Genomic DNA, 115,343 nt, shown 5'->3' on the forward strand with positions numbered 1-115,343 from the left:
ACTAGCAATCACCATTATATTAATGCTTTTATGCGAAAATATTAAATTAAAATCGTATAACTTATTTATTCTAGGCTTAAAAAAGACAAAAATTAACACTAAAAGTAATCTTACCACTGCCTTGCTGTTAATGGCGATGTTCATTTTAATGTTATTGCTCGTATCTCTGGATAGCAACCAAACTAATGCGTCACAACTACTAAAATATGGATCCATAGTAACAATCGTTGGAGGTATGACTGCTGCTTTTATTATGAAAATTTCTAAAGAGTTAGCTATTAAAAACCTATCCGCCACATTAGTGGTTTCTCTTAGGTTTTATGGTTTATTAATCATTTCCTTGTTGGCATTAATCATTTCAAACCCCACACAACTTTTGGTTAAACCAATGCTACTTGTTGAATTGTTTACACTCGCATTAACTTCAATGGCTTTACCCCTTTTCTTATTACAAAAAGCCTTAAAAACATTAAGCCCTTTATATGCTTCAATCATCATAACAGCCATTCCCGTGTTAACTTATTTCCTTCAGCTTATTACGGGCTATTATACCTTTTCTTCTATAAAATTGGGAATTACAATCTTATTCTGCATAACACTACTCTTTTTGGCCTATAAAAAGAAAAAGTAGTCCTGCATTCACTTTTACAATTTACACCTGCTTAAATAACTCATTCCCAAATAGGAGTAAAAATAGACACCTGAACTATAATACGATTTACTAACAAAAATTTCGCATATATGCTGAATTATTATCAGTAAATCGTATAATATAAAAAATAACAATTATAATTTGTACCGAACGGTCTGTTTGTTTATTTTTATAGTATGAATTACAAGCATAATAAAGAAAAAGTAATCAAAAAAGGCATGGAACTATTTTGGTCTAAAGGCTTTCACAATTTGGGGGTTAATGAAATATGTAAAGAAACCGGAATGACCAAAGGTGCTTTTTATAATTCTTTTAAAAGTAAAGAAGCTTTTTTACTCACTACTATTAACTCCTACGGGGAATTAATTGTAATTCATTTAAAGAATGAATTAGATAACAGCGAATTGTGTGCCTTTGATAAATTGGTTGAATTGTATAAAAATATGCTTACTGCACAAACAGAAAATAATTATAAAGGTTGTTTAGTCAATAATACGATGTCCGAAATGGGTGCTACGAACAATACTGTTGCTGATGCATTAAGCAAACAGTTCACTAGTTTTTTAAAAGTTATTGAGCCAATAGTAAGCGAAGCACAGCAAAATGGAGATTTAATCCGTACTATTAGCTCAAATACATTAACAGAGATAATACATACCACGTTTTTTGGTTTCTTGACAAGATCAAAAAGCACAAAGAATTCTGGTCATTTACTTATACTTATGACTTCATTTATAAATTCATTAAAACCTAATTCCAATGCAAACAATTCATAAAATATGGGATACTTATAGAACTTGTTGGGCTAATAGTAACGCTATTCAAAGAACCGAAAAATTGAAAACAATCCTAACTGATGACTTTGAATACAGTGATCCTAATTTTGAAGTTAAAGGATATGTGCAACTATCTGACTACATGCAACAATTTCAAGAACAATTTGAGGGAGCTTCATTTATCACCAATGAAATAAATACCCATCATAACAGATGCTTAATACACTGGAGTATGATTAACAGTACTAATGAAGTTATTAGCAATGGATCAAGTTTTGTGTTTTACGAAAATGATAAGCTGAAACAAATAACTGGCTTTTTTAAAGAAAGTGGATCCTAAGAAATATTAAATATGCTTAATCCATAATTTGAAATTGATTAAGCATATTTAAATAACAGCTATAAAGTCACAGTATGTATTGCCCAAGTACATTATCGATAAACCCACATTACGAACTATCAACTTTGTCAAATAAATGAGACAATACAGACCGACCTAATATATGAATAAGAGAATTTAAAACTCGTTTAGCAAGTTTACAATTTCAGAAAAACTAAGGCGCTGTTTCACCTCAGGTCGGGTACAATTGACAATTAATTCCTGGTATTTATTATATAAAATAGTATTACTTTCTTTTTCACTAACAAGATCTAATACTTCTTCTAACAAACATCCAAAGGCACTTACCTCAACACGCTCAATGCTATGAGAAATAGCTGAATTAACATCATAAAAAGAACCCGCTCCAAAATCTCCTAAAAGGCAATTGGCATTTTTATTTATCAATATATTATGTGCATAAAGGTCTCCATGAGTAATTCCTTTTTCGTGTAGCTGCAAACACACCGAAGCAATACTTTTAGCTATTTTTAATAACTCCTCAAAGTTAAAAGCACATTGTTCATCATACACATCTCTAGTGCAGGTTTCCAAACTTGGCGGATTCCCTAGGTTCACATAATCGGCAGGAATTAATTTCATTATCAAACCATTCTTCCCACCTGGATGTGCTTTAATTTTTCCTAAAATTGGAATCAAGTTTTTATGCAAACCTGCAGCAATACATACTTGCATTTCATCTTCGGGCCATCCATCACTTGTTACATCTCCTTTAAAAACTTTAATGGCAACATCTTCTTTTTTTGAATTCCAACTTGCTTTCGATATCAATCCCGAAGCCCCTTCTCCTATGCGTTCTTTAATAGTAAAACCTTTCCAATCAAATGCTTCTAAATCATTTGACAATTGAATTTGATGAGAGGCAGGGTTCCCCTCAAATGCTACCCAAGACAACTTAGGCAACTCAAATAACCACTTAGGAATCTCCTTTAATTTGTTTGCCGAAATTCTCAGTAATTCTAAATTTACGCATTGCGCCATTTCAGCAGGTAATTCTTCTATTTGGTTACCGGCTAACCCACATTTTTGAAGTAAACTCGCATTCCCTATACTTTTTGGTAATTTTTGCACCTTATTATCGGTTAAAATTAACCATCTTAATAATGGAGGGAATGCATTCTCAGGTACTTTTTGAATTTGATTGGATTTAAAACCAATCATACTCAAGCTAGAGCACTCCTTTAATATCCTAGGAAATTCGGTGAAATTATTATGAGCAAAAAAAATGATTTTTAAATGCTTAAGCTTAGAAATGCTATCCGGTAATGTAGTTAATTTATTATCTGATAAATCTAGTACTTCCAACGTTTCCGAAAGACTAATAATTTCTTCAGGAAACTCCTTTAAGCCACAGGCCAATTTTAAGCTTTTTATCCCCTGTAATTGTCCTGATTTTAATTCCTCTAAAGTATGTGTCATAGTTTAAAAATGATGATATGTAAATTTAACAAGAATAGTGTAATAGAAAATCTATTTCGTTATGAAGTTCTCTAAATATAATTTTAAGAAATCATACCGCAATACAAAATTTAAATATGTCTTATAAAGAAATTGATAATGTGAAACCTGCTTTATTTAATCAATTCACATCATCGTTCATATACACTAACTATTCCAGATTTGTAATTAACAACATAAAGTTGTTCCTTATAAATTAACATATCGGTAGGTTTTTTAATAGCTTCTGTTATTTCTTGAATTAGCTCATTTTCAAGAGAAACTACAAATACATGACTATTTTCAAAATCTGTAATAAACAGCTCCTTGTCTGCAACATAAATCCCCGTAGCAGCATTAATCCCTAAATTTTGCCCTAACACTTTTACAAACTGACCTGATTTATCAAATACTTGTACACGATGGTTATAGGCATCAGCTACAAAAATGAACTCTTTGGTTATATGTACATCTGTTGGGTAATTGAACTTGCCTTCGGTGGTTCCTTTAGCGCCTATTTGTAACCAACTCGTTCCATTAAAAAAATGTACTGTGTTGCTATAAAAATTAGCTATAGCCATTTCCTTTCCTAATGTAAAAACTCCTGCAGGAGCATCCAATTTAGGAATATCACTTAAAAAAGCTTTCTTTCCTCCGGTATATGTCGAAATCGTATCTCTTCCATATTCTGGAATCAAAATTGTGTTTTCAGAAACCGCTATGTGCATAGGGCGATCAAAATCAACAAGCTCTTTTTCTATTTTTCCATCTTCGTTAATTTGCACTAACCTATTATTATCTCCATCCGACAACCACAATTGATCATTTAAAACTACTAAGCCAATAGGACCTACGTTGTCTAATTTTATTTCCTTTTTTAATTGCCAATCTTTTTTTGTTTTTGAGCATCCTACAAAAACTATACTAAGCAAAAAACAACTTATAATTAACCTCATTCTAATGCGATTTTAAATTCGGGTTATTGTAATAACAACATACCGGCAAGGCTTCATAAACCTCTTTGGGAGCTGTTATTTTTGCAGCATCATGCCCCGCTAAAGCTATATTTTTAGCAATTTTTTTAACAGAAATTTGCTGTCTATCGAAAGCTACTTCAAGCATTTTTGTTTCCACATTCCAAAACGCTTTTTGAACACCTTTTGTAGACAAAGCGGCTGATTCAATACGTGCTTTACACATTTGACAATTCCCTTTAACATGAACCGTTTCTGTAATCAATTGATCACTATCGGCATTTGAATTTACAGGAACCTCCAAGGTTTCCACAGCTCCATTTGAGCGTGTAATTTTTGCTGTTTTTGGTGTATAACCCGCTTTTTTAACCTGATTAACCACAGCATCCATTGTTAATTGTTTTTCTGTTGGATATTCAAATTTAAAATCCCCTGTCTGAATTTCAATTTGCACCTTTTTTATTCCCTTAAATTCTTTGAACTTTTTTTCCAATCCATAAGCACAAAACGGACAGCCTAGCCCATCTACTTGAATTTGAAATTCATCCATACTTTTTTGAGCCGTAGCTGTTATCACAACCAATAAGCTTATAAGTAAACTATTTATTATTTTTTTCATAATTACTAATTTTTTAAAATGTGTAACGTGTTCCTAAAAAAACACTAAACTCTAATTTTCGTCCTTGAACAACATCATTAACCAGTGGCATTTGCACTGCTGCTTCCCAGGTAATATTTTTTAATGCATACTGTACCCCTTGTGCATACAGTAGTTGGTACCAATCTCGGTCCAACAACCAACTATTCGTATATTCAAAATATAAGTTAAGCTGCTTATTTGGATATTGTGGTTTTAAAAGCGGCAAACCAAAACCCAATTTCATTCGGAGTTCATCCAAATCGGCATTAGGCGACCAGTTATATCCCAATTCACTCGAAATACCATATTTTAAAGTTTCATAACCTGCCACCAAGCCATAATAGCCTTGATATTCTTTAGTACTTTGTCCTATTAAATCGATGCGTTTTCCAGTAGGTAAGGTCTGTAAGGTTTTAGCCACCATTCTAAAGGTTTTTCCTGTTTGATCTTTCCTAAAAAACTGATATTTCCCTTGTAAAATGATATCTGCTAATGCTGTTTCGTTAGACAATCCTTCCAAATTATAACTCACTAAAGGAATATGCAGTGCCACCAATGAGTTTGAGGTAGGCAAATAATGCATCATTACAGGTGCATAAGTGCTTGTTCCTCGCTCCGTGGTTCTAATCTCGGTTAATGTTTTTACGGTAAAACTTTTTCCTCCGAGCATAATTGGTTTGTCTGCCGTAATAGGTGGTCCTTGTGCAAAAGCTTTACTAACTAGCAATGACACAAAAACAATGATATATGTTTTCATTTATTTTAATATTTGACACATCCATAATAGTCCAAATCACTCGTGTTATAAACTATTAGAAATACTATTGTTTTTAATTAGACATATACCAATTAAGCATTAAAACGACATAAAAATAAGTGCTATTTTCCTAATTAATACATTACAAAATGTTTCCGTAGCTTGAGCTATGCAAAAATTTAGCGTCTTGTACCTAGAAAAATATCCTATTATTTTAAAATATCTTTTTTAAACTTAATTGATATTATTTTTCATATCCCTTAACGGGAGAAGAAAAACAAATTCTTAAACCAGATTATGCAGAGTAACTTTGTTATGAGTATTGAAAGCTCAATAAAATCAAGTGCTTTCTTAATTTTAGCATAGCACTACTATGCTTAATTAAAAAAATACAGTGAATACCGAGATTCCGATACGGAATAGATTTTCTATTGTATGCTCTGGTGCTGATTGAAACAATAAATCAAATACGAAATACTTGAAAAAGCACACTCCTATCCCGAAGCAGTAAGGGAGGTGAATAATTTAAAAAGGGAACATTAGTTTGGGTTGCTACATACTCAAAATTGTCATTAACAAAGTGAAATTGAGTATGTAACAGTGACTTTGTTACATCAAAATCAACAGGATCCTTTTTTTGAAGCAGCTCGTTCTGAGCTTTTTTTTCGATATGTTTATTACTACAGCATGACTTTTTTGAAACGCTAGTGATCTTTTTAATAGCCTTTGAAGCTATTGTAGATGAACAGGTTTTAACGCTATCTGTAAAACTGTAAGCAATTAATTGTTCGCCACAAAAATGCGTACTAAAACTTAGCGAGCTTGTCGCCAATACCACCAGCAAGGCTAGTAATAGAGCACTTATTTTTTGAAAAACTTTTTTCATCACATTACAAAAATACGAAAAACAAAATTCCCAGATAGCTTATTTTCCATCGTATAAGATTCTTTTTCCTGTAGGTTATATAAATAACGACAAAAATCAGTCCACATTACATTTTTATAAAATTGACAAATACAATTTCTGGTTTTTTAGTTGGTTTGTTTAAATTTGCTCCACATTGCGTAAGGGGTTGCAGCGGCATCCTTTTTTATTTTTTGCCTTTATTTATTGTATTCATTGGCAAAAAATAAAAAAGATATAGCGGAAGACCCGACCCGATAGGGGTACGCCCAAATAACAAAACAGCATGTTACAAGTAGCATTAATTAAAGATAATTTTGAAGCCTACATTAAAGCACTTCAAAAACGAAATATAGACGCCAAACCTTTACTTGAAAAAGTACTATTATTAGATGAAAACCGAAGAGGTACGCAAGCTAGTATGGACGAAAAATTGGCTGAATCCAATAAATTATCCAAAGAAATTGGCATGCTATTTAAAAGTGGTGAACAACAAAAAGCCAACATTTTAAAGGAAAAAACGGGACAATTAAAAGAAGCTACCAAATCACTAGCTGAGCAACTAAATAACATCCAAGAGGAATTAAATAGTTTATTATATACTATTCCGAATATTCCTGATGAATTGGTTCCTGCCGGTAATACTGATGAAGATAACGAAGAGGTGTTTGCCGAAGGTGAGGTTCCTAAATTACATGATGCTGCCTTACCGCACTGGGAATTAGCAAAAAAATATGACCTTATTGATTTTGAATTGGGGGTTAAAATTAGTGGCGCTGGATTCCCTGTTTACAAAGGAAAAGGAGCGCGACTACAACGTGCTTTAATTAACTACTTTTTGGATAAAAATACAGCCGCTGGCTATAAAGAAGTACAAGTACCTCACTTGGTGAACGAAGCCAGTGGGTATGGTACTGGGCAATTACCCGATAAGGAAGGGCAAATGTATCATGTTACTGGAGATGACCTTTACTTGATCCCAACTGCCGAGGTTCCTATTACAAACATGTTCCGCGATGAATTAGTTAAAGAAGCTGATTTACCAATTACCTATACAGGTTACACGCCTTGTTTCCGTAGAGAGGCTGGATCCTATGGTGCCCATGTACGTGGTTTAAACCGTTTACACCAATTTGACAAAGTGGAAATTGTTCGTGTTGAAAAACCTGAAAATTCATACGCTGCTTTGGACGGCATGGTGGAGCATATTAAAGATATTTTACGGGAACTTAAATTACCTTACCGTCTATTACGCTTGTGTGGTGGCGATTTAGGTTTTACTGCTGCTATTACTTATGATTTTGAATTATTTTCGACTGCTCAGGATCGTTGGTTAGAAATTAGCTCTGCATCAAACTTTGAAACCTTTCAAGCAAATCGTTTAAAATTACGTTTTAAAGATACCGATGGTAAAAATAAATTGGCTCATACTCTTAATGGAAGCTCATTGGCTTTACCTAGAGTTTTGGCCGGTATTTTAGAAAACTACCAAACCGAAGATGGCATTAAAATACCTGAGGTTTTAGTTCCTTATTGTGGTTTTGATATGATTAATTAACGATTGATTTCATATTCGCATAAAAAACGTACGCATTTTGCTATCTTAGCTTTATGCGTATTTTTTTTGCTTTTATTTTCTTTTTTGGGATACACTTGGGTTATACTCAAAATATTCAAATTGCTCGTAATTATTACGAGCAAAGTAAGTTTGAAAAAGCTTTGGCTAGTTATGAAACTATCTACAGCAGAACACCATCAAACTCACAAGCTGTCATTGGTTTAGCTAAGTGTTACCGCCAATTAAATCGTTCCAATGATGCAATAAGTCTTTTGAACAAAAACCATCAAAATAATCCCAAACAATTAATTTATTTAGTGGAACTAGCAGTGACTCATAACCTAAATAGTCAAGCTGAAAAAACTGAAGCAACCTTTAATAAAATAATTACATTACTGCAAGACAATCCTAGAAGTGGTAGCTACATTGGCAATGCTTTACAACAATACAATTTGCTAAAACCTGCTATTGCATGCTATAAAATAGCTATGGAACAAAATGCAAATTTTGTATATGATTTGGAAATTGGACGTATGTATGGGGAACTAGGCGATTTTGGAAATATGTTTTCGAGTTACTTAGATTACATTATAAAAAAGCCAAACTATATCGGTCTTATTAAACGTAGAATGGACGAGTTCATTTCTGAAGATCCGGAAAACGAGACCAATATCATTTTCAAGAAAACACTTCTTAAAAAAAATCAAATAGAACCTGATATATTGTATAACGAACTATTGAGCTGGTTATTTGTACAGCAAAAGCAGTTTAGAAAAGCTTTTTTACAAGAAAAGGCGATCTACAAAAAAACAGACGATGGCATACCTCAACTTATTAATTTAGCCTTTACTACTCGAAAGGCTAAAGCTTATGAAATTTCCAAAGAGATCCTAAATTTTGTTATTGACAATACCGAAATTGAATCTTTCAAAGTAAATGCGCATAGGGAATTAATGCAAATTAGAACTGAAACTAGTTCGCCGATCAATTATGCTGGCATTAACAAAAAATACTTGGATTTAATTGAGCTTTATGGAAATGGCCGATACAACATGGGGATTCTCCTTGATTATGCACGCTTTGTAGGCTTTAAACAAGATAAAAAAACAGAAGCTATTAGTTTTTTAAAAAAGCTACTAAAAAGAAATCTACCTAATATTCAAAAGGCCAAAACCGAAATTTTATTGGCGGATATTTTAGTACTAAATGATAAATTCAACCAAGCTTTGGTACATTACACCAAGGCCGAAAAAAGAGTTAAAGGCGATCCTCTTGCGCAAGAAGCACGTTTTAAAATAGCTAAAGCAAGCTACTACAAAGGGGATTTTGATTGGGCCAAAACCCAACTTAACGTATTAAAATCGTCCACCACCCAACTTATTGCTAATGATGCCATGCAACTGGCTTTAGCTATTGAGGACAATACCAAAGAGGATGATTCCTTATCTATTGTTGCTTTAAAATTATATGCTAAAGGGGAATTATATACTTTTCAAGAACAAACCCAAAAGGCTATTGACAGCTACCAACAAATTATAGATAAGCACAAAGGCAACGAAATTGAAGATGAAGCACTTTTTAAACAAGCAAACTTGTTTTTAAGCCTAAATGACACCGAAAAAGCTGCTGCTAATTTCGAAAAAATCATTCAATTCTTTCCAACTAGCCTACTAATCGATGACACCTATTTTATTTTAGCCAACCTTTATGTTTCCTTAGAGAAAACCGCAGAAGCCAAAAACTTGTATGAAAAAATTATTTTTAATCATGCCGATAGTATTTATTACGTAGATGCTAGAAAAAAATACCGTAAATTAAGGGGTGATGATATTGTAAATTAACCTTTATGTTCATTATTATTTTTTAATAATTGATTTATTATTGCTGGTTTTAACAAAAGTAACTCCATGAAAAAAATATACACTACAGCTGTTTTATTGGTGGTATTTTTTTCAATGCTCAACTGTAACAAAAAGCAACCTATTCCTAAAAAAAAGACCCCACAAAGTGAACGCAAACCAACTCCTATAAACACTGCTCCTATAAAGGGTTTAACATTATTGACTGAAGCTACGGGAGATTTAACTAATGATGGAATTCCCGAAAAAATTAATGTGTATGATACTCAAAAGGAAACTGATTTTGGTACGGAAAGACTGATCCATATTTTAAAAAAAAATGACACTAAATGGGTCTTATGGAAAAAATCAATTGGTCCCATATTACCAAGTGCTCATGGAGGAATGCAGGGAGATCCATTTGAAGGTATTTCAATAGAACGAAATTGTATTGTAATTCATCATTCTGGCGGGAGTCACCAAAAATGGAGTTATACCCATAGGTACCGTTATCAAAATAATGAATGGCAATTGATTGGTGCTACCACGCATTTTGGGGCTGCTTGTGATTATTTTGAAACTTATGATTATAATTTATCAACAGGCAACATTAATTACAGGAAAGAAATTGAAAATTGTGAAACAGCACATACTAAAATTGAAGAGCAACAATTCTATAAAAAATTAAAATCACTCCCCTTAATGGATGGGTTTTACCCTGGAAATAATGAATTAAAACTCCCTAATACTGACCTGCTTATTTTTTACTAATGAAGTCCTTTAACCCAAATTATGCATTAAAAAATCTATTACGTCTGCGATCTACTTCAAATACTATCGTAAACTGTATTTTTTAATTTAACCATAACGGTGCTATGCTGAAATTAAGAAAACACTAGTATTTATTGTATATCTCAGCCTCATGACAAAGTTTCAATGCATAATTCGGGTTTAAAAATATTGTCCTATTCCAAAAACAAAACCATTAGTTGCATCTTTGGAAACGCCATAACCATAATCAATTCTGAACGTCGCATTAAATATTTTTTTATGAATAAATCGAAGCCCTAGCCCTGGGTATATCCTAAAATTATCTGGATCGGAAAAATCACTAAAGTCTCCTTTAGGGTTACGCCAACTACCTGCATCAATAAAGGCATTACTTTGTAAAATAAACCAATCTTTTTCATACAACGTATGTCGGTACTCTGTATTTAATACGATAACTCCGGTTCCCCTATCAATAGTATTCCCTACTCCTCGTACATTAATATTGTTATCAACCGCAAAGGGAGCAAACGGCGAATCATCATTTGTTGCTAAGCCCATACGTAACCTGGAGGCCCAATTCCCCTTTCTATTCACTCTACGGTAATAAAAAAAGTCATTCCACCCAATAATAAAACTAGGCAGCACACCTTCGGTACTTTTTACATATTGGAAATTTAATAAACTTTTAAAACCCGATACATATTGAAAATTATAAGTTAAGTTATTGTATTCATAAATAAATTTATATAGTAACTTATCTACGTTAAAATCTGTAGGCACATTGGAATCTGTTGCGCCATTTAGGTACAAATAATCTTCGTTAAAATAGTTCGCTCCTACCTCGACACGATTAAAAAAATTAAATTGATACAAGCCTAATAATTCATATGAGGTATTATTGTATTTATATTCCGCTGTTCCGTTATTTAAAAAAACAGGTTCCTGAGTAGTCAAATTACTGTAATTAAAAGATAGTCCTAGCTTAGTACTAAATAAAAATGGAGCTCTAAAACTAGCTCCGAAAGAATCAAAAACATCACGTTGGTACCATCCTCCTGTAGTAATATTTTTACCTAATAAATTAAACTCAAACAAACTTACTCTAAAAGCAAATTCATCTTCATCGGTAGTATACACATTAGCTCCAGGTATTAGTGTAAAATTTTCAACAATAGTAAAAAATATATTGTACCCTCCTTCATGTTTTTCTATTTTGTATTGCGCATCAGCTATTGCGGGCAAGCGTATTAAACGTTTCTTATCTTGTGCTACCTCTGCTTCATTAAACTCACTACCTACATTAGTATGAATCACTTTTAACAAAGCTGATGTCTTTGTTTTTTTGTTACCAATAAAGTCTATTCCTGTTACTACACTTGTCTGTCCTTGCAGCAAAAAGCAAAACAACAAAAAACAACATATCGATAACCGCTCTCTCATACACATATACTCGTTTTTATTTGCAATAGTAAACAAAAACAATTTCACACTAAATAACTAAAAGCCATTTCAACAACTACAAAGTATATAAACCCAAATTATACATTAAAAAATCTATTCCGTCTGTAATATACAATGAATACTAACGTTAACTGTATTTTTTAATTTAACCATGGCGGTGCTAAAATTAAGAAAACACTAGTATCCATTTGTATATTACAGACTCATAACGAAGCTCTAACGCATAATCCGGGTTGAAATGGCTTTACTTTTACTAAACTTAAAATCTATTTTTTTAAAATAAGGCTCTTAATCCCAAACTAAATGTTTGACCTAATCCTTGAAAACTTTCACCACGTACAAATTTACCGTACGATGCCTCTAAATTAACAACTCTGGTTACTTGGTATTTGGCACCAAAACCTAGCTGCGTCCCATTTTGTGAAAAATTTTCTCCTCCAGCAGATTGAGGGTTATCAATCCCTATTAAAAAGGCTTGTTGAGCATTTATAAATACTGTTGATTTTGACGATGGAAAATAACTTAAAAAAGCACTAATAGGCAGAAACAAACTATCTCCTGCAAATCTTTCTGATGAATTTTTATCATTTGCTACATTTTCTCTGTTATCTCCAAAATTAAATTTAAAATCTATCTCGGTAAATAACTGCCACTTATTAGCTCCAAAAGTTCGGTCATAAAAAAACTTTGTATCCCAAGCAAAACTACGTTGATCTAAAAACGAATCAACTCCATCATCAGCAGCGGCATCTGCCTTATCTTCAAAAACAGGAATAAAAAATGAACTTGTAAATGAAAAATTTCCAATATTTTTAAAAGGCTGCACTCTTATTGATGGCGCAATAGTTGACAAACCAGATCTTCTATCATTTCTATTATCCTCAAAACTGAATACATCTAGTGGTGATTGCCCATTAAGGGCATTTGATCGTACCTGAAAAATAAAACCTACGTTTATTCTAGATGTATTACTTATACCTGTAAAAATTTCAGTGGTATTTGTAAAAAAAGTTTGCCTTGTAATATCTACTTTTTCAGAACCTGCATCAGTTTGCTCAGTTTGGGTGTAAATACTGTTAAAAAACTTAATATCCCATTGTCCTTTCTTTAATAACTTTGATGGAGTAAAAGTTTGTATGTTGGAACCTGATTGTTCCTCTTCTTCTTGCGCTGTTACTGCCGCAGACATAAAGGCAATACTTACCACTGCCAGCATTTTTTGTGTTAGCTTCATAATCTAGTTTTATTTATAATATTTTGGGGTTTAATTCGAATTAGGCATTAAAAATCTATTCCGTATCGAAGTTTTAATGCCTATTTCGAGCTTAAGCTTTATTCAAAGACCAATCGTAGGTATAAAATGAAAGTTTAGATCCTTCTGGTAATTTTGTTGTTCTGTATGTATTGATAAACTTAAATACACCACCTGCCGATTTAAAATCCTTGTCATACCACTCAAAAATTTGAGAGATCTTCGTTTTTTTACCATCAACTCTAATAAAATTAGGGTCATTTAACGCTAATTTAGTTTGCGTTGTCAACTGAGTATCTAAGGTGCTTGGCTTGTACGCTTTTGCTATTATTGGAGGACAACCTAAACCTGCGCAAACTAATACAAAATGAAAGCGCGCTTCATTAGGAAAAGCTTTAAACAATATGCCTTTTTCTATTCCATTAAGACTTACTTTTTTTCCCGCAATAGTGTAATTTAAATTATCGAAAAAACCGCCTATATTTGTTGGGGATTTTGTAGGATACTTATCAACGATTCCTTTTATAACCGATAAATTATAAGCGTTTATGTAAAATGCCTGAAAGTCTTTCGTATTCGACTTTGACACTTTGGCTACCGCCATCATATCAATAAGTTCATTTAATGATGAGCTATCTGCTTTTATTTTGTCATAATGTACACGTCCGTTGGACACATAGGTTTTAAAAAATGCATCTGCCTTTTCAAAAAATGAAGTATTTCCTTGTGCTATCCCTAATTGAGCAATAAATAACGTGATTAATATAAGTATCTTTTTCATTGTGTTTTTTTAATATTGAAAATTTATTTTCACCCCATTTAGTTCGAATTGCATCTATTTAACTTACACGTCATTTTATTATTTCGTAAAAATACCATTAAACATTAGCTGTTTTTTTCTTCAAAGTTTATTCTAGAACCTCTTTTTTAATAGAAACTATTCTTTACTGTTTCCCTATACACAATTGCTTACCTTTGCAACAAAATCAAGCTTTATGTATATTTTTAATATCACCACTAATATTTCCGAAGAAATTGAAAAAGAATGGATTGCGTGGATGAATGATACTTTTATTCCTGCAATGCTTGCTACAAAAAAATTTAGCAAAGCACTCATGACTCAAGTTGAAGTTGAAGAAGAAATGGGCGGTATTACCTACAGCACTCAGTATTTTACCGATAGTAAAACGACATTAGATACTTTTTTTAAAGAAGATCAATCCAATATACTTCAAAAACACACAAAATTTAGAGGGCAATATGTTGATTTTAATACTACACTAAAAGTGATAATTGAACACTAATGGAACGACGACCAAAAAAGAAAAAAAAGTACCATAAAGATGATTTTAAAACGGCCACTACTTCGCCCGTAAAGGCAAAAAAACATTTAGGTCAACACTTTTTAACCGATGAGTCCGTTGCCCAACGTATCGGTGAAACACTTACAAACAATGGGTATGACAATGTTGTCGAAATTGGTCCTGGAACAGGTGTTTTAACTAAATACATATTAAAAAATGCGATCCATTTAATTGCCATGGATTTGGATACCGAATCTATTGCTTATTTAAATGAAAATTTTAGTATTGAGCATGCATCTAAAATTAATAAAACGGCTTCATTCAAAGTAATTGAAGCTGATTTTTTAAAGTTTGATTTAGCCAGTCTTTTTAACGGAGCTCCCTTTGCTATTACTGGTAACTTCCCATACAATATATCATCACAAATTGTTTTTAAAGCCATTGAATTCCGTCATTTAGTTCCCGAATTTACAGGAATGTTTCAAAAAGAAGTTGCTCAGCGTATTTGTGAAAAGGAAGGCAGTAAAGCTTACGGAATTCTATCCGTACTTACGCAAGCCTATTATAATGCTGAGTATTTATTTACGGTTGGACCTGAAGTTTTTAATCCTCCTCCTAAAGTAGACAGTGGTGTATTGCGTTTAACTCGAAAAGAAGACTACGATCTACCTTGTGACGAAAAATTATTTAAAGCCGTTGTCAAACAAGCTTTTAATCAACGTAGAAAAACCTTGAGAAATAGTTTGAAATCTTTTGAAATACCCGAAGAAAAAACAGAAAACAATATATTACAAAATAGACCAGAACAACTATCCGTTGCCGACTTCATTAAACTCACGCAACTCATTGAACGTATTTGACGTATTTGATTGCACTAAATACTAGTGAAACTTAGTAATAGAAATTATAAAAAAAGCAGCATCACTAAGTTTGGCAGCCACCGTTACATTTGGTACAAAAGTGATAAACGTAAAACTAAATTATTAGTTGCATTGGGAGTTACCGATTTTAAAGCGGATATACTTGCATTAAATCCCTGAGCGTTTTCAAAAGTGGTTTGCTCTAGTGATTTGTTCCTTTATTTTCTGTTTTTCATTAAGTTTAACTATTTTAACAAACTGATTAACATATACATAAAACCAAAACTCTTCTCAAAAACAAGCACTTAAAATGACTAGAATATTAATTTGCCTACACGAACTCAAAAAATTGAATCCAATATACCCCAATAATCAAATTTTTAAGAATGAAAAAACCTTTACACTTTAGCATAAGTAAGTATCTTTGCTAACAGTTTTACACCCCAAAAATCGCGCGTTATGGCTTTTGAATTAACGAAAGAACTTACTGACGAAATTAAAGACCTCATTACCAGTAAAAATGAGTCGCGATTAAGAAATACATACAATGATTTCCATTTTGCAGATTTAGCAGAAATCCTAGAAGCCTTAAACATTGATGAAGCCACTTATTTAATCAAGGTTTTAGATACCGAAAAAACTTCGGAGGCCTTAATGGAAGTAGAAGAGGATTTTAGAGAAGATATTTTAAAAAAATTATCTGCTAAGGAAATCGCTGAAGAACTGGATGAGTTGGATACGGATGATGCCGCCGATATAATTAACGAACTCCCCGTTGATCGAATTGAAAATGTAATTGCTGAAATTGAAGATGAGGATCATGCCGAAAATATTGTAGACCTACTTCGATATGAAGATGATACTGCTGGGGGGCTTATGGCCAAAGAGCTTGTTAAAGTAAATGAAAACTGGTCGGTCACACAATGTTTAAATGAAATTCGCTTACAAGCAGAAAATGTGACTCGTGTGCATTCCATTTATGTGGTTGACAATTCGGATAAACTTAAAGGGCGTCTCTCATTAAAAGATTTAATGGTTGCCCCGGCAAATTTTAACATATCGCAAGTATATATTCCTAAAGTAGACTTTGTTTCGGTTACCACCGAAGATGAAGAAGTTGCTCGAATAATGCAAAAATATGATTTAGAAGCCATTCCTGTTATTGACGAAATAGGAAGACTTATTGGACGTATTACCATTGATGACATTGTTGATTTTATTAAAGATGAAGCAGAAAAAGATTACCAATTAGCTGCGGGTATTTCAAGTGATGTAGAAGCTGATGATAATATTTTTGATCTTACCAAAGCCCGTTTACCATGGTTAGTATTAGGCTTATTTGGTGGTTTGGGAAGTGTTTATATAATGAAAGGCTTTGAAAATGCCTTAGAAAATTTCCCAATACTCTTCTTTTTTACGCCACTAATTGCTGCAATGGCAGGAAATGTAGGTGTACAATCAAGTGCCATCATTGTACAAGGTTTAGCTAATGACAATGTAAAAGGAAGCTTATGGGATCGATTAATAAAAGAGGTGAGTTTAAGCCTTATTAACGGTATAGCCCTAGGTCTATTAGTTATTTTATTTGGTTTTATTGTTGGGCAAGAATCTTTGGTTAGTTTCACTATAGCCATATCTATGCTCTCTGTTATTATAATCGCCTCATTGATAGGCACATTTGTCCCCATTATTTTAGACAAAAAGGGCATCGATCCTGCCATTGCTACCGGACCTTTTATTACCACAAGCAATGATATTTTTGGAATATTCTTATTCTTTTATATTTCTAAAGTTATTTTAGGCTTTTAAGCCCTAAACTCATATTTACAGATAAAATTCCTGTCTCTTTTTCTGCTTTACGCTACAACTAGCTCACAAAATTTAAACTTCACATACTTTTTTGTGTTTACCCCTTGTAGGTATACCTCTATTTGTCTTTAAAAGACTACATATTGTGCTTTTATTAACATTCACATAACTTTTTGGAAAAATATTTTTAACATTTCTTATGGCATTCCCCAATCACTATCAGTCAATAACTTACAATTTGTAAGACTTAAAAAGAACTACTTCACAGATATAAAATCCTTAAAATACTCCTTCAAAAAATAACTATAACGTTAGCTTAACTATATTTTATTGACCAATCCTTAATAAACAACAAAAAAAATGCTAAAACATTTTCTTTTAAAATCAATTAAAATTAAGCTATGAAAAAATTAGGACTACTCTCTTTATTTACTTTTTTAACAATAACCACCAATGCGCAACGTGATTGGGATAATGTTCCAATTCCACCCGATCCAGGACCAGGTAGAACATGGGTATTACAGGAAGCTCCTTCCGATGATTTTAATTATACATTTAATGGTTCTTCAAATCGAGTAAATTTTGGCCCATCTGGTCAACCTGCCAAATGGTACAATCAATACCACGATCAACCTAACGGTAGACCAAATGTTTTCCCTGGACCTGGCCCAACTATATGGACCAGAGATCATATTTCCGTTGGAGGCGGAACATTAAATATTATCGCTTCACGTGTGCCGGGAGAGTCTAAAATAGATCTTAATGGAGTTCAAACCTATAATTTTTCATCACGTAGTGGTTGTATGACCAACTTAAATAGAGTGATTTATCCGGTATATGTAGAAGCCCGAGTGCAAATAATGAATTCCATGCTAGCATCTGATGTTTGGCTTTTAAGTCCTGATGATACTGAAGAAATTGATATTATTGAAGCCTATGGGGGTGCTGGTGATGATGGTCGTAATCAATTTTTTGCTGAGCGTATACACCTAAGTCACCATGTATTTATACGCCAACCTTTTAGGGATTACCAACCTAGAGACATTAATAGTTTTTGGAGAAGACGTGCCGTAAACCAATGGGGAGGAAGAACAGTAAATATAGGAGTATACTGGGTTTCGCCAACTAGACTTGAATATTATATTGATGGTCAATTACAACGTATTGTAGATAATAATGCGGTAACATCTCGATTAATTGACGAACAATTTCAGGCTACATATCCAGCCGGAGTAACAAGTACAGGAAGAACTGGTGAATTATTCTTTGACCCTAACTTACCTGGTTTTCAACAAATGAATGTAGCATCTAGTTTAGAAGAGGCACAACAGTTATCTAACATTAGTGTTATTGATCCTTTTAATCATTTACAAAATGGTCGTCGTTTCTCAAAAGAAATGGATATTATTATTAATGTGGAAGATCAAAGTTTTCAAGCAGATGCTGGTCGCTCACCAAGTGACGCAGAAATAAACAGACCGGAGGATAATGTGATGAGAGTAGACTGGATACGTGTATACAAACCAGTAGCAGTTAATGGACCACAAAATGCACCTGTAAATACCGATAGAGAGCGTTCTTTGGTATTTACAAATAGAAATTTATTTGCTCCAAGTGGTGCAATAGACCCCGAATTTGAAGCTGGAGAAGAAGTAAGCTTAAGTTTTGATTATGCTACTGGTAGTGAAAATGGTAACGAAGAGGCTATTAATTACATTGCTGTTTTAGTTAGAGAAATAGACGAAAATGGGGATGAAGTTGCATCAAGTCCTTTTACTGCAGTTATTGATGTAGATAGAACACCCGATTTAGCTAATCAAGGTATTGCTAATTTTGCATACACTATACCAAGTACTTTTGATGAAGCAGGGAATAATCCAATTCCATCTTCGGATGAACTTGAGGATGGCCATCAGCTATTATTAGTCTTATTTATGTCGGTAGATAATGATGCCGCCTTTGCCGATGCTACTACTACAATTACTTATAGTAATGATATTAACACTAATATTCCAATTATTAGTCCAGCCCCTGTAATAATTGACACAAATCCTGATGTATCATTTTCTAACCCAAGCAACAACGCTAATTTTAGTGTAGGTGACAACCTAGGTGTTACTGTAAATGCAAGTGATTCCGATGGAAACATTGCCAATGTTCGTTTATTTTTTGATGGTAATTTAGTTCGCCAAGAAAACATCTCGCCATATAATTGGGGGACTGACAACTCAAATAATGCTGATAATAGCATTAGAAGTTTAAGTGCCGGAAGTCATATCCTTGAAGCTATAGCTACTGATAACAATGGAAATAGCATTACAGAATCTATTACAATTAACGTAATTACTCCTACACCAATACCTAATCCAACTCCTGCACCTGTACCAGCGCCTGTTTCAAACCCAGGAGGCGCTACTGTCAGAACTAATATTGCCTTAAACAAAATAGCAACACAATCAAGTACGCTTTTTGATTTAAATGCTAGTTTTGCTGTTGATGGAGATCGAAACAATTTTAACCATACGGATGAAGATGCAAATGCATGGTTGGAAATTGATTTAGGAGATCGCTTCAATATCAATCAAGTTACTATATGGAATAGATTAGATTGTTGTGCAGATCGTTTACGTGAATATCAATTATTCATTTCCGATCAAGCTTTTTCTTCAACGGATATAGTTACTACTGCAAATCAACCTGGTGTTGGTGTTTTTTTCCAAAGTGATATGGCTCTAAGGCCTACTAGTGTTGGTCTTAATAGAATTGGAAGATACGTTAGAGTGCAACTAATTGGCACAGGAATATTACATATTGCAGAAATTGAAGTCTTTGGAAGCCCTGTCACTTCGGGTGCTAAAAAATTAACTCCTAACATTGTTGATGATTCCAACAAAGGTTTAATTATTTATCCTAATCCAGTTTCTAGAGGCAATGCTATTAGTATTGAAAACACCCGCATTGGAAATACGTTTTCTATAATTGACTTTTCTGGAAAATTAATAAAAGTGATTAAATCTACAGAAGGTCAAACTTTAGTAGATACCACCAACTTAGCAACGGGTATTTACTTTATTCAATTAGATAGACATGTATTCAAATTAGTTATTAATTAATATACTGTCCATCCCACCTTAATAAAACCAAAACCCCAGATTCTTCTTTTTTAGAAATAATCTGGGGTTTTTCTATTTTTTTCTTATCTAATTAAACTAAAATGACCCGTTTCCTGCTGACCATCTTTTAATGTAGCAACGAACCAATAATCATCCGCTGGCATATGGAGATCATTGTAAGTTCCATTCCAACGATCAGTTGGTTTTATACTCACTAACAATTTCCCATACCTATCATATATCTCAATATATTCGATTAGCGCTATGGTCTTAGTACTTACTTCCCAATAATCATGTTGTGTATCACCATTAGGTGTAAAAAATAATGGATAGCCTCTATCTTTTGGTGGATTTACTCTTACAATAAGACTTGAATTACTACTCGCAGGACAATCGCCTCCAGTTTCCATTATTTCATAAACCACTTCCTGTACCTGATCTGTTGTATTTACTAATACATCAGAAATAATTCGAGATTGAGAATTAAATGTATTTTCCCCTTCAATAAAAGCCACTTCACTACTTGCTTGCCATGAAAAAGAATTTTCTAATACTCCCATGTTAAAAATCAAATCATAATCGACCGATTTACCACTCTCAATAGTAATCGTATCAAACTGAGGCACTTTTTCTGGCGCTACCGATATCGTAAACGAAACTCTTTCACTTTCACAATCAGAAGCATCTTTTTGAGAAACATAGTAAGTAGTATCCGAAGCAACACCCGTATTAATTATTGGTTTTGTAATTTTTGAAGCTGTTGTTGCATCTCCATACCAAACTAAGGTTTCAGTTACCGAAATAAAGGTTTCGATTGCCAAAGGAACATCACCAAAACAAAATGAAGCATTATTCACCAAAGGTGGCAAAACCATTGTACAAGGTACAGGGCCATCATTATCTTCTATAGTCCCAATAGCGGTTTGCTCAATTGGATTGGGCATCCCATCAACATTTACAATTCTCAATTCTAAGGTTTCTGTGTTTTCTTCAATAAGATCATCTATAGTTTCCAAAATAAAAACAGTATCATTTGATCCAGCTAGTATAAGAGCCGACAAAGTAACCTTACTATAATCTTCAGGAAATACTGTGGTTACATCTCTAACTTCAAATGTAACTTCTATATCCTTTGTGGCTACTTCTGTTAATGTAATAGGAAAAATTAAATTCCCCCCTTCAACAACAGTAGCTCCACTATTAATAATAGCCGTTAAAACAGTAGCAGTTGGCAATACAGTCACCTCTAATGTAGAAGGCTCAGGAGCACAACCTGCCGAAGGATTCGCAGTTATTGTATAAGTGACTACCTGTGGTACTGTCGAATTATTAGTTAATCCATCTGCAACTACATCCGAATTTAAATTCACAACAGTTTCACCAGTCACATTATCATTACTTGTTGCTACTATACTAATACTTCCTGCTTCTAGTCCCATTTCGGCAACAATATCATAATTCACTGTAGCTCCATTAATAATGGTCTTAGTTTTAAATTGTCCAACATCACCTTCTTTAATACGGATGCCAACTTGTACACGATCACTTTCGCAATTTGCTGGTGTTATTTGAGCAACATAATAAAAAACAGTAGTCGCAACTGATGTATCTATAATTGGTTTACTAATCGGTGTAGTACTTAATGCGTCTGCATACCATACTATAGTTTCTGTAGCAGTAACATAAGTTTCTATATCCGTAATAGGTTCCCCAACACAAAGTTCAATAGTTGCTACAACTGGTTTATCAATAACAGGGCAAGCCATATCATTGTCCTCTATTTCACCATTAGCCGTGGATACAATTGAGTTGGGCATCGCATTTACATTTACAATAGCGACTTCCAATGTTTCGAGTAATTCTACCTCTGTATCGTCAATTGTCGGAATCACAAAAATGGCTTCATCACTACCTGCTAAAACTGTTATACTTGTGTTTGTTATGTTATAATCAGCCGGCAATGTTGAAATGTCAGATACTGCAATAGTGACCTCAACATCTGTAGCCGCAATTTCAGTCAATTTAACTACAAACTCCAAATCCTCACCTTCGGTTACGGAATCACCAGTAATAAATGCTGATAATGTAGTGACTGGCGGTAATACCGTAACTACCAGTTCCGATGGCTCAGGCGCGCAACCAGTTGTAGGCACCGATGTAATAGTATAAGTAATCGTTTCGCTTAGGCTAGAAGTATTCACTAATACATCAGTTATCACATCGGATGTTACTGATGCTATAGATTCTCCCATTACATTCGTATTATCAATAGTTTCCCAACTAATGCTCCCAGGCTCTAATCCCATTTCTGTCTCAATATCGAAATCTACAGCAACGCCACTTTGAATCGTTTTTGTTGCTGATTGAGAAGCCGCTCCAGTTTTCACTTCAACTACTACCTCAACACGATCACTTTCGCAATCATCAGCTGTTTTTTGCGCCACATAATATGTTGTATTAGAAGCTACAGCTGTGTCAATTATCGGTTTGCTTATGGCCGAAGTACTCACCTTATCCACATACCAAACTATAGTTTCTGTTGCAGTAATATAAGTATCAATATCATTTGCTATTTCTCCCACACAAAATACAGGTACATTTTGTGTAGGTTCGTCAACATCTACTAAAGCACAAAGGTCTGCTCCACTACAATCTAAAATAGCTTGTGCACTCACAAAATCCTTAGGTAAGCCTAAAGCATTTGTATACGCTAGATTAATAATTTTGGAGGTTGCTGAAGGGCATGAAGCTATTTCTCCTTTCCACGAATAGGTAACCTCAGTATCTGCTAATACAGGTCCTGATATAATAGGATAAGTAACCACCCCAGCAGTATTTACCCCTGAATCTGCTGCCGAAACAAAATTAATTTCTGCTGGAATTGGGTCCGTGATTTGTAAATCAAATGCAGAATCTAAACTAGATTTATAGGCTATCAATTGATGTATTCCGGAATTATCTGAAGCACTATTAGGGTATCCATTTATTACTCCCGCATAACCCGCTCTTATTGGTAAGCCTGTTACTGTCCAAGTAGGGGTTGGAGTAGTCGTATTCCCCATCCATACTTGTAATTGATCATCTACTAATTGTAGTTTAATTTTTGCTGGATTTCCTGAAGGTGTTATTCCTGTTGCTTTTATTGGTCTAGTTCCGTCAAACACTTCTGTCTCTATATTACCACCACCAAAATTAGGTTTAAAAACAATATAAATTCCATTATCAATAGCGCCTCCAGTATGCCGCAAAGCAAATCCATAAGCTTGACTATCTGCAAAATTAACTTCGGCCTCAATGGTCCCATTTGTTCCATGGGAAAAATCATGCGTAGAAACCGCTACACTATTTGATACATTTGATACACCCACATTAGGTGTCACTGTCATAGCAGGTCCACTTTGGGTAGTCCATGACCTAGTGAAATCTGCCTCAAAAGGAGAACCGTCAGTATTTTTATAACTCAATGTATAAGTTACCTGATCACCAACCACAGCCGACTTTGGTAAAACCGTTTTTGTCATTGACGAAGGCGGCGGAGGTAAAATTACTGGAGTACATGTAATAGTTACTTCGGCAGTATCAATTACTGGCGACTCATTTTTAGCTTCAATAGAAGCAGTATTAATTTGAATTTCATCAGCTCTAGGGCAAGTTCCCGATGAAAAGTTTGCCGTTGCTAAATAACTAAACGCCCCTTTTTCTTTTACTTGCATCGCACTTTTTTTCCAAGTAATTGTACGCGTAGCTTTATCGTAAGTGGCCTTCTCCCCTAAAATTTCAACCGTATCTCCTAAATTTTTTCCTGTAGCATCCACAAAACCTACAAATGTAAAACCGACAGGTAACACATCTGTTAATACCACATCTTCAACTTCTCTTCCAGGCACTGGACTATTTCCAAAAATTCTACGCCAAGTAAATCCATCCCATTCTTCAACCAAAACATTATCAATAGTAATAGTAGGTTTTTCACAAGCCTCATTATGATATTCAGTTACGGGTACATCTGGGTTATCTGGATCTGTCCAGTTATTTGTTACGGGATAATACAAGCCGTCATCGCCATCACTCACTGCTGGATTCCATGACCAATCATCATCCCATTGTACATTACCCCAAGCACTCGTATGCATTTGCCATTTCGCCCTTAACGGATTGGCCCCTCCTTGATGTACTCGTCCGCCTGTTAAACCAAAATAGCGCGAAATATGTGGTGTTATAGTGGCCAATTGCTCCGAAAATTTAACAATCACACGTTGATTCCATGCACCTTTAGCATCTGATCCAGGAATAATTTTTTCACTAGTGATACTTACTTTAGATCGATCTCCTCCTTCATAAATTTGAGCATCCAAGGCCCATCCCGTCCCAGTACACCCTGGAGTTCCTGCGACACAATCCACAGCATTATCATTTAAAAATAATGAAATCCTATAATTACCATAATCAATATAGGGCTCTGCTGCTCCGTGATATAATCTAATTTTAACATCACGTTGATTGGTAGTCCCACCATGACCACTATGCGCATAAGCAGGAATCACATCTTGTCTCCCACCATTTAAAAAACCACCCGATGATGCATTTTCAAAATCTACGGTGTAAGTAACTTGATCTCCTGGATTTACTGTCGCATTATCCACTGTTTTTTCAATTTCCAATGCTTTTTCTGCCACATCAAAACAATTACGTTGCATTACAGCAGTTTCCTCATTCGGAAATTCATTAGAAGTCCATCCTTTTCCGTTTGAAGTTTCTATATCAAATTCAGTACAAATTCGTCCCGTAGTTCCTTTGTCTATTTTTAAAATCATTTTCACCTCTCCAGTAGTAGGTGAAATTCCAGTTGCTGTTTTAAAACCTGGTACTGTTCCAATATCCCAAGTTACAGTTCCTCCTGCGTTCACACCTCCATTGGTTGCCGACACAAAACTCATCCCTTTTGGAATAAGTGTACTAATCTTAACATCTTTTCCATCGACCGAAGCATAATTTCGGTAAGCCACGGTAAATTCAACTTCATCGCCTGTAAAAGCAAAAGTTTTATCTACACTATGATATACTTTTAGATTAGACTCTAATATAGTTTCTGCCGGAGAATGATGATTCCCCGAAAGCGTTAACATCCCTAATAACCTAAAAAATCCATGAAAATACCCCGGAATACTTGTTAAATAACCATCTCCAGCAGTAGTTGTATCCCATTCAATAACACATTGACGGTATAATTTACCCATTAAATCATAATCTTCTGCTGCAATTGCTGCAGGAGATCCTGTACCCGCTAACCAATTTAATGGAAAAGCTCCTATTATTTTCCCTGAATTAGGATCATATTGTTGTCTTAATTGAGAAACTCCATTGTATGATAAACTTGGACCACCTGTTGCTACCCAGCAATCATTTGACCAAGGTGCTTGACCAGGGTTCTTCATGAAAGTAGCTAATCTTTTTCCTATATTTTTTTCAAACGAATTACCTCCTGCCTCAACTTCATGTATCGAAGGATTCCAACTAGTTTTAGGATCACCATGCCATACATAATTCAATATCGTTCTCCATGGATTTCTAAAATCTTCACCTTCAGAAAAACTACTATATATTGGGTTATTTGCTGCGTCTAAATCAACCCAGCCCGCCAACGGAAGTGTTGCTGGATTATCTAACATTTTACCCATTAACCAATCTGATGATGCTTCTGCTCTTTTAAACTGATCTATATTCCACCCTTGATCGCGAGTATCTCCATTATCTTCTAAAAATTTTTGAAAAGCATGAAAATATGCAGGTGCATTATAATCAATATGATGAGGTGTGTTTGGCCCATATTGTGGTTTAGGGTTTATCAAAGTAGCTGACCATTTTGATAACTCCAGCCATGTATTCCCCCCTTTTTGATAACCATCAAAACCAATGATACCTGATGTAAAATCTTCATTTCCTTTTACGTTTCCTTCAAAACGTTCTACCAAACCTCTAATTACTTTTAATGCTTCTTCTTTGTAATTAATTACATTCCCGCAACCATCTTTATGCCCTGAATCTCCTCCCCACTGTTTATAGGCAACAAGTAACGCTAAGGCAATATCAACATCCCCATCCGCAGCACTATCAGATCCTGGTAAACCTTTCTCAGATATTGATAAATCTCCCCATTGATAATTTTTATCTGGCACAACACAATCTTTATATCTAGGCTGCTTTATCATTTTTAAATCATGCACCCTAAACCAAAGTCCATCAAAAGTAGTTTTATCAGCCATTTCCGCAGCCCCTAACATGGCATAACCATCTCCTTCAGTACAATCATGTGGACATCCTAAATTACCTATAATATATTTCACCCCTGCATGGCTCTCTCCCGTATATTTAAATCTGTTTGCCATTATTTGCCAAGCATCTTTGGTAGCCTGTTCCATTTCGGCATGTGTAATTCCCGGAGCATTATTTGTAGCTAAATTTCCTAATTTATGATTCGCCGATTCATAAGCTAAAAACTGCGGAAAAGGAAACGCTGGATTTCCGGAGTTAATATCAACAAAAACTTCGGGACTTGTAGGAGGTTGCGAAAAACTTACAAGTGCCAGAAAAAACACAAAAAAACAAGTGTATAATTTATTCATTCTCAAGAAGTGTATAGTGGTTTAGTTCCCTTGTGTAACGCCACTTTAGCTCAAAAATTACCTGTTAAAAATCACTTAAAATATATACCTAAACCCCAACTTCCTTTTAACTTAAAAAAGTAACCTTATAACACCTTATTATTTTTTTGTTTAAATAAAAAATAAAGAAAAAAACTACAAAAAAATCAGGTTCTTCAATTTTAAAAAAAGCTTCCCTCCAATATAGAATTACGCTACTTTGGCTATATTTGTGCTTCTAAAAAAACATACTTATGTCATTTAATGATTTATTCGATAGCGGAAAGCATAAAAAAAACTTAGGTCACTTTGCTTCTATAGTGACTCTAGCTGCCGCTGATGGTGCTGTAAACGAAAATGAACTTAGTTTACTTAAGCGTTTTGCACGTAAACTTGATGTTGACGACAGTGAATTTGAAGAAATTTTAAAAACGCCAAAACGCTACCCTATTAATCCTCCAAATAACTCTGGAGAACGCTTAGAGCGTTTATATGATTTATTTAAAATTATATATGCCGATAATAGCATGGATGAAATTGAAAGTAAACTAATAAAAAAATATGCTATTGGTTTAGGTTTTTCTGCCGAAAGCACCGAAAGCTTAATTAAAAAATCTATTGAACTATTTAGTGGTAAAATTAAATTTGATGATTATAATACTATTATAAATTCATTATAATTTTTTTAGTAACATCACTTACAAAACGACAAACCCCAATGAATATCATCGGGGTTTGTCGTTTTGTATTCTAATTATTAATTTAATAAACCTATGAATACTGTTTCCCTTTCCTTTTAAAAAGCTTGGTGATTTTACCTACTAACAACTCTTCCGAAAAAGGTTTTGCTAAAAATGAATCAATACCATTTATAGCACATAAATTTTCGATATTTAGTGTTTTAATTGCGGATATTCCTAAAATAGGCACGTCTTTTATAAACTCGTCCGCATAGTCTTTTCTGATTTTTAGTGCCAAATCAAAACCGGACATTCCCGACAATTTTATATCTAGAATAAGTAAATCATAAGTCCTGTTTTCTATTGCTTTTATTGCTTCTTCAGCAGATGAAACTACATCCACAAAAAAACAGCCTTGGTTTAATAGCAAACGGGTAATTAAATATTGCGTACTTCTTTTATTTTCTACTACAAGTACTCTAAATCGTCCTGACTTAGGCGCTTTTAGTTTAGCCACCTTTGCTACCTCTTCTTCTTGATTGCCTGTATCATGCCTTAAACTAATATCCAATGTAAACTTTGTTCCCTTTCCGGGTTCACTTTCCACTTCAACAGAGCCATTCATTAGGTGCACTAAATTTTTGACCACATGGAGACCTAAACCAGATCCTTCCCCTTTATCATTATGCTGAACAAAAGCTTCAAAAATAGAGACCTGATTTTCTTTTTCAATTCCAATACCAGAATCTTCAATCTCAAATTGTACAATCTGCTTTTTGTATTTCCCTCCTTTTTTAGAAACTTTAAATTGAACAAAGCCTTTTTCTGTATACTTAAATGCGTTGTTCAGTAAATTATTTACAATTTGATATATCCTTGTTTTATCTCCATACATTTGAGCATTAAGTTTGGAATCAATACTCACCTTAAACTCAAGTGCATTTTCTGCCGCTATATGTTTATACGAATCTACTATGGATTCTATCAACTCTATTAAATCAAAAGGTTCTTCCAGTAATTTAAATGTTCCTGTTTCAATTTTAGAAAGATCGAGCATATCACCAAAAATACGTTCTAAATGTTCACTTTCTCTTAATATAATTTGAACTAGTTCCTCTTGCTCGTAACTTAAATCTGTTTTTTTAAGCAAATCCAAAAATCCTTTTATGGATGTAATAGGCGTACTTACCTCATGATTTATGTTTGCTATAAAATCATTTTTAAATGATTCTTTTTCTAAAAGTAATTTGTTAGAAAATGCTAATTCCTGACTCCTTATTATTGACTCATTCCGCTCTTGAGAAATTTTATTCAACTCTTTATAAGTAAGCGTATAATCAAATATGACTATGTGTATTTCGGCTAAATCAATGGTAATATTAACGTCACAGATTCTATCATCAGACACCTGATCCATTGCTAAATGCACACACGGAAAACTAAATTCATTATCCGTGGGTGTATACGTTTGTAATAAACCTTTAATTACTTCAAAAAAAGGATGCAATTCATAAATTACGTCCCCTTCATTAATAGTATTAAATAAGTTTGCATCCGTAAAGGATACAATCCCTTTATGATTAATTGTAATTAACTGGACTTTATCATTAAATTTTTTCTTATTCAAATCACTCATAAAACAAAAAATTTAATTAGTTAAATCAACTGCAATTTCAACAAACAACTCAGCTACATTTTCTCCTGTTTTGGCACTTGTCAAGCAATCATAATTCACATTATGTTCTTCTAAACTTTTTTTAACCCGTTTTAAAGCTACCGTATCTAATTTATTCCCTATAATTTTTATGAGCACATTAGGATAGTTCTTTTTTAAAAAATCAATTTGTTCATTGATATTTTTATAAGTATCGATTCGCGTTAAATCAAACACATATATAAAGGCATGAGATCCTAACAAATAAGAACTTCTACTTTGCGAAATTTCTTCATGCCCTTCAGTATCCCACAAAATCATGGATAAAGCTGTCCCATTATCCATCTGTATTACTTTTTTTTGAATCTGTACTCCTAAGGTCGATTTGTAATCTTCCGAAAAAGCATCATCAATAAACCGACGAAATAACGAAGTTTTACCTACTCCAAAAGGGCCTACTAAGGCAATTTTTTTAGACAATTTGCTCACTAAAATATATTTTTAAACGTGATGAAAATACTTCACTATTATTAATTTCTTCTTTTGAAATCCCTTTTTCGGCAAAATCTAAGATTTTATCTTCTAAAATATCCTTAAACTCATTGGTATATGTTCCATTGACCACAGCAGTTACATAATAATTATGAAAACTTTGAATGTGAAGCGTGTACAGTTCATAGGAAATGGTTTCCAAATTCTGTCCTCCCAACTTAAAAGCATCCTCTACAAAACTTTTTATAGCCGTTAACATCCCTGCAATCAAATCATCATCCATGGTGTCATATTCCTCTTTTGCATATTTAGCCACCAGTAATCCAGATGCTTTTTCTATAACAAAAATTTGCAAGACATTCGCCTCGTTGGAACTTGCTATAATTTCATTAGCTATATCTTTTTTACCAAACTTACTCCTAAAAAAATTCTTGAATGAAAAAGCTTTTTTCAATTGCTTATTAATTCTTTCATTAAGTAATTTAATTTCGTTGGCAATGTATTTCTTGATCATTTTCCCTATAATAGGAAATAAGGCTTCAACTACTGCATCTTGAGAATTCTTAATTTCTGCTTTTAAAGCACTTGTTATAACTGGTGATAGTTTTTGAGGCATATCATCAATCAACTTTTTAATCTTTTTGTCTATTAAAGGATCTACCTTTTGGGACAATTCTAATGGTTCGTTTAAAGTACTAGATAGCTTCTCTACATCAGCAATCAAAGAGTCTGTAACCTCTTTTGTATCTGCTAGTAGAATTTTTTTAAGCAGTTTTAGTCGCTCATTTTGCTCCATTATAATCAATTATTGATTACTCACTAATTTGATTCCCTAATTTCACCAAAAGTTGACCTAATGCTTTTTTATCTACTTTTTTGGCTTCTAAATCTTCTGCTTTGTCAGCAATAGACCCTTCTAATTCAGTAATTCTAATATTTAGATCTGTACTTAGATTATCAATCAGACCGTTTAATTCTTTTCGGGTTTCTTCTATAAAATCCTTAAGCTCATCTCTTTTTTGAGCAATTTCTTTTTTTAAGGAATCAAACTCCGAATCATAAGCTTGTATATTCTCCCCAAAAATCAAATTCTTGATAGCTTCAATTTTTGACCCGGCATCTAGAGCACCATTAGGGGGAGTTTCAGTTTCAATATTATTTTTAGACATGATATTTATTGAATTCAGTGTTGGCTACTTCTTTGTAAAGATAGCATTTTCTTACATAAAGATACGAAACTCTAAATCCTTAACTAAAGTTTTATCAATTAGGTTAAGTTACGTAAATTTGATGCTAAATTTTTTAAAACAAATATCAAGCCAAATAATCGCTTGAAACAAAAAAAGCATGAGAGTATTTAAATTTGGAGGTGCATCTGTTAAAGACGCTGCAGGAGTTAAAAATGTAGTAAGTGTATTAGAAAAAGTGGGACACAAAAACACACTTGTTGTAGTCTCTGCTATGGGAAAAACAACAAATGCTTTGGAAGTCGTTATTGAACAATACCGAGACAAAAACCCTGAACTTACCAACAGTATCAAGGCATTAAAAGAAAGTCATGCGAGTATTTTAACAGATCTATTTAAAAGTAATCAGCACCCTATTTTTAACAAAATCAATGCTATTTTTGATGATTTAGAAACACTTTTGCAACGTAATAAGTCTCCTAAATACGACTATATATACGACCAAGTAGTAAGCTATGGTGAAATTATTTCCACCACAATTTTAAGTAATTTCCTTACATTTAAAGGACTTGAAAACGATTGGCTAGACGCCCGTACTCTTGTTAAAACCGATAGCACTTATAGAGATGCTAAAGTTGATTGGGAAACTACTCAAACAGCAATTACCAATAGTGTTAATAAACAAAACTTAAGTATCACTCAAGGTTTTATTGGCGCCGATACTAATAATTTTACAACAACCCTTGGACGAGAAGGAAGTGATTACTCTGCTGCTATTTTTGCTTATTGTTTAAACGCAGAAAGTGTAAGCATTTGGAAAGATGTAGATGGCGTATTAAATGGCGACCCACGAGTTTTTGAAAACACGAAATTATTGAATCAAATATCCTACGAAGAAGCAATTGAATTAGCTTTTTATGGTGCCTCTGTAATTCACCCAAAAACACTACAACCTTTACAACAAAAAGAAATCCCTTTATATGTAAAATCTTTTATTCATCCAGAAAACCCCGGAACTGCCGTTAGCAAAGGACAAACGTTGGAACCTTTTATCCCTTGTTTTATAGTTAAAAAGAATCAAGTTTTAATTTCACTTTCATCATTAGACTTTTCATTTATTGTTGAAGAAAATATAAGTGAAATTTTTAGCCTTTTTCACAAGTACCAGATTAAAGTGGACTTAATTCAAAATTCCGCTATTAGTTTTGCCGTATGTGTGGATAACAAATTTGGTCATTTACAGGAGCTGATTACCGAACTTAAGGCTAAATTTAAAGTTACTTTTGAAGAAAACGTATCCCTTTACACCATAAGACATTTTGATAAAGCTGCTGCGGAAGGCTTAGAAAAAGGAAAAAACATATTACTAAAACAACTAGGTACTGAAACCTACCAAATTGTAACCAAAGAATAAGCTTGAATTAACACATTAATAAAATACGACACTTACATTTATCGGCTTTAATTTCTCTAATTAATCTCTTTAAATGAGTCTAGTAACTATTAATGACATATCAAAACTACTACATATTACAAAGCTTGGACCAATTGGTAGACTTATCAGTTGGTTCATTCTTAAAGTGACACGTATTAGTAAAATTAATAAGCGATATTTAAAAAATAAACACCTATCCTGCCAAAATTTTATTGATATCACTTTAAAGGAATACAAAATCACCTACCGTATTCCTAAAAAAGATTTAAAAAACATACCAGAACAAGGTCCTTTTGTTACCATTTCAAATCATCCTTTTGGAGGAATTGAAGGCTTGATTATACTCAAAACACTTCATAAAAAAAGACCCGATTACAAAGCCATTGCCAACTTTTTATTACAACGCGTTGAACCTTTGTCGGAATCCATAATTGCTGTAAATCCATTTGAAAACCATAAAGACAAAAAATCAAGTCTCGGCGGACTTAAAGAAGCTATTTTTCACCTAAAAGAAGGTAAATGTTTTGGTGTTTTCCCTGCTGGAGAAGTAAGCAATATAAAAAACGGCAATCAATACATTGACAAACCATGGAATGATGGAGTGATGCGATTAATTAGAAGAGCTAAAGTCCCCGTTATTCCTTTTTATTTTCATGGAAAGAATAGCGCCCTTTTTTACAAACTAGCCGCCATACATCCACTATTACAAAGTGCCAAATTGCCTAGTGAATTATTCAGTCAAAAAAACAAACTAATAAAAATACGTATTGGCAAACCTATTAGCGTAAAAAAGCAGCAAAACTATACCGACATTAATGAATACAACACTTTTTTACGTAAAAAGACCTATATACTTGCTAAATCATTTGATAAAAAAAAGCCATTAAACAGAATACAAAAAAAAGTTTCTATAAAGAAAGTAAAGAATATTGCTTTGCCTATTAAAAAAGAAACTATTCTCGAAGAAATAGAAAACTGTAGCATAAAACAACTTTGTATTTATCAAAACGAAGGTTTTAAAATGTTTTTAGCCACTAAAAAAGATATCCCTAATATTTTAATCGAAATTGGGCGTCTACGCGAAATTACATACCGAACTATTGGCGAAGGCACTAACCAAGCTATTGATTTAGATAAATACGACAATTATTACCATCATCTTTTTTTGTGGGACAATAACAATAAAGAACTTGTCGGTGCTTATCGTATGGGAATTGGAAGTGAAATTTTAGCTACACATGGTATTAAAGGCTTTTATTTACATCGTTTGTTTAGATTTGAGCCCGAATTACATGCCATGATGGGAAAATCCATTGAAATGGGCAGAGCCTTTATAAGAAATGAATATCAAAAAAAACCTTTGCCTCTTTTTTTACTCTGGAAAGGCATAATGCATTGTACGCTTAAATTTCCAAATCATGATTTTTTGATTGGAGGAGTGACTATAAGCAATCAATTTAGTACATTCTCCATGTCCCTTATGGTCGAATTTATGAAATCTAATTATTACGACCCTATAATTGCTCAATTTGTTAGACCAAAAAAAGAATACAAGGTAAAACTAACCGATACCGATAAAGGTTTTGTTTTTGAAGCTTCGGAAAACAGCCTTAAACAGCTTGAAGAATTTATCGCAGATATTGAACCAGAAGGATTACGCATTCCTGTACTCCTAAAAAAATACGTCAAACAAAACGCAAAAGTTATTGCCTTTAACGTGGATCCACTGTTTAACAATGCTGTTGATGGATTAATGTACATTAAAATAAGTGACCTTCCCGAAAGCACCGTTAAACCTTTGCTTCAACAAACTAAAATTTAATCCATTACCCATTTCCTTAAACTCATTATACAACCTGTATTATGCAGTGAAACCTTTGACTTTACAGAGATTTTGATTCGTAATAGATTTTCTAAGTCATAGCACAGGTTTAACCTAAGCTTTTCTTTTATTCTAATTTAAACTCCTCATCTATACATAAAATATTATTTCTCATTACTTTAACGCTAATAATCAGAAAAAATATAATTTTTCTTGTTAAGTTTAACATATCATAGCGACAGTATACCTATTAATAATTACAAAAATGTCTTTTAAAATAACTTTTCTGTTACTTCTTTCGGTTATATTTAACCTTAACGAAGGAAGAATTTTTATTTCTGAAAGTTTCCCCTCGGGACAAAAAAAAGCTGAAGGCTGGATGATGAACTCAAAAAAAATGGATTATTGGCATTATTTCTACGAAAATGGAAATGTGAAATCCAAAGGGAATTACACCAATAATTTAAAAAATGGCTACTGGTTTTTTTACAACACTAACGGCAACCTTAGCAAAGAAGGACATTTCACTAACGATATTCCTACTAAATGGTGGGTTTATCACAATACAAACAACCATTCAAAAGAAAAATGCTTGTACCAAAGTGACGGGACAACACGTTTCTGTTTAGTATACAACAACAAACAACTCGTAAAAGCCTGTAAATATCGAAATGATATTTTTTTACAACAATGGACAAGCATTAGTAGTTTTAAGCGCGATAACCCTCATTTTTCATTTTGAAATATCCCCAAATAAAAGTAATTATTCCTGCTATTAATGAGGAAGACTCCATTCCAAAAGTAATTGCCGAAATACCTAATATTGTTTCTGAAATTATTGTAGTTAATAATGGCTCCACAGACAAAACTGCCGAAGTAGCAAAAAAAGCTGGAGCTACAGTAATGACCGAACCAAATAAAGGCTATGGCAATGCTTGCTTAAAAGGATTACAGTATATAGCCGAACTTGACACTCCTCCAGATATTGTTGTTTTTTTAGATGGTGATTATAGTGATTACCCTCAAGAAATGATTAATATATTAGCCCCTATTATAAATAAGGATATAGACCTTGTTATAGGAGCTCGCGTTAGTGAATACCGCGAAAAAGGATCCATGACACTACCACAACGATTTGGTAACTGGCTGGCTACTTTTTTAATGCGTATACTGTTTAAATCGACCTTTACTGATTTGGGTCCTTTTAGAGCAATTAAATATAATAAGTTAGTTTTACTACAAATGGAAGACAAAACTTATGGTTGGACAGTAGAAATGCAATTAAAAGCATTACGACAAAAACTAACCTACGCGGAAGTGCCAGTTCACTACAAAAAACGAATTGGAGTTTCAAAAGTGAGTGGCACGATTAAAGGTGCTATATTTGCGGGCATTAAAATACTAAGTTGGATTTTTAAATACAGTTTTTAACATATGGACTTGGCAATTGTTATTACATACACTCTCGCCTTAATTTTTATCTTTTTATACAGCTTAGCTCAGCTTAATTTACTGTTTGCTTATTTAAAGGCTAAAAAAAAGGCACAAGAAGACGGCCCTGTTTTTGACTTATCAAAACCAGACGAAACTCCGTTTGTTACTGTACAGCTCCCTGTTTACAATGAGCTATACGTAATGGAACGATTATTAGATAATATAGCACTACTCGATTATCCAAAAAACAAGCTAGAAATTCAAGTTTTAGATGACTCTACCGACGAATCGATAACTACTACGCTTACCAAAATAGAAGATCTAAAAGCTAAAGGCTTGGATATTGTTCATATCCATCGCACTAATAGAGCTGGTTTTAAAGCAGGAGCGCTAAAAGAAGGGCTATATAAAGCCAAAGGAGAATTCATTGCCATTTTTGACGCCGACTTTTTACCAAAACCGGATTGGTTAAAACAAACTGTCCCCCATTTTAAAAACCCTAAAATAGGCGTAGTACAAACCCGTTGGGGACACATTAACAGAAATTATTCTGTACTCACAAAAATTCAAGCTTTCGCTCTTGATTTTCATTTTACTATGGAGCAAGTAGGCCGTAATATAAAAAAGCACTTTATAAATTTTAATGGTACAGCTGGTATTTGGCGAAAATCATGCATATTGGATGCTGGAAACTGGCAAGGCGACACTCTTACTGAAGATTTAGACTTAAGCTACCGTGCCCAACTTAAAAAATGGGAATTCAAATATTTAGAACAAGTTGAAACTCCTGCTGAATTACCTGTAGTGATTAGCGCAGCTCGCTCACAACAATTCCGTTGGAATAAGGGAGCTGCCGAAAACTTTAAGAAAACTTTTAAAGCCGTATTAGCCAACAAAGAATTATCCTTTAGCACCAAAGTACATAGCTTTTTTCATTTACTTAATAGCTCCATGTTTTTATTGGTCTTGTTCGTTGCTATCATGAGCGTTCCTATTCTTTACATAAAAAACAACAACCCTATATTTGGTTGGTATTTTAATGTTATAGGCTTTTTTGCTTTTAGTACCGTTATCTTTTTTACTTGCTATTGGGTTACTTATAAAGAAATACATGGCTCGGGAGCAAAAAGCTTTTTATCCTACATTAAAATGTTTTTCACCTTCTTTTCTGTTGCCATGGGCTTTTCTGTTCACAACAGTGTTGCCGTACTTGAAGGACATTTAGGAAAACGTAGCGAGTTTGTTCGCACCCCTAAATTTAACATGAAAAACTTAGGAGATTCCTGGAAGGATAACAAATACATTAATAAAAACCTATCAACTAATACTATTGTCGAAGCCCTATTAATGTGCTATTTTGCTTTTGCTTTATACAGCGGTTATCAGCTTCAAGATTTTGGTCTAGCTATTTTTCATTCCATGCTGTTTTTTGGGTTTGCCTTTGTATTTTTTAAATCCATATTATCAAAAGTATAATGAAATCAACTACAAATTTGGGACTCAGCTTATTTGTACTTTTTTGTAGTTGCTTACTTTATATTTATGTTGGCTATTTTTTACCCAGAACTTCATTCTACACGCTATTAAGCTGTTGGATTGGTTTATTTGGTGCTAGCTATTATTTAATAAATTACTCCAGCTTCTCATTTAAACAGTTGGCTGTAATAGCTATTGGCTTCAGACTTTTATTAATAGCCGAAATACCCAATTTATCTCAAGATTTTTATCGTTTTATTTGGGATGGACGTATGTTACTCAATGGGTTTAATCCTTATTTATACACCCCAAAAAATTTAATTGAACAAGGAACAGCAACTGTTCATCATGCTCAAAAATTAGTTGAAGGAATGGGAACACTTAATGCAAGCCATTACACCAACTACCCTCCTTTTAGTCAATTATGCTACTTTATTGCCGCTCTTTTTGGAAGTAAATCGATAGTAACAAGTGTAGTTGTAATGCGGTTACAAATTATTTTAGCTGATATCGGTATCCTCTATTTTGGCAAAAAAATCCTTGAACAATTAAGGTTACCTATCAATAATAGTTTCTTATACCTACTAAATCCTTTTGTAATTATTGAATTAACGGGAAACTTACATTTCGAAGCAGTAATGGCATTTTTCTTGGTACTCAGTTTATATTTTCTTTTAAAAAACTTGTGGGTATTAGCTGCTGTAATTCTAGGAATTTCAATTAGTGTAAAACTACTCACATTACTCTTTTTACCAGTATTCACTTTATATTTTGTGCGCAATCTATTTCACAAAAAAGATTGGTTTGTAACGAACAAAAATGACATACTAAAATATAGTAGTTTTTGTTTTATTGTAATTGGAACCAACATTTTACTGTTCGCGCCATTTTTATCGCCTCAATTTATAGCAAACTTTAGCAAAACCATCAGTCTTTGGTTTCAAAATTTTGAGTTCAATGCCAGTATTTATTATATAGTACGTTGGGTTGGTTATCAAGTTGTCGGCTGGAATATTATTGCTAAAGCGGGAAAAATACTTCCTTTAATTGCTATTCTTATCATTGGTATTTTAAGCTTGGCGCGAAAAAACTACAACCCCAATACACTTCTGGAAAGCATGTTATTTTGTATCACGGCCTATCTATTATTATCCACCACTATACACCCGTGGTACTTAAGCATTCCCTTGACACTTTCGTGTTTTACAAAATTTAAATACATATGGGTATGGAGCTTAACTATTATTCTTAGTTATTTTGCGTATTCTAACCCTGAATTTAAAGAAAATCTATGGCTTGTTAGTATAGAGTATAGTATAGTGATTCTTTTTTTTATTTACGAGTTAAGCAAAAAAAATCCCACTCTAGTAAAACTAAAGCAGGATTGATAATTCTATGAATACGATATATATTAAGCTAGCATTCCCATATTAATCACCTCTTGTTTGGTCAGCTCTCTCCAACGGCCACGTGGAAGGTCTTTTTTAGTAAGTCCTCCAAAAACCACTCGATCTAAATGATTTACTTTATACCCTAGTGCTTCAAAAATTCGAATAACAATTCTATTTTTTTGCGAATTTAATTGAATCCCCACTTCTCTTTTTGATGAATCGTCTACAAACGAAAGCTCTTGCACTTTAACAATATGATCATCGATACGTACGCCTTCTAAAATTTTCTCAAAATCTTGTTGTACTAAATTTTTATCTAACTCCACATGATAAATCTGACGAATCCTTCCTGAACCATTCATATTTCCTAAAAATGAATCATCATTAGAAAGTAACAACAAGCCAGAACTATTACGTTCCATTTTACCAACTGGCTTTAAAAATGATTTAGATGCCGATTGTAAAAGCGCATATATTGATTTCTTCTCATTACTTGTATTCGCTGCTATAGTGTATCCTTTAGGCTTATTAATAAGTATATATGAACTTTTAACAGGGCGAATCAACTGTCCATCGAAACGCACTTCATCTGTTAACTTTACCTTGTATCCCATTTCGGTAATCACCTCTCCATTCACCTTTACACTTCCTGTAGAAATATATAAATCGGCATCTTTGCGGGTACAAATTCCCGAATTACCAATGTATTTATTTAAACGTATAGTATCTGGATCTTGTAATGCTTGTTTTTTAGACTTTACAGGACGTACACTTTGGGGTTTTGCTATGTTCTTTTTTTGAACACTTTTCCCTTTTCGTAATCCTGATGTTTTTTTGTTTCGATTATTCTGAGCTTGACTCATAACTTAAAAATTTGCGCAAAGATAGGCTATTATACGTGCGCTTGCTTTGTTTTTATTAATGAACTGATTTAAATTTCCTAATTAACACCAATTGTGAATTAAAATAAGCTTTTAACCAAGACACTTATTCTAAAACTTATAAAATTAATATAATCTTTTAAGCCAAGATAGTTCTATTAACATGATACTAAAAACCCCTACGACAATAACAAATTTGAGTAAATTATGCAGGATCACATATTGTTTTTTAGTATTGGATTTCCTGAGCAACATACTAAAAATCAACAACACTCCAGTTGTCATCCAAAAAAAGTAATGCATTTTACCTAATGGAAACGCGTATACAAGTACCATTGCCGTAACAATACAAGCGATAGACAATCCAGTTAATATTTTTTTCACCATAGATTCCCCATAAACTATAGGCAAGGTGCTGTTACCAACGGCAGCATCTCCTCGCAAATTTTCTAAATCCTTAACTAATTCGCGCATAAAAATAACTAAGCTTAGAAAAGTTGCATGCACAAAAATTACAGGATCGTAATTTTTGTAATAAATAAAGATGGCAAAAAAAGGCAGAATAGCTAAAAACGTTGCAACTAAATTTTTAACTAATAAAATCCGCTTTAATTTATGAGAGTACAACCAAATTCCAAAAATATAGGCCGAAAAAAACAACACTGCCCTAAACGACACATAACTAGCTACTATAACAGCAATAAAATTGGCTATGAAATAGATAGTTAGTTTGGTTTGCTGACTTACCAAACGATCCAAATGGTATTTTTGCGGTCGGTTTATTAAATCCTTTTCACTGTCATAAAAATTATTAATAATATAACCTGAAGCTATGGTGATAGCAGATGCTAAAACAATACACAAAAGACTTTCATCAAACAGTACTGCTCTAAACGATTTTTTAGCAGAAAGGATAAAAATGCTTGTTACATATTGTGCTACTAAAACAACCAATACATTATAACCTCGTATTACCGAAAGCATACTAAATGACTTATAAAAAAACCATTTGATTTTTCTAGATATATTGAGCATGTATGAATTGTATTTATGCGGGGTTGCACAAATAAAAGTAAGCATATTTTAGAAATGATACACCACTTCCAACTTATAATCTTTTAATGCTTTTTGTGCTTTTCCAAAATCTTCAGTAAAACCTAAAATATAGCCTCCGCCTCCTGAACCACACAATTTTAAATAATAATCGTTTGTTTCAATACCATGTTTCCAAAGGGCATGGAACTGAGAAGGAATCATTGGTTTAAAATGATCTAAAACCGTACGAGATAATTGTTTTATATTCGAAAATAGCGAGGTTACATTTCCACTTAAAAAATCATCAACACAAGCATCGGTATGCTTTACAAACTTATTTTTAAGCATATTACGAAAACCGTCCTGCTTCATTTTTTCCATAAAAATATTTACCATTGGCGCCGTTTCACCAACAATACCACTATCTAACAGAAATACTGCTCCTTTGTTTTCATGTTGCTTTTGCGAAGGAATCCCTGCCGTTTCCACATTATCCTTGGAATGGATTAAAATAGGCAAACTTAAGTAACTATTTAAAGGATCTAAACCCGAACTATTTCCGTGAAAAAAAGATTCAACATAAGCAAATATTTGCTTTAACTTTAGTAGTTTATCACGTGTTAAGTTTTCAAGAATGGTTATTTTATTCTCGGCATATTTGTCATAAATAGCTGCAACTAATGCTCCACTACTCCCTACTCCATATCCTTGAGGAATACTACTATCAAAATACATTCCTGCAGCAATATCAGCAAGTAACTTATCGGTATTAAAAACAACCAAATCTGGCTTTTGATTTTCACTTAAATAGGTCGCTAATTTCAATAAACTTTTGTTAGAATCAGTTGCTTTAGTATCTAATTCCTTAGCTGTCTTTAAAGCTCCGTTATAAAAATTATAAGGTATAGAGAGTCCTTTGGAATTTTTTATAATTCCATACTCCCCAAAAAGTAGAATTTTAGAATAAAATAAAGGTCCCTTCAAACTATCTATTTTTTAAAGTTGTCACAAAATTACATTTTTTTTATTCCAATTCCTAGATAATCACATATATACTGCCTATTCTGACATTTTTCTGCCAACTCTGCTTCAATAAAAGCCAAAACAGCTTCTTTATCTTTTTCCGGATACAGCACATGTACGTTTGCCCCTGCATCCAAAGTAAAACAAACTGGTACACCTGTTTCTTTTCGATAATTCCAAATACTATTAATCATCTCCAGGGTATTTGGTTTCATTAAAATAAAATAAGGTAACGAAGTCATCATCATAGCATGTAGCGTTAAGGCTTCACTTTCCACAATTTCTATAAATTGAGCAATGTCTCCATTTTGGAGTACGCTACTCAACTTGTCTAAATTAGCATTAGCCTGTTCAAATCGTGTTTTGGCAAATGGATGGCCATGCATTAAATTATGACCTACGGTACTACTCACCTGTTTTTCTCCTTTATCAATAAGCAATACAGTATCCTGATAATTTTTAAAAACTGAAGCTATTTCGTGCTCAAAAGGCACCGCAAATTCATCACTTGATCCTTTTATTTTTTGATGTTTCCCCCAAATAGTAATAGGCCCTTCAATACTTCGACAAGCACTTCCCGATCCTAATCGCGCCAAAAAAGAGGCTTTTTCTATTCTTTCTTCTGCGCTAAGCGAACCGCCTAACTCATTTTCTATTTCAACTAAACACATTGCTAAGGCACTCATCCCACTTGCCGATGATGCAATTCCACTACTGTGTGGAAATGTATTTTTACTATTAATAATAAATTCAAAGTCATTTAAAAAAAGACAATAAGGAGCTATACGATCAAAAAAAGTATGAATTTTAGGTTCAAAACTTAGCTTAGGTTCTCCTTCGAACAAAAATGCAATCGAAAAGCCTACTCCTTTATCCTTTCTTCTTTTGTATGTAATGGATGTTTCTGTACGACATTCGCTTAATGTAAAACTTAACGAGGCATTCTCCGGAAGTTGTACCGGTCGTTTTCCCCAATATTTTACTAATGCTATATTACTTGGAGCTGTAAAAGCTACCTTGCCTTGATCCTTCTTGTATAAAGAGTCAATTGATCTATATGTTGTACCCAAAATGAAATTTTCAACAAATATAAGTTTTGATTGACCGATATTTAAAATGCTTTTCAAAAAAAATAGTATTTTAGACACATAGTGTTAAAAAAATGAATAAAAAAATTATTAAAATTATCATTGCAGTAACTGTATGCCTTGTTGCAGGAGTCATTGGAGCCGCGGCTACTCAAACCTCAGTAAACACTTGGTATACGACACTATCAAAACCTTCGTTTAATCCTCCAAATTATGTCTTTGGACCTGTATGGACTATACTATATATTCTTATGGGTATCTCCGCTGGTAAAATTTGGAATCATGGCTTTTATCATAAATGGGTCAAAACTGCGTTATATCATTTTGGATTTCAATTAATACTAAATATTACATGGTCTTTAGTGTTTTTTGGACTCAATGAAATTTTCGGAGCACTTTTAATAATTATAGGACTTTTAGTCTTACTGCTTTTTACCTACAAATGGTTTAAAATAGTAAATACTAATGCTGCCTATTTACTTATTCCATACATTTTATGGGTATCGTTTGCTTCCGTTTTGAACTTTAGTATATGGCAATTAAATTAATTTAGATTTGAATAAAAAATCCCTCATCCTCCAAGTTACTCTAGAATTAATTACAACAAAAGGAATTGAAAATACTTCCTTAACCGATATTATTAAAGCCGCTGATGTAGCTAAAGGAACGCTCTATCATCACTTTAAGAAAAAGGAAGAAATTATCGAAGAACTTTACACCATTCTTACAGAAGATTTTGGAACCGTAATTATGCGTAACACAGAAAACACTGAAGATGGAAGAAAAAAATACCAAATAATGTGGTTAAATTTATACCACTATTTTATTGACAATCCATTAGCATTCATTTTTTCGGAACAAATTGGTCGTTCTCCTGAAATCCCATTGCGATTAAAAGAGAAAACTCGAATTTATTACGCCGATATTGAACAGTTTTTTAGAAAAAGAATCCAAGAAAAAACATTTCGTCAATTTAACACTTTGGTGATGCAAGAACTGTTTTTTGGAAGCGTAGTATCTATTGTGAAAATTCACGAAAACGAGTTAGTCGACTTAGAGGAACGCCACATTAAACAAGCCATTGAAATTTCATGGAAAGGATTTTGCAGGCATTAAAATCAAACTGAATCATTAGTAATAGATTGTGCTGCAATATAGCCTCCAGTCCATGCATTTTGGAAGTTGAAGCCTCCAGTTATGGCATCAATATTAAGCACCTCTCCTACTAAATAACAATCTTTGAGTTTGTTACTTTGATAGTTTTTAAAGTTGATTTCTTTTAAATCAACACCTCCTGCTGTTACAAATTCATCTTTAAAAGTACTTTTCCCGTCTATGTGAAAAGTACTTCTGACCAATTGATTTGCTAGGGCTGTTAACTGCTTTTTATTAACATCTGCCCAACGTTGATTTTCAAAAATTCCACTTGCCAGAACTAATTGCAGCCACAATCGTTTTGGCAATTCGTATAATGGATTTTTAGCGACTATCTGTTTCGAATTTTCTTCTTTTATATCCTGCAAAAAAGGACGACAAGCTTCGAAGCTATCAAACTTAGTCCAGTTAACCACAAGGTCAAACTTATAATTCAACTCATGCAACACCCGTGCCCCCCATGCTGAAAGTTTTAAAATAGCAGGACCACTAAAACCCCAATGAGTAATTAATAACGGACCTTCGGTCTTTAATTTTGTTTGATTCACCGAAACACCTACCTGTACCGCAACACCCGGTATAGAAGCTATTCTATTATCCCTAGAATTAAAAGTAAACAATGAAGGTACTGGCGCTATTGTTTTTATTCCTAAATCACTTAATTGTTTCCATATTTTGGTTTGACTCCCAGTAGCTATCACTAATTTTTGAGCACTAAATTTGTCCGATTTTGTATGTATTTCCCAACCTAAATCCAAAGGTTTAAAATCAACCACCAATTGTTGTTTTTTAATTTCAATTCCTAATTTTTCTGCTTCTTCCAAAAAACAATTAATAATTGTTTCTGAAGAATTTGAAACTGGAAAAATTCGTCCATCATCCTCTATTTTTAAAGCAACACCACGCTGTTCAAACCACTCCATGGTATCTCCAGTCATAAAACTATGAAATGGCCCACGCAATTCCTTCTCCCCGCGAGGGTAATTTTTAACTAATTCATTGGGAATAAACTCGGCATGCGTTACGTTGCAACGACCTCCGCCAGAAATACGCACTTTTTGAAGTACATTTTTTGCACGTTCCAATATTAACACCGAAAGCTTAGGATTTAAAGTAGCCACATTAATTGCTGTAAAAAAACCCGCAGCACCTCCTCCTACAATAACAACATCATAACTTTTCATGTAACTCTTTTAATTTATAATAAATTGGGGTGATCCGAAATAATTCCACTAATATCCAGGACTTGCATTTTTTTTATATCAGCGGGTTTATTTACCGTCCAAACATATAGATTTAAATTTTTCAGCTTTGCCATTCGCACCAACCTACTTCTCAATTTTTCGTGATATATGTAAATATTCTCGTAACCATTATCAACCGCAATAGCAAAAGCTTTACTTGTTTTAGATTCCGCAATAAGTCCTACTTTTATTGCTTTATTACGCGCCCTTACTTTATTTAAGCGCTTAGCATCAAAACTAGATACATATAATTGATCATAAGACCATCCCCCTTGTTTTACCTCTTCCTCAATAAGCATACAAACTGCTTTTGCCGTCCCTTTTCCTTTCAACTCAATATGTAATGAACATTTTCCTTTACACACATCTAACACTTCCTTTAATGTAGGTACTTTATGCATGTGTTCTGTTCGCAACATTGACAACTCATTATAAGTCAAATTAACCACCTTCCCCCTACCATTTGTAGTACGCTTTACCGTTTCATCATGAATAACCACAAGTTCACCAGTTCGGCATTTATGCACATCAATTTCAATAGCATCAACCCCTAGCTCGATAGCTTTTTTTATTGAAGGAATTGTATTTTCATCCATTAAGGCTTTGGCGCCTCTATGACCGATCTTTTGCATAGTTGTAAGTTACATTTTTAAATAAAAGTCTTGTACTAATTTAATATAATCATCGGTATAATTATGTCTTTCTTTTTCAATAATTAATTGATCTATTTCCAGTTCATTTTCACCTACATTGAACTGAAAAGCAATTAAACTTCGCTTAATTGGCGCTTGCTCATTTCCTTTTACATGTGTTATTTTTGCTGGCAACAAGTACATTTTTTTTGCTATTAGTAACACCTGTTCTTGCTGTTCATAGGGAATTATAAGGGCGAATGTCCCTTGTTCCGAAAGTAATTTTGAAGCCCCATATAACAAATGCTCAAAAGGCAATGCATCTTCAAAACGCGCCATATTACGTTGTTTATTTGGCGACTTTTGTGTGGCCGCAAAATATGGTGGATTACTTATAATTAAATCATAAGACTCCTCCATTTCCTGAAAAAATTCCTGAAACGATGCATGGTAACAAAACATCCGATCTCCCCAAGGGGAATTTTCAAAATTTGTCATGGCCTGCTCATACGCAGCAGTATCAATTTCAATAGCCTCAACATCCGCATCAAAAAAACGCTGCGCCATCATTAGCGCGATAACGCCTGTACCTGCCCCAACATCCAACACATTAAATGGACGTTCTTTAGGTTGTACCCAAGCCCCTAATAATACTGCATCGGTACCAATTTTCATGGCACATTGATCTTGAGCCACTACAAACTCTTTGAACTTAAAGGGTTTTGACATATAATTTTCAGATTTTTATTTAGGGAAATCAACGATTATAATACACCCCTTATATCCGAAACATCAAACTTGGTAATAGAAAAATATATTCCATACCAGAATTTTATTTTAGAATCGGATTTAACAGAAGCCAATTATAATTAACTACAAATATAAATCTATTAACCCCTCGGGAGTATCAACAATAAGTAATTTATTTGCCTTATCTAATTTATGAATAAAGCTATCATTCATGGGAATAAGAATTTGCTTCCCTTTGTTATCAATCTCAAACAATGCTTGAGAAGTAGTGTCATTTATGGCAGTAATTACTCCTATTTTACCTTTAACAAGATCTTCCACTTCAAAACCTATAATATCATGAAAGTAAAATTGATCTTCATCTAATTCTGGAAGTAAATCTAAAGGCAAATACAATGCTGCTTTTATTAAATCGTCAGCATCTGCTTCGGTATCTACATCTTCAAACTTTACTCGAAGTAAACTTGATTTATGCAACCGAGCTTTTTCAACAAAAAATGGAACCAAATTATTGTTGTAATCAACAAAAACCGATTCCATTTCTTGATAAATCTCAGGGTAATCGGTATCTAGTTTTACCAAAACCTCTCCCCTAAAGCTAAACTTACTTACAACTTTGCCTAAATAGAAACATTTTTCTTTTTGCATTATTGTAATTTAAAAGATTTACTCTTCTTCGTTAGCTGATTCTTCAGTAGCTGCTGCTTCTGCCTCAGCTTTTGCTGCTGCCTCCGCCGCTTCTGCTGCTGCATCTGCTTCACGCTTAGCATTCACTTCTTTTTCTGCTTCTAATGCTTTTGCCTTTGCTGCTGCTGCATCTTTAGCCAAACCATCTTTTTTTGCATTAACTGCTCCTTCTTTTTCAGCAACCCAAGCTTCGAATTTTGCATCTGCTTGTTCCTGCGTTAAAGCTCCTTTTTTAACCCCACCAGCAAGGTGATTTTTCAAAAGAACCCCCTTGTATGAAAGAATGTTTTTTGCAGTATCAGTTGGCTGAGCACCATTCTGTAACCATTTCACAGCTCCATCAACATCTACATCAATAGTTGCAGGATTTGTATTTGGATTGTAAGTCCCTAATTTTTCAAGGTATTTACCATCTCTTTTTGAACGTGCATCAGCTGCTACGATCCAGTAAAAAGGCTTTCCTTTTTTACCGTGTCTCTGTAATCTTAATTTAACAGGCATAAAAATTAATTTTGGAGGTTCGCGACCTCGGTTATAATTAGGGCGCAAATGTACGTCTTTTTACAGAATTACAATACGTTAATCCAATATAATTTAATTAGCTAGCAAAAGTTGAAATTCTTAACCTCATTAGTAGCTTTTTTTCAAAAAAACTATTTTTAATGCAACATCAAAACAATACTGGTGTTACTATAGTATGTTTTTTTTAACGATCAACAGTTGTGAAATTTTAATTCAATATTTAACAATTCATAATTCGTAATTGGTAATTCCGATATATATTTACACAAAAGACTAACTAATGATTTTTTCAAAAATAGTTTGGAACCCCTCAATAGGAATTGACCTTGGATTTTTCACTATACATTATTATAGTTTAATGTTTGTTATCGCTTTTTCATTAGGGTATTACTTAATGAAAAAAATATACATTAACGAAGGCCAAAAAATGGAACACTTAGAGTCCGTTTTTATGTATGCCGTGATTGCTACTTTACTTGGCGCACGGATGGGGCACGTCATTTTTTACCAACCAGAATTATTTAAAGAAGATTTTTTTAGTGTTTTTCTACCTGCTCAATTTAGACCAGAATTTAAATTCACTGGATTTCAAGGATTAGCTAGTCATGGAGCCGCAATTGCTTTTATAATTGCCATGTATTTATATTCTAAAAAAGTAATAAAAAAACCAACACTTTGGACATTGGATCGGGTTACTATTCCAGCTGCTTTTGGAGGTATTTTTGTACGTATTGGTAATTTTATCAATTCAGAAATCATCGGAGAAAAGACTGATTTTGTTACTGGAGTACGTTTTATTAAAGAATCTATTCCAGAATATCAAGCTATAAAGCTAACAGGAATAAAAAAAGCAAGTAAGGCTTACGATGCTATTGTAAACAAGCCTAAATTTCAATCTATTTTAGAACAAGTAGATTACCGACATCCTGCACAATTATATGAGGCTTTTGGTTATATTTTTGTTTCTTTTATTTTGCTTTATCTTTATTGGAAAACAGATAAAAAAGATCAACCAGGATTTTTATTTGGCACGTATATGCTACTCATATTTTTTGTTCGTTTTTTAGTCGAATATGTAAAGAAAAGTCAAGGCGGATTTGAAAATGTTCTTGGCCTTATGTCAACTGGACAATGGCTAAGTATTCCCTTTATGGGAATTGGCATCTATTTTTTATGGAACGCATCAAAAAAAAACACCTAACACCCATTACTATACTAAAATAATTACTTCTAATTTTATGTAATATAATATCAATTATTCAAATGAATTTGATTATTGACTTTATTTTAGTGGTGGGATTTACTATTTCAATAGTAATACTAACACTCACATTTAAATCAAACCAAAAAAAGCTTACAAAAAAAATTCTTGGAGCTATACATGCTATTGCATTACTCTATATTCTCAATTTCTATTTTGAACTTCACAACTTAGAAATACTCTCATTTTTTGCTTATCTATTTACTGGCGGCTTACTCTTGTGTCTGGGCCCTTTATTGTTATTTTATACCAAATCAATTTGTACCACAAAAAAAAGAATCGAAAAAAGTGAATTGATTCACTTCATTCCACACCTAGCTTATTGGACAATTATAACTATCCCTTTTTTTATTAATACCCTTAATGAAAATGATACTTTTAAGCATCTAGCATTTTTAGAAAATTATGACATTCCCTATTGGTTCGAAACCTTAATGAGTATAGGCTATATTGTATTTTCTATAAAATTATTTTCACGATACAAATCTATTTTAAAAAGTAATTTTTCATCTCTAGATCTTAATAATTTAAAATGGTCTCAATTCTTTTTAATAGGTCTACTTATTGTAATGTTAGTTGATGTAAGCGGCAGTATTGTACATTTATTTATTGAAATTAAATGGGATACCGGATTTGTTACTATAATAAGTTATATTAGTATTCTTACTTATCTGGGCTACTATGGCATTAATAACAGTAATGTACTTATTCCCGAAACTTTACTTAGCATTACTAATAGTGGATCCGAAAAAAAAGTTTCACATGAACCTCGAAAATGTTTAATTCAAAATAAAGAAGATTATTTTGTTTTAGAACAAAAACTTAACAACATCCTCCAAACTCAAAAACCTTATTTAGATGAGAATTTATCTTTAAATTCATTAGCCAATTTAGTAGGTACTAGCGACAAAAAGCTATCTATATTACTCAATCAACATTTAAAAACTACTTTTTATGATCTAATTAATAAAAAAAGAGTTGATGCCGTTAAAGAAAAAATAAAATATGGCGAATGTGAAAAACTCACTATTCTTGGTGTAGCCCATGAATCTGGCTTTAAATCCAAAAGTAGTTTCAACAGAATTTTTAAAAAAGAAACAGGACAATCCCCTACAGAATATAAAAATGCAATTCTAAATAGTAGTAGATTAACATAACTCATTTTGTTACACTAAAAACATCAACTAATTAAAAATCAGTTAATTAAAAACTAATACTAATTACAAAAGACTAATTATTTAGTACATTTAAGGAATAACAACTATAACTTAAAACACTAAATATTATGAAAGCTTTATTCAAAGGCTTAGTAGTCACTTTACTGCTCATCCTAACCGCATTTATTCAACTCAACGCTCAAACTCAAAATTACTTATCCTCTTCAGGAAACAAACTATTTGACAGTACAGGAAAGGAAGTTCGAATGACTGGTGTCAATTGGTTTGGTTTTGAAACCGCCTTATACAGTCCTCATGGTATATGGTCCCGAGACATGAAAAGCGTACTACAACAAATTAAGGATCTAGGTTTTAACACCATACGTGTCCCTTGGTGTAATGAAATGTTAGACCCTGGAGCTTCAGTTAAAATAAATTCCTATGGAACAGACCCATACAGTGGAATTTCACCTATGAATGAAGAAGAAACTACAGTAAGTACCCCTATTGAATTACTAGATATTTTTGTGAATTGGTGTCAAGAAAACGATATGAAAATTGTTCTGGACAATCACTCCCGAGCAGCAGATGGTTTTTTAAATGAAGCTTTTTGGTATACTCCCGAGTATTCTGAAGAACGCTGGATTAACGACTGGATTTTTATGGCCGAGCGTTACAAAGGGAAATCTGCGGTGGTTGCTATGGATTTAAATAATGAACCGCATGGATCAACTTGGGGAAACAGCACCCCTGCTACAGATTGGAATAAAGCTGCTGAACGTTGCGGAAATGCCGTACTCGCCGTAAACCCCGATGTACTAATTATTATTGAAGGCGTTGGCGAATTTGAAGGTGATTCTTATTGGTGGGGAGGTCAACTAAAAGGTGCTGAAAAATACCCTATACAATTATCAAATCAAGAAAAACTAGTGTATTCTGCCCATGAATACGGCCCAGAGGTTGCTCAACAAGATTGGTTCGAAGCTTCTAATTTTCCTAGTAACATGCCCGGCCTTTGGGAAGAGCACTTTCACTTTTTATATGAAAACAATAGCTCTCCTATTTTTATAGGTGAATTTGGTATTAAAAATCAAGAAGCTTTTGACGGTATTGCATTTACATGGTTTACCGAATTTATGGATTTCATGGGTGATATATACTCTTGGACGTTTTGGACTATGAATCCCAATTCTGGAGATACAGGTGGTATTTTACAAGATGATTGGCTTAGTGTTAACCAATGGAAAATGGATGTACTATCTCCTCATTTTGCACCTTTAATTCCTAATACAATTAATGGATCTCCTCTTCCTAACCGGGCACCAATAGCTAGTTTTTTTGGTAGTATTACTATTCCATGTGTTAATCCTGACCCTAGTGTAAGTTTTGGAGACTTCGATGCTAGTAATTCCTCAGATCCGGATGGTGATACACTTACATATACATGGGATTTTGGCGATGGTACTACGGGAACTGGCATAAATACTTCTCACTCTTATTCCTCTATCAATACAGTTGATGTAACACTAACCGTATCAGATGGGGAATTAACTGATTCTATAACACAACAATTTGAAGCCTTGGCGCTTCCATGCCCACCTCCTACAATTGAGTCCATTAACATTGAAGCAAGCACTATTACAGGTGTAGCTCCTTTAGAAGTATCATTTGAAGCTATGGCAATAGCTTTCAACATTCCACCTTCTTCTATAACTTATTCTTGGGATTTTGATAACGGCGATTCTAACAATGGCTCTATAGTTTCTACCATTTTTACAAATCCTGGCACCTATGACGTAGTAGTTAATGCCAGTAGCAATAATAGCCAAGCGTTTCAATCAATAGCAATTACAGTTACACCTACTACTCCTTTAGAAAGCGACCTTTCTTTAAACTACCGAAACGGTGTTGACAATGATACAGACAATGCTATAAATCCTCATTTTGAAATAGTAAATAATGGAGACACTACAGTTGCTTATTCCGATTTAGCAATTCGTTATTGGTTTACCTCCGAAGATAATAATGATCTTAATTTTTGGTGTGACTGGGCGCAATTAGGTACTGGGAGTGTCCAAGGAACTTTTGGCACAGCCAATGGAATGGATTATTTAGAGATTACTTTTGACAATAGCGCCGGTAACCTTAATGCCAACTCTAATTCTGGAGATATACAAACGCGATTTTCTAAAACTAACTGGAGTAATTTTAATGAAAATGATGATTATTCATTTGATCCTAGTAAAACTTCATATACGTCACATGACAAAGTAACACTATACCAAAACGGGAACCTTGTTTGGGGTAATGAACCTACCTCAACTGGAGCAAAATTAGTTAACGAAACTTCTTTTAGTATTTTCCCAAATCCGGCTAGTGATCAAATTAATATTCAAAATGATACTTTTGAATTAACTAATTCGGTTATTAACATTTATGATTTAAGTGGCAAGCAAATTAAATCGATTACTGATTCAATTCCAACTACAAATTCAAGCATCAATATTTCTGATCTAAACTCTGGTGTTTATGTTATAGAAATTAGCAGTCCTAACAAAAAACAAACAAAAGTACTGGTTATAAAATAACAACAAACATAATCAACCACTTTTACTACATGAGAAGCTCAAAAAGCTTCTCATGTTTTTTATTCTTATTCCTCAGAAAACACACCATAAAACAATAGACCTAAACCTCTGAAAAACAACAAAAAAACTTTATATTTATTTCCAAACACATCTTAAAAAGGAACAAATGAAACCGATAATCATCTTACTTCTCTTTATCTATTCCATTTCTTACTCACAACAATTAAAAACGAACACGGCTAACAAGTTTGAAGTAAAAAAAGGAACCAACATCGCGCATTGGCTATCTCAAAGTGGTCGTAGAGGTAAAAAACGAGCACTTTTTTTCACTGAATCTGATATTGCTAAAATTGCAACTATGGGCTTTGACCATATTCGCCTACCTATTGATGAAGAACAAATGTGGGATAAAAACGGCAAACAATATAATGATGCTTTTCAATTAATGATAAATTGCATCAATTGGTGTGCTACATATAATTTAAAAGTGATTGTTGACCTACATATTCTACGTTCACATCATTTTAATGCTGCTGTAAAGCCCTTATGGACAGATAAGCAAGAACAAGAAAAATTCTTTAATTTATGGATACAGCTTTCTGAAAAACTAAAACAATTCCCTACTAATTTAGTAGCCTATGAACTCATGAATGAAGCTGTCGCTGACGACAATGAATCATGGAACCAACTGATTGCTTCAGCTTTTTCCAGACTTCGAGAAATAGAACCCAAACGTACCATTGTAATTGGCTCCAACCAATGGCAATCAGTCCATACTTTTAATGATTTAAAAGTACCGCCCAACGATTCCAATATCCTATTAAGTTTTCATTTTTACGAACCCTTTTTACTTACTCATTACCACACCAATTGGACCGAATTAAAAAATTACATGGGTCCCGTACACTATCCAGGAGTAATTTTAACCGAAAAAGAATTTAATAAGCTTCCTGAAAAGGTAAAAACTGTAGTCAAAAAATGGGTAGGTAAAGAATTCAACAAAGCACATATCTTAAAAATGTGGCAACAACCCATTGAGAAAGCAAAAGCATTAGGACTCCCTCTTTACTGTGGTGAATTTGGAATCATCACTCAAGCTCCACAAAATGATCGTTTAAAATGGTACAAAGATGTTGTTCAACTTTTTAAGGAGAACAATATTGGTTATGCCAATTGGAATTATAACAGTGATGAATTTGGACTGATAGACAACAAGATTTTAAACAAAGAATTGATTCAAATCATTTCTGACAGAAAGCAATAATTTTTTACATAGAAAATAATTATATGATAAGCTTTTGACCAACTCCACACTTTTATTTAGTTAATAAATGTATGAGTTTTATCAACTTCAGTTATTAGAAAAATCTATAACAACTACAACTCTAAAAAACAATAAATTATACAACTACTTTTTTTAACTTTTTAGCGTCTCACTAAGCTCATAATACGTCCCAATGGAAGCATTGAGTCCTTCATTTGAATTATTCTGCATTCCTTTGGCTTAGTATTAACCAACCACTAACACGCATGAAACAGCAACTCTTACTGGTCTTATTTTTTTGCTTTGGCTACTTGATTTCCTTTGCTCAACAATACACAATAAGTGGAACTATTAAAGATCAAAAAAATGGAGAAACACTTTACGGAGTAAACATTATTTTAAACAATACTACTAAAGGAACAGTGACAAATGAATATGGTTTTTTTTCCATAACCGCTCCTCAAAACACTTACACGATTAACATAAGCTATTTAGGATATCAGAGCATCCAAAAAGAAATTAACCTTAATCAAAACACTAAACTCAATATTGAATTAACAGAAGACACTGTTTCTCTCAACGAAGTGGTGGTTTCCAATAATAAAACCAATATTAAAACACCACAAATGAGTGTTAACAAACTAACTGCTAAAACTATAAAAAAAATACCTGTAGTTTTAGGAGAGGTTGATATTTTAAAAGCTATTCAATTATTACCAGGAGTAACTAATAGCGGTGAAGGAGCATCGGGCTTTAACGTCCGGGGTGGAGCTGCCGATCAAAATTTAGTGTTATTAGATGAAGCCCCTTTATACAACACCTCACATCTTTTTGGATACTTTTCTGTGTTTAATGCCGATGCAATTAAAGATATTAAATTATACAAAGGAGGCACTCCCGCCCAATTTGGGGGACGCATCTCTTCCATTTTAGATGCACGCCAAAAAGATGGAAATAATAAAGAATATCATTTTAATGGAGGCATCGGACTAGTTTCAAGTCGTTTGTTAGTTGAAGGTCCCACAAAAAAAGAAAAAGGTTCTTTTTTACTCGCAGGAAGAACCTCCTATGCTAATTTATTTTTAAAACTAGCCAATATAGAAAGCCGAGTTGGCTTTTATGATATTAATGCTAAAATTTCACATCAATTCAATGATAACAATCGACTTTACCTGTCGGGTTATTTTGGAAATGATAATTTTGAAATTGCTAATCTATTAACTAATGATTTCGGAAATAACACGCTTAACTTACGTTGGAATCACCTATTTTCTGATCAAATTTTTTCAAATTTATCATTCATTTATAGTAAATACAATTATAAATTAGGCTTCAACTTTTTAAATTTTGAATGGGTATCTTTTATACAAAACACTAATTTAAAATATGATCTGAGCTACTATTACAGTGACAAATTAAAATTCAACTTTGGGGTAAATGGCTTGTTTTACAATTTTAATCCAGGAGAAATTAAACCCACCTCAGTAGATTCTTCCATTAATGAAGATAAACTAGATCAAAAACGTGCTTTTGAGCCCGCCGCTTACGTTAGCTTAATTCATAAAGTTACTCCAAAACTACACTTAGAATATGGTCTGCGCTACAGCCTGTTTTATAGATTAGGAGGTCAACCGCTTAACATTTACGAGAACAATCAACCGGTAAACTACAACCCAACCACTAATGTGTATAGCAGTGCAGATCCCATTGCTACCGAAAATTTTGGCAAAAGTGATGTCATTAAGTCCTTTGATGGTCTTGAACCCCGATTTGCTGCTTCATTTCAACTAAATGACAACACTTCATTTAAGGCGAGTTACCAACGCATGAATCAGTACATCCATCTCATTTCAAACACAAACGCCCCTACTCCTTTAGATGTTTGGACACCTAGTGGGAAATTTATAAAACCACAAATTTCTGATCAATTTGCTGTCGGTTATTTTAAAAATTTAGCTGACAACAACTATTCCTTAGAAACCGAATTATATTACAAAACCACCGATAATAGAATTGATTATATTGACGGGGCAGATATTATTGCTAATAATGAAATAGAAACCGTTATTTTGAACGGAGAAACCAGAGCTTATGGTTTTGAATTATTAGTAAAAAAGAATACCGGTAAACTTACAGGCTGGTTTGCTTACACGCTTTCCAAATCGGAACAACGCACTCCTGGTAGAACTGCTACCGAAACAGGAATTAATAATGGAAATTGGTATAACACCCCATATGACCGTACACATGATTTATCAATAACAGCCATGTATACGTTATCCAAAAAGTGGAACTTTGGTACTAATTTCGTATTTCAAACAGGCCGTCCAACCACCTACCCCTCTGGACAATATCTTTTTGATGACATCACTGTACCCAACTTTACTTCCAGGTACGACGAAAGATTACCTTCATACCATCGTTTAGACATATCGGCAACACTTACACCAACACAAAAAAGAAAACGAAAATGGAAAAGTGAATGGGTATTTGGTGTGTACAATCTTTATTTTAGAAGAAATGCTTCATCAATCAACTTTTTTGAAAATGAAGAAACTGGCTTAAATGAAGCACGAAGAATATCTATATTCGGTGCTGCCATTCCTGCAATTACCTACAACTTTAAATTTTAACACATGAAAACGATATCCATATATTTCAGCTTACTTTTATTGGTATTCACATCTTGTGATGATGTGGTAAACATAGACCTAAAAGACAACCCACCTAAATTAGTTATTGAAGCCCTTATTAATTGGGAAAAAGAAACTACTGGTAATGAACAAACTATTTTTTTAAGGGAATCTACCTCTTTTTTTAAAGAAGAAATAATAAACGCTACTGGAGCAACTGTAAGTGTTACTCATGAAAATGGAAGCGTTTTTAATTTTACGGAAACTAACCCTGGAGAATACAACACGACCGAATTTATTCCTGAAATTGACGCTACATACACCTTATCAATTACCTATAAAAATGAAGAGTATACTGCTGTAGAAAAAATGATTCCAGTAGTCCCCATCAAAAGAGTGGATCAACGTATTGAAGATATTGCTGATGAAGAAATACCCGTGGTTGTATTTTATTTTGATGATCCTGAAACTGATAAAAACTTTTATTTAGTCAACTATTTACCCGATTTTCAAGAAAAGAAAAGCTTTGGATTTGGGCGAGACGAATTTCAAGATGGTAATGAAATAGAAATTATACTTGATAGTGAATATATTATTCCCGATAGCGATGAGGAAATAAGAGATTTTGCTAGTGGTGATATTATTGAAATCAAACTATTTGGAATTTCCCGACAGTTTCATGATTATTTTAATATACTAGCCGAACAAGCCGAACCTAACACCGGACCATTCTCCTTAGCTCCTGCAGCTGCTAATGGTAATTGTATAAATATCACCAATCCTCAAAATAGACCTCTGGGATATTTTAGATTGAGTGAGGTAGACACCGAAATTTACACCTATAGGTAATGATCACATTTTATTGGTCTCAAAAATAGTTAAAACTATGCACTTTAATGCATCTCGCTTTTAACTTCTAAAAATAGGACAAAGAGCTATTGGCAGTTAGCTTTTAGCTCTTGGCTTTTTAAATATTTATCAAATTTCTATTGCTAATAGCTAAGAGCAAAAATGGATGTTTAAAAAGATGGTAACTTTCAGTCCATAATGGTTCATTTAATCAACTTTTAGTTTCCAATTACATGCATGTACTACTTCAAAAAAAACTTAAAATCAAACTCATAATCCTTTGCTTGAATACTATGTTCTGGTCTTGGAGCCGCTTTTAAACTCCATGAGTTATACCCTGCCACTCCTTGTTGCTTGTAATCCAAATTTAAAGTAAATGCCTTTAATTTTGTTAACTCACATTGATTTTCTGCTTTGTCTAAATCCGCAGTTTTATAGGGATATGTACTAAATTCAAACACACCATCCGAGCTAATTTGTAAAGTAGTCTTTGCACTTTCAAACTTAGTATATCGCACTTCGGTTCTATTCCCGTAGGCTTGTGGAAATACATAAGAAGCACTAAAATCATTTAAGTTTTTTTCATAAACACCTACAAAAGCGCCATCATTTCGGTCTACATAATTTTCATGAGGGCCTTTACCATACCACGATACAGTTTGGAATGAGTCCCTCAATTCGGTTTGCACTCCTATTCTCGGCAGATTAGCTAATGCTTCATTACAAGTAAATGTATTATGCATTAACACCTCTCCAGTTGGATAGATAGTATAAACACTAGTAAAAAACACTTTTTTACCTCCTAATTGGTATTTACTAATCACTTCAACGTTCTCTCCTTTTGACTTCTTTTTAAAAGATAGTAATTGTTGATTTTGGGTGGCTTGTTTCCAAAATTTAATTGCAGGTATTCGTTGTATTACCGCTCTGTCATTATCCGTTACTGCACGCCAAAAATTTGGTTTTATAGGACTCGACAATAAACTTTTATCATCCACTGTAAAATTGGTAACATAACCCGAAGTGCTATTAAATTCTACTCTAAAGTTTTTACCGCTCACTTCTAATTTAGTTTTCGTTTCTGTAATAGTTAAATCACTTCCTGTTTTAGCTTGTTTTACTAAGCTTTCTTTTTTGAATGGAAATTCAAATTGCTCTGAAGCAACCACGTAACCTTTTTCCGCCCAAGCGGTATTATTTTTTTGCTTAGCATAAACGTTTATAAAATACGCTCTCTCTTTTTTCATAGTAAAGGAAGGCAACGGAATTGTACTTATTTCAAAGGGGGCTGTATGCTCAACTGTTAACATTCCGCTTTTAATTGCTTTTCCATTTTCAATTAATTCATATGAAAAATCATATACCGAACTAGTAGTAAAAGCTGTTCTATTTTTTATAGTAAAGCTTCTTTTTTCAGGATTAAAGCTTCCAAATTCAAAAGGCTGAAACACATATTTACATTCGGACATTACTGGTTTTACCGTTTGATCGGCATTGATAATTCCGTTCAAACAAAAGTTCCCATCATTATCTGCCTCACCAAAATAACCGCCATAAGCAAATTGCTCACAGCCCTCTTTTGTTTTTACTGCTATTCCTTGATCCATCCAATCCCAAATAAATGCCCCGGCAATTCGCGGGTGTGATCTGGCTACATCCCAAAACAATTTTAAACCTCCGTTTGAATTCCCCATGGCATGTGAATATTCACAAGTAATTACCATTTTTTCTCCTGGTTGAGATTCATCCATTTCGGCAAACTCCTCAATAGAAGGATACATACGCGAAATCATGTCGGTAAAGTCATAAGGATCTTTTGGTGTATTTCGAGATTGCGGTGATAGTATTCCTCCATAAGATTCTGAGCCCTCGTAATGGATTAAACGTTCTGGATCATTCCATTTTAAATAACCAGCCATGGCAGAATGATTAGCCCCAGCTCCCGATTCGTTACCTAACGACCACGAAAAAATACATGGATGATTTTTATCTCTCTGGTACATTCGTACTGCTCGATCCATAAAAGTTGTTGTCCATTCTGGGTGGCTTGCCAACTCACCACCAGAACCTCGTGTCCCATGTGATTCAACATTAGCCTCATCCATTACATAAATACCATATTGATCACATAAATCATAAAATTCCACATTATTGGGGTAATGACTACAACGAACCGCATTAAAATTATAAGCTTTTAATAGCATGATATCTTTTTTCATGTTTTCAACACTTACCGTTTTGCCTGTTTGAGCATTATGGTCATGTCTGTTTACTCCATATAATTTTACAGGCTTTCCATTGACTAAAAACACCCCTTTTTGAGTCTCGTATTTTCGAAAGCCTACTTTGGCAGATTTACTTTCAATTATATTTCCTTTATCATCTTTTAAACTTAGTACTAAAGTATATAAGTATGGATTTTCGGCAGACCATTTTTTTGGTTGTTGTACTGGTATATTAAACACGTCGTATTTAGGATTCCAACGTTGACCATAAAAAATATTAGCTATTTTGTCTGCATTTTCTGTTTTAGAAACTACCTTAACCTTTTTATCAAATAAGGTCGCAACTAGACTATATTTTTTGGCACTAATTGATTTTGGAAATGAAACTTTTGGACTTATTTTTAAAACAGCATTGGTATACGTTTTATCTAGTTTAGTTTCTATTTTAAAATCTGAAATACTAGTCTTTGGTTCTGCTAAAAGCATAACATCTCTATGAATTCCAGATAAATCCCAATGATCCTGAGACTCTACATAAGAACCATCGCTCCAACGAAACACTTGTAATAGCACTGTATTCTTTCCTTTTTTTAGGTATGAAGTAATATCAAATTCTGCTGGCGTTCGACTTCCTTGACTATAACCAACTTTTTTCCCATTAATCCATAGATAAAAAGCTGAAGTAACTCCTGCAAAATGAATACGAATATTCATATCCTTCCAATTAGCCGCTATTTCAAATTCTTTTTTATAAATACCTACTGGGTTTGCCGTAGGTGCTATTTTAGGCCAATCCAAATGCCCCCATGAATGTCGTTGATTGGTATATATACGTTCCCCATAACCCTGCATTTCCCAATTCATAGGCACTTTTATAGTATCCCAATTATTGAAATTCACATCTAAAAAATTAGCTGGAACAGCTTCTATACTTTCCGAAAAATAAAACTGCCAGTCTCCATTCAATGAAGCGACACGATCACTTTTAGTTTTATCTCCTAGCAATGCTTTTTCTTCTGAGACAAAAGAATACATAGTAGCCCTTGGTGCTAACTTATTTATTCCTATTACTGCTGGATTTTCCCAATCATTTTTTTGCTGTCCTATCAAAATTGTATTTGACAAGAATAAGATAATGCCTAGTACTATTAATTTTTGCATGTTTTGTATATCAAGCTTAATATCATTCGTTATACTAACATACAATAAATCATAGGTAATAAAAAAAGTAAACCAATGAAGAAAAGATTCCTTCTAGTTTATTAATCATAAGGTGTAGTAATACTATTTAAAAACACCATTTTTCAAATTAAATACACTATTCATCTAAAATTATAATCGCTAAAACCACCTGTAAAAACAAATATTCAAAAAATGGGATAAAATACACTAAAAACCGATTAAATGTTTTTAAAAATAAATAAACACAAGTTAAAAATTGCTCTTAAAACAAACAAAATAAGCTTAAAATTCATAAAATAAGCATATTATAAGTTGTTTTTCACTACATTACTCCCATAACTAGTAATTTTTTACAAATAATCACTTAGAGTAAAATTCCTACAAAAATATAATTATGCGGCTCAAACATAAAAATCGACTTTTTTTTGGACTTTTGGTTTCCTTCAATTTATTAACAACTTATTCCAAAGATTTTTTTGCCAAAAGCACCTCCTACATTGATGTTAAAACCGCTATCAATTTAGCCTCAGCTGGAGACACTGTTTTTTTGCCTTCGGGCGCTAGTGATTGGGGCACCAACACCCTGTATGTCCAAGGTGGCATCTCTATTATTGGAAATGGCCCCAACAACACCATTATAAAAAGGACAAAATCCCAACGAAGACATCTTATTGTTTTTAATGGCTCCAATGGTTTGCCAAATGAGCTACATAACATTGCTTTTGAAGGCAAATACAACAATGATAATGTCTATGGAAAAGCGGTTGGTTTTTTATATGGCTGTATCAATTTTAAAGTTTCGGGGTGTAAGTTTACTGGGTTTGCAAACTGCGCATTATGCATTGGTAATTCCAATGTTCAAAAAGGAGTTGTTTTTAAAAATGAATTTATTAATAATTATTATCCTTCTATAATGAATTTTGGGTACGGCATAGCTATATACGGTGGCGGATCATGGTCTAATTTAGAGCTAGGTAGTGAAAATGCCGTTTTTATTGAAGATAATTTTTTTTCAGGAAATCGCCATCATGTGACCTCCAATAACAATTCAAAATTTGTGTTTAGGTATAACAATGTTGTACATACCAATGCCACAAAAAACTTTAACATGGTTGATGTTCATGGAAAAACAGATTGGGCATCGGGATCTAGAAGCTTTGAGATTTACAATAACAACTTCAGCACTTCGAAAAATTTAACCACCAAAGCGAGAACCGCTATTGGAATCAGAGGTGGTGATGGTGTTATTTTTAATAATTTATGTTACAACACAATATTTAGAACTATTGAACTTTGGAACGAAGGATTTACTTGTGGCAAATTATCCACAAAATATCAAACCAGATCACTTCATATTTGGAATAATGAAAATCATGACGAACTTGGATCTAGAATAAATGAAGTTGTCAATAATTGTAACTTATCAATAAGGAAAAACAAAGATTATTTTATATCAAAAAAACCCAAATACACCCCATTTACTTATCCGCACCCATTGCGAAATATTGCATTAAAAAAGCCTTCAATATCTTCTAGCAAAGACACAAATCACCCAAGCTCATTTGCAGTTGATGGAAATCTTGATCGCAATAGGTGGTGGGGAGCAAATCCATATACAGCTCCTCAATGGTTTCAAGTAGATTTAAAACGTGTACATGCCATTAATAAAATTACGGTTACCCCTTATTATGATGGAAAAAGGTATTACTATTACAACATTGAAACATCCAAAGATGGAATTCATTGGAAAAAGATCATTCAAAAAAACAACAATATAAGTGCTGTTAAAATGGGGGACACCTACCAAATCCCAGAAGCAACACATACTAGATACGTAAAAATAAACATGACCTACAATTCTGCAAATACAGCTGTGCATCTAATTGAATTTGAAGTTTATGGCGCTCCAGCTCCGGAATTTATGAACCCATTTGCTCTTGACTCTAAAACAAAACAGCTTGCATTAAATAATTTATTAGTTTACCCCAATCCTATAAAAGACAATCAAGTCATTACTTTAAATTTTGACAACCCTTATCAACATAAAGTAGCTACTCTTAAAATTTCGGATATTGCCGGAAACATATTAAAAAAGGAAACATTTGATATCAATATGGGTGCTAACACACAAAAAATAAATCTACCCTCATTAAACCATATATATAACATGGTTTCATTGGAAATTGGAAAAAAGACAATTCAAAAAAAACTAATTTTTTAAATAATAAAGCACTCCAAATTCAAATTGATAATAATTATTGCTAGAAGCCTTATTAGATACTGATATTTTTGGTGTAACCTGTAAATTTAAGTCTAGTTGTTTTCCTATTGGATAATTAATTCCTCCTCCTATATTAACAGTTATATTGGTAAGGTCATTAAAAAAACTAACACCAGGTCCAATAGTTCCATACATAGATACTTTTTTTATTCTTTTTGAACTATAAGATGGTTCATTATATAAAAAGTAATACTTATACATAGCATCAATCCCAAAAAAATCAATATCCTTAGTAGGAAATCCATTATTAAACTTTTTATTGGTTTTAAACCTGTTAAGTAAGGTTTTCAATTCAAGCCCATGTTTGGCATTCATTTTTTTCTCTACAGAAAATTTAAAAGGCCTTGAAAAACTGTAATTCGTTTTAAAATTAAATAAACCATCATTACTAAGTCCTGAATCATTAATAGCATTTAAGCCAACACCTAAAATCCAAACTCGATCCCTACTACTTTGAGCATTTACCTCACCTACTAATAAAAATAGTAGCATAAAAAAATTCCACACTAGCATTTTTGTAAAATAATTCATCATTGTTTTTTAGCTCCTTTTTAGATTTTTTAATGAAGAAAATAATTTAGAAAATCTTCCTTTTTTTAAAACATTCACATCTTCTCCATAAACATAACTATACTTTCCTCCGTAATCTAAATTTTCGAGTGTTACATCATTTATTATATATGCCATATTATTAAGTTTAGCATTTTCTTTTAATTCTTTAGAAAAAGCTAACAAATCTTTATCCGTTTTATTTGCTCTAACTACAAACAAAGTAACATCGGCATATTTAGCTATGTTAAACGTATCCGATACTGGTAAAGTTGGTGCGGTATCTACTATAATATAGTCATACATCTCTTTAGCTTCAGTGATAAATGAATTAAAAATAGCACTTGATAACAATTCTGGAGGATTGGGAGGGATCACTCCACTAAAACAAATATCCATATTATCATTATCACTCACTCCTTTAGTTATACAATCTTCCCATTTAATTTTTGAATCATGTAAAAAACTTGACAATCCTTTTGTACTCTTATTTACACCAAAATAATTATGCAATTGCGGGTTTCTTAAATCCGTCCCAATTAATAATACTTTCTTTTTAACATTAGCATAGGCTAAGGCCAAATTAATTGAAGTCAATGTTTTCCCTTCTCCAGTAATGGCCGAGGTGACTAAAATTGTATTTCCTGTTTCTTTTTTATCTACAGGTATTAAGTAACTAATATTAGCACATAATAGCCTATATGATTCCACTAGTATCGATCGTTTTTTTAAAGAAAAAAGTTTGTTATCTCCCTCAAAACATGGAAATTCTGCTACTACAGGAATTTTTGGATTTAAAGCTTCAATTTGCTTTCTATTTCTAATCTTATTATCAAACGCAAATAACAAAGAAAGTATTGTTAATGGTACAATGATACTTAACAAAAATGCTAATCCAAATATTTTTTTTCTGCTTGGAGCAACTGGCTTAATACCCGTAAGTGCATAATCAACCACTTTAATGGTAGGAGAGGTAACGGCCAAACTAATAGCAGCTTCCTCCCTTTTTTGTAACAATAAAATAAATAAATTTTCTTTAATATTTTGTTGACGTTCAATAGCTCGAAGTATTTTTTCCTTTTCTGGTAATTTGGCAAATTTCCCTGCCGACCTTTTCTGTTTAGTTCGCAATTGAGCTAATGAAATTTCTAATTGTTTTTGATAAACCCTTACCGTTTGATTTATATTTCGGCTTAAGCCTTTTAATTGCCCTGTTAATGATTGTAATAATGGATTATTTGCCCCAGCACTTTCCGCTATCTTCTCTCTTTCTAAAACAATTTTATTATAGTCAGAAACTAAAATATTAATATTGGTACTCGCTAAACCTATATCTGCTGGCAACAAAGTAAATTCTTTTTCTGATTTTAATGTTTGTCTTAATAATTTAGACAATGACAATTGATTTTCAAGAGAAAATACCTCATCATCTGTTAATGATTTTTGCTTTAAAGCTGTACTTGCATCCGATTCAATATAACTAAGGTTATTGGATTGCTTGTATGATTTTTTATTCACTTCAATGGAATCCAACTCATTGGACAGATACAGGAAACGCTTGTCTATAAAATCAAGAGTTCTTTTTGAAACCAATTGCCTATCCAACACCCCATCCTGATTGAATTTATCGATTATAGTATTTAAAATTGCTTCGTTTTTTTTGGTATTCTCCCCTAACAAACTCAGTTCAATAATCTCACTTTTTTTGTTTGTTGTTTTAATTTTTAAGTCATCGGCTAGTCTAAGTACAGCATTCTTTTTAGAGCTAATTACTATTTCAAAATCATTACTCAAATATTTTTTTGGGTCATAATCTCCCTTCAATTCAATTTGAACATCTGCATCTTTGAGCTTACCATTTTCTAACTTCGAATTAAGGATTTGACGCCCTTTTTTATCATATATTTTTAATTGATTATTTCTAACTTCTGTAACATAGGTTTGACTCTCTTTAATACTATCTTGCACTAAATTATTAGTTATTTTAAAAGGAGAACCCCATATTTCTGTTTTTTTTATTTTTCCAACTTGAAATATTTCGACATCTAAATTTAATTCCTCGACTACTTGATATAAAATTCTATATGATTTTAAAATTTCAACTTCGTTATCAATATTTAATTTAGGTGTTCCTTCAAGTAAAGAACTTGGATCAAGATTAATTTCCAATTCTTTTGACTCATCCAATATTCTAATTTTAGCCGAAGTATTATAAGTTACTGTTGCATAACGGGTGTACATATAACTCGCTAAAAAAAACACAATAAAAGTAAGCAAAAACCAGGGCCAAAATTTCAGGTATTTAGCTAGTATTTCTTTTATATTTATTTTTTTTTGTTGTTCTTCAGTATCAAGAATATATTCCGAATTCGCCATTAATTAATACTAATTATTTGTAATTAAAACTATAGATGTTAATATAAGGGAAATAACAGTAAGTACCGTACCTGCATTACCAACGAGGCCCGCACTTTTAACTTTTGCCGTATTTGGACTCACTATGATTGTATCATTGGGCCTTATATTGTAATAGGGACTATTAAACACTTTAGGGTCTGTTAAATCTAATACTTTTACTATTCGTTCCCCATCAATTTCCCTTACCAAAGTAACATCTTTTCTTTTTCCATTTATGGTTAAATCCCCAGCTAACCCTAACGCTTGTGTAAGCGTCATATTTTGTTCAGAAAAAGTAAATGTTCCAGGTCTATTTACTTCTCCTAAAACAGTCACTTTCGCGTTTAACAACCTAATGCTTACAATAGGTTTAATTAAATGACCGCCTTTTTCTAGCTTATCCTCAATTTCCTTTTCTACATACTCCATGGTTTTTCCAGCTACATTTATTCCTCCTAATACTGGAAAAACTATTGCTCCAGAATGACTCACTAAATACCCCTGAAGCTTTAACAATTCAATATTGGTAATGGCTCCATTATTTATCACTTGTTTATTATAAGGAATAGCTGTTTCTGGTACCAAAGCAGAAACCGAAATATTCAAAATATCATTTGGCTGTATTTTAACCCCTTCATAAATAACGGCATCTAAATTTGAATATTTGGCATTTTGAAAATAAATGATATTTTTTTTAGAGGCACAAGATTGTAATAAAAACAGCAACGAAACTATTAAAAATCGGAAACTGTTTTTAATTGAAATATTAATTTTAAAAAACTTATTTATCATATTTTTCAATTTATTTTCGAATCAACTTTTTGGTGATTACATCGACTACAAATTGGGGCGCAGAAATTAAATTTCTATGGGCTAGCCTTTTGGGCTCTTTCAAAAATCGACCTAACCATTCTAATCCAAAATCTAACCATATTTTATTGGGTCGCTCAACAGTACCTGCATAAAAATCAAATACAGCACCAATGGAACATACCGTATTTACTTCTAGCTTATCCAAATTTTCTGCCGCCCACTTTTCTTGCTTTGGCGCTGTCATTCCTAAAAAAAGGATATCTGGTTTATATTCATTTACTTTTTGACACATTGTATTGTTGTCTTCCTCCGAAAAAAATGCTTTAAACGGTGGCGAAAACGAATTTACGCTAACATTAGGATAATCTTTTTGTATGCGCTCCTGTATTAATTTCAATGTAATCTCTGATGCACCTAAGAAAAAACAAGATCCATTTGTCTCATTTAAATAATTCATTGAGTGCAAAAAAATATCGTAACCCGTAATTCTAGTAATTTTCTTTTTTTGTAAAATTTTTGCAGCTAAAACAATCCCTATCCCATCAGGAAGTAATACATCTGATTTTTTTAATGCTTTTTCAAATTCCTTATCACCTTTAGACACGCAGTAACTATGCGGATTAATCGTATTAATCATTGTCTTTTTTCTAAAAGGGAAACTTGGATACCCTTCTGATATTTCATAGCCCAATAAATTCATAACGCGATTTTTTTAAGTATATGTTGAAATGTGTGTTCGAATTTTTCTAAGGTAAATTTCTCTTCATAACGGGTTCTACCTTCTTTACCCATTTTTTCTCTCAGTTCACTATCTTTTATTAATATTTCAATTTTATTTACTAAATCATATACATCATTTGGTTCAACCAGAAAGCCCGTAGTACCATCTGCCACAATTTCTGGTATACCCCCTTCTAAAGTAGAAACAATAGGTAATGAAAATTGCATGGCCTCTAAATTTACAAGTCCGAAAACATCGTTATATGTTGGAAAAACAAATATATCAGCATTTGTAAATGCCTTTTCCTTTTCTTCTCCATATCGTTTTCCTTTATAGACAACTGAACTTTTGATATCCAGTTCCGCTATTCTTTCATTAAACATTTCAGCTGTAATGTCTCCTTCTCCACCAATAAATGTGCAGAAAAACTTTAGTTTTCTTTCTTTTAAAATTTTTAATGCCTGTAACAAAACATACACTCCTTTTGATTCAATTAAATTGGATAAAAATAAAAGTTGTATTATTCCTTTTTCATTATTCTCGGAAATTGACTTGAATTCCATTTTAGGTATTCCATTCGCACAATAATTTACATGCTCCCTTTTAACATACTTACTTACATCGTAGTATAAATGTTTAGATATTAGTATTACCGATGTATTCTTATAAGTTATTTTATAAAGTAAATTATCAAGAAATCTATGTTGATAATCACTTACTCCCTTATTGTGGTGGTGCAATACTAATTTAACTCCTAAGAGTTTTATTATTAGTACCAATAAAAAATCCTTATAAAAGCCTACTCCTTTTGCTGTTATAGCTAAGTAAGCTATGTTGGGTCTATTGAAAATTAATTGATAAACTACTTGAAAAATAATTTTCAAGTAGATTCCAATTTTCTTTACTGGCGACTTGCCTATTTCATCAATAGATTTTGAAGTACCTAAATTGATATAACTAGTATTAAAACTAGCATTTATTAAGTGGCTATCCTTAATAAACTTTCCAACCATAGCAGAACCATGTACTGGAGGTGGCAAATGCAAAATAAATAATACCTTTTTCATATAGCTTCCTAGACCTTATTCAACTATTTAGACAACCACTAATTCGAGTCATTTAAATACTGAATAACTTCTTCGGTAATTTTTTTTTGCCCCATTGGGTTTAAATGTATGGCATCATAAAACAGTTCATGCTCATGAGACCAAGGTTCTTGCATATTTAAAAACCTTACATTATCATATTGCTCTGCTAAAGCGTTTATCTTCTCAAAAACTTGCTTAACTTTATTTTTTTGAGCTTTTATCATAATATCAATCGTGGGGACATTCAACAATATTACTTTAATTTTCTTTTCTTCAAAAGTAGTTAAGATTTGTTCTAAAATATAAATACTGTTTTTTTTGCTATCTATTTTTCGATAAACTCCCCTATTTATCTGCTCTTCTAATTTGCTAATATCCACTTTTCCTTGTTTCAAATTACTCCAATTCCCCATATACCCCCTTAAAGCTCCGCCAATTAACAACTCATTGAAACGAGACGTTCTAATTATTTTTTTTGAAAAAAATTCCACCCCATCACATTCCGTAAGTAAATACCTATTAATACTTTCATTATCCATAAATGGGAAGAATAATTTATACGAATTACTACTCAAACCTTCGTCTGTAAATGACCAAGCATCAACTCCTAAGATCACAGTTTTTATATTTTGATTAGTTTCGAGCAAATGCTCTATCATTATTTTTCGCTCGGCTAAATTGACACCCTCCCGGGTATATTTAGCTACTTTAACCCCCAAGCTCGATTCTATTTTTCTTTTATCAAGCCCCAACATAAGATGAGAATGACCAACAATGGCTAACTCTGAATCTGTATTTAAACCATAATATTTCTCTAGTCCTTTTGACAATACTATACTAACCGTATAATCTATTAAAAAGAAAGCGAATACAAATCCGATTACTATAACTATGAATTTTTTTAAGGTCACTTTATACGTGTTAATTAAAACTGAAAATAAATAAATGATTGTGATGACATTCCTAATAAAGAAATCCCCACAAGTAATAACAAATAACCAACCGAACTAAGTAAAGGCGGTACTTTAGATTTAGAAAAATACAATGAACTTATATTAGTATATTGTAGAATTTGAACACCCAGTAAGACTAAAATCAAAAGACACGATAATGCAAAAGTAATTGTTGAAGCTCCTAAATAAAGAGGCTGCCCCCAATTCCCGAAAATTTTACTAGATATCAACAAAGCATCGCTTATTGACTGCGCTCTGAAATAAATCCAAGCATAACTCACTCCCATAAATACGATTCCCATTTTACATATAGTATAAAATGTATAATCTTTAATTTTTGTTAGATTAAGTTTATTCAATAGTTTATCACCCCAATTTTCGAAAAGATAAAACAACGCGTGAATAGCTCCCCAAAGTATAAAAGTCCAATTAGCTCCATGCCATAGTCCACTTACTAAAAAAACAATAAAAATATTACGTACCCATTTAGTATACACCACTCTACTCCCCCCTAAAGGCTTATATAAATAATCTCCAAACCAAGTTGATAATGATATATGCCAACTCTTCCAAAATTCCGAAATAGAACTAGAAAAATAAGGTAAGTTAAAATTCTGCATTAATTTGAATCCCATCATTCTGGCTGTTGCAATAGCCATATCGGAATATCCACTAAAATCACAATAGATTTGAAATGCAAAAAAGAGTGTAGCTAAGACTAATGTAGGCGCATCAAAAAGCTCCGGGTTTTCATATACTCTATTCACATATAAAGCTAAACGATCTGCTATAACAACTTTTTTAAATAACCCCCAAATAAATAATTTAGCTCCTTCAATAAAATGAATTCGATTAAATTGGTGATGTTTTTTTAATTGAGCCAACAAATTAGTTGAACGCTCAATTGGACCAGCTACTAACTGTGGAAAAAAAGCTACAAAAGTACAAAAACGCACTAAATCCATTTCCACTACTGTTCGCTTATAATAAACATCTAACGTGTAACTTAAGGCTTGAAATGTGAAAAATGAAATCCCCACTGGTAAAATCACTTTTAAATAACTCAATTCCCTCGAGTAATTCATTATCGAAAACATGGAATTTATATTCGCAATAAAAAAGTTACCATACTTAAAATACAACAAAGGTAATAGCGAAATAAAAACCGAAGTTGTCAACCACATTTTTCTTTCATTTACCGAATTTGCTTTAACTATTTTTAAAGCCGAAAAATAATTTACAACACTTACTCCTGCCATTAGCAATGCAAAATCCCACCTCCAAAAAGCATAAAAAACATACGAACTAACAAAAAGCACTAGTGTTTTTAACTTGTTTGGCACATTAAAATAAAGGAGCATGGTCACTAATAAAAGAAAGACAAACTCCCATGAATTAAACAGCATACGATTTACTTATTTACAAGTTGTTTTAATTTGTCGATAATCCTTGACTTTACTGAAAATTTATTTCTAAAATCTTGTATTATTTTTTTGTCCACTATCATTTTTTCATCAAATTCAAAAACTCTTTGTGCTCCTTTATCTAACGTGGTATCAAATCTAGTAGAACCAGACGTATGGGTCGCTTCTGTTGAAAAACCAATACTTTTCAATTTAGAAACTGATGGAAAAACACAAAACATTTGATATTGAAATTGATAATAACACAATCGAATAGCCCAGGAATCTATTTTTCCTTCCATTTGATATTTTAGCATTTTTGGCATATCACTCCCGATAGTTGCAAATGCTTTTACCTTTTTTTTATCTGCTATAAAGTCTGAATAATTAGCAACCTCCCAATCCACATCATTCCATTTATCTTTCCATATCCCCCAACCCCATGATGAGGCTCTATAGCCTAAATAATAATCTTTACTATAATTTTGTAAATTTGATAAACTCAATGTATATCCAGAAATTGTAATCACTTCAGGGTTATTTTCATAAAAAGCCAATGCTTGATTCATAAAATCCAAAAAATTACGCGATGTAATCAAGTCATCTTCAACTACTATTACTTTTCCATAATTATTTACTATTTCAGTAACTCCTTCTATTATTGATTTAGCCAGACCCTTATTTTTAGGTGACTCCATTATCGAAATCGATTTAAAGCCTTTTACAGTATGTAAATAGCTACGAACCTCATCTATTTTCTTTTTTCCTTCTTCCGACTTTGGGCCATCAGAAAAAATAAACAAGTCACTTTGACTCGCTAAATAATTTAACTGAAGTGCTTCAATAGTTTTTTTAGTTTCGGTCAACCGATTATAAACAAATAATACTATAGGTGCTTGGGCATTCATGCTACTTGAAACTCTTTTTTCATTATTAATTTACTTTTTGAAGGTTTACTTATAATTAAATACCAGAAAAGAAAAGAAATTAAAACTGTTGGTTGTATAATAAAGCTTTCAAAAAAGCCTCCTAATAAAATCCCAATAAGAATAATTGAGATATATAAATTCTTTTTCTGATGTAAGGATTTTGTAATAAAAAACAAAAAAAACAAAAAACCTATGATCCCAGATGCCGCAAACACCTCCATGTAAGAGGAATGAAAATACAAAAACTCTAGGCGCTGAAAATAATAATTCCCATCGACATGTGCTTTTAAAATAATATCATTTAGACCAAAAATCCCATAGCCTCCAAAAATAGAGTGACTCCCATAATGATCAATAATATGATACCATATTTTGCTTCGCCCAGTTGTAAAACTACTTACTGTACCTGATTTTAATATATCTACCGATAAGTAAAGTGAACTTAAAAAAACAATTACAAATACAATAACATACATATACCTAATCACATTTCTTTTTATGTAAGGAAATGCATTAAACATAAAATAAACCACCAATACCAATTGAGGATTCCTTGAATTTGATAACAGTGTTAATATGGCAAATACGATTGACATTATTAAATGAAATATTTTATTTTCTGTCTTATCACGATATATAGAAAAATTTGTTATTGTTCCTACACAAGCAAATATGCCTAATTGTATGTAATTTTCATAAAATAAACCTAAGCCAGTCCTATCCTCCAACGTATGCCATATTTTAAAAGGAAGCACCACTGCCAAAATTGTCCAGAATATCAAATTATAATTTAAGGTACTTGCAAACACCTTAAAAAAGCTAAAATAAGGTCTGGGGGATTTTGACTTAAAAGCTTCTGAAAGCAAATAGAAAAAATATATAAAAAGCAGAAAAAGTAAATTATTTTGTATAATTGGAATGTTCATTCCGTTATTAAAAACCCACAATACTGTAAAGCATATACACAATCCCCAAAAAAACAACAAAGACCTATTCGCTTCTAAAAAATCTAAAAACTGATTAACGGTTTTTTGTAGTAATATAATACCTATTATAGCTATAAATAACTTTCCAAATTTCCCCGTAATATGAATTAAAATGTTATATGTGATCGCATTCATTACTAAAAAAGTAATGAACAAAAAAAGCAATGTTTTATGTACCTTTTTTTCAGTTAGCATATATCAATCGCTTTTTTATTCCTTTTTACAATTCTAACATAAAGTATATAGTACACCAACTGATAGAGTAGATTTTCAACAATTTTAGTATAAAAAACGCCTATCAACCCATATTTGGTTATAAAAAAATAACCTAAACAAATTGCTAAAACACTCCTTGGAATTAAAATCCAAAAATTAACATCCGTCCTTTTAATTGCGTTTAAAGCTATTTTGTATGGCTGAAAGAAAATATTTATTGCTTGTACCACAAAAGGGAAAACTATCAAAATTCCTAAATTATTGTATTTTTCACCAAATAACATGCTAATAATTGATTGACCAAAAAAGCAACCAATAATTATTAATAAAATAGACATAAGACTAAATAATAACGACCATTTTTTTACCGCTCGTGATAAATTGATATAATTCTTATTGTTTTTCACAAAAAGCGGTAATAAGTATGAGCTAATTGCCGTTAGCAAAGGGTTAATAATATTTGCTACACTAAGCAATACCCCCAAAATTGCAATATTATCTTTAGTTGACAAATACAATAATAGCCAAGGGTATATTTCGGAACTAAAATGAAACAAAACATTTGCTCCTACCAGCCATTTACCTACTTCCCAATTCTTCTTAAAGTCATTTTGTAGTGCCTTTATTTTTAAAGCTAATCTTTTCGAATTTAGAATAAAATAAACTGAGCTAACCAAAAAATAAATTAGAGAAAATGAAATTAAAAAAAATTCAATTTTTTTAATTTTCAAAAAGAAGATAACAACAAGTACAGTAAGCAAACTTAATGAACATGTTAGTCCATAATATAAATTTTGTTTGGTTTTCCTTTCACTCAACATAGTTTCTCTAACAAAATAAAATGTGGTATGAGAAACAATGTAAAATAGAAATAAAACTAATTTTAAAATATTGTAATCTTTTTTAAAGAATAAGAAAAACACAATAGGAAATAGCAATATTATAGCTATTGTAAAACACAACTTAAAAAGAACATTTGAATTATAAAACGAATCTTGCTCTAGCTCCCCTACATCGTTTAAATTAATGGCATAAGGTCTTGAAATAAGTGCGCTCTGAAAACCCAAAACAAATAATGTGACTGAAAACAGCAATACTAAATCAGCATAATCTGTTTTATCAAAAACCCTTGCAAGCACAACACTTATTAACAAAGTAGTTATACTCATAAAAAATTGATCGGATAAAACGCTAAATAATTTCGGAAACTCTTTACTCTTTTTTAAACTAAAATTCATTTAAAATATTAAATCAAATTCTTCAAAAAAAGTAAGCTACTTTTTATTCAACCAATTCAATAATAGCATTCAAATTTGTTATTAAAAATTGATTTATTATTTAAAAGATTTTCTAGCAAATACTCTATTAGAAAATGTAACTACCGCTTTTTTTGACTTGAGATTAAGCTTCAAAAATAGATAAACAATTAATAGCAGCGAAGAAAAAACAATAAACAACTGGATATTTATATTATAATCACCAATAAAATAAACCATTGATATCACAACCAAATTACTAATCGCTATAAATAAAGTTGCCTGAACATGAGAAAAACCTGCATCTAAAATTTTATGATGTACATGATTCCTATCTGCCGACATCGGACTCATGCCACTTAAAATTCGTATTGCAAAAACACGAATCGTATCTATAATTGGAAAACAAAAAGTCGCAGTTACCAATGCTATTTTATTAGGCACAAAAATATTGTTTTGAGCAATTACATCCATTTTCAAAAAAATTAAGGCTTGAAACATCAATAACACCCCAATGAACATGGAACCAGAATCTCCCATAAACAGTTTTCGCTGTTTAGAAAAGTTAAACACCAAAAAACCAACCAAACAACCAACCAATATAAATGACACTAATGAAGCAAAGTAAAGTTGATTTGAAACAAAATAAACTCCAAAAAACAAACTTCCAATTATTGCTATACTTCCGGCCAACCCATCAATACCATCAATTAAATTATAAGCATTTATAAAAAACACATACATGATAACCGTAAACAACACCGAAGGAATATAAGCCAAAGTATCTATCCCCAATACACCCAATATAGTGTCAATTCGCAAATCTGTCATTAAGACTACTATAAACGCTACTGCGATTTGACCTATCAACTTTTTTAGTGGTGCCACTCCTATCAAATCATCTTTAACACCTATAAAAAACAAAATTGTTACTCCTGTTAATAAGGCTAAGAGGAGCTTCATTTCCATTTGAGAAAAATCAAATAATACCCCTGAGAACATTAAGCATAAAGAAAAGACGATAAAAATCCCCACTCCACCTAAATTTGGAGTTTCTATAGAGTGTGAACTTCGATCACAAGGAGCTGCCATTAAGTTTTTTTCTCTTGTCAATCTTATTATGATAGGAAAAACTTTAACCGAAAGAAAAATAGCTGTAATTGATATTACAGCAATAAGCATGTTTTGATTTGTAAAAAAACTAACGAAGCCCTGCATAAATTGATTTTTGAAAAATTATTGCTACCAGAAAATAATCTAAGCTTACCACTAAGTTAATACTTTAATAATCAGCTAACGTTAATCTTTCATTAACATTAGTTATTTTTTATGAAAGAAAAAACCTACTAAGCATCTGATTGCCAGAAAACAACATGTACATTGTTTTTTTATTCTTTCAATAATAATGCATTCCTTAACACTGTAAATTATTTAATACTAAGTAATAACAAAATCAAAGGATAATTGAAACTTACATCAATTTTGCAATAGAAATCAGACAAAAAACATAGTTTAACGACAAAAATCAAATTGACTATGTGAATTTAATTATTAATCTACATTAATAAATTCAAAATATCTAATTAAAAAACAGTTATAATTTATACCAAAAACATTTAAACGACTTTATTGTACTTAAACAGAAATTTTCAAAACACTTAACACCTAAACCCAAAACGATTTAAAGCTATTCATTATATTTTTTAATACAAATTACTCTTTAATCTACGTATCTCTTCATCAAAATTTAATGACTTAGAATAGGCCTTCCAAAAATTTGGATCATATTTTTTCCAATTTTTAGGTTGTTCTTTTTTATTTTCAATAAGGTTCTCAAATTTATTTTCGTCAACTTTAAGTGTTTCGTAGACTAAAACTTTATAATCTGTAACCACTGTTGAACCAAAATTGACGTCTGCTGCTAATTCATTTTGTTTTCGCCGACCTTTTGTATTTTTATTTTTTTCTATAATTTTTAATGGACGATCAATTCCATACACTTTAGTTTGCGTATTTTCAATAAATTTTATGCTATATTTTTGATGATTCCCTTTTTCAAAAATCATAGTTCCTTTATATCCTTGTTCTTTATAGCTAAACCCTAATAATTTTATACTCCGTAAAGGCTTTATATTTTGATAATCTACTCGAAGCACTGCAAAATCATCCATATTTATGTACACTATCCCTTTAAAATCTTCGCTCCCATTTGGGTCAAATTTTATTTGATATGCCAAATCATCCCCAATTTCAATAAAATCCAACATTTTAAAATCATATCGGCTGGGTTTAAAAATAAAGTTCAGTTTAGAATCTTCATTATAGATCAGGTTTTCAAAAATTTTACCAATAGCTTTTCGGTTTAAGTTTAAAAAGAAATTCTCGTTCGCTTCATCATTTTTCCCCATTTCATTTCTCATATCAATCAACTCTTCATTATCAATAAAACTTTGATCTGCATCAGCTTTAAAGCTAAAAAGACCCGATTTTATTTTAAAATAAGAGTCTTTTTTTACATTCTTATTTAAAATATTTTCAAGGGTGGCATAAAATCCAGCCAGATAATCTTCGCCATAAATATCATATAACTTATTTGCCTTTTTTATATTTAGCTTATGCTTATTTAAATCACTGTGAAAATCACCCAAAACCTCTGTATGAAACACCGAACGTTTAGGCACCTTTGACAGTTCGTTTTTCACAAATTTTTCATCAATTTCTTTGAATGAAGATTTTTTAAAATCTACCTGAAAATAATCTGTATGATTGTTATCTGATTGCCTAAAGAATAATTCATTTTTTGTAAAACCCTTAACATAATTTGAATCTAAATTATTCTTTACTTGTTCTAAAACTTCTTCAATACTCAATTTTTTATTAGATATAAAAACCGTATTTAAATCCTCTACTTTTGGTATTAAATATAAAACAGAATCTATTTTTTGAGTAATTGCTAAAGTTAATTCCTCATAGCCTATGGATGATATTCGCAATGAATCCGTAGCCGTATATCCTCTATTAATTTCCAATGTAAAACGTCCATTTTGATCGGCGGAAACTCCATATTGATTTGCTGCCAAAATAGTAGCACCATATACCGGTTGCTTTGTAGCTTTATCTAAAATCTTAGATGAAATGATCTGAGCTTCTGTCACCCAAAAACTCATAACAAAACACAAAAAAAGCGACACCCTTACATAAGTTCGCTTTCCTAAAAAATGCAATTTCATATTAATAATTATATGTTACTTTGTGTTATACCTATTGGACACTCCAACCCATAAACACTATTCTCATTGAATACTATTGAGGTAAGTTACCACAAATTTCTCTATAATAACAAGGTTTCATTTATAGCTACATATACTAATACCATTCTCCTTATGAATTTATTGTATAAACCCTAGCTAAACAAAAAAAAGGCCTTCTATTAATTCAGAAGGCCTTTTATACATTAAAGTCGGGAAGACTGGATTCGAACCAGCGATCTCACGCCCCCCAGACGTGCACTTTAACCGGACTAAGCTACATCCCGATATTTAATAATTGTTTTATTTAAAAAACATCATTCGATTCTTTCAACTTCTCTGTATTTTCGACAAGCATTAATTCATCAATAATTTTTTGGATATCCCCATTAATAATATTTTGTAAATCATATAATGTCAATCCAATTCGGTGATCTGTTACACGACCTTGCGGGTAGTTATACGTTCTAATTTTTGCAGAACGGTCACCACTTGATACCATACTTTTTCTTTTTTCAGAATCTGCTGCTTGTTTTTTAGCTAGCTCCAACTCATACAAACGCGAACGTAATACTTTTAAGGCTTTTTCTAAGTTTTTATGCGATGATTTTTGATCCTGACAACTAACAATCATCCCCGTAGGCTCATGATGTAATTTAATAGCTGAATACGTAGTATTTACCGATTGTCCACCTGGCCCTGTCGATGTTGTACGCTCTATACGTACTTCGGTCATATCCAATTCTACATCAAACTCCTCCGCTTCGGGCAATACCATTACGGTAGCAGCACTAGTGTGCACACGTCCTTGAGTTTCTGTCTGTGGTACACGTTGTACACGATGCACACCTGCCTCAAACTTCATGGTCCCGTATACATCTTCGCCATTTACTTCAAGAATAATTTCTTTAAAACCACCACTCGTTCCATGACTTGTATCCATAACACTCACCGACCAACCTTTACTTTCGCAATATTTATTATACATTCGGTATAAATCACCTGCAAAAATACTAGCCTCGTCACCACCTGTTCCTGCTCTAATTTCTAGGACACAGTTTTTAGCATCTTCAGGATCCTTAGGCACTAACATGAAACGTATTTTTTCTTCCAAAGTTGGTAGCGCTTCTTTAGCTTCATCCAATTCCATTTTGGCCATTTCTACCATTTCGGCATCACTCCCATCGGCAATTATTTCTTCTGCCTCAGCTATATTATTGGTAAGAGTAATATAAGTTTCGCGCTCATCCATGATGGCTCTCAAATCCTTATACTCTTTATTTATTTTTATATAACGCTTTTGATCCGAAATAATATCGGGCTGAATAATCAGGTCACTGATTTCATCAAAACGTTGTTTTACTATATTTAATTTATCGATCATTATCCAGAAAATTGGAAAGCAAAGTTAATTAAATTAAACCACTTTTTACTCCTTCATTAAACTCTTCTAAACCTTTACTTGCTCCTTGTTTTATTACACTTACGTGAGAAGGAATATTTGTAGCAGGATTGGGGTCAATATAATAAATCTTAGCCGAAGCAGGTGCGTACTGAAATAAACTTGCAGCTGGATATACTTGCAATGATGTTCCTATAATTAATACTACATCTGCTTCTGCAACAACACTTACTGCTTTATCCAGCATAGGCACAGCCTCACCGAACCATACGATATGTGGACGCAATGAATTCCCTTGTAGATCGGTATCTTTTTCTGTTAAATCGGCATCCCAGTCCACAATATAATTCTCATTTTTTAAACTACGTGCTTTACGTAATTCGCCATGTAAATGAATAACATTCGTACTTCCTGCTCTTTCATGTAAATCATCCACATTTTGAGTAATTATAGAAATCTCAAAATCTTTTTCCAATGCTGCCAGTGCATAATGCCCTTTGTTCGGCTCAACTTCAAAAAGTTGCTTTCTACGTTGATTATAAAAATCATATACCAAATCGGGATTTTTTGCGAAACCCTCTGGACTCGCCACTTCCATTACATCGTGACCTTCCCACAAACCCCCAGCATCTCTAAAAGTATTGATCCCACTCTCGGCACTCATTCCTGCTCCTGTTAATACGACCAAGTGTTTCATAAATTGATTCGATATTATTTAAACTATGCTTATTGGACTAATTTATACTTTATTGTGACTCCTATTAAATTTTTTGCTGTTTTTTTTAGCAACAAAAAAGCCAATAAATAAGCTACTTAACACTATTTTTTTATCAATTTCTAATTGTTTTTCAAAATATGGGTAACAAACTATCTTTTTGACACCTAAACCTAAAATTCAATTATTTTTATACCTTTTAAAACATTATCTTAGGTATACTCAAAAAATATAAATACATAAATCTGATATTCAGATAGCTTCTATTCCATATGTATCTTTTAACTATACTTGAAGTCAAAAAATATATGAAACTCCCATTTTCTATCTTTTTCATCAGCCTCACTGTATTTATTTATTTAACAAGCATACTACCTATAGCTGCGCGAACAAAACCAAGCTATCAAATACAAGACTCTCAAAGGGCTATTATTATTTTCAACCTAGCCCAGCAAGTAACATGGCTTAATGATATCGGCAAACAATTTAAAATAGTCATATTAGATAATGACGAACAGCTGACAAATAAAATAAAATTGCTTGCAAAAAAAAGAGATCTCAAAGGAAGAAAAACAAAAATTGTTAAATTTAAATCCATTGAGAATTTAGATAATATTCAACTCCTTTATATTAATAAAAAATCTAATTTCAATATTGATAAAATTTTAAACCAAATAAGAGGTAAGCATATTTTATTGATCACTGAAAATTATGACTATCAATCATCAATGGTTAATATCACACTTTCAAATAATCAATTTCAATATGAAATTAACACTGGGCTTTTAGAAAAAGAAAAATTCACTTACTTACCATCATTAAAAAAATATGCTATTAATTCTTCTGAAGTTTGGAGAGCTCTTTATGAAACCAAAAAATCATTAAATGAAGCTGTTATTGAAAATAAACAGCAAAAGGAAATTATTAAAAATAAAATTAAAGAAATTGAATACGATAAAGAAAAAATAAATTTAAATAGAAGAGTTATTGAAAAATTATCTATTGAGAACTCTTTAAAAGATAAGAAATACGAGGAAAAAATAATTTTGGAAAAAAAGTTAGCACAAACTATTAAAAAAAATGCTGAAGTAATTAATTCTCAAAAAGAAAAAATTAAAATTAGTGCTAATGAAATAGCGGTACAGCAGCGCTATTTAAACAACCAAAAAAAACAAGTTTCTGCTCAAAAAATAATACTCGATAGTCAAATAAAAAAAATAAATTATCAAAAGAATACCAATTTAATACTCTTAGCCTTATCAACTTTACTCTTTTTTAGTCTTCTATTTATTTACAAAGGTTATGTTACCAAAAACAAACTAAATAAAAAGTTGGAAGAAAAAAATATTGCGATATACAAACAATCAAAAATACTAGAAACTAAAAATAGTGAATTAGAACAATTTGCTTACATAGCGAGTCATGATTTACAAGAGCCTTTAAATACAATTACAAGTTTTATTAGCTTAATAAAAGAAGATCATGAAAAGCATTTTAACGAAATTGCAAAAGAAAGCATGGGCTACATTGTTGATGCTAGTAGCCGTATGAAAAAATTAATAAACTCAATTCTAGATTACTCCAGGTTGGGAAGAGTTAAAAATTATACTATTGTAAATACACAAAAACTATTACTTGAAATAAAAGCTGATTTAAAAACAGTAATTGACAAAAAAAATGCAGAGATAACACTCAATAATTTACCTAAAATTAAAGGCACCCATACCGAACTACGTTTACTTTTTCAAAATCTAATAAGTAACGGTATTAAATTTTGCAAGCCCGGTACAAAACCAAAAATATTTATTGATTGTGATTTAATTACTAATGATATGAATACAAAGGTTTGGAAATTTTCTGTAAAGGATAATGGGATTGGCATTGCTAAAAAACATGAAAAAAGAATATTTAATATTTTTCAACGCCTACACTCAAAAGACAACTATGAAGGAACTGGTATTGGTCTTGCGCATTGTAAAAAAATTGTAGAATCACATGGAGGAGATATTTGGATCAGTTCTGAAATAAACAAAGGAACCACCTTTTATTTCACCATCCCTTTTTCTTAAAATTATACTTATATAAGTACATAATTTAGACTATAGATTTACACATAGCTTTTGTGACCCAGTGATAAAATTAGCTACTAAACTATTAATATCATCTTTACTAAGCATTTTTCCGAAGTGTTGTTTTATTTCTGGGGTATTCTTTACAAAGTCTTTTTCTTTATCACTTAACCTCATCTCAGAATTTAAAACTATATTAACTTCATTTCTGTAATTCACATCAAACTTTTTAAATTCTTCTATAAATTCCCATCCATCCATCACTGGCATATTAAGATCCAATAATATAACAGCTGGCATAATTTCTGATTTTAAAAGTTTTAATGCTTTTTCTCCACTTTGAGCCGTTTCAATAACCACCTCTTCAAAAACTCTTTTAATACAAGTTTGATTAAAAAAGGTTGCTGCTTTACTGTCGTCTACTATTAAAAAATCTACTTTTTTCATACTTCTTTTTAATTATTCAACTTGACTTAAAGAAAAATACTCTTCCAAAATTCTATCTAACACACTTAATGATAGCGGCTTGTTCAAAAACCCACTCACTAAATCAGACTCTTTGGATTTTTTCAAATCATTTGGATTTTCAGAGGTCGTCAAAATAAACACTTTTATGTCTGAAGTTATTTTTTTGTCTAATTTTCCATACTCAATTAAAAACTCCCATCCATTCATGGCCGGCATATTAAGATCCAAAAAAATAATTTGTGGTTTTTTTGATAAATCATTTATGGATCCTTTTAAATATTCTAGTGCTGCATTCCCACTAGATACCATTTCTGTTTTATTAAAAAATTTATGTTTTGCTATGACATAACTATTAAAAAAATTTATAGCCTTATCATCATCAACCAACAAAGAGCTGTTAATTATATTACCCATTTATACTTTATTATACTTTAATACAATGTAACTAATCTTGTTGCTTCTATTAGCTTTAGTAAATTTTAAACACTATAAAATCAGATTAAAATTACAAAAAATAAGACAAATAGCACTATAAACCAAAATAACCTTAGGGAATTTCACATTTATATAAGATTTTTCAATCACTTAATTAGAAGTATAGACTTGTGATTTTAGCTATTGGTTTTTGATAACAACTTACTGTTAATAAAATTCGTTTTCTGTTAAAAAACTCGAGAGACCTTCCTTTTCTAATAAAAATTTAGTTCTTAAGGTTTCTCTTTTTCCTAACCTTTGTAAAAAAATTGTTAAATGCAAATGAGGTTCTGAGCTCCAACCTGTATTTCCACTATAGCCTATTATTTGATTGCTCTCTATTTATTGGGGGTAATTTTATAATAAAAAAATCTATTTGACTTTGATGGCACTAAATACAAATTTGAAGTATTTCGAGCTTTCATATTTTGAAGCTCAAGATTTAATTGTACACTTACTTCACAAAAAAAAGGATTGTCTACATAAATATTGGTTCCATCAAAAACTTCTTCATGATAAATTCTAATTTCTGAAGCCGAAAAAGCTAAATTACACAGTAATAAAATTAAAAAAAACAGATTTCTTTTCATCTAAAATTTTCAACTTGAAATTCATTTATTCTCACAACTGGCAACTCACAACTCACAACTAAAAAAGATACTACCTCACAAAAACAGGTTCATTATCCTTAACAGTATATTCTTCGCTAAAAACGTACCCATCCAAATTAAAAGCTTTTAAATGATCCATGCTTTCTACATCATTTTCAATTAAATAACGGCTCATGGTACCTCGCGCTTTTTTGGCATAAAAACTAATAATTTTCAGCTTATCATTTTTCCAATCTTTAAAAACAGGAGTAATTACAGGGACTTTTAGTGTTTTTTTATCCACTGCTTTAAAATATTCATTGCTTGCTAAATTCACAAAAAGCTCTTGATCCTGCAATTCCTTATTTAATTGTGTTGCTATGGTTTGTTTCCAAAACTCGTATAAATTTTTAGCTCCGTTTGCGCCAAATTTTGTTCCCATTTCCAAACGATAGGGCTGAATTAAGTCTAAAGGTTTGAGTAAACCATATAAGCCCGATAAAATACGAAGCTTACCCTGCATTTTTTCAATATTGGCCTCCGATAGTTGATAAGCATCCAATCCATTATAGACATCTCCATTAAACATAAATACTGCAGGACGTGCATTCTCGGTAGTAAACGGCAATTGCCAATCTTGATTTCGGTGCCAATTTAAGTCTGCTAGTTTTTCGCTAATATGCATTAAACTTGCCAAATCACTAGGCTTCTTTGCTTTTATTGCTTTATTCAAAATTGTTGACTGCTCTAAAAACAACGACTGCGTATACTTTTCTGTTGGAAGAGCCGTAGTTAAGTTTAATGATTTTGCTGGTGATATTACTATTTTCATAAATGCTGTATTATTCTTATGAATTTATGGATTTGAAATAATCATTAAAATCGATTTCTAATAATTTTTCCAAATTTGATTTGGTCTCTTCAATACAAAAAACACCAAAAGCTAATTGTTCTTTATAATCAAATAGTGTTTCTTTTAAAAGCTTGGTAAAACGATTCTTCAATTTTTCAATATCTGGTTCTTGATTTAATTTGTTAACATCAGTACCATTATAAGCAATTAAAAAAGCAAAAATTGAATCTTCGTTTTTCTGCCAAATTGTATTCCAATCAGGACTTTCTCCTTTTATAAAGCAGTCATAAGGGTTTACTCCTACCGAGTGGTAAATCATATTTCCTAATCCCATTCCTCCAAACCTCATCGTATTCAACTCAATAGGAAACAACTCCTTATCCAATTTAAATTCGCTATGAATAGCTAAATTTTTTACGTTCAAAATTAAATTTAACTTTTCAAAAAAAGCGTTAGCCTGATCATACACCTTATCAAAAACTTCTTTACTAGTATAGTAAATCATATGTAAATAGGCGGCTATTTTGGGCATTGGATGATGATATATATTTACGATATGAGGCTTCCCTTTTTCATCATAAAACATATCAACCGCATATTCTTCGCCTTTTATAAAATCCTCAACTATAAATTCATTTTTAGAAAGTACATTTTCCGAAAGCACACTCGAATTCTTTTCAATTTCCAGAGCCACTTCTTCCGACACCTTTTTTAAATCAGAATGTTGATCAATGATCTTTACTGCTGTTCCAAAACAACCTTTTAAAGGCTTTAATACCGTTTGTTTTTCTATTTTTAAATCTTCTATTCCTTTAAAGTCAATTTTCTCAAATCGATATCCAGGGTACAGTTCGCTCAAAATTTCTCTAAATTGATATTTATCTTTTAAACAATCAATTCCTTTTATTTTGGCTTTGTCTTCTATTTTCTTTCTAACTATATCAAGAGAAGCTTCGGAGGTTACACAAACTTTATCCTCTTTTTTAAAGTTAAAACTAGCCTCATTTACATCCTCTTCTTTTAGATGAACTAAATTAGCTGTAACTGGGAGTGTTTCCAAGGTTCCAGATTCAGCACTATTTGGTGATACTAAATATAATTTGCCCGACATTTATTCTATGAGTTATATTTCTAATACTCCTTATCCATTATGTTGACTACCATATTTACGCCAACGCTCCACACAATCATTAATATCACTAGGAATTGGCGCTTCAAAAAACATTTCTTTATTAGTCGTAGGGTGAACAAAACCTAAAGTCCGCGCATGAAGTGCTTGTCTTGGTAAGGTTTTAAAACAATTGTCAACAAACTGTTTGTATTTAGTAAACGTGGTTCCTTTTAATATTTTATCTCCTCCATAACGTTCATCATTAAATAAGGTATGTCCAATATATTTCATATGCACACGTATTTGATGCGTACGCCCGGTTTCTAACTTACATTTTACCAAAGTAACATAACCTAAACGTTCAATTACCTCAAAATGAGTTACCGCTGGTTTTCCTTTATCGGCTTCCTCCCCATCCCAAACGGTATTTTGTAATCTGTTTTTAGGATGACGTCCAATGTTACCTTCAATAGTTCCAGAGTCTTCTTCTATATTACCCCAAACTAAAGCTACATACTCTCGCTTACTTGTTTTATCAAAAAACTGCTTTGCCAAATGGGTCATTGCAGCTTCTGTTTTTGCCACCACTAACAATCCTGATGTATCTTTATCTATTCGGTGTACCAACCCTGGACGGTCACTACTATTATTAGGTAAATTTTCAAAATGATAAATTAGGGCATTAATCAATGTGCCTTCATAATTCCCATGACCCGGATGTACAACCATTCCGGCTTCTTTATTTACCACCAATAGATCATCATCTTCATAAACTACATCAATAGGAATATTCTGCGGTGTTAATAATTGCTCATATGGCGGATGGCTAAACATAACGCGCACTACATCATTAGGCTTTACTTTGTAATTCGATTTTACAGGAACTTCATTCACCCAAACACTTCCTTCTTTGGCTGCTTGTTGAATTTTATTACGTGTGGCATTCTCCACAAAATTCATTAAAAACTTATCTACCCGTAAAGGAACTTGTCCACTACCCGCCTCAAAACGAAAATGTTCGTGTAAATCATCTCTTTCCTCTGGGCCAACTATTTCTTCCGTACTCATTCCTTTATTATTGTGTTCCATCACCAACAACCAAATCGATTACCGATGTTTTTCTTAAAAAACCTTCTGGTTTTACTATTTCTCCTTTATGCTGTAATTCCAATACCATATCGCGAGCAATATCTGGTCTGTATATAATTTTACCTATCTTAAATCCTAAAGCTTTCAAAGTTGGCTCTGCTTGCCTTCTGGTTTTTTGAATTACATTGGGCACCATGATCTTTCTATAATTAGAAGGATTTAATACCAAATATATTTTTCTATTCTCCTTTACAAAACTTCCTGCTTTTGGGTTTTGCTCAATAACCGATGATGGTGGATAGGAAGGATTAAAATTAGCCGAATCCTGTACTTTTGCTGTTAAATTTGAAGCCTCCAATAAGTCGGATGCTTTTTCTAAGGTTAACTTTTCCAAATCTGGAACTGCTATTCGTTGATCGTGATTAGTCTTATAATCCAACCATTGTAAGCCTAAAAAACAAATCAACCCAATAGCTATCAATGCGAACAACAATTGATACAAAAAAGCTTTACTGTATAAAAAGCGAAAAAAACTCATATTTTAATTTTGAACAAATATACTAAAAGCTACCTCGGTTAAAAACACCAACTAATGATCTATTATTCTAAAGTAATCGTATATTTTTGTATCTGTATTACAAAAATGACATAAACTTTATTTATGAAAAAAAATATTGCCATTTTAATGGGAGGATACTCCAGTGAACATGAAATTTCTATAAAAAGTGGACAAATTGTATACGCCCATCTTTCTAAAAAAAAATACAACACTTATCGCATTGTCATAGACAAAAATGAATGGTATTATTTAAATGATGCTGAAGAGAAAATAACCGTAGATCGTTCTAATTTCACTATTCAAATTGATTCTGAAATCATTGAATTTGATGCAGCTTTTAATACTATTCACGGTACTCCTGGCGAGGACGGTTTATTACAAGCCTATTTTGAATTATTGAATATACCACAAACAAGTTGTGATCATTACACTGCCGCTATCACTTTTAACAAAAGAGACTGCATTAGCATTTTAAAAGCTTATGGCATTCCTGCCGCTACTAATTATTTTATAAATAAAAACGATACTATTCACATTGACGAAATTATTGATCAAGTGGGGTTACCTTGTTTTATAAAAGCCAACAGATCTGGTAGTAGTTTTGGTGTACTAAAAGCCCATACAAAAGAAGATATCCTACCAGCATTAAACGAAGCTTTTTCGGTAGATCATGAAGTCATTATTGAATCTTTTTTAAGCGGTACTGAAATTTCTGTAGGTGTTGCTTGTTTAAAAGGCAAACCAAGCGTGTTAGGCATTACTGAAATTGTTACTGAAAATGACTTTTTTGATTATGAAGCTAAATATCTTGGTAAATCTGAAGAAATTACTCCTGCACGATTGACTCCTGAACAAAACAAAGAAGTAGAAGCTTTAACATTAAAAGTGTACAAAGCTTTAAATATGAAAGGCTTTTCGCGAACTGATTTTATTTTTAACAACGGAAAACCTTACTTTTTAGAAATTAACACCAATCCAGGCTTGAGCGAAGCTAGTATTTTACCGCAACAAGCCGTTAAAAAAGGAATTTCATTAGCAGAGTTATTTGCCAATGAAGTTGAAGAATGTCTTAGATAGTTGACAGTTGACTGTTGACTGTTGGCTGTTGACTGTTGGCTGTTGGCTGTTGGCTGTTGACTGTTGGCTGTTGGCTGTTGGCTGTTGGCTGTTGGCTGTTGGCTGTTGGCTGTTGGCTAAAGTCAATGACTTATGCTACATCTTTATTGTTTTTTTTTAGAAAAAATTTTCCCATATAGTTTACAACTTATAATATGTTTGCTTTAATCCGCATAAAAAAACTTATTCACATTCAAAGTATAACTAAAACTTTGTACTTTGTAGGCATTACTTAAGATTTAAAAAACACAAAAAATGCGCAAAGCTATATTCCCTGGTTCATTTGACCCACTTACTTTAGGACACTATGATATTATATCAAGAGGTGCTGAATTGTTTGATGAATTAGTGGTGGCTATAGGAATTAACGCATCCAAAAAATATATGTTTTCCCTTGAGGAGCGCGTGGATTTTATTAAAAAAGCCTTTGCCGATAAAAAAAATATCAGCGTGGTTACTTATACTGGACTTACCGTTGATTTCTGTAAAGAAATTGATGCCAAATTCATTTTAAGAGGACTACGAAATCCTGCTGATTTTGAATTTGAGAAAGCTATTGCACACACCAATAAAGTCCTCACCGATATTGATACGGTATTCTTACTTACCTCGGCAAAAACTTCATTTATTAGCAGTAGTATTGTCCGTGATGTACTTAGAAATAATGGTGATTATACAGTTTTAGTTCCTGATACGGTTAGGAAGAAATAATTTTTACATTAAATTACTGAATTATTTCTTTTAACGACTGCGGCTTAAGTCTATCTTATTTTTTTAAAGTTAACATGATTCTTAACAAACCTATAGAATAAAAGAACAATACATTAAACCATTTGATATACAATATTGTATGGGGAATGAAAGTTTTTAATGTTACATTTATAATCTAACTCAAAAACATCACTCCCATGAAATACTCAAAATATTTAGTTACATCAGCACTAACACTTAGTTTTTTAATAGCTTGTTCCAGTGACGATGGAAATAACGCAACACCAGAAGCACCTACGGAAACACCTACCGATTCCGGAAATACTGACAAACCAGAAACTAATGATCCATCTGGTGATACAGATAAACCAACAAATGATGACAATAGCGTACTCAACTTCCCTATTGATAGTACAAGAAAAACAGTAGTCATTCAGGCAGAAACTGCAACACTTAATACCGATTGGCAATTAAAAACAACTATTGATGGCTATAATGGCACAGGCTACATTGTTTGGGAAGGCCCCGATTTATTTTGGAGAGAAAAAATTCAAACCTCAAGTGCTTTAAAATATAATGTACAAATAGATGAACCCGGTACTTTTGAATTTAAATGGAGGTCTGTTGTAGGCAAAGGCTCTAATACTACAGAACACAACGACACTTGGCTAAAAATTCCTGATGCCGATGATTTTTACACCTATGTTAATAGGGACTTTGTTTTTAATGGAAAAAAAGATGATCAAGGAAAAAAAATTGAAATTAAACTAACAAATGCTCCTGGTAAGTTTTACCCAAATGGTTCAGAAAAAACACCAACAGGTATCGCTGGCGAAAACAAACAAGGCTACATGAAAATATTTATGAATAGCGCTAATTGGACAGAAATCGCATCAACATGGGATCATAATGGCTTCAGAGTATTTGCCGAATTTAAAAACAAAGGAACATATACCATAGAAATCGTTCCTAGGTCTAGTTTTCATGCTATAGATGAATTTAAACTTATTCCTATTAAAGAAAATTAACAATTTCACCCCTAAAAAAGAAAACATTTCAATAAAACAATCGCCTGATTATTAAATCAATAAATAACACTTTCATAACAAAATCTTATTCAATTGTGTAACAATATGTTAAAGTAATTTTGTTAAATTCATACTAAATAAGGCTTTTTTTCTGCCTTTTGTAAGTATTAATTTAAAACAGATTACCAAGAACAAAATTTTACACATTAAAAATGAACAAAATTAACCAACACTTTTTAGCAAGCCTGCTAATGGCTTGCTATGCCTGCACATCTTTTGCCCAAGAAATTAGCTTTAACGCTATCGGCTTACAAGGTGAATCCATTAACAATCCAACATCCTTAGATTTTGGACCCGACGGTAAATTGTATGTATCACAACAAAATGGTGATATTTTGCAATATGACATTACAAGAAATGATGCTCCATTAGGTCAAGGAGTTTTTTCCACTTCGACCACCAACGTTATTGACATTGTTAAAACCGAAGTACCTAACCACACTGATGATGGTGTGCTTACTACAGTTAAGCTTAGACAAGTTACTGGAATACTAACAGCTGGAACCGCAGCAAATCCAGTAATTTATGTCTCTTCTTCGGATAACCTTATCGGAGGTGGCGGTAGCGGAAATGACAAAAATTTAGATACCAACTCAGGTGTTTTATCCAAACTTACTTGGGATGGTAGCTCTTGGAATAAAATCGATTTAGTTCGAGGCTTACCACGTTGCGAAGAAAACCACAGTACTAATGGTATGGATATTTTTGAAAAAAATGGAAATACCTTTTTATTACTTCAGCAAGGCGGACACACCAACAAAGGAGCACCTAGCAATAATTTTGTAGGAACTCCCGAATATTATTTATCGGCAGCGCTACTCATTGTCAACCTCACACAGTTAGAAAGCATGACTGTGTACTCCGATCCTAGAACAAATACAGATTATGTATATGACTTACCCACATTAAACGATCCTAATAGAGATGACATTACCAATTCGGATAGTAGATTCCCTTATCCACTAGGTCACCCTATGTATAATGCTACCATTGATGTTGGCGATCCTTTTGGAGGTGACGACGGATTTAACCAAGCTATTCCAGAAGCTGGTGGACCTGTTCAAGTTTTCTCTTCCGGTTACAGAAATGCTTATGATGTAGTAATTACTGAAAATGGAAATATTTACACCTATGACAATGGCCCCAATACAGGCTGGGGAGGTATTCCTTTAATTTACGACTCCAATGACCAAAATATAGGTGATGAAAGTACTACCACATACAATCCAGAAAATGGCGATTATGTAACAGGAGAATTTAATGAATCGGGAAGTACCGGATCTGGAGATTCTTTACATTTTGTGGGTACCATTGATGACCCAAATGGCACCTACTACGCGGGGCATCCTAATCCTATCAGAGCATTCCCATCTCGTGCAGATATTGTAGACTATCAAAACATTGGAGGTACTTGGCAGGAAATTGACAGAAACAATTTAGCCACTAGCCTCATTGGAATTTCTGGCTATTTCCAAAGTAGCTTTGATATTACCGATTTTCCCGATGATGACCGACAAGGCGCCTATGATGTGACCGATACTACAAATACGGATATTCGAATTTTAGATGTAATCAACTCTTCTACCAACGGTATTTGTGAATATACCGCTTCTAATTTTTCCAATCAATTACAAGGAAACTTATTTGCCGCTTCATTTAATGGAAATATCACTCGATACGCACTATCAGACACTGGTGACTCACTTGAAGAAAAGGAAGTTATTTTTAGTGGATTTGGATCAATTCCCTTAGATATTATAGCTTTACCTGACTCACATCCCTACGCAGGAACAATATGGGCAGTCACTTATGGAGCCGATGACATTACTATTTTTGAACCTTCGGAATCTGGCAACTGTATCCTCCAATCAAATCCAGATTTTGATCCCACCGAGGATTATGATGCCGATGGCTTTACTAATCAAGACGAAATAGATAATGGCACCAATTTTTGTTCTGCAGGTAGTTTCCCGCAAGATAATGACAATGACAACATCTCGGATTTAAACGATAACGATGATGATAATGATGGTATTTTAGATGTAAATGATGCTTTTGCTATTGACCCCAATAATGGGACTACTACAAATTTACCTATCCGATATTCTTTTTTTAACAATGACCCCGGAACAGGCTTTTTTGGATTAGGTTTTACAGGCTTAATGCTTGACCCATCGGGAAACACAGACTATTTAACTCAATTTGATATTGATAACTTGTCTTTTGGGGGTGCAGCAGGAAAAGCGTCTATTGATTTAGTTTCGGATGGTGACCCTATTAGAACTGTCAACAATCAAGATAATGCTTTTCAATTTGGAATTAATGTAGATACCAACTCCCCTACTTTTACGATACACACTAAAGTTGAATCTCCTTTTTTTGGTGTCAATGGAATTGGTACTTTCCCTATTAATTTTGCTTCAGTTGGTTTGTATATCGGTAATGGAGACCAGGACAATTATATTAAACTAGTCATTTCCAACGGAACTAACCCTTCAGATAGTATCTATGGATTAGAAGTACTAAGAGAAGAAGACTCAAATAATGTACAAAGTCAACGATTCAATATTCCTAACATTTTAGCAGGTAATGCGGTTGAACTTTTTTTCACTGTTATTCCAAGTGATCAAACCGCTCAACCTTACATTAGTATTGATAATGGAAATACTATTCAAAAAATAGGAAATCCTATTAATTTACCTGATAGCTTTTTATCTCCTACAGATGATCAAGGAATGGCAGTCGGTATCATATCAACTTCATTTGGTCAGGCCCCAGAATTTTCTACAATATGGGACTTTATGCATATTAGCGAAAGTACACCCGATGTTTTAAAACCTGATAGTGAAATTGTCGATTTTGGTTTAGTAAATACTAACGATGGTAATATTTTACGAAATATATCAATTTCTAATTTAAATGACCCGAGTGAAGGAAGTGTAAACATCACCTCAATAAATATCATTGGTGACAACAATACTATTTTTGAGACTGAAATTACAACACCACTAATTGTTCCTGTTGACGGAGAAGTTATCATCCCCGTAAAATTAAACCCTAACAATAGTCTTACTGGTGTAAAAAATGCACAATTAGAAATCAATTATACCGGGAGCACCACTCCTTTACTTATTAATTTAACAGGTATTATTGAAAACGAAGCTCAACCACTGGTTCGGATTAATAGTGGTGGTAGCGCTATAACTAATTCGCAATTAAACTGGGAATCAAATGCTATTTCTGGAGCCTCATCTAATTCCATTTTTTCTGTAAATACGGGGCTTATTTTTAATGCTACTTTTTCCTATGCCGAAAGAAACCCTTCTATCCCTAGCTATATTGATGAAACTACTTTTAATTCTATTTTTGATCAAGAAAAATTTGACGCTAATGCTTCTCCAGAAATAGAATACCAAATACCTATAGCTAATGGTGATTATGTAGTTAACTTTTACTTAGGAAACACCTATAGTGGCGCTAATCAAATTGGACAGCGTATTTTTGATTTACTTTTAGAAGGAAGTGAAGTAAAGACCAACCTAGATTTAGTCGCTACCTTTGGACATCAAGTTGCTGGAATGTTAAGTTTTCCTGTAAGTGTATCCGATAACATTCTCAACATTGGTTTTGCACATAAAACCGAAAATCCACTTATTAATGCGATTGAAGTAGTTGTCCCAATAACACAAATTACCCCATTACATATAGCTACCTTACCCAATTTAACGAACACGAATTCGGATGAAGTAGTTATACATATAAGCGCTACAGGTGGATTAATTGGTCAGGCTTATCAATATGAAATTTCGGGCCAGCCCAATGGCATTGAAATTGACCCTAATTTAGGAACAATTTCGGGTAGTTTAAATGATTCTCCAGGGCTATATTCTGTAACATTAACGGCCAAACAAGAAAACGCCGCTACAGTATCAAGCTCCTTTACTTGGGAGGTGCTCGATGAAAATTTTTCTTGGACAAATAAAAATGAAGATGAAAACTATACTGCACGACATGAATGTTCTTTTGTTCAAGCCGGAGAAAATTTTATTTTATTTGGAGGAAGAGAATCTGCTGAAAAAATAGAAGTATACGATTACACTAACGACTCTTGGTCTGAAGGTGGCAGCGCGCCACTCCCGTTTAATCACTTTCAAGCGATTACGCACCAAGGTTTAGTTTGGGTAATAGGTGCTTTTAAGACCAATAGTTTCCCTAACGAAATTCCTGCCGAAAATGTGTATATGTATAATCCAGCTTCTGAACAATGGATTAAAGGTTTTGAAATACCTGAAAGTCGCCGTAGAGGTGGTGCTGCTTTAGTTGTTCATAACAACAAATTTTACATTATTGGAGGAAATACCATTGGGCATAATGGTGGCTATGAACCATGGCTAGATGTTTATGACCCAGAACAAGGAACATGGACCATATTAGATGACGCACCTCATGCTAGAGATCATTTTCAAGCCACAGTAATTAACAATAAAATATACGCTGCTGGCGGAAGACATTCTGGAGGGCCTGGAGGTACATTTGGACCGTTAATCCCAGAGGTTGATGTTTACGATTTGATCACAGACACCTGGTCCACTTTAGATACTAGTAATAATTTGCCAACTCCCAGAGCAGCAGCAAGTGTTGTCAATTTTAACGGACAAGTATTTGTTATTGGTGGGGAGGGTACACAGCCTGGCCCAGCCTTTTCAACCGTTGAAGCCTATAATCCTTTGACAAATACTTGGAGCACAAAAAGCAGCTTAAACAATCCACGACATGGAACTCAAGCCATTGTTTCGGGTAGTGGTATTTTTACCCTTGGCGGCTCACCAAATCGTGGTGGTGGAAATCAAAAAAACATGGAAGTTTACGGTGCAGATGCTCCGATCGGAACTCCATTAAGCGCTAGTAGTATTCAATCCGATAGTGAATTAAATTTCACCTTTAACACTAATGAGCCTAGCATTGACTTAGCAATTTCATTACAAAATACAGGAGGAAATACCGCTACCTACTTGAATAACGTCACAGTATCTGGAACTGGTTTTTCTTTAAATGAAGCTACTAATAATATATTAATTGAAGCTTCTGGCGAAAAAACAATCAATGTAACATTCACAACAACTAATTTACAAAGCGCTACTGGTATATTAAGCTTAGAAATAGACAATAACTTCATTGAAATTCCAATAAATGGATCAATTAATAATCTGATTACTAGTACTACTTCCGCAAAACAATTAGCTGTAAACTTAAACACAATAGCGGATACCGATTTAAAAGTATTCCCTAATCCATCAAGTGATTATTTAAAAATTGAATTTAACCAAGCAAATGATTCCATAGTAAAAGCTACATTATTTGACATGCAGCAAAAACTTATTTCAACTGCTAATTTTAACAAAAATAATGCTATTGAAATGTCATTAAAAAACATTCCTAGTGGCTTATATTTTATAAATATTCTACTTGAGTCTGGTGAAACGCTAATTAAAAAGCTTGTAGTAGACTAAGCTGCAAACAAAAAAGTCATACGATTTAAGCACAAAAAAAAGGAGTAATCAAATTTGGTTACTCCTTTTTTCTTCTCAGCTTTTCTACTTCAAAGCCTTAGCCATTACATGATATCTTGGATCTTCAACGCTCTCTTCAATTACCTCTTCAAATATAGGCGAAGCTTTTCGCATTAAATCTTTACATTCCGTGCTCAAGTGTTTTAATGTCACTTTTTTTCCTGCTTTTTCATATTTACCTACTAAAACAAAAATAGCTTCCAAAGCTGAGTGGTCAGCTACTTTAGCCTCCATAAAATCAATTTCAACATGCTCCGGATCACCATTTACATCAAACTTGGAGTTAAAACTCTGGATACTTCCAAAAAATACCGATCCCCAAATTTCATAAACCTTAACACCATTCTCTTTAATAATACGATTCACCCTAACACGCTTAGCACTTTCCCAAGCAAATACTAAAGCCGAAATAATTACCCCTGCCAATACTGCTATGGCTAAATCGACAAAAACAGTAATTGTAGATACTGCAATTAATACAAAAGCATCTGATTTTGGTATACGTTTTAAAATTCGGAAACTACTCCATGCAAAGGTTTCAATAACCATCATAAACATCACACCTACTAATGCGGCTATAGGCACCATCTCAATATACGTATCTGCAAACAATATAAATACTAATAAAGTTACTGCCATTACAATACCCGATGCACGTCCACGACCTCCCGAGTTGATATTAATCATTGTCTGCCCAATCATTCCGCAACCGGCCGTTCCTCCAAACAATCCACTTACTATATTGGCAGCTCCTTGTGCCACACATTCCCGATTTCCATTTCCTCTAGTTTCTGTAATTTCATCCACTAAATTCAATGTCATCAAAGACTCTATTAAACCTACCGCCGCAGCTAAAGCTGCATAAGGTAAAATAAACGTAAACGTATCTAACGCAAGTGGCAAGTGTTCCCACAATTCTAAATTAGGTGTAGGGAATTTACCTTTTAATCCAGCTCCACCACCTTCTCTAATATATGATCCTACGGTGGTTACATTAATATTTCCAAATATTTTAATTAAGGATACAATTAAAATCGCTGTTAATGCTGCTGGTAATTTTTTAGTGTATTTAAACTTAGGCAAGAAATAAACTAATGCCATTGTTAATGCCACCAAACCAATCATACTATATAATTCTGCCCCTTCCATTATAGTAGCAACTCCAGCTGGTGTTTTATGAAAAAACATTTTCAATTGTGCCAGGAAAATTACAATGGCTAAACCATTCACAAACCCCATCATTACTGGGTGTGGAATTAAACGAACAAAACGCCCTAATTTAAATAGCCCTGCAATAATTTGAATGATTCCCATTAAAATAACAGTCGCTAATAAATAAAAATACCCCATGTTTTCGACCGGTATATCAAAGGCTAAACCTCTTTTATTTCCGTCAATCAGCAAATGAATAAGCACCACTGCTACTGCTCCAGCCGCTCCAGATATTAAGCCGGGTCTACCTCCAAAAATGGCCGCTATCAAACCTACCATAAATGCTCCCGACAAAGCCACCAAAGGATCAATCCCAAGAACAAAAGCAAAAGCTACCACCTCTGGGATCATAGCTAATGAGGTGGTAATCCCCGCTGTAATATCATTTTTAATTCCTGCAGAATTTGTTTTAAAATACTGTTTCACAATATGTATTTATTGAATTATTGACCTAAAAGCATCATAAAATTATGCGCCTTTTTTAAAAGTGCAAAAGTACGGCTTTAAAACGAATTAAATAAGCCTTAGTTTTATCAATGAATTCGACAGAGCAAGCTATGTTAAACTTAGTCAACCTACTACAAATTTTTATCTTTTTCAATTTCCCACATTATAGCATCAATTTTTTTCTGGTACTTTTTTACTCTTAATTTATCCTGTAATGGAAAAACCAACGTGCCAATTATCAAAAAGGTGAAATATACTGCTGCGCTAAAAAAAAACCGCTTGCAAGTACCCTCCACCTAGCTTTTCCACAACAGTTTCGGAATTCCCTACGCACGTTGTATCCTGCCCATAAAAAGGAGCAATAAATGAAAAACCAATTCCAAACAAAACAAACGACAACATATTTTTTTTAAAATAATTAGCGTCTTTTTTTAGCATTTCTATTTTTGCCTTATAAACAATTATTCTGTTTTCTTGATAAGCCGTCATATTAATCAAAATATTCCATTGGAAACAACTCTTTAATTGCTCCGTAGGTGTTTTCTAATGCTTTTTTACTCTTTTTAAATGATTTCCACTTCACCTTTGTAATACCTTCTTCTTCTTGAGGCAATAGTACACCATCAAAATCACTAAACATTTCAAACCAATAGGTCAACTTTAGTTTATAAGAACCATTACGCTTATATACATGGTATGTTTTTTTTATAAAATCTCCCAAAATTAAATTCTTAACCCCTGTTTCCTCCTCTACTTCACGTAGTGCTGTTTGTGTTATAGATTCCTTTTTCTCTGCCTTACCCTTGGGTAAATCCCATTTATCATTACGATAAATAAATAATATTTTTCGTTCGGCATTATATACCTTACCCCCTCCAGCTAATACAACAGGTAATTTTTTATGCAAAATTTTCAAAAGTCTATCCTCCTTTTTATGATATAGGTGATATTTCAGCTCGGGATGCACTAAAAGCTTTTGTATGATTTCAATCATATTCGCTTTTTTTATATTTATTTTAATATGCTCGTCAGAAATACAAGACTCACAGGACAGGATAATTGCTGAATTATTGACAAAAACTTTATACATTTGCGACTATGATTTTTGATATAGAAACTGCCAAAGAAACCGCAGCTCAATTGCTGCAAATTAATGCAATTAAATTACAACCACAAGCCCCTTTTACATGGGCATCTGGATGGAAATCGCCAATATATTGTGATAACCGAATTAGCCTTTCTTTCCCAGAGGTTCGTAACTCAATTAAAAACAAATTTGCTGCTGCTATACGTAAGCAATATCCAAATGCCGAAGTAATCGCTGGTGTAGCAACTGGTGCGATAGGGATTGGTATGCTAGTTGCCGACGCACTAGATCTTCCTTTTATATACATTAGACCCGAGGCCAAAAAGCACGGGAGACAAAATCAAATTGAGGGTATTGTTCCCGAAGGTAAAAATGTAGTGGTTATTGAAGATTTAATTAGCACAGGAAAAAGTAGTCTTTTAGCTGTTGAAGCGCTAAAAAAATGTAATGCTAACATGTTGGGTATGGTTGCTATTTTTAGTTACGGCTTTCAAATAGCTGCCGACAATTTTGCTGCCGCAGAAGTAACACTACACACACTTAGTAATTACGAAAACTTAATCATATTAGCTCAGGAAGCCAATTATATTTCCACTGAAGAAGCTGAAACATTACAAAATTGGCGAACCAACCCTTCTGAGTGGGGTAAATAAATTAGTTTTGCCTACCGCGTTGCTAAAGCAACTCATTGAGTCAATATAAAAAACACAAAAAATAGCATGAATTTAGAAAGTCCTAAAGTTTGCATTAGCAAAAACACACAAGAGGTATTTGATTTTTTAACCAAAGTTGAAAATTTTGAACAAATAATGCCTGAAAGCAAACAAAAGTTTGAAAAACTTAGTGATGAAAAATTCTTATTTCAATTAAAAGGAATGCCCGAAATTGTATTGAAACAAAAAGAGCAGATTTCACCAAGTAAAGTTGTTCTTGGGGCAGCTAGTGATAAACTTCCGTTTACGCTTACAGCAAACATCGAAGCAATTAACGATAATGAAACCGAAACTCAGCTTATTTTTGATGGTGAATTTAATGCTATGATGGCTATGATGATTAAAAAGCCCATTCAAAATTTTATAACTGCTTTAGCTGAAAATTTAAAAAACATTTAGAATATACAATATTAAAGTATGCTTCAAGTTCCATTTGCACACATAAATGGAACTTGTTCTTTTTTTACAGACCTTGTTTACCTATTAATTAGTACTTCAATTCAATTTGTTTTAAATCGTAGGTATTTATGCAATCGTCTTCCTCCAATACAAGCAACAACCCATTGTCGGTAACTCCTTGAATAATCCCTACAAATTCTTTATCCTGTACCACAAAAGTGGACGGCTTTTTATAACGAAACATTGCATTCTCAAAATTTTGTTTCACTTTTATAAAATCTTTAGACGTATAATTTTCAAGAAACTCCTCCAAACTCGCTAAAATTTGCATGAGCAATTCTTCTAGCGAAAGCGAAATTCCTAATATATTTTTTACAGACGAAGCTTTGGGTAAATTACTAAAGTCTTCTTGATTTACATTTAACCCAATTCCGATTACGGTTTCGGACAAAACGCCGTTTTGGTAACTACTTTCAATTAAAATACCACCAATTTTTTTATTTACTGACAAAATGTCGTTTGGCCATTTAATCCTTAATTGAGGTAAATTGTATTTTTCTAGCACATTTTTTACCGTTAGGGCAGTTAACATATTCAATACAAATGCAGCTCTACCTATCTCTTCATTAACAAAAAAAAAGGCACTAAACGTTAGATTTTTACCTGCTTCGGTTACCCAAGTTGTCCCCCGCTGTCCTTTTCCATCTGTCTGTGTTTTTGCCCAAACACAGGTTGGATTAGTAATACTTTTATTGCGTAAAACTTCTTTTAAAAAACTATTTGTAGATGGTATGGCATCAACTTTGATTATTTTCATGAAAATTTATAGACTTTTGCTTGTATAAAGAAGGTGTTAAAAAGCCAAAAAACAATAACTTTGTTATAACTAATAAAAAATGGTTTTATTTTTTTTATAATACCGTAAATTAGCAGATGAACTATAAATCATCAACTGAACACAATTTCTTAAATTTGCATCAACAATGCAAGTAAGGATTAAAAAAAATTGAATGTCGAAACAAGAAAAAAACAATGATTTGTTAATTGCACAAGTCATTAAAGGTATTGAGGAAGTAAAAGGGCAAGACATTACCATACTTGATTTAAGAGAAATTGAAAATACAGTATGTGATTATTTTATTATTTGCAATGGTACATCCAACACACAAGTAAATGCTATTGTTGGCTCTGTTCAAAAAACTGTTAGCAAGGCATTAAAAGACAAACCTTGGAATATTGAAGGTACAGATAATGCTGAATGGGTACTTATGGACTATATTAACGTTGTGGTACACGTTTTCCAAAAACACATTAGAGAAACTTATAATATTGAAGAGCTTTGGGGTGATGCAAAGAGCACACTCATTGAAACAAATTATTAAAAAATTAGCTAAAAAAATATATGGCAAATCAGCCCAAAAAATCAGATTTAAATAAAAAACCAAAATTTAACTCCTATTGGATAATAGCTGTAGTTGTTTTAGGTTTTTTAGCTATTACCTTTTTTGAAGGTGACTTAGCTGGAAAAAACGAAATTTCACCGTCCGAATTTCAAACTTACCTTAAAGAAAAAGAAGTTGATAAAGTTGTCATAGTTAATCGCAGGATTGCTAAGGTTTTTTTAACAACCGAAGCTAAACGACTTGAAAAACACAAAAAGAAAAATGGAAACTCTTTTCTAAATACTGCTTCGGGCAAAGAAAGAGCGGATTATCAATTTGAGTTTGGTGATTTACAAAACTTTGAAAACACCATTAATCAAATTAAATCTTCAAACAATATAAATACTCCTGTTCAATACAATAGTGAATCAAATGTATGGGGTGATTTATTAATTTCATTATTGCCGTTTGCTCTTATTATAGGAGTATGGATCTTTATCATGCGTCGAATGAGTGGCGGCGGTGGCGGAGGCCCTGGTGGTCAAATTTTTAATATTGGAAAATCAAAAGCTAAACTTTTTGATCAAAATACCGATGTAAAAACTTCCTTTGAAAACGTAGCTGGTCTAGAAGGAGCTAAGGAAGAGGTTCAAGAAATTGTAGATTTTTTAAAGAATCCAGAAAAATACACCTCACTAGGAGGAAAAATACCTAAAGGTGCATTATTAGTAGGTCCTCCAGGAACTGGAAAAACATTATTAGCAAAAGCTGTTGCCGGCGAAGCTAAAGTGCCTTTCTTTTCATTATCTGGATCTGATTTTGTTGAAATGTTTGTTGGTGTTGGTGCTTCACGTGTTCGTGATTTATTTAAACAAGCCAAAGACAAATCACCTGCAATTATTTTTATTGATGAAATTGATGCCATTGGTAGAGCTCGAGGAAAAAACAACATGTCAGGATCTAATGATGAGCGAGAAAATACCCTTAACCAACTATTAACCGAAATGGATGGTTTTGGAACCAATACTAATGTAATTGTTATTGCCGCTACTAACCGTGCCGATGTTTTAGATAAAGCTCTTATGAGAGCGGGTCGTTTTGATAGACAAATTTATGTTGACCTGCCTAATTTAAATGAAAGACGTGCTATTTTTAAAGTACATTTAAAACCACTTAAAAAGGCCGACAATTTAGATATCGAATTTTTAGCTAAACAAACTCCAGGCTTTTCTGGAGCGGACATCGCTAATTTATGTAATGAAGCTGCACTTATTGCTGCTCGAAAAGGAAAGAAAAATGTTGGCAAGCAAGACTTTTTAGATGCTGTTGACCGTATAGTTGGAGGACTTGAAAGACGTAGTAATTTATTTTCTCCCGAAGAAAAGAAAACCATTGCTTACCACGAAGCTGGTCACGCAACCGTAAGTTGGTTTTTGGAACATGCAGATCCTTTAGTCAAAGTTACCATTGTACCTAGAGGAAGATCACTAGGTGCTGCTTGGTATTTACCACAAGAAGCTCACATTACACGAACTAATAAATTTTTAGACGAAATTTGTGTTACCATGGGGGGGCGTGCCGCTGAAAAAATAATGTTTAATCAAATATCTACTGGAGCATTAAGCGACTTAGAAAGTGTAACCAAAAAAGCAAAAGCTATGGTTATGATATATGGTTTAAACGAAAAAGTAGGAAATATCACCTATTATGACCCTGCTGGAGAAAGTGGATTCCTAAAACCATACAGTGAAAAAACTGCCGAATTGATTGATGCCGAGATAAAAGACATTATTGAAACTCAATTTCAACGTGCTATTGACTTACTAGAAACACACAAAGAAAAAATGACTCAACTTGCAGAAGTTTTACTTGATAAAGAAGTCATTTTCAAAGATGATTTAGTAGAAATTTTTGGAGAAAGACCTTTTAAAAAGGAAAATCCAATAACTATTGACGTTGAAGCTAATAGCGGTGAAGAAAAATAGAAATAAGAATCAAGCCTTTTTATCGTTAGTAGTAATGTATATACTGCAATCAATTATAAGTAAAGCAATATGAGTCTGTTTAAAAGACTTTTTTCGTCACGCAATAAACCTCAAAAGGAGGAGGACGACTCATTTTCAACAAGCAAGTATATGCCTGAAAATGAACTTCCTGTTGATGAACAGTTTATGCTTAACTTTAGAGAAAAAGGCGGCAAGTTTTTATATTGTGAAAACGAAAAAGAAGCCTTTGAAACATTTGATCATATTTTATTAGAAAACGAATGGCACAACAGTGAAATTTGTTGTTTTGAAGAGGATTTACAAAAGCAATTTTCAGATTTTAACTTAAACTTTTCTAAAAAAGTTAATACTAACGTTTATTTTGCATCCTGCGAGTACCTAATTGGAAATAGCGGCGGTATATTAGTCTCTTCGAATCAATTAAAAGAAAAAAAGTTAGGAGAACTACCCGATAATTTTATTATTATCGCCTACACCAGTCAATTAATAAATACTATTAGTGAAGGCTTAAAAGGAATAAAGAACAGAAAAAACAATTACATTCCTACGAATATCACTACTATTCAATTGTTTGAAGCTCAAAAAGAAAACAATTTTTTGACCTATGGAAGTAGCGCAAAAAATCTATACCTACTTTTAGTAGAAGACCTATAGCATGAAAGAACTATACACCAGAGCACTTTCTGGCTTTATTTACGTATGTATTCTCATTGGATCTATATTACTCCATAAATACTCCTTTTTAGCCGTTTTTTTTATATTCTCGCTAATTTGTTTGTATGAATTTCAACGTTTAATTCATTTCAAGAAAGTCTTTCTATATATTATTCTTGTCGCAGGCTTTGCCGCTACTCACTTTATTAAAATACCTTTATCTATTACCTGGTCATTTTTATTTATTTCCTTATTTGTCCAATTACTTTTATTAAAAGACCTACTTTTTATAAGGATCATCCCAATGTTCGAAAAAAAGAAATACATAGTGAGTATTTTTTATTTAATTAGCTGCTTTTTCTTTTTAACATTAATCCCCTTTGATCAATTCAGAAACTATCAACCTATATACCTCATAGGTTTATTAGTGCTAATATGGGTTAATGATTCCTTTGCCTATTTGACAGGTAAAAATTTTGGAAAGCATAAATTATACTCAAAAATATCACCAAAAAAAACCATTGAAGGCTTCATAGGTGGGTTTATAGCTGCAATTATAGGAGGAATTTTAATTTCATATTTCTCAAAATCTTTATCCTTATTACACTGGATAGCCATAGCTTCAATAGTAAGTATCTTTGGAACTATTGGTGATCTAATTCAATCTAAATTTAAAAGACAAGCAGGTGTAAAGGATAGCGGAAAAATAATGCCTGGTCATGGAGGCATATTTGATCGCCTTGATAGTATTTTATATGCCAGTCCTTTTGTATTTTTGTATTTACAAATAATTACATATGTTTCATAAAGAAGGTTACAAAATCATTACAATAACATTAATTTTAGTTTCGGCATTAGCCTTAACTACTCATTTTTTTATTGATAATACGATACTAAAAGGTATACTATATGCTATAGCTGCCTTTTTCTTAATAATTATCCTTCAATTTTTTAGAAACCCTAAACGTAATACAAAAATTGATGACAACACTGTTGTATCCCCTGTAGATGGGAAAGTTGTTGTGATAGAAGAAGTTTTTGAAAAAGAATTTTTTAAAGAAAAAAGAATACAAGTATCTGTATTTATGTCTCCCATTAATGTACATGTCACTAGAAACCCTATAGGAGGCAAAGTTCTTTTTAGCAAATATCACCCAGGTAAATTCTTAGTTGCTTGGCACCCTAAAAGCTCGGAAGAGAATGAACGTACCACAGTTGTTATTGAAAATTCAAAAATTAATGTGCTTTATCGTCAAATTGCAGGTGCATTAGCAAAAAGAATTGTAAATTATGCTAAAGAAAACACAACTGTAGCACAAGGCGCCGATAATGGTTTTATAAAATTCGGATCTAGAGTAGATGTTTTTCTACCACTAGGCACAAAAATTAATGTCAATTTAGAAGATAAAGTTCGAGGTGGTGAAAGTGTGTTAGCAACTGTAAGTAAGTCAAGCTAATTAATGGATAGTCAAACAATACATATTACATTTTTAAAAGCGGTAGATGAAGCAAATAACTACCCTAAGCTACTCCCTACTGATATCAAGTTACAGTTTTATGCTTATTACAAACAAGCCACAGAAGATTCGGGCCTTTATCGCCCCTCAGATGAAATAGAACTTAGGAATGCCTTTAAGGTAAATGCACTATTACAAGTCAGAGGCTTAAGTAAAGACGAGGCTAAACTAGGGTATATTGAACTAGTAAAAACATACCTTAGATAACCCCTATATGCAACAACAGTAATTTTACACCTTTTCTTCTAATTCTTCTAACTTATTACCTAAGTCAGCTAACATTCCTATAAATGGAATTACCTGTCTCCCAAGATCCGTTAATGAATATTCTACTTTAGGAGGAATTTCCGGATATACTTTTTTGTGTAAAATATTTACTTTTGATAAATATTTTAGTTCCTGATTAAGCATTTTCTCGCTAATTTCTGGTATTAATTTCTTCAATTCACCATACCTCAACATGTCCGCTCCAAAGAATTGACCAATAATTAACAATTTCCATTTTCCACCAATAACGTCCAAAGATTTACGAACTGGGCAGGTATCTATTAATTTTTTTTCTTTTTTTTCCATTTGTTATCGCCTGATTATCAGTAAAACCAACCAAAAGGTATGTACCCTACCATTAAGTAAGTACTTGATTTAACGAAAGTTATATATTAAATTGAATCATCAATTAATCTCAAAATGACTTAATTATGAAGGAAATTTTAATAATAAGTCCCTTCTCCCTACAAGGTACGTATGTAGAGAAGAATCTACAAAAAAAAGATCAAAATGTTCATGAAGATGTTAAAAATGTTAAAGAATCTTTTTTAACAAACAACTTTTTCAATGAAAAAAAACTTGATCAACTCTATCAATTAAGAAATGAATTATCGAAAGTAAACTGTCTATACTTTGTAATCACTAAGCAAATATTGCACAAGGATTTTAATGATTATTTCATCAATCTAATTATGGCTATTCATCATGCCCGGCCAGAGTATATAATTATTGACACCACTATATGCAAGCACATTTATAGTTCTGAATGTAAAGAGATTATTCAAATGATTACTAGCGTTTTCAAAGAAAATCAACTCCCTGTCATTCAACTAAAAAAAGATAGTAACACCAATAAAAAAACACTTCATTTTTCCTGTTCATCTACTTCTTCCATAGATGAAAAAATAATTTTCAAAGTCCACAAGTATGCCAAAAAGATATTTTTTATAAAAAATCAAATAATGAATCCAACTGATTTACTTGTACCAATAGCTACTCAACCAAACAAAAAAACATTTGATTGGCATAATCACTCATACAACTTAAACTAACCTAAATAAACTAAAATTATGAATTTTATAAACACAGAAAGCCTAACCTTAGAAACAACAAGTATAAAAGACTATACGAAAACTCCAATACTTCAAAAAAACAAAAAAAAGAAAATTGAAATTATTTATGGTTATGAGCCATTATGCGGATGGTGTTATGGTTTTTCAAATGAAATAACCGCTGTAATCTCTGATTTAAAATCTATAGCTGATTTTAAACTTGCTAATGGTGGAATATTTGCTGGATTTAGAAGCTTAAAAATGGGATACATCAGCCAGCATATTAAAAATAACATGAAAAATGTAAGCGATCGCTCTGGCCGCATATTTGGAGAAAAATTTATAAAACTATTAGCAAACGACAACTATAGTTACGATTCAAAAAAAGCTTCCATTGCAGTAGCTATAATGAGAGAAATATACTCTGAAGGGGCTTTTGAATTTGCTTCGGATATACAAACTGCTTTTTTCCAGTACGGTAAAGATATTCAATCGGATACCACATACATTGAACTTTTAGAAGATTACCCTATTGATAGCGATTACTTCATTAGTCGATTAAACAGTAAAATAGAAGCCGAAAAAATAGAATTAGAATTCTTAAACACGCAAATACTAGGATTTGAAGGCTACCCGGCATGTGCCATTAAAGTAAATGGTCATACCGAAATTTTGAATCAAGGATACTTAGATGCCTCACAAATTATATCAAAAATCTTATACAAAATGGAGGAACTAAATTATTCTACACCCATTTAAAGTAAGCCATAGCCCCCACCTATAAATCTATTTAACTAACCAAATAACATTATTAACACATGTAACAAAAAGAGAACAACATAGCTAAACTAACTAGAATGAATACTACAATATATAGCCCCTCGCATAATTATATCAAGTATGCAGAACAAACTAACGCTCAAAATGGACATGAAAATCTAGGCTTTTTATCATTCGAAAGGGGCTTTATGCCTCTATTAAATCCTATTTCCAATCTGCCCTATCCATTTAATTTATGGGACAAAATAGCTTCGGACTTACCCAAGCATTATAAAAATCAAACATTAAGAGTTTCTATACAAAAAATGGAAGTTTTAGATGCCGAAAATTTGAATGACAAATATTTATGTCGAGCATCAATGCTAATGAGTATACTTGCTCATGCCTACGTAAGAAATGAAAGAAATGAAGATTTAAATATTCCTGAATCAATTACTATACCATGGAAAATAATTACTAAAAGATTAAAAAGACCTCAACCTTTTCTATCATATATCGATCTTATAATATATAATTGGAAACAAAAAAAGATAAATGATAAATTTGAACTAGAAAACCTTGAATTACTAACACCAACAGTCAACAATCAAGAAGAACAGGTTTTTTACCTTACTCAAACTGAAATTGCTTTTCAAACGAATAAAATTATAAAGCATATCGTAAACATTCAAAATGCTATTATTCAAAATGATAAACGAACTGTTATTGATAGTTTGCTGGTATTAAAAAAAATCCTACTAAATGTAACTGAAAATAGTTTTTTAAAAATCAACCCAAACCCTAGAAGCAAAACATATGTTGACCCAATTGTATGGGCAAAAACAGTAGCTCCTTTTGCCGTACCTATAAAAGAGGGAGTGCAAGGTCCTAGCGGAACATCTTCCCCATTTTTCCACTTAATTGATACCTTTATCGAACGTGCAAAGTATGACACAATTCTGGGAAAAGAAGCTTTGTTTATTAGAGAATGGTATCCCGAACATTGGCGTAATTTTTTAAATGCTGTTGAAAAAGTATCAATAACTAATTTTATAAAAGAACAAAATGACGAAGAATTAAATGGCGCTTTTTATTCATTTATAGAGAGTTATTCTGGAGATAATGGATTTTTAGGCGTACATCGAAGAAAGGTTTATGGGTACTTACAAATGGCCTTTAAAGTTGGAAGGTCCGTTACTATAGGTGGTTTCAGTGGACTTTTTAAAGAAAGAACTTGGGAGGAAGTTGATGACGAACTTGAAACCACTCGCTTAGAACGATATGCCAAAAAGCAACTAAAATGCCCTTTTGGTTTTGTTTCAAAAAGAACAAAGAGTCCTTCAAAAAACATCACTAAAGTAGCACTTGACATTAAAAACAAAGGAATCACTTACCGATCTGGTGACCGCTGTGCTATAGTCCCTAAAAACGATAAAGCAACAGTTCATAAAATAATTAAACTACTAGACTTAACAGGAAAAGAACCCATTATACTTAATGATGAATGGAAAAATTATTTTAACACCTACTATAACAAAGAAATTGAACAAGTTACAATCTATGAAATACTACTATCTGCTAAAATCAATAATGTAAGCAGCATTCTATCGCTTTGCCCACATTTAAAATTATTTTTTAAATTAGATCCAAATTCACAACAAATTTCATTAGTAGAATTAGTCGAAAAATTAGTTGCTTTTTCTTCTAACGTATCTCAAATGCTTTTACCTCATTTTATGGATTGCCTCCATCCCGAACAAGAAAGGATGTATAGTATATCTTCTGATTTTGATAAAAATAAAATTGAATTGACGATAGGTAATGCAGAAACTACTATTGGAAACAAAATACACAAAGGGGTTTGTTCCCATTTTTTAACTAATGAAGAGTTAGATCATAATTCACAAATACCCATTAATATCGTTAGACCACTTAGGTTTTCATTACCTAATGACATAAAAAACAAAAGCATTACACTTTTTGCTGCCGGATCTGGTATTGCTCCATTTAGAAGCTTCTGGATGGAATTAAAACGAAAAAACAAACTACAACAGTTATCTATTTTTTATTGCGTAAAACACCTCGATGATATTATTTTTAAAAACGAACTAAAAGAACTCTTTTTAACACATGGAATCGATTTAAATATTATAATTACTAGAGATCACTTAATTTTAGACAAAGAGCAATCTATCTCAAAAAATGAACTTATTTTTTCAGGTATACCTAACAGAAAAATTGATTACATCATTTTACAAGAACAACATGCTTCAAAAATTTACAAGCATATTGCTCCTAAAGATAAAAATCGTGAAGGCCTATTTTACACTTGTGGTAAAGCTGGTTTTGCACTATCAATACTAAATTGTATTAAGCATATTATAACTAAACATACACCAAATAATAAGGATGCTAAAGAACTTCTCTATTCCTTATTTTCGGAAAATAGATACATGCAGGATGTGTTTACCTCTCCTAATTTTATAAAAAACGATAAATCTCGAAACTATTACATTTCAGATATAGTAAACAAGAATAATGATAAAAATGGTTATTGGCTTTCTATAAATGATAAAGTGTATGATGTTACTGAATTTAAAGAAATTCATCCCGGTGGGGATAAAATCATTATTGATAATAGCGGAAGAGATGGTACTCATGAGTTTAAAAAAGCGAACCATAATTCTTCAAAAGAAATCGAATCTCTTTTAAGTATGTACTGTATTGGTAATCTTAAAAAGGTGGAATTACCCAATAACTTAAAAAACCAATACAACCAATGGTTGAAAGCTTTACAGCTCTGCACAGAAATGTTAAATACTTTTGTCGCTGATTTTTCTTTCAAAAACAGAAAAACAACCATATTATGTGGAGCTAATGAAAAAACCCCTTACAAAGTGGCATTAATGGTGGAAAATCAAAATCGATTTTTAACCGAATATGTTAAAAACATTCATGAAATAATCCAACAACTTTATGGAAAACAATATTATTTCCAAAATATTATCACGCTAATTGACAAGGCCGTTGAATCTACAAAAAATGTATGTGATATCTATTCTTTAAAAAAATTAACTATTGAAGATAGTTGGGATAAACTTACCCAACAAGAAGCTCAAAATAAATCACTTTTAGAATTAGTTCAAAAGCTTTTATGGGACGGCTTAAAATTCTTTGAATCGTATGAATCGAATCTAGATAGTATACACCAAATAGCGATGAAAAATTTGTTTGAACTATTCAAAAAAGAACTAAGGCTAATACCTAAAACCGTTTTTGATGACAAAAAAACTGTTTTAACATTACATTAAGTTGAGCTTTGTTAATTAACCCGCAGATGATCCTTACTTAAGAATAATCAACTAAGTACTTAAACTAACCACTGCGGGTTATTATTATAAAACGATACAAACACTACTCACTTAAAATCAATTTTACTAAGATCATATTACCTTTTTAAGGTAATATGATCTTTTATTTCCTCTCCATCTGGAGTTTTAATTAACACCCAGTAATCATCAGTTGGTACAGGTACTCCATTAAAAGTTCCATCCCAACCTTCACTACTACTAGTAAGAGTTTTTAATAATTTTCCAAAACGATCGTAAATATATACCAAGGTTCCTGGAATTTCATCAATAGATTTTACATGCCAGGTTTCTGTTTCAATAGGTCCACTTCCATTTGGAGTGAAATATGGAAAGTAATCTATAAAAATAAATTCTTTCATACTTGGGTCACATCCATTTTTATCAAATACCCAAATGGTATGTTTCCCAGGCAATACATTTTCAATTACATTAGATTCTTGACTATTTGCAGGGTCTGGATCATCATAACCATAGGTATAATCTCCTTCAGAAGAAACCTCAATAGTTACTTGATTTAAATCAAAACCTTTTATTATATCGTCAATAACAATATCAGCACTCTTCGATTCCTTAACTTCAAAAGTTTTAAATGCCGCACATGATCTCACCGAGTTATTTCTAACTTCCAAAGTAATGAACAAACCAATATCAGCTGGACTTAATTCTAAAGTTTTAGAATTGGTTACTGGCTGCTTGACTTGATTACCTAATTCATCCTTAAATGTCCACTCATAAAACACATCATTATCATTTCCTGTATCACCATCAATCAAACGCATTGGATTATTAATACAAAAAACTACATCATCAAGATCAATAATCGGAATTTGCTCAACAAATAACTCTATTTCTGCTATAGATTCACAACCTATTGCTTCATTTTTAACTTTCACATAATAAATTCCCGAATTTATAAGTCTATCGGCAGGTATTTGATCCCCTTGTTCCGCATCATCTCGTGTTAAATGATAACTTATATTATAATCCGAAGGTGTTTGACCGCCCAATATTTCTGCATTTAAAACTTCATAATCAAACAGAAAAAAACCATCATTAAATTCATCATCATCACATACTGTTCTACTTGCTAAACTTACTTGATTAATTACAGGAAGGGATACTTCTTCCAAACTAATCACTCCAATATTTATACAACCTGAATTTACATTCATTGACTTTACATAAACCTGACCATTGGGAATAGTATCTGCGTCATTAATTTCTGTAACCGAAGTTGCTGCCATATCGGTGTGATAACTAATTGAAACATCGGTATTATCCGGTATTAATAGCCCCGTTAATTCTGCTCTTTTTTCGCCAAATAATTCTCCTTCACAAAATCTAACCGGTGTTGTAATCTCATTTATTTGAGGTAATTGAATTAAATTAATTCTAAATTCATTCTCGTGGATACAGTTCGTATCTGTATTAGAAATTAATGTCAAATAAACAATTTGCTCCCCAAATCTATTCACTGGGAACTGCGCTATATCCACACCCGTAATTTCATTTGAAGCATTTCTGGATGCTGCAGTGTAATAATGTATCGAATAATCTAATTCAGCGCCAGCTAAAGGAACAAAACTTGCCTCAATAGAATTCAAATTAAATAGTTCAATACCATCATTATCCATATCACAACGCTCCATTACTTGAGTAATAGGTTCAAGTTGTGGGATTGCATTTACTGTTACATCAAATTCAATAATCGTATAACATGAAGTACTATTATTGGTAACACGAGCTACATATGATTTTGTTGTAGCTCTATTTACCTCACTCAAAACAGTATTAGTATCCGCATCTTCTATGGTATTATGATAAGACACTGTAAAATTAGTAGGGTTTTGCCCATTTAATACTGTAGTGTCCAAATCCGAAAAAATAAAATCAGTAACTCCATCTAATACATTATCCAAATCACAAACAACTAAATCTAATGGATTTGGCGAGGCAATTACAGGAAGTGGATTTGCTATCAAACCTAATCTTACTATAGCTTCGGAGGTACACAAAGTTTCCGTATTAAAGGCTTCTGCAAAAATCTCTATATCACTCGTTCTTTTGGTAAAACTACCCGAAAGTGGTCTAGTCCCTGCAGCATCCGAATAATAACGTACTATTACATTTTCATTTATAGGATTAGAAGTATCCACAAACTGAAAATTAGTATTTAATACACTAAGGTCACTTATTGTAAAACTATTTGAACCAAATGTATCCTCACATAAAACAATATTTTTAGCTACAATTTCTGGTAAAGGATTTAATTGTATGTTATATGATGTTTCAAAAATACAACCAGTATCCGAAGTAATCCTTAAGTATATAGGTGTATTAAAATTTGTAATTTCAAATGCTTGATCCGCATCAATATTTAAAGGTGTTGTTTCGGTATGGGCAGCTCTATCCGATGCTGTTCTAAAATAAAGCACTCCTCCTACCGCTGCTAAATCTCTTTGTCTACCTGCATAGTTAAACACAAAATCAGCCTCTATACTTGTCAAATTAACTGTTTCAACTCCTTGTATACCTACATCACAAACCTGTATATTTTGTAAAGATTCTACCTCTGGTCTTTCATCAACTATAAGTAAAAATTTATCAAATGTTACACATCCATTTATATTAGTAATACGCGCTACTATTTCCTGAGATAAAGGTGTTTGATTTTCGTAACCATCTAATGGTAACGCCGTCCCAGTTGCTGGAGGCACCTGTATACTTTGACTTCCTGCAGTACTTAAATCAACAAATCCTGCATCTTCATCATTTATATAAAAATCAACGCTAACACCAGTTATTACTCCATTATCGGTAATCATATCAATAGCATCCTGTAAATTAAACGTAGCCACACTCGGTGTATCTCCTTCACATTCTATTAAACGATCAATAGGAATAGTAGCGGCATTTTCTTCAATTTTCAAATTGAACTGACCTGTCACAAAACAATTAGGGTCATCGTTATTTTCGATTCTAAAATAAATAGGCATTTCAGGAATACTACTTGAAAAAGTAGGATTTGTAATTTCTCCACTACTCCCTCCCAAATTAGCATCGGCAATTGATGAACTATAATATCTAACAAATTTGTCCGTTTGTGTCCCTAATAACAACGCATCTCTACTACGTAAATTAAAATTAGCCGCTAACGAATTTCCTGGATTGACACACAATAAAAAGTCATCTCTATTTTCAATAATTGGAATCGTATTTATAATGAATTGTTGCTGCTCTACAGAAATACATCCTGTTATTTTGTTTTCATACCTAACCCAAATTATTCCGTCATCATCCAAAGAAATGTCATAATTAGTTATATCGGAAGCAGGAATTAAATTATCCGTCGCCTTAGGGGTTAATTCCGCAGATGATTGTGTATTGTAATAATCTACAGTAAACTCACTCTTATCTGCTGCTGTAACTCTTTGTGTTATATCCTGAAAAGGAATAGGATTCGTTCTATCGTAACATACGTATATTGGATCTAGTGAAACAATATCTGGGGCTGGATTAACTTGCAATTGAAAAGATACCACCGCAATGCACCCATCATTAGAGGTTGCTCTTACCCAATACGTTCCTGTTGTTCCAATATCTGCATCTGTTAATTCTGATACAGATGTATCATCAATAGCATTAGCATCTACTTGATTGGTATAAAAACTTAAACCTAGCGTTGTATCTGTAGTTATTTGCGATGCTATTTCGGTTTGAAACAAAGTAGGTAATCCACTGATTTGACTATCTGAATCTAGATCACAAACCATTAAAGTGTCTACAGGTGTATTTATTGTAACTTGAGGAGAAACAATCAAATCAAACGTATCTCTATCTTCGCACATCGGATCTGTATCCGTGAGACGAACATAAATGGTTTGCCTATCAACTTGTGTATTTGTATAAGAAATTAATTCTGTATTTGTTATAGGAATATTTGCCTCAAAATCAGCAAGAGACGCATACAGCTCAACTCCAAATTCCGTTGAAATTTCATTCTTTTTATTTGAAAGATCAAAAATTGCAAAACCATCATCATCATCATCACAAGCACTCTCATCTTCAACCGTACTGTCCGAAATCAAATGGCGTGCTTTGAGTGTTACGGGGCGTACTATAGAACAATCCTGACCTGTATTTACTATACGCACTCCAATTCTTTGTATATTTTCTTGTTCATTAGTATAATTAGATGGATCTATTATTGGGTTTTCTCCCGACTCTGCATCCGCTACACTTCTGTGAAAACTAATATCTACCCCTGTTATCCCAGATGTTAATATCTGATTTCTTATAGGTTCTAAATCAAAAGCGGTAAAACCATCTTTAGGATCTTCATCACAAATAATAATTTCCTCAAAAATAGCATTTGTTCCTTCTATTTCATCAAAAGGCACACCAATTGGTGGGGTATTAATCGTTATTCTAATTGGCAAAGCATTCCCTGGACAACCTGAAGGAGATGTATTTTGAGCGTAAATAGTAAAACTACCAGTATACACTTGCGAATCATCAAAAGGTGTACTTAACGCCAAATCTTCAAAATAGGAAAAGCTACCAGGTATATCTGAAAAAAATTGAGTTGTAATTTCATCTGTATAAACTGCTTCAAAACCATCTGCATCACTTACAGAATCTCCTATAATTAACTCCGAATCGCACACATCAAAATTTCTAACAACACTTGGTATGGTTTCTCCCTGACCTATATTCACTTCAAAACTAGAGATAAATTTACACCCAGATGGTTCTACAACACTCATGTAAATTGTATCATTATTATTTGCTGTGAACGCATTAGGAGTGGCTATTGAAGTTCCTGCATCACTTTCAGCTTCAGCTAAACTTGTAAAAAAAGCAATTGTTGACCCCGTTTCTCTACCTACTAAAGCTTCAGCACTTTTTATGGTCAAATCAACTACTTG

The 115,343-nt window shown here is 32.6% G+C and carries 93 protein-coding genes and 1 tRNA gene (1 of these 94 running past the window's edge); 42 read left to right on the forward strand and 52 right to left on the reverse strand.

Features of this window, described 5'->3' with window-relative positions; all coding sequences use genetic code 11:
- The 3 genes from KQA_RS18735 to KQA_RS0208340 form a co-directional block, all read left to right on the forward strand.
- Positions 1-631, forward strand: a 631-nt coding sequence (locus tag KQA_RS18735) for a hypothetical protein (protein ID WP_010180010.1), incomplete at its 5' end; no start/stop codon positions are given.
- A gap of 197 nt (positions 632-828) precedes the next feature.
- Positions 829-1,428: a TetR/AcrR family transcriptional regulator gene (locus KQA_RS0208335; protein WP_029209523.1), complete on the forward strand. Its 600-nt coding sequence runs from the start codon at positions 829-831 to the stop codon at positions 1,426-1,428.
- The gene (locus tag KQA_RS0208340) at positions 1,412-1,768 is read left to right on the forward strand and encodes a nuclear transport factor 2 family protein (RefSeq protein ID WP_010180013.1); all 357 of its coding nucleotides are present in this window, start codon (positions 1,412-1,414) and stop codon (positions 1,766-1,768) included. Before KQA_RS0208335 ends, KQA_RS0208340 begins: the two co-directional genes overlap by 17 nt.
- Positions 1,769-1,945: 177 nt before the next feature.
- Here the strand turns inward: KQA_RS0208340 and KQA_RS0208345 are convergent, their stop codons facing one another.
- The 5 genes from KQA_RS0208345 to KQA_RS0208365 all read right to left on the reverse strand — a co-directional run bounded on the left by KQA_RS0208345 (position 1,946) and on the right by KQA_RS0208365 (position 6,522).
- Positions 1,946-3,247: a leucine-rich repeat-containing protein kinase family protein gene (locus tag KQA_RS0208345; RefSeq protein ID WP_010180015.1), complete on the reverse strand. Its 1,302-nt coding sequence runs from the start codon at positions 3,245-3,247 to the stop codon at positions 1,946-1,948.
- Positions 3,248-3,417: 170 nt separating this feature from the next.
- Positions 3,418-4,221, reverse strand: coding sequence for an NHL repeat-containing protein (locus tag KQA_RS0208350; RefSeq protein WP_010180017.1), 804 nt, complete (start codon positions 4,219-4,221; stop codon positions 3,418-3,420).
- Position 4,222: 1 nt separating this feature from the next.
- On the reverse strand, positions 4,223-4,858 hold the full coding sequence (locus KQA_RS0208355) for a heavy-metal-associated domain-containing protein (RefSeq protein WP_010180020.1): 636 nt from the start codon (positions 4,856-4,858) through the stop codon (positions 4,223-4,225).
- 13 nt (positions 4,859-4,871) lie between these two features.
- Positions 4,872-5,636: a hypothetical protein gene (locus tag KQA_RS0208360; protein ID WP_010180021.1), complete on the reverse strand. Its 765-nt coding sequence runs from the start codon at positions 5,634-5,636 to the stop codon at positions 4,872-4,874.
- Between the two features lie 463 nt (positions 5,637-6,099).
- The gene (locus tag KQA_RS0208365; protein ID WP_010180023.1) at positions 6,100-6,522 is read right to left on the reverse strand and encodes an HYC_CC_PP family protein; all 423 of its coding nucleotides are present in this window, start codon (positions 6,520-6,522) and stop codon (positions 6,100-6,102) included.
- Positions 6,523-6,826: 304 nt separating this feature from the next.
- Between KQA_RS0208365 and serS the strand changes: the two genes are divergently transcribed.
- The 3 genes from serS (at position 6,827) to KQA_RS18740 (ending at position 10,707) form a co-directional block, all read left to right on the forward strand.
- Positions 6,827-8,098, forward strand: a complete 1,272-nt coding sequence (serS, locus tag KQA_RS0208370; protein WP_010180026.1) for a serine--tRNA ligase — start codon at positions 6,827-6,829, stop codon at positions 8,096-8,098.
- Between the two features lie 53 nt (positions 8,099-8,151).
- The gene (locus KQA_RS0208375; RefSeq protein WP_010180028.1) at positions 8,152-9,939 is read left to right on the forward strand and encodes a tetratricopeptide repeat protein; all 1,788 of its coding nucleotides are present in this window, start codon (positions 8,152-8,154) and stop codon (positions 9,937-9,939) included.
- 66 nt (positions 9,940-10,005) lie between these two features.
- Complete coding sequence (locus tag KQA_RS18740) at positions 10,006-10,707, forward strand: hypothetical protein (protein WP_010180029.1); 702 nt, start codon at positions 10,006-10,008, stop codon at positions 10,705-10,707.
- 180 nt (positions 10,708-10,887) lie between these two features.
- Here the strand turns inward: KQA_RS18740 and KQA_RS0208385 are convergent, their stop codons facing one another.
- The 3 genes from KQA_RS0208385 to KQA_RS0208395 all read right to left on the reverse strand — a co-directional run bounded on the left by KQA_RS0208385 (position 10,888) and on the right by KQA_RS0208395 (position 14,201).
- Positions 10,888-12,147, reverse strand: a complete 1,260-nt coding sequence (locus tag KQA_RS0208385; protein WP_010180031.1) for a POTRA domain-containing protein — start codon at positions 12,145-12,147, stop codon at positions 10,888-10,890.
- A 295-nt stretch (positions 12,148-12,442) separates the two neighbouring features.
- Positions 12,443-13,402, reverse strand: coding sequence for a hypothetical protein (locus tag KQA_RS0208390; RefSeq protein WP_010180033.1), 960 nt, complete (start codon positions 13,400-13,402; stop codon positions 12,443-12,445).
- A 91-nt stretch (positions 13,403-13,493) separates the two neighbouring features.
- Complete coding sequence (locus KQA_RS0208395; RefSeq protein ID WP_010180037.1) at positions 13,494-14,201, reverse strand: DUF547 domain-containing protein; 708 nt, start codon at positions 14,199-14,201, stop codon at positions 13,494-13,496.
- Between the two features lie 214 nt (positions 14,202-14,415).
- On the opposite strand from KQA_RS0208395, the gene KQA_RS0208400 reads away from it, so the two are divergent.
- The 4 genes from KQA_RS0208400 (at position 14,416) to KQA_RS0208420 (ending at position 20,506) form a co-directional block, all read left to right on the forward strand.
- Complete coding sequence (locus KQA_RS0208400) at positions 14,416-14,724, forward strand: DUF4286 family protein (RefSeq protein WP_010180039.1); 309 nt, start codon at positions 14,416-14,418, stop codon at positions 14,722-14,724.
- Positions 14,724-15,584 carry a 16S rRNA (adenine(1518)-N(6)/adenine(1519)-N(6))-dimethyltransferase RsmA gene (gene rsmA, locus KQA_RS0208405; protein ID WP_010180042.1) on the forward strand — a complete coding sequence of 287 codons (861 nt, stop codon included), beginning with the start codon at positions 14,724-14,726 and terminating at the stop codon, positions 15,582-15,584. The genes KQA_RS0208400 and rsmA overlap by 1 nt, the downstream gene beginning before the upstream one ends.
- Positions 15,585-16,043: 459 nt before the next feature.
- Entirely contained in the window at positions 16,044-17,393 is a 1,350-nt protein-coding gene (mgtE, locus tag KQA_RS0208415; protein ID WP_010180044.1) for a magnesium transporter, read from the forward strand.
- Positions 17,394-17,794: 401 nt separating this feature from the next.
- The gene (locus KQA_RS0208420) at positions 17,795-20,506 is read left to right on the forward strand and encodes a galactose-binding domain-containing protein (protein ID WP_010180046.1); all 2,712 of its coding nucleotides are present in this window, start codon (positions 17,795-17,797) and stop codon (positions 20,504-20,506) included.
- A gap of 83 nt (positions 20,507-20,589) precedes the next feature.
- Here KQA_RS0208420 and KQA_RS0208425 read toward each other — a convergent pair whose 3' ends face one another.
- Positions 20,590-27,129 carry a glycosyl hydrolase family 8 gene (locus KQA_RS0208425; protein ID WP_010180048.1) on the reverse strand — a complete coding sequence of 2,180 codons (6,540 nt, stop codon included), beginning with the start codon at positions 27,127-27,129 and terminating at the stop codon, positions 20,590-20,592.
- A 272-nt stretch (positions 27,130-27,401) separates the two neighbouring features.
- On the opposite strand from KQA_RS0208425, the gene KQA_RS0208430 reads away from it, so the two are divergent.
- Entirely contained in the window at positions 27,402-27,827 is a 426-nt protein-coding gene (locus tag KQA_RS0208430) for a tellurite resistance TerB family protein (RefSeq protein ID WP_010180050.1), read from the forward strand.
- Positions 27,828-27,918: 91 nt separating this feature from the next.
- On the opposite strand, the gene KQA_RS0208435 is transcribed toward KQA_RS0208430, so the two are convergent.
- The 4 genes from KQA_RS0208435 to KQA_RS0208450 are packed head-to-tail and all read right to left on the reverse strand — an operon-like array spanning position 27,919 to position 31,142.
- Entirely contained in the window at positions 27,919-29,463 is a 1,545-nt protein-coding gene (locus KQA_RS0208435; protein ID WP_010180053.1) for an ATP-binding response regulator, read from the reverse strand.
- Positions 29,464-29,475: 12 nt separating this feature from the next.
- Positions 29,476-29,970, reverse strand: a complete 495-nt coding sequence (locus KQA_RS0208440; RefSeq protein ID WP_029209524.1) for a Rab family GTPase — start codon at positions 29,968-29,970, stop codon at positions 29,476-29,478.
- Entirely contained in the window at positions 29,954-30,769 is an 816-nt protein-coding gene (locus KQA_RS0208445) for a hypothetical protein (RefSeq protein WP_010180057.1), read from the reverse strand. Before KQA_RS0208445 ends, KQA_RS0208440 begins: the two co-directional genes overlap by 17 nt.
- A 16-nt stretch (positions 30,770-30,785) precedes the next feature.
- Entirely contained in the window at positions 30,786-31,142 is a 357-nt protein-coding gene (locus KQA_RS0208450; protein WP_010180059.1) for a fructose 1,6-bisphosphatase, read from the reverse strand.
- Between the two features lie 178 nt (positions 31,143-31,320).
- Here KQA_RS0208450 and KQA_RS0208455 point away from each other — a divergent pair, with 178 nt between their 5' ends.
- The 6 genes from KQA_RS0208455 (at position 31,321) to KQA_RS0208480 (ending at position 38,715) form a co-directional block, all read left to right on the forward strand.
- On the forward strand, positions 31,321-32,574 hold the full coding sequence (locus KQA_RS0208455) for an aspartate kinase (protein WP_010180061.1): 1,254 nt from the start codon (positions 31,321-31,323) through the stop codon (positions 32,572-32,574).
- A gap of 73 nt (positions 32,575-32,647) precedes the next feature.
- Positions 32,648-34,417, forward strand: a complete 1,770-nt coding sequence (locus tag KQA_RS0208460) for a GNAT family N-acyltransferase (protein WP_010180063.1) — start codon at positions 32,648-32,650, stop codon at positions 34,415-34,417.
- Between the two features lie 265 nt (positions 34,418-34,682).
- Positions 34,683-35,159 (forward strand): toxin-antitoxin system YwqK family antitoxin, encoded by a 477-nt coding sequence (locus KQA_RS0208465; protein ID WP_010180064.1) that lies wholly within the window; start codon positions 34,683-34,685, stop codon positions 35,157-35,159.
- Positions 35,156-35,848, forward strand: a complete 693-nt coding sequence (locus tag KQA_RS0208470; RefSeq protein ID WP_010180066.1) for a glycosyltransferase family 2 protein — start codon at positions 35,156-35,158, stop codon at positions 35,846-35,848. The genes KQA_RS0208465 and KQA_RS0208470 overlap by 4 nt, the downstream gene beginning before the upstream one ends.
- A 3-nt stretch (positions 35,849-35,851) precedes the next feature.
- Positions 35,852-37,327 (forward strand): cellulose synthase family protein, encoded by a 1,476-nt coding sequence (locus KQA_RS0208475; protein WP_010180067.1) that lies wholly within the window; start codon positions 35,852-35,854, stop codon positions 37,325-37,327.
- Between the two features lie 179 nt (positions 37,328-37,506).
- Positions 37,507-38,715, forward strand: coding sequence for a mannosyltransferase (locus KQA_RS0208480; protein ID WP_232285870.1), 1,209 nt, complete (start codon positions 37,507-37,509; stop codon positions 38,713-38,715).
- A gap of 23 nt (positions 38,716-38,738) precedes the next feature.
- Here KQA_RS0208480 and KQA_RS0208485 read toward each other — a convergent pair whose 3' ends face one another.
- The 4 genes from KQA_RS0208485 to KQA_RS0208500 all read right to left on the reverse strand — a co-directional run bounded on the left by KQA_RS0208485 (position 38,739) and on the right by KQA_RS0208500 (position 42,727).
- Positions 38,739-39,581, reverse strand: a complete 843-nt coding sequence (locus tag KQA_RS0208485) for a pseudouridine synthase (RefSeq protein WP_010180072.1) — start codon at positions 39,579-39,581, stop codon at positions 38,739-38,741.
- A gap of 144 nt (positions 39,582-39,725) precedes the next feature.
- Complete coding sequence (locus tag KQA_RS0208490; protein WP_010180074.1) at positions 39,726-40,634, reverse strand: geranylgeranylglycerol-phosphate geranylgeranyltransferase; 909 nt, start codon at positions 40,632-40,634, stop codon at positions 39,726-39,728.
- A 48-nt stretch (positions 40,635-40,682) separates the two neighbouring features.
- Positions 40,683-41,618, reverse strand: a complete 936-nt coding sequence (locus KQA_RS0208495) for a mevalonate kinase family protein (RefSeq protein ID WP_010180075.1) — start codon at positions 41,616-41,618, stop codon at positions 40,683-40,685.
- A 29-nt stretch (positions 41,619-41,647) separates the two neighbouring features.
- On the reverse strand, positions 41,648-42,727 hold the full coding sequence (locus tag KQA_RS0208500) for a diphosphomevalonate/mevalonate 3,5-bisphosphate decarboxylase family protein (protein ID WP_081483244.1): 1,080 nt from the start codon (positions 42,725-42,727) through the stop codon (positions 41,648-41,650).
- A gap of 92 nt (positions 42,728-42,819) precedes the next feature.
- Between KQA_RS0208500 and KQA_RS0208505 the strand changes: the two genes are divergently transcribed.
- Positions 42,820-43,293, forward strand: a complete 474-nt coding sequence (locus KQA_RS0208505; protein WP_010180079.1) for a TspO/MBR family protein — start codon at positions 42,820-42,822, stop codon at positions 43,291-43,293.
- 7 nt (positions 43,294-43,300) lie between these two features.
- On the forward strand, positions 43,301-43,861 hold the full coding sequence (locus tag KQA_RS0208510; RefSeq protein WP_010180082.1) for a TetR/AcrR family transcriptional regulator: 561 nt from the start codon (positions 43,301-43,303) through the stop codon (positions 43,859-43,861).
- Positions 43,862-43,863: 2 nt separating this feature from the next.
- On the opposite strand, the gene KQA_RS0208515 is transcribed toward KQA_RS0208510, so the two are convergent.
- From KQA_RS0208515 to KQA_RS0208535, 5 genes are all read right to left on the reverse strand, one after another.
- Positions 43,864-45,084, reverse strand: coding sequence for a BaiN/RdsA family NAD(P)/FAD-dependent oxidoreductase (locus tag KQA_RS0208515; RefSeq protein WP_010180084.1), 1,221 nt, complete (start codon positions 45,082-45,084; stop codon positions 43,864-43,866).
- Positions 45,085-45,098: 14 nt separating this feature from the next.
- Entirely contained in the window at positions 45,099-45,776 is a 678-nt protein-coding gene (locus KQA_RS0208520; protein ID WP_010180087.1) for a glycerophosphodiester phosphodiesterase, read from the reverse strand.
- Positions 45,777-45,785: 9 nt separating this feature from the next.
- Positions 45,786-46,505 carry a tRNA1(Val) (adenine(37)-N6)-methyltransferase gene (locus tag KQA_RS0208525; RefSeq protein ID WP_010180089.1) on the reverse strand — a complete coding sequence of 240 codons (720 nt, stop codon included), beginning with the start codon at positions 46,503-46,505 and terminating at the stop codon, positions 45,786-45,788.
- 144 nt (positions 46,506-46,649) lie between these two features.
- Entirely contained in the window at positions 46,650-47,174 is a 525-nt protein-coding gene (rimM, locus tag KQA_RS0208530) for a ribosome maturation factor RimM (protein WP_010180091.1), read from the reverse strand.
- An 18-nt stretch (positions 47,175-47,192) separates the two neighbouring features.
- Entirely contained in the window at positions 47,193-47,714 is a 522-nt protein-coding gene (locus KQA_RS0208535) for a 30S ribosomal protein S16 (protein WP_029209526.1), read from the reverse strand.
- 301 nt (positions 47,715-48,015) lie between these two features.
- Between KQA_RS0208535 and lgt the strand changes: the two genes are divergently transcribed.
- The 6 genes from lgt (at position 48,016) to KQA_RS0208565 (ending at position 57,487) form a co-directional block, all read left to right on the forward strand.
- The gene (gene lgt, locus KQA_RS0208540; RefSeq protein WP_010180095.1) at positions 48,016-48,936 is read left to right on the forward strand and encodes a prolipoprotein diacylglyceryl transferase; all 921 of its coding nucleotides are present in this window, start codon (positions 48,016-48,018) and stop codon (positions 48,934-48,936) included.
- A gap of 62 nt (positions 48,937-48,998) precedes the next feature.
- Entirely contained in the window at positions 48,999-50,153 is a 1,155-nt protein-coding gene (locus KQA_RS0208545) for a helix-turn-helix domain-containing protein (RefSeq protein ID WP_010180097.1), read from the forward strand.
- A gap of 128 nt (positions 50,154-50,281) precedes the next feature.
- Positions 50,282-52,741, forward strand: a complete 2,460-nt coding sequence (locus tag KQA_RS0208550; protein WP_010180098.1) for a cellulase family glycosylhydrolase — start codon at positions 50,282-50,284, stop codon at positions 52,739-52,741.
- Positions 52,742-52,907: 166 nt separating this feature from the next.
- A complete protein-coding gene (locus KQA_RS0208555) occupies positions 52,908-54,005 on the forward strand; it encodes a glycoside hydrolase family 5 protein (RefSeq protein WP_010180100.1) in 1,098 nt (365 codons plus the stop codon).
- 266 nt (positions 54,006-54,271) lie between these two features.
- On the forward strand, positions 54,272-56,638 hold the full coding sequence (locus KQA_RS0208560) for a TonB-dependent receptor (protein WP_010180102.1): 2,367 nt from the start codon (positions 54,272-54,274) through the stop codon (positions 56,636-56,638).
- Positions 56,639-56,641: 3 nt separating this feature from the next.
- Entirely contained in the window at positions 56,642-57,487 is an 846-nt protein-coding gene (locus tag KQA_RS0208565) for a DUF4249 domain-containing protein (RefSeq protein WP_010180104.1), read from the forward strand.
- A 242-nt stretch (positions 57,488-57,729) separates the two neighbouring features.
- On the opposite strand, the gene KQA_RS0208570 is transcribed toward KQA_RS0208565, so the two are convergent.
- Positions 57,730-60,873, reverse strand: coding sequence for a glycoside hydrolase family 2 TIM barrel-domain containing protein (locus KQA_RS0208570; RefSeq protein WP_010180106.1), 3,144 nt, complete (start codon positions 60,871-60,873; stop codon positions 57,730-57,732).
- A 415-nt stretch (positions 60,874-61,288) separates the two neighbouring features.
- Here KQA_RS0208570 and KQA_RS0208575 point away from each other — a divergent pair, with 415 nt between their 5' ends.
- The gene (locus KQA_RS0208575; protein ID WP_010180108.1) at positions 61,289-63,115 is read left to right on the forward strand and encodes a discoidin domain-containing protein; all 1,827 of its coding nucleotides are present in this window, start codon (positions 61,289-61,291) and stop codon (positions 63,113-63,115) included.
- Here the strand turns inward: KQA_RS0208575 and KQA_RS0208580 are convergent.
- From KQA_RS0208580 to KQA_RS0208650, 15 genes are all read right to left on the reverse strand, one after another.
- Positions 63,104-63,709, reverse strand: a complete 606-nt coding sequence (locus KQA_RS0208580) for a flagellar motor protein MotB (RefSeq protein ID WP_232285871.1) — start codon at positions 63,707-63,709, stop codon at positions 63,104-63,106. The genes KQA_RS0208575 and KQA_RS0208580 overlap by 12 nt on opposite strands.
- Before the next feature lie 6 nt (positions 63,710-63,715).
- The gene (locus KQA_RS0208585) at positions 63,716-66,100 is read right to left on the reverse strand and encodes a GumC family protein (RefSeq protein ID WP_010180112.1); all 2,385 of its coding nucleotides are present in this window, start codon (positions 66,098-66,100) and stop codon (positions 63,716-63,718) included.
- Positions 66,101-66,109: 9 nt separating this feature from the next.
- Positions 66,110-66,913 carry a polysaccharide biosynthesis/export family protein gene (locus KQA_RS0208590; protein ID WP_010180114.1) on the reverse strand — a complete coding sequence of 268 codons (804 nt, stop codon included), beginning with the start codon at positions 66,911-66,913 and terminating at the stop codon, positions 66,110-66,112.
- 10 nt (positions 66,914-66,923) lie between these two features.
- Positions 66,924-67,634: a WecB/TagA/CpsF family glycosyltransferase gene (locus tag KQA_RS0208595; RefSeq protein WP_010180116.1), complete on the reverse strand. Its 711-nt coding sequence runs from the start codon at positions 67,632-67,634 to the stop codon at positions 66,924-66,926.
- A complete protein-coding gene (locus KQA_RS0208600; protein WP_010180118.1) occupies positions 67,631-68,722 on the reverse strand; it encodes a glycosyltransferase family 4 protein in 1,092 nt (363 codons plus the stop codon). The genes KQA_RS0208595 and KQA_RS0208600 overlap by 4 nt, the downstream gene beginning before the upstream one ends.
- A gap of 38 nt (positions 68,723-68,760) precedes the next feature.
- Complete coding sequence (locus KQA_RS0208605) at positions 68,761-69,654, reverse strand: SGNH/GDSL hydrolase family protein (RefSeq protein ID WP_157366627.1); 894 nt, start codon at positions 69,652-69,654, stop codon at positions 68,761-68,763.
- Positions 69,655-69,668: 14 nt separating this feature from the next.
- Complete coding sequence (locus tag KQA_RS0208610; protein ID WP_010180122.1) at positions 69,669-71,102, reverse strand: MBOAT family O-acyltransferase; 1,434 nt, start codon at positions 71,100-71,102, stop codon at positions 69,669-69,671.
- A gap of 5 nt (positions 71,103-71,107) precedes the next feature.
- A complete protein-coding gene (locus KQA_RS0208615) occupies positions 71,108-72,007 on the reverse strand; it encodes a glycosyltransferase family protein (RefSeq protein WP_010180124.1) in 900 nt (299 codons plus the stop codon).
- Positions 72,004-73,209, reverse strand: a complete 1,206-nt coding sequence (locus tag KQA_RS0208620; RefSeq protein WP_010180126.1) for an O-antigen ligase family protein — start codon at positions 73,207-73,209, stop codon at positions 72,004-72,006. The genes KQA_RS0208615 and KQA_RS0208620 overlap by 4 nt, the downstream gene beginning before the upstream one ends.
- Positions 73,203-74,468 carry a lipopolysaccharide biosynthesis protein gene (locus KQA_RS0208625; RefSeq protein WP_010180128.1) on the reverse strand — a complete coding sequence of 422 codons (1,266 nt, stop codon included), beginning with the start codon at positions 74,466-74,468 and terminating at the stop codon, positions 73,203-73,205. Before KQA_RS0208625 ends, KQA_RS0208620 begins: the two co-directional genes overlap by 7 nt.
- Before the next feature lie 96 nt (positions 74,469-74,564).
- Entirely contained in the window at positions 74,565-75,704 is a 1,140-nt protein-coding gene (locus tag KQA_RS0208630) for an MraY family glycosyltransferase (RefSeq protein WP_010180130.1), read from the reverse strand.
- A 485-nt stretch (positions 75,705-76,189) separates the two neighbouring features.
- Complete coding sequence (locus KQA_RS0208635) at positions 76,190-77,716, reverse strand: carboxypeptidase-like regulatory domain-containing protein (RefSeq protein ID WP_010180132.1); 1,527 nt, start codon at positions 77,714-77,716, stop codon at positions 76,190-76,192.
- Between the two features lie 230 nt (positions 77,717-77,946).
- A tRNA-Pro gene (locus KQA_RS0208640) sits at positions 77,947-78,021 on the reverse strand.
- A 20-nt stretch (positions 78,022-78,041) separates the two neighbouring features.
- Positions 78,042-79,118: a peptide chain release factor 1 gene (gene prfA / locus KQA_RS0208645; RefSeq protein ID WP_010180134.1), complete on the reverse strand. Its 1,077-nt coding sequence runs from the start codon at positions 79,116-79,118 to the stop codon at positions 78,042-78,044.
- A 28-nt stretch (positions 79,119-79,146) separates the two neighbouring features.
- Positions 79,147-79,833, reverse strand: coding sequence for an SIR2 family NAD-dependent protein deacylase (locus KQA_RS0208650; RefSeq protein ID WP_010180136.1), 687 nt, complete (start codon positions 79,831-79,833; stop codon positions 79,147-79,149).
- A gap of 326 nt (positions 79,834-80,159) precedes the next feature.
- On the opposite strand from KQA_RS0208650, the gene KQA_RS19535 reads away from it, so the two are divergent.
- Positions 80,160-81,920 (forward strand): YfiR/HmsC family protein, encoded by a 1,761-nt coding sequence (locus tag KQA_RS19535; RefSeq protein WP_010180138.1) that lies wholly within the window; start codon positions 80,160-80,162, stop codon positions 81,918-81,920.
- Between the two features lie 30 nt (positions 81,921-81,950).
- Here the strand turns inward: KQA_RS19535 and KQA_RS19540 are convergent, their stop codons facing one another.
- The 7 genes from KQA_RS19540 to KQA_RS0208690 form a co-directional block, all read right to left on the reverse strand.
- Positions 81,951-82,367, reverse strand: a complete 417-nt coding sequence (locus KQA_RS19540) for a response regulator (protein ID WP_010180140.1) — start codon at positions 82,365-82,367, stop codon at positions 81,951-81,953.
- A 12-nt stretch (positions 82,368-82,379) separates the two neighbouring features.
- Entirely contained in the window at positions 82,380-82,802 is a 423-nt protein-coding gene (locus tag KQA_RS0208665; protein ID WP_010180141.1) for a response regulator, read from the reverse strand.
- 398 nt (positions 82,803-83,200) lie between these two features.
- Positions 83,201-83,452 carry a hypothetical protein gene (locus KQA_RS0208670; RefSeq protein WP_010180143.1) on the reverse strand — a complete coding sequence of 84 codons (252 nt, stop codon included), beginning with the start codon at positions 83,450-83,452 and terminating at the stop codon, positions 83,201-83,203.
- 70 nt (positions 83,453-83,522) lie between these two features.
- Complete coding sequence (gene yaaA / locus KQA_RS0208675; protein WP_010180145.1) at positions 83,523-84,284, reverse strand: peroxide stress protein YaaA; 762 nt, start codon at positions 84,282-84,284, stop codon at positions 83,523-83,525.
- 16 nt (positions 84,285-84,300) lie between these two features.
- Positions 84,301-85,416: an ATP-grasp domain-containing protein gene (locus KQA_RS0208680; protein ID WP_010180147.1), complete on the reverse strand. Its 1,116-nt coding sequence runs from the start codon at positions 85,414-85,416 to the stop codon at positions 84,301-84,303.
- 30 nt (positions 85,417-85,446) lie between these two features.
- The gene (locus tag KQA_RS0208685) at positions 85,447-86,484 is read right to left on the reverse strand and encodes an RluA family pseudouridine synthase (RefSeq protein ID WP_040396240.1); all 1,038 of its coding nucleotides are present in this window, start codon (positions 86,482-86,484) and stop codon (positions 85,447-85,449) included.
- 7 nt (positions 86,485-86,491) lie between these two features.
- Positions 86,492-87,043, reverse strand: coding sequence for a PASTA domain-containing protein (locus KQA_RS0208690; protein WP_010180151.1), 552 nt, complete (start codon positions 87,041-87,043; stop codon positions 86,492-86,494).
- A 123-nt stretch (positions 87,044-87,166) separates the two neighbouring features.
- Between KQA_RS0208690 and KQA_RS0208695 the strand changes: the two genes are divergently transcribed.
- Entirely contained in the window at positions 87,167-88,141 is a 975-nt protein-coding gene (locus KQA_RS0208695) for a D-alanine--D-alanine ligase (RefSeq protein ID WP_010180153.1), read from the forward strand.
- Here KQA_RS0208695 and KQA_RS20525 read toward each other — a convergent pair.
- Positions 88,106-88,267: a hypothetical protein gene (locus KQA_RS20525; protein ID WP_198283112.1), complete on the reverse strand. Its 162-nt coding sequence runs from the start codon at positions 88,265-88,267 to the stop codon at positions 88,106-88,108. The genes KQA_RS0208695 and KQA_RS20525 overlap by 36 nt on opposite strands.
- 168 nt (positions 88,268-88,435) lie before the next feature.
- Here KQA_RS20525 and coaD point away from each other — a divergent pair, with 168 nt between their 5' ends.
- The 3 genes from coaD to KQA_RS0208710 all read left to right on the forward strand — a co-directional run bounded on the left by coaD (position 88,436) and on the right by KQA_RS0208710 (position 95,489).
- A complete protein-coding gene (gene coaD, locus KQA_RS0208700; protein WP_010180155.1) occupies positions 88,436-88,891 on the forward strand; it encodes a pantetheine-phosphate adenylyltransferase in 456 nt (151 codons plus the stop codon).
- 197 nt (positions 88,892-89,088) lie between these two features.
- Entirely contained in the window at positions 89,089-89,919 is an 831-nt protein-coding gene (locus KQA_RS0208705; protein ID WP_010180156.1) for a hypothetical protein, read from the forward strand.
- 212 nt (positions 89,920-90,131) lie between these two features.
- The gene (locus KQA_RS0208710; RefSeq protein ID WP_010180159.1) at positions 90,132-95,489 is read left to right on the forward strand and encodes a Kelch repeat-containing protein; all 5,358 of its coding nucleotides are present in this window, start codon (positions 90,132-90,134) and stop codon (positions 95,487-95,489) included.
- 84 nt (positions 95,490-95,573) lie between these two features.
- Here KQA_RS0208710 and KQA_RS0208715 read toward each other — a convergent pair whose 3' ends face one another.
- From KQA_RS0208715 to KQA_RS0208725, 3 genes are all read right to left on the reverse strand, one after another.
- On the reverse strand, positions 95,574-97,187 hold the full coding sequence (locus KQA_RS0208715) for a SulP family inorganic anion transporter (RefSeq protein WP_010180161.1): 1,614 nt from the start codon (positions 97,185-97,187) through the stop codon (positions 95,574-95,576).
- 285 nt (positions 97,188-97,472) lie between these two features.
- A complete protein-coding gene (locus KQA_RS0208720) occupies positions 97,473-97,697 on the reverse strand; it encodes a hypothetical protein (protein ID WP_157366628.1) in 225 nt (74 codons plus the stop codon).
- Between the two features lies 1 nt (position 97,698).
- Positions 97,699-98,298 carry an NUDIX hydrolase gene (locus KQA_RS0208725; protein ID WP_029209528.1) on the reverse strand — a complete coding sequence of 200 codons (600 nt, stop codon included), beginning with the start codon at positions 98,296-98,298 and terminating at the stop codon, positions 97,699-97,701.
- Between the two features lie 8 nt (positions 98,299-98,306).
- On the opposite strand from KQA_RS0208725, the gene pyrE reads away from it, so the two are divergent.
- Positions 98,307-98,948 carry an orotate phosphoribosyltransferase gene (gene pyrE, locus KQA_RS0208730; RefSeq protein WP_010180166.1) on the forward strand — a complete coding sequence of 214 codons (642 nt, stop codon included), beginning with the start codon at positions 98,307-98,309 and terminating at the stop codon, positions 98,946-98,948.
- 66 nt (positions 98,949-99,014) lie between these two features.
- Positions 99,015-99,407 (forward strand): hypothetical protein, encoded by a 393-nt coding sequence (locus KQA_RS0208735; RefSeq protein WP_010180167.1) that lies wholly within the window; start codon positions 99,015-99,017, stop codon positions 99,405-99,407.
- Between the two features lie 88 nt (positions 99,408-99,495).
- Here KQA_RS0208735 and KQA_RS0208740 read toward each other — a convergent pair whose 3' ends face one another.
- The gene (locus tag KQA_RS0208740; RefSeq protein WP_010180169.1) at positions 99,496-100,224 is read right to left on the reverse strand and encodes a biotin--[acetyl-CoA-carboxylase] ligase; all 729 of its coding nucleotides are present in this window, start codon (positions 100,222-100,224) and stop codon (positions 99,496-99,498) included.
- Positions 100,225-100,417: 193 nt separating this feature from the next.
- On the opposite strand from KQA_RS0208740, the gene rsfS reads away from it, so the two are divergent.
- From rsfS to KQA_RS0208770, 6 genes are all read left to right on the forward strand, one after another.
- Entirely contained in the window at positions 100,418-100,789 is a 372-nt protein-coding gene (gene rsfS, locus KQA_RS0208745; protein ID WP_010180171.1) for a ribosome silencing factor, read from the forward strand.
- A 20-nt stretch (positions 100,790-100,809) separates the two neighbouring features.
- Positions 100,810-102,774 carry an ATP-dependent zinc metalloprotease FtsH gene (gene ftsH, locus KQA_RS0208750; protein ID WP_010180173.1) on the forward strand — a complete coding sequence of 655 codons (1,965 nt, stop codon included), beginning with the start codon at positions 100,810-100,812 and terminating at the stop codon, positions 102,772-102,774.
- 69 nt (positions 102,775-102,843) lie between these two features.
- The gene (locus KQA_RS0208755) at positions 102,844-103,449 is read left to right on the forward strand and encodes an LUD domain-containing protein (RefSeq protein ID WP_029209529.1); all 606 of its coding nucleotides are present in this window, start codon (positions 102,844-102,846) and stop codon (positions 103,447-103,449) included.
- Position 103,450: 1 nt separating this feature from the next.
- Entirely contained in the window at positions 103,451-104,257 is an 807-nt protein-coding gene (locus KQA_RS0208760; protein ID WP_029209530.1) for a phosphatidate cytidylyltransferase, read from the forward strand.
- Positions 104,247-104,906: a phosphatidylserine decarboxylase family protein gene (locus KQA_RS0208765; protein WP_010180179.1), complete on the forward strand. Its 660-nt coding sequence runs from the start codon at positions 104,247-104,249 to the stop codon at positions 104,904-104,906. The genes KQA_RS0208760 and KQA_RS0208765 overlap by 11 nt, the downstream gene beginning before the upstream one ends.
- Before the next feature lie 3 nt (positions 104,907-104,909).
- Positions 104,910-105,173: an acyl-CoA-binding protein gene (locus KQA_RS0208770; RefSeq protein WP_010180182.1), complete on the forward strand. Its 264-nt coding sequence runs from the start codon at positions 104,910-104,912 to the stop codon at positions 105,171-105,173.
- 24 nt (positions 105,174-105,197) lie between these two features.
- Here KQA_RS0208770 and KQA_RS0208775 read toward each other — a convergent pair whose 3' ends face one another.
- Positions 105,198-105,539: a winged helix-turn-helix transcriptional regulator gene (locus KQA_RS0208775; protein WP_010180183.1), complete on the reverse strand. Its 342-nt coding sequence runs from the start codon at positions 105,537-105,539 to the stop codon at positions 105,198-105,200.
- 125 nt (positions 105,540-105,664) lie between these two features.
- Here KQA_RS0208775 and KQA_RS0208780 point away from each other — a divergent pair, with 125 nt between their 5' ends.
- The 3 genes from KQA_RS0208780 to KQA_RS0208790 all read left to right on the forward strand — a co-directional run bounded on the left by KQA_RS0208780 (position 105,665) and on the right by KQA_RS0208790 (position 110,355).
- Complete coding sequence (locus KQA_RS0208780; RefSeq protein WP_010180185.1) at positions 105,665-106,285, forward strand: hypothetical protein; 621 nt, start codon at positions 105,665-105,667, stop codon at positions 106,283-106,285.
- 18 nt (positions 106,286-106,303) lie between these two features.
- Entirely contained in the window at positions 106,304-107,044 is a 741-nt protein-coding gene (locus KQA_RS0208785) for a DsbA family protein (RefSeq protein WP_010180186.1), read from the forward strand.
- Between the two features lie 98 nt (positions 107,045-107,142).
- A complete protein-coding gene (locus tag KQA_RS0208790; protein WP_010180188.1) occupies positions 107,143-110,355 on the forward strand; it encodes a cytochrome b5 domain-containing protein in 3,213 nt (1,070 codons plus the stop codon).
- Positions 110,356-110,492: 137 nt separating this feature from the next.
- Here the strand turns inward: KQA_RS0208790 and KQA_RS0208795 are convergent, their stop codons facing one another.
- A protein-coding gene (locus KQA_RS0208795) for a T9SS type B sorting domain-containing protein (protein WP_010180190.1) crosses the window boundary here: on the reverse strand, positions 110,493-115,343 show its 3' portion. It continues 1,158 nt past the right edge of the window; the window shows 4,851 of its 6,009 coding nt (coding positions 1,159-6,009); its start codon lies beyond the right edge, outside the window; the stop codon is at positions 110,493-110,495.

This window comes from Aquimarina agarilytica ZC1, assembly GCF_000255455.1.
Classification (GTDB): Bacteria; Bacteroidota; Bacteroidia; order Flavobacteriales; family Flavobacteriaceae; genus Aquimarina; species Aquimarina agarilytica.

Coding starts and splice junctions, on each gene's coding strand:
- KQA_RS0208335 (WP_029209523.1), top strand. CDS start 829: ATGAATTACAAGCATAATAAAGAAAAAGTAATCAAAAAAGGCATGGAA.
- KQA_RS0208340 (WP_010180013.1), top strand. CDS start 1,412: ATGCAAACAATTCATAAAATATGGGATACTTATAGAACTTGTTGGGCT.
- KQA_RS0208345 (WP_010180015.1), bottom strand. CDS start 3,247: ATGACACATACTTTAGAGGAATTAAAATCAGGACAATTACAGGGGATA.
- KQA_RS0208350 (WP_010180017.1), bottom strand. CDS start 4,221: ATGAGGTTAATTATAAGTTGTTTTTTGCTTAGTATAGTTTTTGTAGGA.
- KQA_RS0208355 (WP_010180020.1), bottom strand. CDS start 4,858: ATGAAAAAAATAATAAATAGTTTACTTATAAGCTTATTGGTTGTGATA.
- KQA_RS0208360 (WP_010180021.1), bottom strand. CDS start 5,636: ATGAAAACATATATCATTGTTTTTGTGTCATTGCTAGTTAGTAAAGCT.
- KQA_RS0208365 (WP_010180023.1), bottom strand. CDS start 6,522: ATGAAAAAAGTTTTTCAAAAAATAAGTGCTCTATTACTAGCCTTGCTG.
- serS (WP_010180026.1), top strand. CDS start 6,827: ATGTTACAAGTAGCATTAATTAAAGATAATTTTGAAGCCTACATTAAA.
- KQA_RS0208375 (WP_010180028.1), top strand. CDS start 8,152: ATGCGTATTTTTTTTGCTTTTATTTTCTTTTTTGGGATACACTTGGGT.
- KQA_RS18740 (WP_010180029.1), top strand. CDS start 10,006: ATGAAAAAAATATACACTACAGCTGTTTTATTGGTGGTATTTTTTTCA.
- KQA_RS0208385 (WP_010180031.1), bottom strand. CDS start 12,147: ATGAGAGAGCGGTTATCGATATGTTGTTTTTTGTTGTTTTGCTTTTTG.
- KQA_RS0208390 (WP_010180033.1), bottom strand. CDS start 13,402: ATGAAGCTAACACAAAAAATGCTGGCAGTGGTAAGTATTGCCTTTATG.
- KQA_RS0208395 (WP_010180037.1), bottom strand. CDS start 14,201: ATGAAAAAGATACTTATATTAATCACGTTATTTATTGCTCAATTAGGG.
- KQA_RS0208400 (WP_010180039.1), top strand. CDS start 14,416: ATGTATATTTTTAATATCACCACTAATATTTCCGAAGAAATTGAAAAA.
- rsmA (WP_010180042.1), top strand. CDS start 14,724: ATGGAACGACGACCAAAAAAGAAAAAAAAGTACCATAAAGATGATTTT.
- mgtE (WP_010180044.1), top strand. CDS start 16,044: ATGGCTTTTGAATTAACGAAAGAACTTACTGACGAAATTAAAGACCTC.
- KQA_RS0208420 (WP_010180046.1), top strand. CDS start 17,795: ATGAAAAAATTAGGACTACTCTCTTTATTTACTTTTTTAACAATAACC.
- KQA_RS0208425 (WP_010180048.1), bottom strand. CDS start 27,129: ATGAATAAATTATACACTTGTTTTTTTGTGTTTTTTCTGGCACTTGTA.
- KQA_RS0208430 (WP_010180050.1), top strand. CDS start 27,402: ATGTCATTTAATGATTTATTCGATAGCGGAAAGCATAAAAAAAACTTA.
- KQA_RS0208435 (WP_010180053.1), bottom strand. CDS start 29,463: ATGAGTGATTTGAATAAGAAAAAATTTAATGATAAAGTCCAGTTAATT.
- KQA_RS0208445 (WP_010180057.1), bottom strand. CDS start 30,769: ATGGAGCAAAATGAGCGACTAAAACTGCTTAAAAAAATTCTACTAGCA.
- KQA_RS0208450 (WP_010180059.1), bottom strand. CDS start 31,142: ATGTCTAAAAATAATATTGAAACTGAAACTCCCCCTAATGGTGCTCTA.
- KQA_RS0208455 (WP_010180061.1), top strand. CDS start 31,321: ATGAGAGTATTTAAATTTGGAGGTGCATCTGTTAAAGACGCTGCAGGA.
- KQA_RS0208460 (WP_010180063.1), top strand. CDS start 32,648: ATGAGTCTAGTAACTATTAATGACATATCAAAACTACTACATATTACA.
- KQA_RS0208465 (WP_010180064.1), top strand. CDS start 34,683: ATGTCTTTTAAAATAACTTTTCTGTTACTTCTTTCGGTTATATTTAAC.
- KQA_RS0208475 (WP_010180067.1), top strand. CDS start 35,852: ATGGACTTGGCAATTGTTATTACATACACTCTCGCCTTAATTTTTATC.
- KQA_RS0208485 (WP_010180072.1), bottom strand. CDS start 39,581: ATGAGTCAAGCTCAGAATAATCGAAACAAAAAAACATCAGGATTACGA.
- KQA_RS0208490 (WP_010180074.1), bottom strand. CDS start 40,634: ATGCTCAATATATCTAGAAAAATCAAATGGTTTTTTTATAAGTCATTT.
- KQA_RS0208505 (WP_010180079.1), top strand. CDS start 42,820: ATGAATAAAAAAATTATTAAAATTATCATTGCAGTAACTGTATGCCTT.
- KQA_RS0208515 (WP_010180084.1), bottom strand. CDS start 45,084: ATGAAAAGTTATGATGTTGTTATTGTAGGAGGAGGTGCTGCGGGTTTT.
- KQA_RS0208520 (WP_010180087.1), bottom strand. CDS start 45,776: ATGCAAAAGATCGGTCATAGAGGCGCCAAAGCCTTAATGGATGAAAAT.
- KQA_RS0208525 (WP_010180089.1), bottom strand. CDS start 46,505: ATGTCAAAACCCTTTAAGTTCAAAGAGTTTGTAGTGGCTCAAGATCAA.
- rimM (WP_010180091.1), bottom strand. CDS start 47,174: ATGCAAAAAGAAAAATGTTTCTATTTAGGCAAAGTTGTAAGTAAGTTT.
- KQA_RS0208535 (WP_029209526.1), bottom strand. CDS start 47,714: ATGCCTGTTAAATTAAGATTACAGAGACACGGTAAAAAAGGAAAGCCT.
- lgt (WP_010180095.1), top strand. CDS start 48,016: ATGATTTTTTCAAAAATAGTTTGGAACCCCTCAATAGGAATTGACCTT.
- KQA_RS0208545 (WP_010180097.1), top strand. CDS start 48,999: ATGAATTTGATTATTGACTTTATTTTAGTGGTGGGATTTACTATTTCA.
- KQA_RS0208550 (WP_010180098.1), top strand. CDS start 50,282: ATGAAAGCTTTATTCAAAGGCTTAGTAGTCACTTTACTGCTCATCCTA.
- KQA_RS0208555 (WP_010180100.1), top strand. CDS start 52,908: ATGAAACCGATAATCATCTTACTTCTCTTTATCTATTCCATTTCTTAC.
- KQA_RS0208560 (WP_010180102.1), top strand. CDS start 54,272: ATGAAACAGCAACTCTTACTGGTCTTATTTTTTTGCTTTGGCTACTTG.
- KQA_RS0208565 (WP_010180104.1), top strand. CDS start 56,642: ATGAAAACGATATCCATATATTTCAGCTTACTTTTATTGGTATTCACA.
- KQA_RS0208570 (WP_010180106.1), bottom strand. CDS start 60,873: ATGCAAAAATTAATAGTACTAGGCATTATCTTATTCTTGTCAAATACA.
- KQA_RS0208575 (WP_010180108.1), top strand. CDS start 61,289: ATGCGGCTCAAACATAAAAATCGACTTTTTTTTGGACTTTTGGTTTCC.
- KQA_RS0208580 (WP_232285871.1), bottom strand. CDS start 63,709: ATGATGAATTATTTTACAAAAATGCTAGTGTGGAATTTTTTTATGCTA.
- KQA_RS0208585 (WP_010180112.1), bottom strand. CDS start 66,100: ATGGCGAATTCGGAATATATTCTTGATACTGAAGAACAACAAAAAAAA.
- KQA_RS0208590 (WP_010180114.1), bottom strand. CDS start 66,913: ATGATAAATAAGTTTTTTAAAATTAATATTTCAATTAAAAACAGTTTC.
- KQA_RS0208595 (WP_010180116.1), bottom strand. CDS start 67,634: ATGAATTTATTGGGCTATGAAATATCAGAAGGGTATCCAAGTTTCCCT.
- KQA_RS0208600 (WP_010180118.1), bottom strand. CDS start 68,722: ATGAAAAAGGTATTATTTATTTTGCATTTGCCACCTCCAGTACATGGT.
- KQA_RS0208610 (WP_010180122.1), bottom strand. CDS start 71,102: ATGCTGTTTAATTCATGGGAGTTTGTCTTTCTTTTATTAGTGACCATG.
- KQA_RS0208615 (WP_010180124.1), bottom strand. CDS start 72,007: ATGAATGCCCAAGCACCTATAGTATTATTTGTTTATAATCGGTTGACC.
- KQA_RS0208620 (WP_010180126.1), bottom strand. CDS start 73,209: ATGCTAACTGAAAAAAAGGTACATAAAACATTGCTTTTTTTGTTCATT.
- KQA_RS0208625 (WP_010180128.1), bottom strand. CDS start 74,468: ATGAATTTTAGTTTAAAAAAGAGTAAAGAGTTTCCGAAATTATTTAGC.
- KQA_RS0208630 (WP_010180130.1), bottom strand. CDS start 75,704: ATGCAGGGCTTCGTTAGTTTTTTTACAAATCAAAACATGCTTATTGCT.
- KQA_RS0208635 (WP_010180132.1), bottom strand. CDS start 77,716: ATGAAATTGCATTTTTTAGGAAAGCGAACTTATGTAAGGGTGTCGCTT.
- prfA (WP_010180134.1), bottom strand. CDS start 79,118: ATGATCGATAAATTAAATATAGTAAAACAACGTTTTGATGAAATCAGT.
- KQA_RS0208650 (WP_010180136.1), bottom strand. CDS start 79,833: ATGAAACACTTGGTCGTATTAACAGGAGCAGGAATGAGTGCCGAGAGT.
- KQA_RS19535 (WP_010180138.1), top strand. CDS start 80,160: ATGAAACTCCCATTTTCTATCTTTTTCATCAGCCTCACTGTATTTATT.
- KQA_RS19540 (WP_010180140.1), bottom strand. CDS start 82,367: ATGAAAAAAGTAGATTTTTTAATAGTAGACGACAGTAAAGCAGCAACC.
- KQA_RS0208665 (WP_010180141.1), bottom strand. CDS start 82,802: ATGGGTAATATAATTAACAGCTCTTTGTTGGTTGATGATGATAAGGCT.
- KQA_RS0208670 (WP_010180143.1), bottom strand. CDS start 83,452: ATGAAAAGAAATCTGTTTTTTTTAATTTTATTACTGTGTAATTTAGCT.
- yaaA (WP_010180145.1), bottom strand. CDS start 84,284: ATGAAAATAGTAATATCACCAGCAAAATCATTAAACTTAACTACGGCT.
- KQA_RS0208680 (WP_010180147.1), bottom strand. CDS start 85,416: ATGTCGGGCAAATTATATTTAGTATCACCAAATAGTGCTGAATCTGGA.
- KQA_RS0208685 (WP_040396240.1), bottom strand. CDS start 86,484: ATGAGTACGGAAGAAATAGTTGGCCCAGAGGAAAGAGATGATTTACAC.
- KQA_RS0208690 (WP_010180151.1), bottom strand. CDS start 87,043: ATGAGTTTTTTTCGCTTTTTATACAGTAAAGCTTTTTTGTATCAATTG.
- KQA_RS0208695 (WP_010180153.1), top strand. CDS start 87,167: ATGAAAAAAAATATTGCCATTTTAATGGGAGGATACTCCAGTGAACAT.
- coaD (WP_010180155.1), top strand. CDS start 88,436: ATGCGCAAAGCTATATTCCCTGGTTCATTTGACCCACTTACTTTAGGA.
- KQA_RS0208705 (WP_010180156.1), top strand. CDS start 89,089: ATGAAATACTCAAAATATTTAGTTACATCAGCACTAACACTTAGTTTT.
- KQA_RS0208710 (WP_010180159.1), top strand. CDS start 90,132: ATGAACAAAATTAACCAACACTTTTTAGCAAGCCTGCTAATGGCTTGC.
- KQA_RS0208720 (WP_157366628.1), bottom strand. CDS start 97,697: ATGACGGCTTATCAAGAAAACAGAATAATTGTTTATAAGGCAAAAATA.
- KQA_RS0208725 (WP_029209528.1), bottom strand. CDS start 98,298: ATGTATAAAGTTTTTGTCAATAATTCAGCAATTATCCTGTCCTGTGAG.
- pyrE (WP_010180166.1), top strand. CDS start 98,307: ATGATTTTTGATATAGAAACTGCCAAAGAAACCGCAGCTCAATTGCTG.
- KQA_RS0208735 (WP_010180167.1), top strand. CDS start 99,015: ATGAATTTAGAAAGTCCTAAAGTTTGCATTAGCAAAAACACACAAGAG.
- KQA_RS0208740 (WP_010180169.1), bottom strand. CDS start 100,224: ATGAAAATAATCAAAGTTGATGCCATACCATCTACAAATAGTTTTTTA.
- rsfS (WP_010180171.1), top strand. CDS start 100,418: ATGTCGAAACAAGAAAAAAACAATGATTTGTTAATTGCACAAGTCATT.
- ftsH (WP_010180173.1), top strand. CDS start 100,810: ATGGCAAATCAGCCCAAAAAATCAGATTTAAATAAAAAACCAAAATTT.
- KQA_RS0208755 (WP_029209529.1), top strand. CDS start 102,844: ATGAGTCTGTTTAAAAGACTTTTTTCGTCACGCAATAAACCTCAAAAG.
- KQA_RS0208760 (WP_029209530.1), top strand. CDS start 103,451: ATGAAAGAACTATACACCAGAGCACTTTCTGGCTTTATTTACGTATGT.
- KQA_RS0208765 (WP_010180179.1), top strand. CDS start 104,247: ATGTTTCATAAAGAAGGTTACAAAATCATTACAATAACATTAATTTTA.
- KQA_RS0208770 (WP_010180182.1), top strand. CDS start 104,910: ATGGATAGTCAAACAATACATATTACATTTTTAAAAGCGGTAGATGAA.
- KQA_RS0208775 (WP_010180183.1), bottom strand. CDS start 105,539: ATGGAAAAAAAAGAAAAAAAATTAATAGATACCTGCCCAGTTCGTAAA.
- KQA_RS0208780 (WP_010180185.1), top strand. CDS start 105,665: ATGAAGGAAATTTTAATAATAAGTCCCTTCTCCCTACAAGGTACGTAT.
- KQA_RS0208785 (WP_010180186.1), top strand. CDS start 106,304: ATGAATTTTATAAACACAGAAAGCCTAACCTTAGAAACAACAAGTATA.
- KQA_RS0208790 (WP_010180188.1), top strand. CDS start 107,143: ATGAATACTACAATATATAGCCCCTCGCATAATTATATCAAGTATGCA.